At 47.0% G+C, this 115343-nt stretch carries 101 protein-coding genes, 1 tRNA gene and 14 pseudogenes (1 of these 116 running past the window's edge); 82 read left to right on the forward strand and 34 right to left on the reverse strand.

Annotation, left to right across the window (positions count from 1 at the left end; genetic code table 11):
- Positions 1-181 precede the first annotated feature (181 nt).
- Both JCM10914_RS09680 and gyrA read right to left on the reverse strand, forming a co-directional pair.
- The gene (locus JCM10914_RS09680) at positions 182-1294 is read right to left on the reverse strand and encodes an HD-GYP domain-containing protein (RefSeq protein WP_023960137.1); all 1113 of its coding nucleotides are present in this window, start codon (positions 1292-1294) and stop codon (positions 182-184) included.
- Positions 1295-1463: 169 nt separating this feature from the next.
- Complete coding sequence (gene gyrA, locus JCM10914_RS09685) at positions 1464-3983, reverse strand: DNA gyrase subunit A (RefSeq protein ID WP_023960139.1); 2520 nt, start codon at positions 3981-3983, stop codon at positions 1464-1466.
- Positions 3984-4378: 395 nt separating this feature from the next.
- Here gyrA and JCM10914_RS30025 point away from each other — a divergent pair, with 395 nt between their 5' ends.
- Both JCM10914_RS30025 and JCM10914_RS09690 read left to right on the forward strand, forming a co-directional pair.
- On the forward strand, positions 4379-4708 hold the full coding sequence (locus tag JCM10914_RS30025; protein ID WP_231638600.1) for a YheC/YheD family protein: 330 nt from the start codon (positions 4379-4381) through the stop codon (positions 4706-4708).
- Positions 4642-5175 carry a YheC/YheD family protein gene (locus tag JCM10914_RS09690; RefSeq protein ID WP_231638608.1) on the forward strand — a complete coding sequence of 178 codons (534 nt, stop codon included), beginning with the start codon at positions 4642-4644 and terminating at the stop codon, positions 5173-5175. The genes JCM10914_RS30025 and JCM10914_RS09690 overlap by 67 nt, the downstream gene beginning before the upstream one ends.
- Positions 5176-5253: 78 nt before the next feature.
- Here the strand turns inward: JCM10914_RS09690 and gyrB are convergent.
- The 9 genes and pseudogenes from gyrB to JCM10914_RS09730 form a co-directional block, all read right to left on the reverse strand.
- A pseudogene (gene gyrB, locus JCM10914_RS09695) lies at positions 5254-7162 on the reverse strand (DNA topoisomerase (ATP-hydrolyzing) subunit B).
- A gap of 14 nt (positions 7163-7176) precedes the next feature.
- Complete coding sequence (gene remB, locus JCM10914_RS09700) at positions 7177-7440, reverse strand: extracellular matrix regulator RemB (protein ID WP_023960149.1); 264 nt, start codon at positions 7438-7440, stop codon at positions 7177-7179.
- 14 nt (positions 7441-7454) lie between these two features.
- A pseudogene (gene recF, locus JCM10914_RS09705) lies at positions 7455-8566 on the reverse strand (DNA replication/repair protein RecF).
- 57 nt (positions 8567-8623) lie between these two features.
- Positions 8624-8839, reverse strand: a complete 216-nt coding sequence (gene yaaA / locus JCM10914_RS09710) for a S4 domain-containing protein YaaA (RefSeq protein WP_023960155.1) — start codon at positions 8837-8839, stop codon at positions 8624-8626.
- Positions 8840-8874: 35 nt separating this feature from the next.
- A complete protein-coding gene (gene dnaN / locus JCM10914_RS09715; RefSeq protein WP_023960157.1) occupies positions 8875-10017 on the reverse strand; it encodes a DNA polymerase III subunit beta in 1143 nt (380 codons plus the stop codon).
- Positions 10018-10218: 201 nt separating this feature from the next.
- Positions 10219-11565 (reverse strand): chromosomal replication initiator protein DnaA, encoded by a 1347-nt coding sequence (dnaA, locus tag JCM10914_RS09720; protein WP_023960159.1) that lies wholly within the window; start codon positions 11563-11565, stop codon positions 10219-10221.
- A gap of 539 nt (positions 11566-12104) precedes the next feature.
- Positions 12105-12302 (reverse strand): hypothetical protein, encoded by a 198-nt coding sequence (locus JCM10914_RS30030; RefSeq protein WP_370570233.1) that lies wholly within the window; start codon positions 12300-12302, stop codon positions 12105-12107.
- 241 nt (positions 12303-12543) lie between these two features.
- Positions 12544-13068: a hypothetical protein gene (locus tag JCM10914_RS09725; RefSeq protein ID WP_036717590.1), complete on the reverse strand. Its 525-nt coding sequence runs from the start codon at positions 13066-13068 to the stop codon at positions 12544-12546.
- 165 nt (positions 13069-13233) lie between these two features.
- Positions 13234-13554: a cation diffusion facilitator family transporter gene (locus JCM10914_RS09730; protein ID WP_023960161.1), complete on the reverse strand. Its 321-nt coding sequence runs from the start codon at positions 13552-13554 to the stop codon at positions 13234-13236.
- A 390-nt stretch (positions 13555-13944) separates the two neighbouring features.
- Between JCM10914_RS09730 and JCM10914_RS28830 the strand changes: the two genes are divergently transcribed.
- Positions 13945-14175, forward strand: a complete 231-nt coding sequence (locus JCM10914_RS28830; RefSeq protein ID WP_023960163.1) for a hypothetical protein — start codon at positions 13945-13947, stop codon at positions 14173-14175.
- Between the two features lie 235 nt (positions 14176-14410).
- Here JCM10914_RS28830 and gntK read toward each other — a convergent pair.
- Together gntK and JCM10914_RS09745 are read right to left on the reverse strand one after the other, a co-directional pair.
- A pseudogene (gntK, locus tag JCM10914_RS09740) lies at positions 14411-15957 on the reverse strand (gluconokinase).
- Between the two features lie 7 nt (positions 15958-15964).
- Positions 15965-16645: a GntR family transcriptional regulator gene (locus JCM10914_RS09745; RefSeq protein ID WP_023960167.1), complete on the reverse strand. Its 681-nt coding sequence runs from the start codon at positions 16643-16645 to the stop codon at positions 15965-15967.
- Between the two features lie 460 nt (positions 16646-17105).
- Between JCM10914_RS09745 and rpmH the strand changes: the two genes are divergently transcribed.
- The 12 genes and pseudogenes from rpmH to JCM10914_RS09805 all read left to right on the forward strand — a co-directional run bounded on the left by rpmH (position 17106) and on the right by JCM10914_RS09805 (position 28939).
- Positions 17106-17240, forward strand: a complete 135-nt coding sequence (gene rpmH / locus JCM10914_RS09750) for a 50S ribosomal protein L34 (RefSeq protein ID WP_006207379.1) — start codon at positions 17106-17108, stop codon at positions 17238-17240.
- Between the two features lie 230 nt (positions 17241-17470).
- Positions 17471-17821, forward strand: coding sequence for a ribonuclease P protein component (gene rnpA / locus JCM10914_RS09755; protein WP_036717643.1), 351 nt, complete (start codon positions 17471-17473; stop codon positions 17819-17821).
- A 77-nt stretch (positions 17822-17898) separates the two neighbouring features.
- Positions 17899-18785 (forward strand): annotated as a pseudogene (locus JCM10914_RS09760) (YidC/Oxa1 family membrane protein insertase).
- Positions 18782-19564, forward strand: coding sequence for an RNA-binding cell elongation regulator Jag/EloR (gene jag, locus JCM10914_RS09765; protein ID WP_023960173.1), 783 nt, complete (start codon positions 18782-18784; stop codon positions 19562-19564). The pseudogene JCM10914_RS09760 and the gene jag overlap by 4 nt, the downstream one beginning before the upstream one ends.
- Positions 19565-19681: 117 nt before the next feature.
- The gene (gene mnmE, locus JCM10914_RS09770; protein ID WP_023960175.1) at positions 19682-21058 is read left to right on the forward strand and encodes a tRNA uridine-5-carboxymethylaminomethyl(34) synthesis GTPase MnmE; all 1377 of its coding nucleotides are present in this window, start codon (positions 19682-19684) and stop codon (positions 21056-21058) included.
- 48 nt (positions 21059-21106) lie between these two features.
- The gene (gene mnmG / locus JCM10914_RS09775; protein WP_023960177.1) at positions 21107-22993 is read left to right on the forward strand and encodes a tRNA uridine-5-carboxymethylaminomethyl(34) synthesis enzyme MnmG; all 1887 of its coding nucleotides are present in this window, start codon (positions 21107-21109) and stop codon (positions 22991-22993) included.
- Between the two features lie 3 nt (positions 22994-22996).
- The gene (rsmG, locus tag JCM10914_RS09780; protein WP_023960179.1) at positions 22997-23719 is read left to right on the forward strand and encodes a 16S rRNA (guanine(527)-N(7))-methyltransferase RsmG; all 723 of its coding nucleotides are present in this window, start codon (positions 22997-22999) and stop codon (positions 23717-23719) included.
- A gap of 645 nt (positions 23720-24364) precedes the next feature.
- Positions 24365-25183: a nucleoid occlusion protein gene (noc, locus tag JCM10914_RS09785; RefSeq protein ID WP_023960181.1), complete on the forward strand. Its 819-nt coding sequence runs from the start codon at positions 24365-24367 to the stop codon at positions 25181-25183.
- 284 nt (positions 25184-25467) lie between these two features.
- A complete protein-coding gene (locus JCM10914_RS09790; RefSeq protein ID WP_023960183.1) occupies positions 25468-26229 on the forward strand; it encodes a ParA family protein in 762 nt (253 codons plus the stop codon).
- Positions 26222-27061 (forward strand): ParB/RepB/Spo0J family partition protein, encoded by an 840-nt coding sequence (locus JCM10914_RS09795; RefSeq protein ID WP_023960185.1) that lies wholly within the window; start codon positions 26222-26224, stop codon positions 27059-27061. Before JCM10914_RS09790 ends, JCM10914_RS09795 begins: the two co-directional genes overlap by 8 nt.
- 190 nt (positions 27062-27251) lie before the next feature.
- Positions 27252-28399, forward strand: a pseudogene (locus JCM10914_RS09800) (aminotransferase class V-fold PLP-dependent enzyme).
- Between the two features lie 39 nt (positions 28400-28438).
- The gene (locus tag JCM10914_RS09805) at positions 28439-28939 is read left to right on the forward strand and encodes a DUF4446 family protein (RefSeq protein ID WP_023960191.1); all 501 of its coding nucleotides are present in this window, start codon (positions 28439-28441) and stop codon (positions 28937-28939) included.
- Here the strand turns inward: JCM10914_RS09805 and yyaC are convergent.
- Positions 28914-29519 carry a spore protease YyaC gene (gene yyaC / locus JCM10914_RS09810; RefSeq protein WP_023960193.1) on the reverse strand — a complete coding sequence of 202 codons (606 nt, stop codon included), beginning with the start codon at positions 29517-29519 and terminating at the stop codon, positions 28914-28916. The genes JCM10914_RS09805 and yyaC overlap by 26 nt on opposite strands.
- A gap of 185 nt (positions 29520-29704) precedes the next feature.
- Between yyaC and JCM10914_RS09815 the strand changes: the two genes are divergently transcribed.
- The 4 genes from JCM10914_RS09815 to JCM10914_RS09830 all read left to right on the forward strand — a co-directional run bounded on the left by JCM10914_RS09815 (position 29705) and on the right by JCM10914_RS09830 (position 31330).
- Positions 29705-29947 (forward strand): DUF3343 domain-containing protein, encoded by a 243-nt coding sequence (locus tag JCM10914_RS09815; RefSeq protein ID WP_036717646.1) that lies wholly within the window; start codon positions 29705-29707, stop codon positions 29945-29947.
- A gap of 15 nt (positions 29948-29962) precedes the next feature.
- Positions 29963-30853, forward strand: a complete 891-nt coding sequence (locus JCM10914_RS09820; RefSeq protein ID WP_023960197.1) for a mechanosensitive ion channel family protein — start codon at positions 29963-29965, stop codon at positions 30851-30853.
- 73 nt (positions 30854-30926) lie between these two features.
- Positions 30927-31148, forward strand: coding sequence for a DUF951 domain-containing protein (locus JCM10914_RS09825; RefSeq protein WP_023960199.1), 222 nt, complete (start codon positions 30927-30929; stop codon positions 31146-31148).
- 91 nt (positions 31149-31239) lie between these two features.
- Positions 31240-31330, forward strand: a tRNA-Ser gene (locus JCM10914_RS09830).
- Positions 31331-31714: 384 nt separating this feature from the next.
- Here the strand turns inward: JCM10914_RS09830 and JCM10914_RS09835 are convergent.
- Complete coding sequence (locus JCM10914_RS09835) at positions 31715-31909, reverse strand: YjzC family protein (RefSeq protein WP_023960201.1); 195 nt, start codon at positions 31907-31909, stop codon at positions 31715-31717.
- Between the two features lie 239 nt (positions 31910-32148).
- Between JCM10914_RS09835 and rpsF the strand changes: the two genes are divergently transcribed.
- From rpsF to JCM10914_RS09925, 19 genes and pseudogenes are all read left to right on the forward strand, one after another.
- Positions 32149-32433, forward strand: a complete 285-nt coding sequence (rpsF, locus tag JCM10914_RS09840; RefSeq protein WP_023960203.1) for a 30S ribosomal protein S6 — start codon at positions 32149-32151, stop codon at positions 32431-32433.
- A gap of 46 nt (positions 32434-32479) precedes the next feature.
- Positions 32480-32974, forward strand: coding sequence for a single-stranded DNA-binding protein (gene ssb / locus JCM10914_RS09845; protein ID WP_023960205.1), 495 nt, complete (start codon positions 32480-32482; stop codon positions 32972-32974).
- Between the two features lie 21 nt (positions 32975-32995).
- On the forward strand, positions 32996-33268 hold the full coding sequence (gene rpsR, locus JCM10914_RS09850) for a 30S ribosomal protein S18 (RefSeq protein WP_023960207.1): 273 nt from the start codon (positions 32996-32998) through the stop codon (positions 33266-33268).
- Positions 33269-33975: 707 nt separating this feature from the next.
- Positions 33976-34650: an SOS response-associated peptidase gene (locus JCM10914_RS09855; RefSeq protein WP_023960209.1), complete on the forward strand. Its 675-nt coding sequence runs from the start codon at positions 33976-33978 to the stop codon at positions 34648-34650.
- A 661-nt stretch (positions 34651-35311) separates the two neighbouring features.
- On the forward strand, positions 35312-37084 hold the full coding sequence (locus JCM10914_RS09860) for an ABC transporter substrate-binding protein (RefSeq protein ID WP_023960211.1): 1773 nt from the start codon (positions 35312-35314) through the stop codon (positions 37082-37084).
- Positions 37085-37163: 79 nt separating this feature from the next.
- Positions 37164-38126 (forward strand): ABC transporter permease, encoded by a 963-nt coding sequence (locus JCM10914_RS09865; RefSeq protein WP_023960213.1) that lies wholly within the window; start codon positions 37164-37166, stop codon positions 38124-38126.
- Positions 38127-38138: 12 nt separating this feature from the next.
- Positions 38139-39061: pseudogene (opp4C, locus tag JCM10914_RS09870) on the forward strand (oligopeptide ABC transporter permease).
- An 11-nt stretch (positions 39062-39072) separates the two neighbouring features.
- Positions 39073-40047: an ABC transporter ATP-binding protein gene (locus JCM10914_RS09875; protein ID WP_023960218.1), complete on the forward strand. Its 975-nt coding sequence runs from the start codon at positions 39073-39075 to the stop codon at positions 40045-40047.
- Positions 40047-41013: pseudogene (locus JCM10914_RS09880) on the forward strand (ABC transporter ATP-binding protein). Before JCM10914_RS09875 ends, JCM10914_RS09880 begins: the two are co-directional and overlap by 1 nt.
- A 229-nt stretch (positions 41014-41242) precedes the next feature.
- Positions 41243-42223 (forward strand): annotated as a pseudogene (locus tag JCM10914_RS09885) (D-alanyl-D-alanine carboxypeptidase family protein).
- 239 nt (positions 42224-42462) lie between these two features.
- Positions 42463-43449 carry an LCP family protein gene (locus tag JCM10914_RS09890; protein ID WP_023960229.1) on the forward strand — a complete coding sequence of 329 codons (987 nt, stop codon included), beginning with the start codon at positions 42463-42465 and terminating at the stop codon, positions 43447-43449.
- Positions 43450-43606: 157 nt separating this feature from the next.
- Positions 43607-44041 carry a CBS domain-containing protein gene (locus tag JCM10914_RS09895; protein ID WP_023960231.1) on the forward strand — a complete coding sequence of 145 codons (435 nt, stop codon included), beginning with the start codon at positions 43607-43609 and terminating at the stop codon, positions 44039-44041.
- A 271-nt stretch (positions 44042-44312) separates the two neighbouring features.
- Positions 44313-44615: a MazG-like family protein gene (locus JCM10914_RS09900; protein WP_174819218.1), complete on the forward strand. Its 303-nt coding sequence runs from the start codon at positions 44313-44315 to the stop codon at positions 44613-44615.
- Entirely contained in the window at positions 44612-45538 is a 927-nt protein-coding gene (locus JCM10914_RS09905; RefSeq protein WP_231638601.1) for a DUF2232 domain-containing protein, read from the forward strand. Before JCM10914_RS09900 ends, JCM10914_RS09905 begins: the two co-directional genes overlap by 4 nt.
- An 11-nt stretch (positions 45539-45549) precedes the next feature.
- Positions 45550-47175 carry a DHH family phosphoesterase gene (locus JCM10914_RS09910; RefSeq protein ID WP_023960237.1) on the forward strand — a complete coding sequence of 542 codons (1626 nt, stop codon included), beginning with the start codon at positions 45550-45552 and terminating at the stop codon, positions 47173-47175.
- The gene (locus JCM10914_RS31755; RefSeq protein ID WP_023960239.1) at positions 47172-47567 is read left to right on the forward strand and encodes a DHHA1 domain-containing protein; all 396 of its coding nucleotides are present in this window, start codon (positions 47172-47174) and stop codon (positions 47565-47567) included. Before JCM10914_RS09910 ends, JCM10914_RS31755 begins: the two co-directional genes overlap by 4 nt.
- Complete coding sequence (gene rplI / locus JCM10914_RS09915) at positions 47564-48007, forward strand: 50S ribosomal protein L9 (protein WP_023960241.1); 444 nt, start codon at positions 47564-47566, stop codon at positions 48005-48007. Before JCM10914_RS31755 ends, rplI begins: the two co-directional genes overlap by 4 nt.
- A gap of 1 nt (position 48008) precedes the next feature.
- Positions 48009-49373, forward strand: a complete 1365-nt coding sequence (gene dnaB / locus JCM10914_RS09920; RefSeq protein ID WP_023960243.1) for a replicative DNA helicase — start codon at positions 48009-48011, stop codon at positions 49371-49373.
- Positions 49374-49670: 297 nt separating this feature from the next.
- Positions 49671-50960 (forward strand): adenylosuccinate synthase, encoded by a 1290-nt coding sequence (locus JCM10914_RS09925; RefSeq protein ID WP_023960245.1) that lies wholly within the window; start codon positions 49671-49673, stop codon positions 50958-50960.
- Positions 50961-51037: 77 nt separating this feature from the next.
- Here the strand turns inward: JCM10914_RS09925 and JCM10914_RS09930 are convergent, their stop codons facing one another.
- The 4 genes and pseudogenes from JCM10914_RS09930 to JCM10914_RS09945 form a co-directional block, all read right to left on the reverse strand.
- Positions 51038-51736: an ABC transporter ATP-binding protein gene (locus tag JCM10914_RS09930; RefSeq protein ID WP_036717595.1), complete on the reverse strand. Its 699-nt coding sequence runs from the start codon at positions 51734-51736 to the stop codon at positions 51038-51040.
- A pseudogene (locus JCM10914_RS09935) lies at positions 51736-52835 on the reverse strand (ABC transporter permease). The gene JCM10914_RS09930 and the pseudogene JCM10914_RS09935 overlap by 1 nt, the downstream one beginning before the upstream one ends.
- A gap of 107 nt (positions 52836-52942) precedes the next feature.
- Positions 52943-54325: a cell wall metabolism sensor histidine kinase WalK gene (locus JCM10914_RS09940; RefSeq protein ID WP_023960251.1), complete on the reverse strand. Its 1383-nt coding sequence runs from the start codon at positions 54323-54325 to the stop codon at positions 52943-52945.
- Complete coding sequence (locus JCM10914_RS09945; protein WP_023960253.1) at positions 54322-54999, reverse strand: response regulator transcription factor; 678 nt, start codon at positions 54997-54999, stop codon at positions 54322-54324. Before JCM10914_RS09945 ends, JCM10914_RS09940 begins: the two co-directional genes overlap by 4 nt.
- A 256-nt stretch (positions 55000-55255) precedes the next feature.
- Between JCM10914_RS09945 and JCM10914_RS09950 the strand changes: the two genes are divergently transcribed.
- The 7 genes and pseudogenes from JCM10914_RS09950 to JCM10914_RS09980 all read left to right on the forward strand — a co-directional run bounded on the left by JCM10914_RS09950 (position 55256) and on the right by JCM10914_RS09980 (position 63362).
- Positions 55256-55873 (forward strand): hypothetical protein, encoded by a 618-nt coding sequence (locus tag JCM10914_RS09950; RefSeq protein WP_023960255.1) that lies wholly within the window; start codon positions 55256-55258, stop codon positions 55871-55873.
- 272 nt (positions 55874-56145) lie between these two features.
- A pseudogene (locus JCM10914_RS09955) lies at positions 56146-57718 on the forward strand (peptidoglycan DD-metalloendopeptidase family protein).
- Positions 57719-57916: 198 nt separating this feature from the next.
- A pseudogene (yycF, locus tag JCM10914_RS09960) lies at positions 57917-58647 on the forward strand (response regulator YycF).
- The gene (gene walK, locus JCM10914_RS09965; protein ID WP_023960263.1) at positions 58647-60476 is read left to right on the forward strand and encodes a cell wall metabolism sensor histidine kinase WalK; all 1830 of its coding nucleotides are present in this window, start codon (positions 58647-58649) and stop codon (positions 60474-60476) included. The pseudogene yycF and the gene walK overlap by 1 nt, the downstream one beginning before the upstream one ends.
- Complete coding sequence (locus JCM10914_RS09970) at positions 60473-61750, forward strand: YycH family regulatory protein (protein WP_023960265.1); 1278 nt, start codon at positions 60473-60475, stop codon at positions 61748-61750. Before walK ends, JCM10914_RS09970 begins: the two co-directional genes overlap by 4 nt.
- Positions 61751-61798: 48 nt before the next feature.
- Entirely contained in the window at positions 61799-62548 is a 750-nt protein-coding gene (gene yycI / locus JCM10914_RS09975; RefSeq protein ID WP_023960267.1) for a two-component system regulatory protein YycI, read from the forward strand.
- Between the two features lie 5 nt (positions 62549-62553).
- Positions 62554-63362: pseudogene (locus JCM10914_RS09980) on the forward strand (MBL fold metallo-hydrolase).
- Positions 63363-63441: 79 nt separating this feature from the next.
- Here JCM10914_RS09980 and JCM10914_RS09985 read toward each other — a convergent pair.
- Positions 63442-63669, reverse strand: coding sequence for a small, acid-soluble spore protein, alpha/beta type (locus tag JCM10914_RS09985; protein WP_023960271.1), 228 nt, complete (start codon positions 63667-63669; stop codon positions 63442-63444).
- 989 nt (positions 63670-64658) lie between these two features.
- On the opposite strand from JCM10914_RS09985, the gene JCM10914_RS09990 reads away from it, so the two are divergent.
- From JCM10914_RS09990 to JCM10914_RS09995, 3 genes are all read left to right on the forward strand, one after another.
- Positions 64659-66026: a S1C family serine protease gene (locus tag JCM10914_RS09990; protein WP_036717599.1), complete on the forward strand. Its 1368-nt coding sequence runs from the start codon at positions 64659-64661 to the stop codon at positions 66024-66026.
- Between the two features lie 347 nt (positions 66027-66373).
- On the forward strand, positions 66374-66541 hold the full coding sequence (locus tag JCM10914_RS28320; RefSeq protein WP_023960274.1) for a CxxH/CxxC protein: 168 nt from the start codon (positions 66374-66376) through the stop codon (positions 66539-66541).
- Between the two features lie 149 nt (positions 66542-66690).
- Positions 66691-67731, forward strand: coding sequence for a GTPase (locus JCM10914_RS09995; RefSeq protein ID WP_023960275.1), 1041 nt, complete (start codon positions 66691-66693; stop codon positions 67729-67731).
- A gap of 108 nt (positions 67732-67839) precedes the next feature.
- Here JCM10914_RS09995 and JCM10914_RS10000 read toward each other — a convergent pair whose 3' ends face one another.
- The 3 genes from JCM10914_RS10000 to JCM10914_RS28325 form a co-directional block, all read right to left on the reverse strand.
- The gene (locus JCM10914_RS10000; RefSeq protein ID WP_023960276.1) at positions 67840-68130 is read right to left on the reverse strand and encodes a hypothetical protein; all 291 of its coding nucleotides are present in this window, start codon (positions 68128-68130) and stop codon (positions 67840-67842) included.
- A 109-nt stretch (positions 68131-68239) separates the two neighbouring features.
- Positions 68240-68683 carry a HEAT repeat domain-containing protein gene (locus tag JCM10914_RS10005; RefSeq protein WP_023960277.1) on the reverse strand — a complete coding sequence of 148 codons (444 nt, stop codon included), beginning with the start codon at positions 68681-68683 and terminating at the stop codon, positions 68240-68242.
- A 60-nt stretch (positions 68684-68743) separates the two neighbouring features.
- Positions 68744-68911 carry a DUF3934 family protein gene (locus JCM10914_RS28325; RefSeq protein ID WP_023960278.1) on the reverse strand — a complete coding sequence of 56 codons (168 nt, stop codon included), beginning with the start codon at positions 68909-68911 and terminating at the stop codon, positions 68744-68746.
- Between the two features lie 323 nt (positions 68912-69234).
- On the opposite strand from JCM10914_RS28325, the gene JCM10914_RS10010 reads away from it, so the two are divergent.
- Both JCM10914_RS10010 and JCM10914_RS10015 read left to right on the forward strand, forming a co-directional pair.
- Entirely contained in the window at positions 69235-69744 is a 510-nt protein-coding gene (locus JCM10914_RS10010; protein ID WP_023960279.1) for a TetR/AcrR family transcriptional regulator, read from the forward strand.
- A gap of 73 nt (positions 69745-69817) precedes the next feature.
- Complete coding sequence (locus JCM10914_RS10015; protein ID WP_023960280.1) at positions 69818-70939, forward strand: cytochrome P450; 1122 nt, start codon at positions 69818-69820, stop codon at positions 70937-70939.
- Positions 70940-71037: 98 nt separating this feature from the next.
- Here the strand turns inward: JCM10914_RS10015 and JCM10914_RS10020 are convergent, their stop codons facing one another.
- Positions 71038-71316, reverse strand: coding sequence for a DivIVA domain-containing protein (locus tag JCM10914_RS10020; RefSeq protein WP_023960281.1), 279 nt, complete (start codon positions 71314-71316; stop codon positions 71038-71040).
- 144 nt (positions 71317-71460) lie between these two features.
- Here JCM10914_RS10020 and rlmH point away from each other — a divergent pair, with 144 nt between their 5' ends.
- The 10 genes from rlmH (at position 71461) to JCM10914_RS10080 (ending at position 81652) form a co-directional block, all read left to right on the forward strand.
- Positions 71461-71940, forward strand: a complete 480-nt coding sequence (gene rlmH, locus JCM10914_RS10025) for a 23S rRNA (pseudouridine(1915)-N(3))-methyltransferase RlmH (protein WP_023960282.1) — start codon at positions 71461-71463, stop codon at positions 71938-71940.
- Positions 71941-72151: 211 nt separating this feature from the next.
- Positions 72152-72970: a helix-turn-helix domain-containing protein gene (locus JCM10914_RS10030; RefSeq protein ID WP_023960283.1), complete on the forward strand. Its 819-nt coding sequence runs from the start codon at positions 72152-72154 to the stop codon at positions 72968-72970.
- 307 nt (positions 72971-73277) lie between these two features.
- A complete protein-coding gene (locus JCM10914_RS10035; RefSeq protein WP_023960284.1) occupies positions 73278-73676 on the forward strand; it encodes a VOC family protein in 399 nt (132 codons plus the stop codon).
- Positions 73677-73906: 230 nt separating this feature from the next.
- The gene (locus JCM10914_RS10040) at positions 73907-74722 is read left to right on the forward strand and encodes a formylglycine-generating enzyme family protein (RefSeq protein WP_023960285.1); all 816 of its coding nucleotides are present in this window, start codon (positions 73907-73909) and stop codon (positions 74720-74722) included.
- Between the two features lie 782 nt (positions 74723-75504).
- Positions 75505-75726 (forward strand): hypothetical protein, encoded by a 222-nt coding sequence (locus JCM10914_RS10045; protein ID WP_023960286.1) that lies wholly within the window; start codon positions 75505-75507, stop codon positions 75724-75726.
- Positions 75727-75737: 11 nt separating this feature from the next.
- Positions 75738-77468, forward strand: coding sequence for a stalk domain-containing protein (locus JCM10914_RS10050; RefSeq protein WP_023960288.1), 1731 nt, complete (start codon positions 75738-75740; stop codon positions 77466-77468).
- A gap of 180 nt (positions 77469-77648) precedes the next feature.
- Positions 77649-78227: a hypothetical protein gene (locus JCM10914_RS10060; protein WP_036717604.1), complete on the forward strand. Its 579-nt coding sequence runs from the start codon at positions 77649-77651 to the stop codon at positions 78225-78227.
- A complete protein-coding gene (locus tag JCM10914_RS10065; protein WP_036717606.1) occupies positions 78224-78883 on the forward strand; it encodes a fibronectin type III domain-containing protein in 660 nt (219 codons plus the stop codon). The genes JCM10914_RS10060 and JCM10914_RS10065 overlap by 4 nt, the downstream gene beginning before the upstream one ends.
- Positions 78884-79153: 270 nt before the next feature.
- Positions 79154-79741 (forward strand): sensor domain-containing protein, encoded by a 588-nt coding sequence (locus JCM10914_RS10075; protein ID WP_023960300.1) that lies wholly within the window; start codon positions 79154-79156, stop codon positions 79739-79741.
- 111 nt (positions 79742-79852) lie between these two features.
- A complete protein-coding gene (locus tag JCM10914_RS10080) occupies positions 79853-81652 on the forward strand; it encodes a hybrid sensor histidine kinase/response regulator transcription factor (RefSeq protein WP_023960302.1) in 1800 nt (599 codons plus the stop codon).
- 108 nt (positions 81653-81760) lie between these two features.
- Here JCM10914_RS10080 and JCM10914_RS10085 read toward each other — a convergent pair.
- Positions 81761-83780: pseudogene (locus JCM10914_RS10085) on the reverse strand (serine hydrolase).
- 229 nt (positions 83781-84009) lie between these two features.
- Between JCM10914_RS10085 and JCM10914_RS10090 the strand changes: the two are divergent.
- Positions 84010-84540 carry a DedA family protein gene (locus JCM10914_RS10090; protein ID WP_052019718.1) on the forward strand — a complete coding sequence of 177 codons (531 nt, stop codon included), beginning with the start codon at positions 84010-84012 and terminating at the stop codon, positions 84538-84540.
- 97 nt (positions 84541-84637) lie between these two features.
- Here JCM10914_RS10090 and JCM10914_RS10095 read toward each other — a convergent pair whose 3' ends face one another.
- From JCM10914_RS10095 to JCM10914_RS10110, 4 genes are all read right to left on the reverse strand, one after another.
- Positions 84638-85120, reverse strand: a complete 483-nt coding sequence (locus JCM10914_RS10095) for a GNAT family N-acetyltransferase (RefSeq protein WP_036717610.1) — start codon at positions 85118-85120, stop codon at positions 84638-84640.
- 70 nt (positions 85121-85190) lie between these two features.
- Positions 85191-86528, reverse strand: a complete 1338-nt coding sequence (locus tag JCM10914_RS10100; protein ID WP_023960310.1) for an aromatic amino acid ammonia-lyase — start codon at positions 86526-86528, stop codon at positions 85191-85193.
- A gap of 11 nt (positions 86529-86539) precedes the next feature.
- Entirely contained in the window at positions 86540-88000 is a 1461-nt protein-coding gene (locus tag JCM10914_RS10105) for an aromatic amino acid lyase (protein ID WP_023960312.1), read from the reverse strand.
- A gap of 119 nt (positions 88001-88119) precedes the next feature.
- Positions 88120-89022, reverse strand: a complete 903-nt coding sequence (locus tag JCM10914_RS10110) for a glycine betaine ABC transporter substrate-binding protein (RefSeq protein ID WP_023960314.1) — start codon at positions 89020-89022, stop codon at positions 88120-88122.
- A gap of 480 nt (positions 89023-89502) precedes the next feature.
- On the opposite strand from JCM10914_RS10110, the gene JCM10914_RS10115 reads away from it, so the two are divergent.
- From JCM10914_RS10115 to JCM10914_RS10125, 3 genes are read left to right on the forward strand one after another with little or no spacing between them, the layout of a single operon-like run.
- Positions 89503-89919, forward strand: a complete 417-nt coding sequence (locus tag JCM10914_RS10115) for a MarR family winged helix-turn-helix transcriptional regulator (RefSeq protein WP_023960316.1) — start codon at positions 89503-89505, stop codon at positions 89917-89919.
- Positions 89920-89979: 60 nt separating this feature from the next.
- Entirely contained in the window at positions 89980-90999 is a 1020-nt protein-coding gene (locus JCM10914_RS10120) for an LLM class flavin-dependent oxidoreductase (RefSeq protein ID WP_036717657.1), read from the forward strand.
- A 31-nt stretch (positions 91000-91030) separates the two neighbouring features.
- Entirely contained in the window at positions 91031-92341 is a 1311-nt protein-coding gene (locus tag JCM10914_RS10125) for an NtaA/DmoA family FMN-dependent monooxygenase (protein WP_023960320.1), read from the forward strand.
- Positions 92342-92557: 216 nt separating this feature from the next.
- Here the strand turns inward: JCM10914_RS10125 and JCM10914_RS10130 are convergent, their stop codons facing one another.
- Entirely contained in the window at positions 92558-93520 is a 963-nt protein-coding gene (locus JCM10914_RS10130; RefSeq protein WP_023960323.1) for an Ldh family oxidoreductase, read from the reverse strand.
- Positions 93521-93789: 269 nt separating this feature from the next.
- Between JCM10914_RS10130 and JCM10914_RS10135 the strand changes: the two genes are divergently transcribed.
- The 4 genes from JCM10914_RS10135 to secA2 all read left to right on the forward strand — a co-directional run bounded on the left by JCM10914_RS10135 (position 93790) and on the right by secA2 (position 98832).
- Positions 93790-94725 carry a LytTR family transcriptional regulator DNA-binding domain-containing protein gene (locus JCM10914_RS10135; RefSeq protein ID WP_023960325.1) on the forward strand — a complete coding sequence of 312 codons (936 nt, stop codon included), beginning with the start codon at positions 93790-93792 and terminating at the stop codon, positions 94723-94725.
- Positions 94726-94903: 178 nt separating this feature from the next.
- Positions 94904-95749 (forward strand): ABC transporter ATP-binding protein, encoded by an 846-nt coding sequence (locus tag JCM10914_RS10140; RefSeq protein WP_023960327.1) that lies wholly within the window; start codon positions 94904-94906, stop codon positions 95747-95749.
- Positions 95746-96480 carry an ABC transporter permease gene (locus tag JCM10914_RS10145; RefSeq protein ID WP_023960329.1) on the forward strand — a complete coding sequence of 245 codons (735 nt, stop codon included), beginning with the start codon at positions 95746-95748 and terminating at the stop codon, positions 96478-96480. Before JCM10914_RS10140 ends, JCM10914_RS10145 begins: the two co-directional genes overlap by 4 nt.
- 39 nt (positions 96481-96519) lie before the next feature.
- The gene (secA2, locus tag JCM10914_RS10150) at positions 96520-98832 is read left to right on the forward strand and encodes an accessory Sec system translocase SecA2 (protein ID WP_023960331.1); all 2313 of its coding nucleotides are present in this window, start codon (positions 96520-96522) and stop codon (positions 98830-98832) included.
- A gap of 333 nt (positions 98833-99165) precedes the next feature.
- Here secA2 and JCM10914_RS10155 read toward each other — a convergent pair whose 3' ends face one another.
- Positions 99166-99897: a TetR/AcrR family transcriptional regulator gene (locus tag JCM10914_RS10155; RefSeq protein WP_052019703.1), complete on the reverse strand. Its 732-nt coding sequence runs from the start codon at positions 99895-99897 to the stop codon at positions 99166-99168.
- Between the two features lie 92 nt (positions 99898-99989).
- Here JCM10914_RS10155 and JCM10914_RS10160 point away from each other — a divergent pair, with 92 nt between their 5' ends.
- On the forward strand, positions 99990-100724 hold the full coding sequence (locus tag JCM10914_RS10160) for a glucose 1-dehydrogenase (protein ID WP_023960335.1): 735 nt from the start codon (positions 99990-99992) through the stop codon (positions 100722-100724).
- Here the strand turns inward: JCM10914_RS10160 and JCM10914_RS28835 are convergent.
- The gene (locus JCM10914_RS28835) at positions 100721-100882 is read right to left on the reverse strand and encodes a hypothetical protein (RefSeq protein WP_023960337.1); all 162 of its coding nucleotides are present in this window, start codon (positions 100880-100882) and stop codon (positions 100721-100723) included. The two genes, JCM10914_RS10160 and JCM10914_RS28835, sit on opposite strands and share 4 nt — an antisense overlap.
- A 114-nt stretch (positions 100883-100996) precedes the next feature.
- Complete coding sequence (locus JCM10914_RS10165; protein WP_023960339.1) at positions 100997-101776, reverse strand: isocitrate lyase/phosphoenolpyruvate mutase family protein; 780 nt, start codon at positions 101774-101776, stop codon at positions 100997-100999.
- Positions 101777-102224: 448 nt separating this feature from the next.
- Here JCM10914_RS10165 and JCM10914_RS10170 point away from each other — a divergent pair, with 448 nt between their 5' ends.
- The 6 genes from JCM10914_RS10170 (at position 102225) to JCM10914_RS30050 (ending at position 104707) form a co-directional block, all read left to right on the forward strand.
- Positions 102225-102791 (forward strand): hypothetical protein, encoded by a 567-nt coding sequence (locus JCM10914_RS10170; RefSeq protein WP_023960341.1) that lies wholly within the window; start codon positions 102225-102227, stop codon positions 102789-102791.
- A 25-nt stretch (positions 102792-102816) separates the two neighbouring features.
- Positions 102817-103053 (forward strand): hypothetical protein, encoded by a 237-nt coding sequence (locus JCM10914_RS30035; RefSeq protein ID WP_023960343.1) that lies wholly within the window; start codon positions 102817-102819, stop codon positions 103051-103053.
- Positions 103028-103384: a hypothetical protein gene (locus JCM10914_RS30040; protein ID WP_231638602.1), complete on the forward strand. Its 357-nt coding sequence runs from the start codon at positions 103028-103030 to the stop codon at positions 103382-103384. Before JCM10914_RS30035 ends, JCM10914_RS30040 begins: the two co-directional genes overlap by 26 nt.
- Positions 103385-103533: 149 nt before the next feature.
- Positions 103534-103665 (forward strand): DUF4303 domain-containing protein, encoded by a 132-nt coding sequence (locus JCM10914_RS28330; protein ID WP_231638603.1) that lies wholly within the window; start codon positions 103534-103536, stop codon positions 103663-103665.
- A 21-nt stretch (positions 103666-103686) separates the two neighbouring features.
- The gene (locus JCM10914_RS30045; RefSeq protein WP_023960346.1) at positions 103687-104235 is read left to right on the forward strand and encodes a hypothetical protein; all 549 of its coding nucleotides are present in this window, start codon (positions 103687-103689) and stop codon (positions 104233-104235) included.
- Complete coding sequence (locus tag JCM10914_RS30050; RefSeq protein WP_231638604.1) at positions 104156-104707, forward strand: hypothetical protein; 552 nt, start codon at positions 104156-104158, stop codon at positions 104705-104707. The genes JCM10914_RS30045 and JCM10914_RS30050 overlap by 80 nt, the downstream gene beginning before the upstream one ends.
- A gap of 89 nt (positions 104708-104796) precedes the next feature.
- On the opposite strand, the gene JCM10914_RS29240 is transcribed toward JCM10914_RS30050, so the two are convergent.
- A complete protein-coding gene (locus JCM10914_RS29240) occupies positions 104797-106887 on the reverse strand; it encodes a glycosyl hydrolase family 28-related protein (protein ID WP_023960348.1) in 2091 nt (696 codons plus the stop codon).
- Between the two features lie 434 nt (positions 106888-107321).
- Between JCM10914_RS29240 and JCM10914_RS10190 the strand changes: the two are divergent.
- From JCM10914_RS10190 to JCM10914_RS10220, 7 genes and pseudogenes are all read left to right on the forward strand, one after another.
- Positions 107322-107779: pseudogene (locus JCM10914_RS10190) on the forward strand (SMI1/KNR4 family protein).
- The gene (locus JCM10914_RS10195; protein WP_036717613.1) at positions 107772-108386 is read left to right on the forward strand and encodes a hypothetical protein; all 615 of its coding nucleotides are present in this window, start codon (positions 107772-107774) and stop codon (positions 108384-108386) included. Before JCM10914_RS10190 ends, JCM10914_RS10195 begins: the two are co-directional and overlap by 8 nt.
- 229 nt (positions 108387-108615) lie before the next feature.
- Positions 108616-109710, forward strand: coding sequence for a bifunctional glycosyltransferase family 2/GtrA family protein (locus JCM10914_RS10200; protein ID WP_023960356.1), 1095 nt, complete (start codon positions 108616-108618; stop codon positions 109708-109710).
- On the forward strand, positions 109710-112010 hold the full coding sequence (locus JCM10914_RS10205; protein WP_023960358.1) for a glycosyltransferase family 2 protein: 2301 nt from the start codon (positions 109710-109712) through the stop codon (positions 112008-112010). The genes JCM10914_RS10200 and JCM10914_RS10205 overlap by 1 nt, the downstream gene beginning before the upstream one ends.
- A gap of 2 nt (positions 112011-112012) precedes the next feature.
- Positions 112013-113866: a hypothetical protein gene (locus JCM10914_RS10210; protein WP_023960360.1), complete on the forward strand. Its 1854-nt coding sequence runs from the start codon at positions 112013-112015 to the stop codon at positions 113864-113866.
- 26 nt (positions 113867-113892) lie between these two features.
- On the forward strand, positions 113893-114678 hold the full coding sequence (locus tag JCM10914_RS10215) for a MerR family transcriptional regulator (protein WP_023960361.1): 786 nt from the start codon (positions 113893-113895) through the stop codon (positions 114676-114678).
- A gap of 105 nt (positions 114679-114783) precedes the next feature.
- Positions 114784-115343: the 5' portion of a type II CAAX endopeptidase family protein gene (locus JCM10914_RS10220; RefSeq protein WP_023960363.1), read on the forward strand. Its footprint extends 235 nt past the window's final position; the window shows 560 of its 795 coding nt (coding positions 1-560); it begins with the start codon at positions 114784-114786; its stop codon lies beyond the right edge, outside the window.

The raw sequence follows: 115343 nt of genomic DNA on the forward strand, positions 1-115343 counted from the left end.
CTTCGTTGTCTTCTGCGAATCTCGTTCGCATCAGCAACTTTTATAATATATCACACTATCATTTACTTAGCAAGTTTTTTTTTGAAAGATGTTAATGTAATTGAAAGCTGTGATATGTCGCCGTCAAAAGCGGCAAGGAATAATATATCACAGCATTTCAATGCCGGTCAAGTCTTTTATTTCAACTAATTACTTCTTCTATATACAGATGCCGTTGCTGCATTAAATTTCGGATTTCACCCTGTATAGAAACCATGGGTCTGGTTGGATGCTGGTTATCCGTAAATACGATCTCACCTGTGCTTCCATCGCTAAGCCTCACCCGGGTTCCAGAGTGTAAAGCCGTTACCTTATGAATAAAAGTCTGAACAATCTTCGGATCAAGCTTACCGAAAGCTTCAAGCTGAATTTGCTCTAGCACCACATAAGGCGATTGAGCACTACGATAAAATTTATCCAGCGTCATCGCGTGGAAGATATCGGTTACCGCAACAATCTTGGCATAGACGTGAATCTTATTGCCTTCAAGCCGAAGCGGATAACCCGATCCGTCTACCTTCTCATGATGTTGTAGCGCGGCCAGCCTTACACCTTCGTTCACTGCCGCGACGTTCTTAAGAATCTGATAGCCATACGTCGTATGCTGCCGAACCTCTTCATTCTCTTCCTCCGTCAGTTTGGATGGCTTGTTTAAAATAATGGGATCGATCTTGGCATTGCCGATATCGTGCAATAAACCGGCAAAGGCAACCTGCATCCAATCTTTCTGCGGAAGTCCCATCCACTGAGCCAGTTTATATGAGGATAGGGCACACAAAACCGCACTGTGATATCGGTAGTCATGTCGATTGGTCATTCTCGGTATAAATTTGAGGACATGGTAATCATGCTGATGGCTAAGCAAGCTCTCCAACTGATTGCGAACCTCATACATCCTCAGCTCGCCCGTAATAGCCGATTGATAGCAATTCTTAACCAGCATCATCGTCTTGTCATACTCCTCATGCAGGGGCAAGTCCTTTCTTGTGAAGGTCTCTTCTGCACCGCTACCCTGGTTATTGTCTGTAAAAATCAGCGATGGCTTTTGTCCGGCGGACTTGACGGTTGGTATTCTCGTACTCTCGGCCTCTACGGATTCCACAGCCACCTGCTCCACCATAAAAGCTCTGAGCACTTCTAAATCTCGCGGAAGCAAGACCTTCCCTTTGTGAAGCAATAGGCCTCCAAGAGGCGTATACACATCTTTAGCCAGTTTGACACCAGCGGTTACTTCATTCACGGCTTTGATCGTCATGACCAACCCTCTCCATCTGTTAAGCTGCCGATGGCAGCAAACTTGACCTTATCATTATACATATTATAGTTCGACTTCCTCAGCCTGTACAATACCAATTCCCTGAATTTGTCATGCCTCCAAAATAAAAAAAGCACGGCTGCAAAACTCGCATCCGTGCTTATGTTTATTACTCTTCAGTCGGGTCGATAGGATCTTCGGAATCCACTGGCCCCGCTGTTTCAGAGCCTTCTACCCATTCTTCGTCTTCGATCTCCTCGGGCTCATCACTCTTATCTGCTCGGCAGACGGTACCCACTGAATCATCCTCACGAATGTTAATCAGCTTCACGCCTTGAGCATAACGGCCCATGGTTGAGATTCCTTCCATGCTTGTGCGAATAATGGTACCGCTGGACGTAATAATCATGAGATCTTCTTCCGACTTCACGACTTTCAATGCCACAACCGGACCATTCTTCTCCGTGATATTGATCGTCTTGATCCCTTTACCGCCACGTGTCTGGCTGCGATAGTCACTTGCAGGTGTCCGCTTACCATAGCCTTTGGTCGTTACGATGAGGATATCGAGCTCCTGGTCAACCACGTCCATGCCGATGACTTCATCATGGTCATCCAGCGTAATCCCTTTAACCCCCGTCGCACTTCTTCCCATTGAGCGCACATCGCTCTCCTTGAAGCGGATGGACATTCCTTGTGCGGTTCCCATAATGATCTCTTGCTGACCGTCAGTCAGCTTAACCTCAATCAAGGAATCGTCTTCACGCAGGTTAATGGCGATCAGACCGCCTTTGCGGATATTTACATAATCCTCAAGCGGGGTTTTCTTAACGACGCCTTGATGCGTAGCAAAGAACAGGAAATTATCACTATCAAAGTTCTCTACCGGGATCACGGCATTAATCGATTCACCCTGTTCGATCTGGATCAGGTTAATGATCGGCGTACCACGGGCCGTTCGACTAAGCTCAGGAATCTCGTAAGCCTTCAGTCGATACGCCTTGCCTTTATCCGTAAAGAACATGAGGTAGTGGTGAGAATTCGTTACGAAGAGATGCTCGACAAAGTCCTCACTTTTCGTATCCATGCCCACAACGCCCCGTCCACCCCGCTTCTGGCTGCGATACGTATTCGCAGGCAGACGCTTGATATAACCGGTATGCGTAATGGTTATGATTACTTCCTCACGCGGAATCAGATCCTCATCGAGGATGCTATCTTCACCAACCGTAATCTCCGTACGGCGTTCATCCGAGAAGCGCTCCTTGATCTCTTGCAGTTCGTCATTGATGATCTGCAGCACGAGATGCTCATTAGCCAAAATTTCACGCAATTCTGCGATCTTGGCCAGCAGCTCCTGGTACTCGTTCTCGATCTTCTCGCGCTCTAGTCCTGTCAGTCGCTGCAAACGCATGTCCAGAATCGCCTGTGCCTGCTCTTGGCTAAGCCCAAAGCGTCCCATCAAGCCTTCACGCGCAGCCTCCGTCGTCTGGGATGCACGAATGAGGGCAATGACCTCATCCAGATGATCAAGGGCGATCCGCAAACCTTCGAGGATATGGGCGCGCGCCTCTGCCTTCCGGAGTTCAAATTCCGTACGGCGACGAATGACAATTACTTGATGTTCCAGGTAGTGGAACAGAACATCGCGCAGGTTTAAGATTTTCGGCTCATTATTCACGATGGCAAGCATGTTAATACCGAAATTGGATTGCATCGCAGTATGCTTATACAGATTGTTCAGGACCACATTTGGATTCACATCCCGGCGCAATTCAATCACGATGCGCATACCATTACGGTCTGACTCATCCCGTAGGTCCGTAATGCCATCAATCCGCTTCTCGCGCACTAACTCAGCAATCTTCTCGACCAAACGAGCTTTGTTCACTTGATATGGAATCTCATGCACGACGATGCGTGCCTTATTGTTGTTCTCTTCGATGGTCGCCTTCGCCCGCATCGTTACCGAACCGCGTCCCGTACGATAGGCTTGACGTATCCCTTCACGGCCAAGAATATAACCTGCTGTCGGGAAATCCGGTCCTTGGATATATTCCATAAGCTCCATCGGCGTAATGTCCGGGTTACGAATCATCGCCTGAACGCCATCGATAACTTCTCCGAGATTGTGCGGTGGAATGTTGGTCGCCATTCCGACTGCGATTCCGGAAACACCGTTAACCAGCAAGTTAGGATAGCGTGCAGGAAGGACAACCGGCTCCTGTTCCTCGCCATCGTAGTTCGGTGCGAAGTCTATAGTCTCTTTATTGATATCTCTAAGCATTTCCATGGCGATCTTGGATAGACGAGCTTCGGTATACCGCATAGCCGCTGCCATATCCCCGTCGATGGAACCGAAATTACCATGCCCGTCAACAAGCATGTAACGCATGGAGAAGTCCTGAGCCATCCGGACCATGGATTCATACACTGCGGAATCACCGTGAGGATGGTACTTACCAATAACCTCGCCAACGATTCTTGCTGATTTCTTATGCGGTTTATCCGGCGCCATTCCGAGTTCAGACATCGCATATAAAATACGACGGTGTACCGGCTTCATTCCGTCCCGCACATCCGGCAAAGCCCGGCTGACAATGATGCTCATCGCGTAATCCATAAAGGATTCGCGCATCTCGGTACCAATGTCCCGATCTTTGATTTGGGAGAAATTTTCTTCGGCCATGCTGGACCTCCTTCATTTTCCTATCAACCATGCCTTGCTCTATGTGAAAAAAGCAGAATAGTGATCAGAAACCTATAAACACACTAACCTTTATTATATTACTTTCACAAACCGGACACAATTAAACCCGGTAGTATTTCAGTGAAGGCATGATTTTTGCCCCCAAACCGGGATATACGCCCTGTCCTCCGTGCCCTTATTCACATACAATGCAATGCGAAGAAGTTTTCGAATCATCACATCTTTATATTATACCACTGATTGTCATACTTGTCCTATGTTTTCCGGGTATAGCCGCAGCTTGCTACCATGATCGAAAACTTTAAATTTACATTAGCGTTCGTTGTATGACAATTCGTATCCCCACATCAAACGGCCGGAAAGGATGAAGATGGTTGACTATCCAACGCGTTGCTAGTAAATGGGCAAAAACAAAGATTATTCTGAACAATAAAGGACTCGCCTCTTATGTTCCCTCAACCCGCCAGTACACTTTGGAAGCTCTTGAAGAAATGCTGAATATCCACACACTTGTCTTTATCAAACCGGATCGAGGAACCTATGGCATCGGCGTCATGTCCGTCGAGGAATTAGCTATAGCTAACCAGCTGGTGAAACTGAAACGACCTATAAACTGCGCCATGATCAAAAAACGGAGATATTCAGTTCCGTCGAAAGTCTTCATAACACCCTCCAGCCCCTCTTCAAGGGTCAGGCTTATTTGATCCAGAAGGGCATACATCTGCTCCGCCATCAAGGACGCCCGTTCGATCTTCGGGTGCTTACGCAGAAGAGCCCTGCCGGGCAATGGGTCAGCACCGGCATCATTGGCCGGGTCGCCGCTAAGAACAAGATTATTACCAATCACCATAGCGGCGGTGTCGTCCATCATTACAAACCATTAATGCTTGAGCATATGACCGACACGGAAGCGGAAAATATTCGCCGGGAATTATATGTACTCGGCGTCAACGTTGCGGCGCAGCTGCAGAAATCTTATCCCCATCTCAAAGAGATTGGGCTCGATGTGGCTATCGACAACCGCTGGAACATCTGGATCCTCGAGGTAAACACGAAGCCGGCGCTGTTCCCGTTCAAGAAATTCTTTAAGGATCCAAGCGTCTATCAGAAGGTCAAGAAATATGCCAATGCCTATGGTCGCAAGTTATCCAGCAAGAAAAAAGCCAACTAACGAACACTAATCTTCGAAACATAAGAGGGGTGCCTCCCAAGGTCATTAACCCCGGGGCACCCCTCTCTTCACGATTCGTTATACGTCCAAGTTACGGACCGTCTTCGCATGCTCTTGAATGAAATCCCGACGCGGCTCTACGTTGTCACCCATGAGGGTATCAAACAACGTATCTGCCAAAATCGCATCCTCGATCGTTACCTGCAACATCGTACGACTCTCTGGATCCATCGTGGTTTCCCATAGCTGACCAGCGTTCATCTCGCCGAGACCCTTATAACGCTGTACGTTAATCTTGACGTTCTCGCCGAATTCTTTAATGATCTCATCGCGTTCCCTCTCACTACCAGCATAACGAATGACCTTATTGCGCTCAACCTTAAAGAGCGGTGGTTGGGCGATATAAATATATCCCGCTTCAACCAGTTTACGCATGTAACGGTAGAAAAACGTCAGCAGCAGTGTTCGAATATGCGCGCCGTCGACGTCGGCATCGGTCATGATGATGATTTTGTGATAACGGGCTTTGGACAGATCGAAATCTTCAGCGATGCCCGTGCCCAGTGCGGTAATGATCGCCCGGATCTCTGCATTGGAGAGAATACGATCCAGACGCGCCTTCTCCACGTTAAGGATCTTACCCCGAAGCGGCAAAATCGCTTGGAAATGCCGGTCACGCCCTTGCTTGGCAGATCCGCCGGCAGAGTCGCCTTCGACGATGTACAGTTCACTAATGGAGGCATCCTTGGACGAGCAGTCTGCCAGCTTACCTGGCAAAGCACTCACTTCAAGTGCACTCTTACGGCGTGTCATCTCGCGCGCTTTACGAGCGGCTTCTCGCGCACGTGACGCCTGGAGCGCTTTCTCCAAGATTCGGCGGGAAACCGACGGGTTCTCCTGCAGAAATTCTTGCAGCTTCTCTGCAAACAGCGACTCTACAATACCTCGAACCTCACTGTTACCAAGCTTGGTCTTAGTCTGTCCTTCAAACTGCGGCTCCGGCACTTTAACCGAAATAATTGCGGTCAATCCTTCACGTACGTCTCTCCGGACAAGTTGTTATTATTATCCTTGATCATCCCCGTCTTCCGGGCATAATCATTAATGATACGGGTGAGCGCACTCTTGAAGCCTGATTCATGCGTACCGCCTTCATGGGTATTGATATTATTAGCAAAAGAATAGATATTCTCGGTATAACTGTCGTTGTACTGAAGCGAAACTTCAACCTGGATATTATCACGGGAGCCTTCTACATAGATCGGGTCCTCGTGAAGTGCTTCCTTCTTCTCATTCAAGAACTTGACGTATTCAATGATCCCGCCTTCGTACTTGAAATAATCAGAAGCTCCAGTACGCTCGTCCGTTAATGTAAGGGCAATTCCCTTGTTCAAGAAAGCTAACTCGCGAATACGTGTCAGCAGCGTATTATAGTCATAAACGGTAGTCTCCGTAAAAATCTCGGGATCCGGCAGGAAGGTTACGGTCGTACCGTGATCATCCGTGTCGCCCACTACCCTAATCTCGTATTGCGGCACACCACGATGATATTCCTGTTGATAGACATGGCCGTCACGCTTAACCTGAACCACAACTTTTGAAGACAGCGCATTAACGACCGACACCCCTACGCCATGGAGCCGCCGGATACTTTGTAGCCGCCACCGCCAAATTTACCGCCGGCATGCAGCACCGTCATTACGACTTCCAGTGTTGACTTCTTCAATTTTGCGTTCTCGCCAACTGGAATACCGCGTCCGTTATCGATAACCGTTACGCTGTTATCTTCATGAACAATAATCTCGATATGGTCGCATATCCCCGCCATCGCCTCGTCAATACTATTGTCCACAACTTCCCACACCAAATGATGCAGACCTTTGGCACTGGTGGATCCGATGTACATACCTGGACGTTTACGAACTGCTTCCAGACCTTCCAGTACCTGAATCTGATTCTCATCATATGTCGGTTGATTCATAGACATGCCTTCACCTACTTCTACAGATTCTGTTTATACCTGGCTGCAAAATGATTCGCCCGTTTCTTAAGTGTTGCTGAGGAGATTGGAGAGTAGTAGACGATCGTTTTCGTCACCACGATGGATTTCGGATCTTCTTCGCCAATCAGCTCGACAACCTTATGCTGCTGGGCATGCGTGACGAACTGCTTGGAGATTTTCGAGGATTTCTCGATCGAAATATCGAATATCCCAACCAGCTCGGACGTACGGATGATCTTCTCTCCGCCCAAATGAATATACATATGGATTTCACTCCTTAAGAGCCCACCTGTCCATCATGGACATGAAAAATGCTGGCACCCTTCAATTTGTCGGTATTCAAACTTTCGATACCCGTTGCCGTGATGAATGTCTGCACTTTGCTCTGGAAGGTCTCAATCAATTGTGTCTGCCGGTACGGATCCAATTCAGAGAGCACATCGTCCAGCAGCAACACCGGGTATTCTCCGATCTCTTCCTGTATCAGCTCGATTTCAGCTAGTTTTAAAGATAGCGCTGTCGTCCGTTGTTGGCCTTGTGAGCCGTACGTTTGAACTTCTTTGCCATTAATATAAAAAGCCAGATCATCTCGATGAGGACCTGCCAATGTCATACCACGCCGTATTTCTTGCTCTTTCATTTGTGATAATTTTATCATAAATGTCTCAAATAAGACAGCTTCATCTTCTTCCACCGCGTCCGCAAAGGACGGGAGGTAGTGTAAAGATAGCTCTTCCAGGCCATTGGTGATGCTTGATGAATGCTTTCAGCCCATTTTTGCAGCTTTTTTATGAATTGTTTCCTTTTCTTGACGATTTTAACACCATGTTCTGCCAATTGGCTATTCCAGATGTCTAGCATGGCGGTTTCTACACCGCTCTTCCCCCACAATTGCTTCAGCAGATTGTTGCGCTGTACCAGCACCTTCTGGTACTGCTGCAAATGAAAGAGGTAGCTCGGCGCTACCTGACCGATTTCCATGTCAAGAAACCGGCGGCGAACCCCCGGCGTGCCTTTGACAATCTCTAAATCTTCAGGTGCAAACATAACCACGTTCAGCGACCCTATAAAATCGCTCAGCTTCCGCTGCTCAAGTCCATTTATCTTTGCTTTTTTCCCCTGTTGAGACAAACTCAGCTCCAGCTTTAAGGCTCCATATTTCCGGTCTACCTCAGCTGCGACATGGGCATGGGTCTGTTCAAATGCAATCAACTCTTTGTCCTTGGAGGTTCGGTGGCTCTTTGTCAAAGCGAGTACAAAGAGCGCCTCCATCAAATTTGTTTTCCCCTGAGCGTTTCGTCCGATAATCAGATTCACATCCCCGAACGGCTCGAGCTGCAGCTGCTCATAGTTGCGATAATGCTGCAGACTGACATTTTTGACAAACAAGTTTATCCTCTCCCTCGTCTGTTCGCGCATAGCGCCAAAGCGGCTGCGGGAGGCTGTCTATTGTGCCACCACCTGAAACGTGCCGCAGTCCTCTACCTGGATGATGTCGCCGGGAACCAGCTTGCGCCCACGTCTCTCTTCCTTCTCATCGTTTACGAGCACGGCCCCTTCCTGCAGCAATGCCTTTGCCATCCCTCCTGTGGATACGCAATCGGACAGCTTCAGGAATTGATCGAGCTTTATATACGCACTGTGGATAAATATTTGTTTCATGACTCTTCCTTTCATCCTGTCAACATGGGGATAACTTAATTAGCGGTACGGTAAGGCAAAATAATATATTGGCTCTTGCTGTCATCCAGTGGCTTCAGAATAATCGGGCTCATGACGCCCATGAAAGCAATCATCAGCTGTTCGCTTTCAACCACTTTCAGTACGTCTAGCATGTATTTCGAGTTGAACGAGATCCGCAGCGGCTCGCCGTTGAAATCGATCAGATCCAATTCTTCGCGTACTTTACCGAGATCTGACGAGCTCGAAGAAATTTCAATCCCGCCCTGCTCCAACGTTTGCAGCAGCACAATGTTAGTTTTCTCCTCTTTCGAGAGCAAATAAGCACGGTCAATCGATTCACTTAATTTTTTTGTGTCCAGGACGAGTTCTGTTTTGTGCGAAGTTGGAATAATCCTAGAAGTATCGGGATAAATGCCGTCCAATATACGAGAGTAGAACAACACACGGTCAATTTTAAATAATACCTGATTATCAGCTACAACGATATCGACCAACGTATTCTGATCCGGAATGATTTTACTGAGCTCGTTCAAAGTCTTGCCTGCAATGACAACATTGTTAAACGTTATATCATCTACGCCTTCTAGCTGTGCAGAACGAGTCGCTAGTCTATGGCGATCTGTGGCGGTAAATTTCAGTTCATTGTTGTTCAAGCTCCATAGTACACCCGTCAATATCGGCGTTGTCTCGTGTGTGGAAATCGAGAATACGGTCTGCTTGATCATATTTTTTAACAAATCTCCTGGCAACGATACCGTTTGGCTATCTTCGATGTTAGGTAATACTGGGAATTCTTCTGGGTCCAAACCTACCAATTGAATTTCGGTTGCACCGGCAGAGATAAACGTATGGAAGTTCTCTTTAACCTCCATCTGAATTTGCTGGGAAGGCAGTTTCTTAATAATCTCGACGAAAAATTTGGCTGGGAGCACGACGCTGCCTGGCGTTTCGACGTTTACGATCGTCTGTTTCTCATCTTCCGCTGGAATAAAGGATTGAATTGAAATATCGGTATCGCTGGCGGTTAAGGTTACACCTGAATACGTAACATCTAGCTTGATCCCGCCAAGAATTGGGATGGTTGTCCGGCTGGAGATTGCCTTGGACACATGCTGAATGGATTCGTTAAGTACATTTTTTAATATGCTGATTTTCATTAATTTCACTCCTTGCGGAAAAATGAGAGGGGGTTGTTCTCTCTTGGCGAAGGCCAAGAATGCTCCCTCTTTATGGTTAAATTATTATTAATTATTAATAGTAATAGTAGTAGGGACACTGAATATGTGGATAAGCCTAAGAAACGGCATAAAATTAAGCTATCCACATGTGTATAGATTGTGCATAGGCTTTGAACTTGTTCAGGTAGGATTTTTGATTTTCTCTGTTAAATTGTTGACCACTTTAAACAGATCCTGGTCGTTCTTCAGAGATTGGGTAATCTTCTCGTGGGCATGTATGACAGTGGTATGATCCCGGCCCCCGAACGCTTCTCCGATCTTTGGAAGAGAATAATCGGTTAATTCACGGGACAAGTACATCGCAATTTGCCGCGGAAAGGCTACGGCCTTCGTCCGTTTACGCGCTTTGAAGTCTTCAAGCCGAAGGTTGTAATATTCGCCTACCTTCTGCTGAATATCCTGAATGGTAATCATTCTTGGCCGGCTTGACGGAATAATATCTTTCAGGGCTTCGGCTGCCAGATGCGTCGTTACATCCTGATTGGTTAATGAAGAATAGGCTACGACACGTATAAGCGCACCTTCCAACTCTCGAATGTTCGTATCGATCTGGTTGGCAATATACATCATGGCTTCGTTCGGAATGTCCAGATTCTCGGCCTTCGCTTTCTTGCGAAGGATCGCGATTCGCGTCTCCAGATCCGGCGGCTGAATGTCCGTAATCAGTCCCCATTCAAACCGTGAGCGGAGCCGCTCTTCCAGCGTAGGTATTTCCTTTGGCGGACGGTCACTGGAGATGATGATCTGCTTACGTTCCTCATGCAGGGCATTAAACGTATGGAAAAATTCCTCTTGCGTCGATTCCTTTCCTGCCAGGAATTGAATATCGTCAATGAGCAGGATATCGACACTGCGGTACTTATTGCGAAAACTCTCTGCACGGTTATCACGGATGGAGTTAATGAACTCGTTGGTGAACTTCTCAGAGGAGATGTACACGACCTTGCTGCTGGGATTATGCTCTAGGATGTAGTGGCCAATGGCATGCATTAAGTGTGTCTTTCCTAGCCCAACACCACCATATAAAAACAAGGGGTTGTAGGCTTTAGCCGGAGCTTCTGCTACAGCGAGAGAGGCAGCATGCGCGAACCGATTACCCGAACCAATGACGAAGGTGTCGAAGGTATACTTCGGATTCAGCATGTGGGATTGAATTTCATCCCCGGATACCTCCAGGACGGGTGCAGGCTGATGTGGAACAGGCTCATGTGACTTAGCCTCTTCAATAACGAAGCGAACATCGACCTGCTTGCCAATCACCTCAAAGAGCGTGGAGCTGACCAGCTTCGTATATCGACTTTCCAGCCATTCCACCGCAAAAGTCGTCGGTGCGGAGATGACAACGGAATGATCGTTAATAGTCAATGCTTTTGTCGCTTTGAACCAAGTATCAAAACTCGGTTTACTCAGCTTCGTTTGTATAATCGCTAATATTTCTTGCCATAATTCGGAAGTATGGCTTTCCAAAACTGTCACTCCTTTAAATCTTCCAAATGTGGCTAGAGCCATGAGTGGAAATGTCGAAAGAAACTGAATGATGTCTAATTATCCCCAGTGCTAGAATCTCTGAAAACAAAAAAACATGGATAAATTGAAATTGTTCACAACTTTATCCACAGGCTGTTGATAATTCAAACTCTTCATTCACATATTCACAACCAAAAGTAATATAATCATAGCAAAAGAAGCCCTTGTTTTCAATGTATGCCGCTAATTTATCCACAAATTCAATACGTTGTGCATAAAATTTATTCACACCACTATATATTGTTTATAATCTGTTTGAGATTCGACAACGTGACCCAGATTGCGAGAAATATTATGCACAGGTTGTCCAATCGACAAGCGGAATTTTCCTCTCTCACCATCTGTTCATAACTTCTGCTTGAATATACTAACGAGCCATAGAATCAACCAAAGGTGAAAAATGGCTGTGGATAAGCCGTGTTTGATCTTCCTGGATCGAACACGGCTTGTTTTTTGATGCAGTAATCGCTTAGTCACGACTACACTGCGACCAATCTGAAGATCGATACGTAATCAAATTTAAGGGTTAATGGATATTCTGTCCCATCCTCCGTTGTAAAGGAAGAGAACCGCATAACTGAAGTCCTGCTTCGTTCGTAGATCATATAGGGGGCTTCGAGCACCTCTCCAAAGGCGGCTAGTACTTCCTCTGTATCTGGAGAAAGTATATGTGGTATTTGTTCTAAAAGGTCAGTAAGCGTTTTACGACCCCTAAGCCCTGCTCTTCCTCAATATAAAGCCGGATTTGTTCACTTCCTAGGGCCAAAATTTCAGATTGAATAAAAGAGGAGTGATTTCACCAATTTCATCGATAACTAGGTTAATCGCTAAAGGGCCATAGTAAGGGATCTAGAAAATTCAAAAGTTAGATGAGAATAATCAAGAGGTAAGGTGATATAGATGCTCCTTACCTCCTTTTTATTTACTTTGGTTATTGTGAATAAAGCTAAAAAGAGCAAAAAGAAAGGGATCAATGGAAAGCTTTTCTATGTATATACTTATCTCTAAAGTTGGCTGAACAAAGCTTAAGTTCCTCCTGCTCTTTGCTAACTCTTCGTGACCCGTATGAAAATTAACCTCTCGTAAATGGCTTAGCTTTGAAATCGCCTGTATGGATTCTCCTTCAACATCTATTACTAATGCCCGACCTATCGCTTTTTCTTTAATCGTACCAATTGCTTCATCATTTTTATAAATCGTCCACGAAGCCGTAGTGACAAATGCTTTAAATTGGTTTTGAAGCTTCACCTCATAGACATCCCTCGAAATTTGACTATGCCCCAGCACATTTAAAACAAAGTTCGGTGAAATATGTCTACAAGACTCCAGTAGCTTATTTGGATTATATCTTTGCATGACGCCCCATAGCTTATTTTCGTGATCCATAACCGAAATTTTTTTGACACTTGCCGAATACTTAGGTATTTCATAGCACAGTTTCATTACATCCACCCTATTCTTTCAATTAAGGAATACCTATTTATTTCCTATCTTTCACAACCTTAATACTTAGACTTTGAAAAAGTAAAAAACAAAAAAGAGAAGCTGCTTTATCGATTGGCTTCCCTTTGCTCCACTCTCTACTTAAACTCTTTACTTTTGCTTCAATCATTCTGGTTCAATTATGAATATGACTATTGGCGATACGATCTTTTCCTCAACGATTTCAGTAATCCTATGGCTTTCCACAACGTTAAGGGCTGGATCTACACCAATAACGACATCTATAAATACCTTGTTGCCATGGACCCTTCCTTTAATATCCTTAATACACTTTACTCCCGTAATTTGAGAAATGGTTGCTTTGATTTCTTCAAGCTTTTTTTCATCAAAGCCATCTGTCAAAGCGTGGGAGGAATCTCTAAAGATGTTCCAAGCCGTTTTACAGATAATCAATCCCATTAAAAAGGCTGTCAATGGATCAACCATGGCAATCCGAACTGAGAGCCTACTATCCCGATAAACGCCCCGATACTAACCAAAGCATCCGAACGATTATCTACGGCTACGGCCTTCATTGCATTACTAAGGACTGTCCATTTTCCCACTTGCTTACGCTTGATAACTAACACCTAATCGGGTTGCTAGCTGCTCTTGGGTTATCCGGGAAGTGTACATGGGGGTGAAGAATCGCAAAATGAACTGGAAAAACGGGGTTGTGCTCATTAGGGGAGGGTTCGTGATGGTGTTCATTGCACCATGGGCAACGAGATTTTATACGGGCCAACATTTCTATCTTAACCATTATAAATACACGGAATACGGCAGAGCTGAGAATGGACGATTGAATATTGGAGCACGAATAGCTCCAATGAGGTTATGTTTGTTCATACCAATGGCGGGGAGAAGATCGTTCAGATTGGAGCAGAGAATTATCAGGTTCGACAAAACGATGAGAGAATTACTTCATATGAAGTAATTTATCCTGACGGCAAGAAGTATCAATGGCAAAAAGATGACGTGACGGCATATGATGAGAAAGGGGAGCTGGTATTTTCTAGCTTCTCTATATTCGCTCGCTTCATTCCTTTTTGCCTGGTGCGGATTTAAGTACGAGCTTTTCCAGCGTTTTTTGTTTCATATCTCTCCATCCAAATGGATGGTCGAGAATCCCGAGCCTAACGATTTCTATTTCTTTATGTGCAAAGTGGGTGGAGTGGCCAGTATGGGGCTGTCACTGTGGTTATTTTTAGCGCACGCCATTTAACGCTCTAAGAGCAAAATCCCGTATCGATGGACCCACCATCAATACGGGATTCTTTTTATTATCAATCATATTATTCATCTATTGCTGTTCGAATCGTTGTTGGAACTCGGCAATCGCCTCGTAATCTTCCTCCATCTTCCGCGAAACGCGAATATAGATCGGGAGCAGCGCTTTGTAAATATCCGCGTTCTCCTTGACGGGATGATGGACATGGGTTCCTCCCACCATGTTGGATACGACCTCCAGCGATTCGGCTCTTCCTGTAGCATATAGACCCAGTACGGCGGCGCGAGGCATGAGCTTTCATGGCTCTCCGGTACGATTACTTCCTGATCAAAAATATCCGCCATCATCTGCCGCCAGATGGGAGAACGGGCAAATCCACCGGTTGCATGAATCTTGGTTGGGCGACCCATCTGTTCTTCCATCGCAAGCAGTACGGTATACATATTAAAGATAACACCCTCTAGTACCGAACGGATCATATGCTCTTTACGGTGATTCAGAGTCAACCCGAAGAACGAGCCGCGAGCATTTGGATCCCATAATGGTGCGCGTTCTCCAGTCAGATACGGATGGAAAATCAAGCCGTTCGCACCTGGAGAAACACGCTCCGCAATCTTCGTTAATACTTCATATGGATTGATGCCAAGTCGCTTGGCGGTTTCGATCTCGGAGGCGGCAAATTCGTCCCGTACCCAGCGGAAAATCATGCCGCCATTGTTGACGGCACCACCGATAACCCAGTGTTTCTCCGTTAGTGCATAACAGAAAATACGTCCTTTCGGATCGGTCATCGGCTTGTCCACAACCGTTCGGATCGCGCCGCTGGTTCCGATCGTTGCGGCAACGACGCCCGGTGAAATGGCATTCACGCCAAGGTTCGACAGAACGCCGTCAGCTGCGCCAAGTACGAACGGCGTTGTTTTGGAGAGACCCATCGCTGCGGCATATTCGCTTTTCAGCCCCTTCATCAAATGTGTGGTTGGTGCAATTGCAGATAGAGACTCATCTGTAATTCCAGCGAATTCGAGCGCCTGCGGATCCCATGTCAAGGTCTCCAGGTTCATCATGCCAGTACTGGATGCGATCGAGTGATCTACGACATATTCACCGAACAGCTTGAAATAAACATATTCCTTAATAGAAATAAATTTAGCGGTTCGATTAAATATGGCCGGCTGCTCATGGCGGAGCCACATCAATTTGGTAACAGGGGACATGGGATGAATCGGTGTTCCGGTTCTGTGATACAGCTCCATGCCGCCGAGTTCATTCTTTAATTTGGCCGACCATGTCTTGCTGCGGTTATCTGCCCATGTCATGCAGCGAGTTAAGGGAAGTCCTTGTGCATCAACGGCGATGACGCTATGCATCGCTGCACTGAAGGATACGAACATCACGTGATCCGGATCTACGCGACTATCGGTCATGATAGCCTGTACAGAGGCAATGACGGTCTGAAAGATTTGCTCTGGATCTTGTTCGGCCGTCAGCGGAGTAGGGGTAAGGAGCGGGTATTCGCCACCGGCCTTAGCCACAATCTCTCCTTGTTCCGTAAAAAGAACGGCCTTGGTACTCGTCGTTCCAATGTCGACACCAATCATATAATTCAATGGATTCATTAAAAAGTCACACCTTCTTTCCAAAGCTTAAATAAAGTGTTTGACGGGAGTCATTAAAATAATGCTCTGTTGCACTCAGGATCCGCGACGCATCATACGACTCCATCTCCTGTATGAACTGTAGATGTTTCTCCATCACATGTTGGACTGCAGTTACTCCTCCAAGAAATATCTGTTTCGTAGTAATGAGCATGACGGTACTGACGATTGGCCGAATGCTTCTCCATAAATGAAGAATACGGCGATGATTCGCCTCCGTTATGATCGATTCGTGGAATATCAGGTCCTGATGTGCGAATTCAACCGGATCATGATGTTTATAAGCCAGCTCCATGCGCTCCACGGTTTGTCTCAAGTTCGTAATGAGCTCGCTTTGATCTTGAGCAAATACATGTTGTTGAACAAAGCTTTCTATTAGGTAGCGGACATCATACAATTCTTCCACTTCCTTTAAGGAGAGACCGATAACTCTTGCCCCCATGCGCTCCAGCTCGATCAATCCTTCGCTTGCAAGAGTCCTCAGCGCTTCTCGCACGGGAGAGCGGCTGATGCCGAATTCACTTGCAATGCGATTCTCCGAGAGCGTGTCACCAATGGGGATGACGCCGCTAATGATTTGCAGCCTTAGTTCATGGGCGATCCCTTCGCCAAGAGAGGTGCCACGCAGCCAGGTTTCGGGATTCTTCATGATTCATCTCCAGTCCAAATGCGATTGCTGTATACTTGTATACAACTTAGGTATGATCATATACTACGCTTTAATAGAGGTGCTGTAAATATGACGAAAGACATGAATGAATATCTTTGGGTGTGGGTAGAAAAAGATAGGTTACTTTTATCAGGTTATCCCCATGTGGATAAATCAAACCCAACATGTTGCGGTTCACTCAGCTGTGGAAAACTTTATGGTGCGATCAGCTTTAAGTTTACGTTTGACTTTTGAGCGTGTACGTGATTAAATATATAAAGGCATTTTCTGTGAAGATGAGGAACATTATCCGCTTAACACAAGCGGTCTGTTTGCATGAGATACGTCGATAGGCGTCGGTTCAACAAATCGCGGTCTATTCTTCCGTGAAAGTGCGTCGATAGAGTTATGATCATAAAATAAGTTTTGCGAGAATCCTGTTAAGGGGGTGCATTAAATCATGAGACCAACTTTCAAACCGAATGTGAGCAAGCGCAAAAAGGTTCATGGCTTCCGTAAAAGAATGAGCACGAAGAACGGACGCAAAGTCTTGGCTAACCGCCGTCAAAAAGGAAGAAAAGTGCTGAGCGCTTAATATTGTGCCACGAAGACCACCGAGGTGGTCTTTTTTTCGTAATATCATGGTGCCTTGCTGGGGGAATTCCTTTGGATATGGGAACGGTAAGGTGTCTATAAACCTGATACTTAAGTAAAGTTTATTGAGGTTTATCTGTGTTTTGGCATGACTATACTATTATAATAGGAAGAGTTGCCGGGGCGCATGAGGTAGTATGAAACATGATAACGGCAGGCAGGGAGAGACTTGTGCATAGAAAACTTCGTTTACGGAACCGCACTGATTTCAGTCGCGTATATCGACACGGGAAGTCCTTCGCCAATCATCAATTTGTCGTGTATTGGTCGCGTAAGAGAGAGGTGGAGCAGTTCCGCGTTGGTGTGTCTTGCAGCAAGAAGATCGGAAATGCAGTGGTCCGCAACCGGATGAGACGTCTGGTGAAGGAAATTGTCAGGCAGCATCAGCATGACATAATTCCGCATATGGATTTGATCTTTATCGTACGTAAAGGAGCCCTGGGAAAATCCTATCAGGAGCTGGAAAAAAGCGTGCTGCATGTACTGCGTAAATCTGCACTCTTGAAAGCGAAGAGAGGCTAAATGCTTGTGTTTATTTGTCCATATAAATATGTTATGATTTACCGTGGAATGGCAATGGCGAAGAGAGGGGTTATGAAGTGTCGCAAATGAAGACAAGACGAGGAAAATGGTTCCTCCTCACCGCTGTGATGATACTTGCAGTGGCCGTTTTATCAGGTTGTGCTCCTGGCGAAGACAGATGAAAACGATTGACGACCTGAAAAATGGAGGCTTTTGGCAGAGCAATGTAGTTTATTATTTTACGCTCGCGCTTGATACGTTTGCTAATTGGTTTAACGGCGAATATGGATTATCTGTACTGGTGATGGTGATTATCGTCCGTACCTTGATCTTGCCGCTGACATTGAAGCAGGTCAGAAGTTCGAAGGCAATGCAGGCGATCCAGCCTGAAATCCAAAAAATCCGCGACAAATATAAAGATCAACCTGAAAAAGTTCAAATGGAGACGATGAAGCTCTTCCAAGAGAATAAGGTTAATCCGATGGCGGGATGTTTGCCGCTCATCGTACAGATGCCGATATTTATCGCACTCTATCACTCTATTTATTATAACGGGCTCCTGCGTGAGCACGAATTCTTGTGGCTGCAGTTAGGTCAACCGGACAAGCTGTTCATACTACCGGTGCTAGCTGCCATAACTACTTATTTGCAAACCAAGATGATGATGAAGATGAACCCGTCTCCGCAGATGGGGATGATGCAGTTCATGTTGTTTGTTTATCCGATTCTGATTTTTGTGATGTCCTTCCAGTTCCCATCCGCACTTCCTTTGTACTGGTTCTACAGTAACTTGTACACGATCGTGCAGAACTACTTCTTGTACCGCAACAATGACAAGGCAGCTGTCGTGGCGAGTGTAGCCAGCGCAAATCAAAATAGTCAGAAGAGCAATAAGAGCGGAAACAAGGGTGGCAAGAGTGGTAAAGGGAAAAAAGGTTCGAAGGGAGCCAAAAAGTCGAGATGAGTAAAATCGTCGCAACAGGAAAAACCATTGAAGACGCTGTCGCACAAGGTCTAGCCCAATGGGGCGTAAGCAAGGACCGAGTATCGATTCAAGTATTGAGTCAGCCATCAAGAGGATTCCTGGGCCTGTTTGGGGTCAAGGAAGCGAAAGTTGAACTAACGCTCCTGCCTGACCGCGCCAGCGGCGAATCATCCGGAGCAGAGGTTCCAATCCACCGGCAAGCATCCACGCGTACTCCCGAGGTTAAGATATCACAAAGCTCCGTCGCTGTAGCCGAGCCTGTTGTTCGAACAGAACACCAGGCAGGCTCGGCTAACGATGACAGCAAGGATCCTTACCATGAGGCGATTTTGTTCCTCAAAGATACCGGTCAGGCAATGGGACTTGATATCTCGATCGATGTTGAGAAGGGCAAGGACTATACGACCCTGCAGATATCTGGGGCAGGGCTTGGACTCATGATTGGTCGGAGAGGACAGACGCTGGATGCATTGCAGTATTTAGCGAATATTGTCGCCAATCGATATTCGGATCACTACTTGCGGATCGTGCTGGATGCAGAGAATTTCCGTGCACGGCGCAAGAAGACGCTGGAAGATCTCGCTGATCGACTAGCAGGACGTGTGCTGAAATCCCGTAAAGAAATCGTGTTAGAGCCGATGCCGGCGGCCGAGCGGAAGGTTATCCATGCACGTCTGCAATCCCATGGAGGCGTGAAGACGTATAGCAAAGGCGATGAGCCGAACCGTCGGGTCGTGATTACAACGAAATCATCCTAACCTTGAGTTGAAGATTATATATGAACAATGACTCCTTAAGTTCCAAGAGGGAGTCATTGTTTTTTAAAGAGAGCTATAGATGTAGTGGTGCCTAACTGAAAGAGGTGAATGGAAACGATGTTTAGTGATACAATTGCTGCTATCTCGACGGCTGTAGGCGAGGGTGGCATAGCGATTATTCGTGTTAGCGGACCAGATTCGGTGTCAGAGGTGGAGCGAATCTTTAAGAGCAAAAATAGATTAACGGAAGTAGCATCGCATACCGTCCATTATGGACATATTATCGATCTCAAGTCAGGTGAGCACGTGGAAGAGGTGCTGGTAACGGTCATGCGAGCTCCTAGGTCGTTCACGACAGAGGATGTTGTAGAAATCAGCGCACACGGTGGGGTTATCTCGGTTAAGCGAGTGATGGATCTGCTGCTCCAACTGGACATTCGTCTGGCGGAGCCTGGCGAGTTCACGAAGCGGGCATTTTTGAATGGACGCATCGATTTATCTCAGGCCGAGGCTGTGATTGACCTGATTCGTTCGAAGTCTGACCGGGCCTTCTCCGTCGCTCTGAAGCAAGTAGAGGGCAATCTGTCTCGTAAAATCAATGAATTGCGTCATACCTTGGTCGAGACGTTGGCTCACATCGAAGTGAATATCGATTATCCTGAGCATGATGTAGAATCTCTCACCTCGGAGTTCATTAAAGAGAAGAGTCTGCTTGTCATGAATGAAATCGATAAGCTGCTCAAGACGGCCCAGGAAGGGAAAATTTTGCGTGAGGGGATTACAACGGCTATTATCGGTCGTCCCAACGTAGGCAAATCCTCGCTGCTTAATACATTGGCTCAAGATAATCGGGCGATTGTGACCGATATTCCTGGGACGACACGCGACGTGATCGAAGAGTTCGTGACGATCAATAACATTCCGCTGAAGCTGCTGGATACCGCTGGTATTCGGGAGACGATGGATGTGGTGGAACAGATCGGGGTAGAGCGATCCAAGACAGCCGTAAGTGAAGCCGATCTGATTCTGCTCGTGCTGAATGCGAGCGAGCCACTGCATCAGGACGAACTGGAATTGATGGAACAAATACGCGGTAGACAATGTATCGTGATTATGAATAAAATGGACTTACCGTCTGCTCTCGATATGGATATTCTTCGTCGGTATTATCCGGATGATCTGATTGTACCGATGTCGGTCAAAGCTGAAGAAGGCATCGACCGATTGGAGGAAGCGATCTCGAATCTGTTTTTCAGCGGGAAGATTGAAGGCGGGGATCTGACCTACGTCAGTAATGTTCGCCATATTGCGCTGCTTAAGAAATCGAAACAGTCACTCCAGGATGCTTATGAAGCGGCGGAACAGTTCATCCCGATCGATATGATTCAGATCGATGTTCGAATGGCCTGGGAGCAGCTGGGGGAGATCCTAGGCGAAGCGGTGGGCGACTCATTGATCGATCAGATATTCTCGCAATTTTGTTTGGGCAAGTAAGTCGGAAGATTGGTTATATATATCATGAATGAAACAGGAGGGATAGATATGGCTTATATGGGAGGCGCTTATGACGTCATTGTTGTCGGTGCGGGTCATGCTGGATGTGAAGCTGCACTTGCATCGGCACGCATGGGTGCCGAAACGTTGATGGTTACCATCAACTTGGATATGGTTGCGTTTATGCCGTGTAACCCATCAATCGGCGGCCCGGCTAAAGGGCATGTCGTGCGTGAAATTGACGCGCTTGGCGGTGAGATGGGGCGCAACATTGACCGAACCTTCATTCAAATGCGGATGCTGAATACAGGTAAGGGGCCCGCTGTGCACGCATTACGAGCTCAGGCGGACAAATTCTCCTATCAGCATACGATGAAAGAAACGATGGAGAAGGAAGAGAAGCTGACGCTTCGTCAGGGCATGGTGGATCAATTAATCGTTGAGGACGGGGCGTGCGTGGGGATTGTCACTCAGACAGGCACCGAATATCGTGCCAAGGCCGTGGTCTTGACGACAGGAACCTATCTGCGCGGCAAAGTCATTATGGGCGAACTGATGTACGAGAGTGGCCCGAACAATCAACAGCCTTCGGTTAAACTGGCACATAATCTGCGCGAGCTTGGCTTTGACCTAGTGCGCTTTAAGACGGGGACACCGCCGCGTGTGCATAAAGATACGATTGATTTCTCTAAAACGGAGATACAGCCTGGTGACGAGAAGCCGAAATTTTTTTCATATGAAACGACATCGTCGGATAACGAGCAGCTACCGTGCTGGCTCACATATACTTCTGTGGATACGCATCAGATCATTAGCGACAATCTTCACCGCGCTCCGATGTTTTCAGGGGTGATCGAAGGGACAGGTCCACGTTATTGCCCATCGATTGAAGATAAAATCGTCCGCTTTGCAGATAAACCGAAGCATCAGATTTTCCTCGAGCCGGAAGGCAAGAACACAAAGGAATATTATGTACAGGGTTTGTCTACCAGTCTGCCTGAGGACGTGCAGCTAGCTGTACTTCGTTCCATTCCGGGAATGGAGAAGGTAGAGATGATGCGTAACGGCTATGCGATTGAATATGATGCGATGGTTCCGACACAGCTCTGGCCATCACTTGAGACGAAGAAGCTGCCTGGGTTGTTTACCGCAGGACAGATTAATGGAACATCCGGTTATGAGGAGGCGGCAGGTCAAGGGATTATGGCAGGCATCAATGCTGCACGTAAAGTGCAGGACAAGGAGCCGGTCATTCTGGATCGTTCGCAAGGCTACATCGGAGTTCTTATCGATGATTTGGTAACCAAAGGTACAAACGAACCGTATCGCTTGCTTACCTCGCGTGCGGAATACCGCCTGTTGCTTCGCCATGATAATGCGGATCTGCGTCTGACGGAGATCGGGCATGACATTGGATTAATATCTGAAGAGCGGTATGCTAAGTTCCTTCATAAGAAAGAAACGGTGGAGCAGGAGATTGAGCGTCTTCGTCAAGCGAAGGTGAAGCCGGTCGACGTGAACCCAGCTCTTGAGGCAGCTAGTTCTGCTCCTATTCAGGATGGAAGCAATCTACTAACGATTCTGCGTCGTCCAGAGATTACATTTGCGATAATTGAATCGTTATCTCCGTCTCCTTATGAGTTGGATGAGGAAATGAAGGAACAGGTCGAGATTCAGATTAAATACGCAGGCTATATCGAGAAGCAACTCGGACATGTAGAGCGACTACAGAAGATGGAAAAGAAACGCATTCCAGATAATATCGAATATGGTTCCATTAACGGATTAGCGATGGAAGCACGACAGAAGTTGGATAAGATTCGCCCAATTTCCATTGGTCAGGCGTCACGAATTGCGGGGGTAACACCGGCAGATATTTCGATACTTCTTGTTTACCTGGAGCATTATAACCGGGTAACGGCAGCGAAAGGATAGGGCATGGACGATATTCAGAAGGCTTTTGTTGAACGGCTCCAAGCACACCATATAAGCATCAATGAGCAGCAGCTTCATCAATTTGAGAATTACTACAAGGCCCTCGTCGAATGGAACGAGAAAATGAACTTGACCGGAATCACGGAGCGGGAGCAAGTTTATACGAAGCATTTCTATGATTCGATCTCGCTTGCGTTCTTCGTTGATATGATGAGCGTCGGAAAATTGGCCGACATCGGATCAGGTGCTGGATTCCCGGGAATTCCGCTCAAAATATGTTTTCCGCATATTAAGCTGACGATTATAGATTCACTGAATAAACGAATTACGTTCCTGAAGCATGTTGTGGATACGCTTGGTTTGGATTCCGTTGAATTGATGCACGGCCGAGCAGAGGAAGTTGCACGTAAGCACGGATATCGAGATGGCTTTGATCTCGTGACGGCAAGAGCGGTCGCGAGAATGGCAGTTCTCAACGAATTCTGTCTGCCTTTCACGAAAGTGGGAGGACAATTTGCCGCGATGAAGGGAAGCGACCCAGCAGAAGAGGTGAAAGAAGCTTCTCGAAGCTTGAAAGAGTTTAGAGGAAAGTTGAATAAGATCCATTCATTCTCCCTTCCCGTAGAGGAGTCAGATCGACACATTGTCGTGATCGATAAAACCGGTCCAACTCCTTCCAAATATCCTCGCAAAGCAGGTACGGCTGCTAAGACGCCTATCATGTAAACTAGAGCAGAGAAACTCCATGAGTTTCTCTTTTTTTTATTGAAGATGAATTTCATTGTTTCACGTGAAACAATAGATCACTCGACATATTCCTCAGATCATGGTTCGATAAACCATACGAGAGTTGCAGGAAAAAAGGTGAAATTGGAGAATAGAGTTATAGGACAAAAAGTGGTAGAATAGAATCGTAGATTATTATGATTGAGGGAATGAACTAAACCGTGTCTATTTTACGAGATAATACGGTGGGTGCTATTTCATCATTGGCAACAAATCAGTCATTTCTTCTACAACTTAATAGGTTAATGACTGCTTGGAGAATGTCGAAGCAGAAACGGAGCGTACTTGTAACGTACGGCAGAATGTTGGATCAATAACCAATAATATGCGGTATATAGAAGGTACAAACGGCTTGATGCAGAGGATATAAGCATGAAACCAGCTTATGCAGGAGTGTGTCTGGTCTACAAATGGGTTCTTTGGTTCCTTCAACGAATATGATAGAACGCCATACCCATCGTACGGCGTCCATAAATTAGTTGCTGGATACTTGGCGCCCTTGTTATCAGTCTACCGAATATACCGGTTTAACCAGGGTATCGGGATTCACCCCTGCTATCATGAAATTAGGTGGTAATATACGGAATGAAAGAACAATTTTCGAAGTTGTTTGGCTTAGCGGCAGAGCGGAACCAAGGGGATGAAGTAAAACATATCCCGGTAAACGAGGTTGTCAGCAGCCCATACCAGCCACGGACGATTTTTGATGATGACAAAATTGACGAATTGCTCCAAACGATTAAGACGCATGGAGTTATTCAACCTATTGTTGTCCGGATTCGCAATGGCACGTATGAGATCATTGCAGGTGAACGTCGCTGGCGCGCAGTTAAGAAACTGGGTCTGGACACGATTCCGGCCATTGTTCGGGAGTTCAATGATTCACAGGCAGCATCGATTGCTCTCATTGAGAATTTGCAGCGAGAGGGACTTACTTCGATCGAAGAGGCTGTGGCCTATCAGAAGTTAATTGATTTACATCAACTGACCCAAGAAAGTCTAGCCCAGAGACTCGGCAAAAGCCAATCTACCATTGCGAATAAGATTCGATTGCTGCAATTACCGGGGACAGTGAAAACAGCTCTAATGGAACGGAAAGTCACGGAGCGTCATGCTAGAGCGTTATTGTCTTTAGACAATGAAGAAACGCAGCTTAAGGTTCTTGATGAGATTATTACGAAGGAATTAAACGTCAAGCAGACAGAAGCGAGAATCGCCTTTTATAAAGAAGTAACAACGATGAAGAAAGCCAAGCGTGTGTCCTATACGAAGGATGTTCGGCTGGCCTTGAATACGATTCGACAATCCATTGATATGGTTACCGGGTCCGGGATGGCGATCAAGACAACGGAAAATGATCATGAAGATCATTATGAGATTGTCATCAAAATACCTAAACGCTAAGTACGATTTGAAGCGGTACGTGAACTGCCGCTTTTTCTGTTGATTCAGGAATGAGAAAAGAGACACAACACACAGCATGTATGGAACGGCTTCGAGTGTCCTGTTGTGAGCGCTCTTTTTATAAGATGAGGAACTTGAATTTATTACTAACTCATTTCAATCGGCGAATAATCTGGCGCTATTAACATACTGCTGGAATATTCACAAAATACATATGCAGTTCAATATTGCATATCATCTATTGCGACTACTTAGAAGAGTCTTCCTACATTGAGGTGAAATGAGTGTCAAAGATAATAGCCATAGCTAATCAAAAGGGCGGTGTCGGTAAAACAACGACTTCCGTCAACCTGGGAGCAGGATTGGCTTCAATAGGCAAACGGGTGCTTTTGGTAGATATAGACCCTCAAGGCAACACGACCAGCGGGGTTGGCATTAACAAAGCAGATGTTGCCAATTGTATATACGATATTATTATTAATGAAGTACATCCTAAGGATGCGATCTGCGGGACCAACATTGAAGGGTTGGATATTATTCCTGCAACCATTCAGTTGGCTGGTGCAGAGATAGAACTCGTGCCGACGATTTCCCGCGAAGTCCGATTGAAGAAGTCGCTTCAACTGGTGAAACCTCAGTATGATTACATTCTAATTGATTGCCCGCCATCGCTCGGCATATTAACGATCAATTCATTGACCGCTGCCGATTCGGTCATTATTCCGATTCAGTGTGAATACTATGCGCTGGAAGGTTTGAGTCAGCTCCTGAATACCGTACGCCTTGTGCAAAAACATCTCAATACCTCCTTGAAAATTGAGGGAGTGCTGTTAACGATGTTGGATGCACGGACAAATCTGGGAATCCAAGTGATTGAAGAAGTGAAGAAGTATTTTCAAGAGAAAGTATATAAGACGATCATTCCAAGGAATATTCGTTTGAGTGAGGCACCTTCTCATGGACAATCCATCATCACGTATGATCCACGTTCAAAGGGTGCCGAAGTATATCTGGAACTGGCAAAGGAAGTGATCTCATATGAGTAAACGTTTAGGAAAAGGGCTGGATGCGCTTATTCCTTCTTTGTCTATTAATGATGATGATAAAGTTGTTGAAATTCCGCTGAGTCAACTGCGAGCGAATCCTTACCAGCCGCGTAAAACCTTTAATGATGAGGCGATTCAGGAATTAGCGGAGTCGATTCGTCAACATGGCGTTATTCAACCGATCATCGTACGCAGCGTGCTAAAAGGATATGAGATCATTGCTGGGGAACGCAGATTTAGAGCGTCTCAGTATTGTGGTAAAGCTACGGTCCCAGCTGTAGTTCGATCTTTCAGTGATCAGCAGGTCATGGAAATTGCACTTATTGAAAACCTGCAGCGTGAGAATTTGAATGCAATGGAAATTGCAGTGGCCTACCAGGGACTAATGGAACAATTTTCCTTAACACAAGAAGAATTGTCGCTTAAGGTTGGCAAGTCCAGATCTCATATCGCGAATTTTTTGCGGTTGTTGTCATTGCCTGAAGAAGTGAAGGATAATGTTTCACGTGGAACATTATCAATGGGGCACGCTAGAGCGATCGTGGGAATTAAAGATCCGTTACTTGTGAAACAGCTTGCCAAACAGTGCATTGAACAAGAGTGGAGTGTGCGAGAGCTGGAGGAAGCGGTTAAGAACCTGGATCGCAAGCCTGCCGATAAAGCGAAGGCGAAATTAAAGAAAAGAGATCCTTATATTGATCACTTGGAAGAGGATCTAAGAGAACGTTTCAAAACGACCGTTAAAATAAAGCATAACAAAGACAAAGGGAAAATTGAACTTAACTATTACAGCAAACAGGATTTGGAGCGTTTGTTAGAGTTGTTGCAATAAGTCAGTAGTTGGTTGCATGAATAGTAACAGTGAATTTCCGTGATTCCTAACAACCAAAGACATGTCGATGTTCCATTGTTGGAACAAGATATGTCTTTCTTTACCTAAATGATGCATAAATGCAACAATGAGCGATGTTAATGTGGGGTTTAGTTGGAAATGGTGAAGGGGAAAGGGAAAGGGAAACTTGATGAAACCAATCATTTATTTGGACCATGCAGCCACCTCGTGGCCCAAACCACCTGAAGTGTTAGCGGCGATGGAGCAAGCTTTGCTGCATGCGTCTGCTAATCCAGGTCGAGGCAGTCATCATATGGCGGTTAAAGCGGCACGGATTCTGTATGGAACGCGTAGAGTGCTCGCTGAATTGTTCGGGGTGAAAAATCCGAATGATATTGTGTTGACTTCCAATACAACGGAAGCGCTAAACATGGCGCTGAAAGGATACTTGAGTGAAGGGGATCACGTCATTGCGACGATGATCGAACATAATTCTGTTCGAAGGCCGCTAGAGTATTTAAGGCGTACTCGAGGTATACACGTTGATTATGTACAGGTTGATGAAGAGGGACAACCGGATCTACAACAAATTAACAAGATGTTTCGTTCAAATACAAGGATGCTCGTGTGCAGTCATAGTTCGAATCTCTTGGGTTCTATTCTTCCTTTGCGTGAAATAGGAGAAATGGTAAGAGGCAAAGGGGCTGTTATGCTAGTAGATGCAGCACAGAGTGCAGGGACGCTTGATATAAACGTGGAGGACCTCTCTATCGATATGCTGGCATTTCCAGGTCATAAGGGGCTGTTAGGACCACAGGGAACGGGTGGGCTCTATATTTCACCTACGATTGAGCTGGAGCCAATTCTACATGGCGGTACAGGAAGTCAATCGGAAGCGATTGAAATGCCGACAGTACGACCGGATCGATATGAAGCAGGGACGCCAAATACTGTGGGCCATGCCGGGTTGTTGCTGGTATCCTGAAGGTTCAGGAATGGACGCCGAAGATGATCTATCAGCACGAATGGGAACTTACACAGCTGCTGATGGAAGGACTGATGCAAAACGATGATCTGCGATTATTGGGTCCAGGTCTAGGCAAGCCAAGAACGGGTATTGTATCTTTCGTGTCTGGCCAGTATAGCTCGTCGGAGCTGGCTTTTCGCTTGGATCGTGAATATGGCATTGCAGTAAGAGCAGGATATCATTGTACTCCTTTAGCGCATATGGCATCTGATACAGAGCAGACAGGTGCGGTTAGAGTAAGTGTAGGGGTGACGACCACACAAGAGGATATAAGTGTTATGCTCACAGCGATGAAGGAGATCTATAGCTAATGGATACAGATCAAGATAGAGAAGAGGAAGGAATAGCGCATGGCTGAATTAAATGAATTGATCATGGAGCAGCTTCATTGGTTTGTCATCTTGATGGTCATCATGATCTTGATCTTATGGATAACGGCAGCTGTTCAAGGAGCTAAATTACGTAAGATGAGACGCCGTTACGATGCCATGATGGCAGGTAGTGGAGTGGAGGATCTAGAAACATTACTCGTACAACTGAAAGTCCAGATGGATGAAATCGAAGAGGGCCAAGGTAACCATGCCAAAATGCTGGATTCCATATCTCGTAATATGAAGGGAATGAAATCCAAAGTAGGCATCATTCGTTATAATGCATTCGGGGAACGGGGGAATGATATGAGTTTCTCCCTGGCTATTCTGAGTGAACAAGAGGAAGGGCTTGTCCTGACCGGTTTGCATAACCGGGAGAGCTCATATGTTTACGCTAAACCACTGAAAGACGGGCAGTCCATCTATCCTTTATCTCCGGAGGAGAAAGAAGCCGTTACTCTTGCGCTGCAAAAAGGGTAGAGCGATTCCATTCCTTAATTCCGGAAAAGATACAGGTTGCAATGATATCAGACAGTCGCATTACGAGACTTAAACGGGTGTTCTGTAATACGAAGTATTCCATAAAGCCGCCGACATTGACGATGCCCGTAACATGGATATCGCCGACCGGCGGTAATTCTTTATGTACGCCGGCTCCTGGTTTAAGGGGACCGTCAGCCACCTGAATAGATCCAACACTAGTGGATTGGCCAAGACAAGCATCAATGCCGATGACAAAAGGATTCTCGAATTTCTCGTTGATGATATTCAAGGTGTCTTTCAGATTCATGGCATGAACCGGCTCGTCCAACGTTCCATACAGATGGAAGAGGGAGCTGTTGTACCTTGCCAGCGAAGTTCCAACGAGCGGACCTAAGCAATCTCCTGTTGAACGATCTGTGCCGATGCAGACGATCACCAGTGGACGATGCTGTGTCGTGGCGTCAGACAGGTGAAATAGCAAACGATGTATAATAGCAGAATGGATATTCGGATCGGTATGTGGTATTTTTAAGCTGGAAGGCTCGGGACGGGAAGTGAAATTAGATAGACGGTTCATAGAATCTTCCTTTCGTCTGCATTTGGTAGTATCAGTATATGGATGAATACGGGTTTTTATACTTGATGAATACGATTTGTATACACGGTAGTTGATCGGGTCGATGCAAGAGAGTTAGAGGGAATGAGAGAAGTAGATTTACAAAAGGAAGATACATATGGAGGGAATGCTTCGTGGAAGGGGCTATGCTGATAGCATTTGATTCTACCCAGCAGGCGCTGCGGGCGGAGATGCTGCTGGAATACGGGGAGATTGAGATCGATCTGTTTCCAACGCCGAAAGAGATTACAGCAGGGTGTGCATTATCGATTCAATTCCCGGCTGATGTGTTAAAAGAAGTTCAAGAGATTATAGAACAAGAGCGTGTGGAGATCCGGGGGATCTTTGTGCTTGATGTCAACAACACGTATATAAACATCGAGGAGTAACAGGAGGAGCATAGCATGAGGGGGACGGGCTTCTTAGCGGAAGGTGACCAAGATCTGGATAATGTTGTCAAGGAGGTCGGTAGTATGAAAGACGCAGTATGGAAGTGGCTAACCAATGAGGAGATGTGGATGAATGTACTAAGCTCAGGACTCCGCATTATCGTTATATTTCTTCTGACTCGAATTGTTATTCGCGTAGTTTATAGGATGATAGACCAGTTCCTGTTAAGACAAGAGAAAAGTCGTATTCAAGTCAATTCCCGCCGTTTCGTGACGGTAGGTGAATTGTTGAAAAACGTAACTTCATTTGTATGTAACTTCGTGATGATTCTCATCATCCTTTCGGAATTCGATTTCAAACTTGGCCCACTACTTGCGGGTGCAGGTGTGCTTGGTCTCGCGATCGGTTTCGGAGCACAGAGCTTGGTCAAAGATGTTATTACGGGCTTCTTCATTATTTTTGAGGATCAGTTTGCGGTAGGTGACGTCATTAAGAGCGGAGAATATCGTGGGACGGTAGAGGTTATCGGACTTCGTACAACGAGAGTGCGGGGGCTGAACGGGGAAATCTACATCATACCCAATGGTATTATCGCGAGCGTGACCAACTACTCTCTCTCGAATTCACTGGCCATCGTAGATTTGCCGGTGAAGAATGACCAGCAGTTGAAGGACACGGTAGCATTAATTCAAACGGCTATGAATGGGATTATGGAGCGTCGACCTGAGATCAGGAGCACGCCGGATGTTCTTGGTATTCAGTCCTTAAGTACTTCGGAATATGTAGTACGTATCGTGGCAGAGTGTAATCCGAACGCAAGAGAGGATGTAGAGCGCCAAATTTTTACAGATATTAAACAAGCAACTGAGGAACAAGAGGTTGAACAAGAGCGCGCTCAAGGTTGAAGTGGATTGTAATTCATGGACCGTGCTATATAATGAATTAATGATAGTTTAGAGGAGCGGGGGAGCGGTAACCATGGAACGGAAGGTATTTCAATTAGGTGATATCGTTCAGATGAAGAAACCTCATCCCTGTGGGAATAATGAGATGGAGATCATTCGCATGGGGATGGATATTCGGATTAAATGCACCAAATGTCAGCACAGTGTGTTAATCCCAAGGATCAAATTCGAGAAAAACATGAAGAAAGTGCTTCGTTCAACGCAAGAAGGTGAAGGGGCTGGGGAGAATCTTTAAAAGGATCTACTCCTCCCTCAACCTGTCTAAATGAATCAATGGCCAAGCTATTGACTGGTTGCTATTCCCATGATATAATCAATCTTGCTGTGGAAAGGTACCCAAGAGGCCCAAGGGGGCTGACTCGAAATCAGCTAGGCGTCGCAAGGCGTGCGTGGGTTCGAATCCCACCCTTTCCGCCATTAGTATCCATAAGATTAAATGCAAAGATCCCACTTGCCTACAAGTTGGGATCTTTTTGATTATGTATTCCGTTCATAATGAAAAAGGGCCCTTACGGACCCTTTTTCTTGTAGGCGGCGCTTGTGAAATGGAATCGTAAATCTTCAACACATTCGCGAACCTGGTTCAACAGGCTGTTCACTTGTCCAGTCGGTCAAGCTTGTGGCTTATCTCCTCAGCTTGCATAACGTGAGAATCTTAGGAAACCTATGCGTTGTTCTGATGAAACGTTCAACGGAACCACACCTCTCTCATGCACCGCCTGATTATAATGTGTGTTAGAATACCAATCCCTATTCATTCTAGGGATTGGTATATAAATCCAATAATGAATGATGAACAGATTATTTCGGCTGTACCCGTCGTTTGTTTAACCAGACGCGATCATCATTTTGGGTATTAGGAAAGGTGTCGCCTTTATTCATTTGGATTTGCTTCGGATTTTCAATGCCCATAATATGGTCTCTCACACCAACTTCCATATAAATTCCATTGTTTGGAGCTTTGTCTCCTCCACGAAATTCGGTCTGTTCTCCCATCTTGAATTCCTCCTCGTGATGAAGTATGGACTGCATGTATTATCATGCACGAACAGCGTGTAAATCATTGCAGGGAAGATGAGAAAGAGACGGTAATAAAGGGAAAGAGAAGCTTGTGTGCTGTAGCGAAACAACTTGCATCCGATCATCCGTTCTGGTATATTATTATGGTGCGAGTTAGGCTCGCTCCTTGCTCTCAACCGTGATTGAGGGCCGAAGTCCATAAGGAGGTGAAAGAAATGCGCAAATATGAAGTGATGTACATTATTCGTCCTGACATTGAACAAGAAGCTGTTCAAGCTACAGTCGATAAATTCCAAGGCATCATCTCCAACGGCGGAGAAATTACGAAGCATGACGTAATGGGTAAACGCCGTCTTGCGTATGAGATCAAGAAATTCCGTGATGGCGTATACGTTCTGGTTAACTTCAACGCAACACCTGAAGTTGTAGCTGAACTTGAGCGTCTCATGAAGATTTCTGACGAAGTAATTCGTTATCTCATTACAAACGACGTTGCTTAATACGAGTAAACTTAGTAATTGATTTCGTTCTAAGGAGGGGATTGGATTGTTGAACCGTGTCATTTTGATTGGCCGACTGACTAAGGATCCCGAGCTGCGCTATACTCCTTCAGGTGTTGCTGTTACGCAATTTACACTTGCTGTTGATCGTCCATTTACTGGACAAGGCGGGGAGCGCGAAGCGGATTTTATTCCGGTCGTGACCTGGAGACAGCTTGCGGAGACTTGTGCCAACTATTTGCGTAAAGGTCGTCTGACTGCTGTGGAAGGGCGCATTCAAGTGCGGAACTATGAGAATAACGAAGGTAAACGCGTCTACGTTACCGAAGTTATTGCTGATAATGTTCGCTTCTTGGAGTCAAACCGTGAAAGCGGTGGCGGCGGAAATCGTGAGGAATCATCTTATAGTGGCGGAAACAATAGCAGTAACAATAGCGGAAGCCGCAGTAACAATAATTACTCGCGTAACAACAACAATCAGGATCCTTTTTCCGATGAAGGAAAACCGATCGATATCTCGGATGATGATTTGCCATTTTAATACGGAAAGGACTGACAACGCATGGCTTTTAAACAAAGAGAAGGCGGAGATAACGACAAAAGACCGGCACGCCGTGGCGGCCGCAACAAGCGTCGTAAAGTATGTTTCTTCACTGTGAACAAGATTACTCACATTGATTATAAAGATACAGATCTTCTGAAGAAATTCATCAGTGAGCGCGGCAAGATTTTGCCACGTCGTGTAACTGGTACAAGTGCTAAATATCAGCGTGCGCTGACGATTGCGGTTAAACGCTCCCGTCAAATCGCATTGCTTCCATACACAACAGAGTAGTCTGTTGCGAACAAGCGATCCAGTCCATTAGGGCTGGATCGCTTTTTTTTGTAACGGGATATAGGATTAAACGTATTGAACAAAAGGCTGTTAACAATATGATGAAAATACGACTGTCTCTATACAAAAACACTGTCTCCCCAGGGCGAACATTTACTAGCAGTGATGAAACGCGGTTCTACGAGTATGTTGTAAAGCTTTTAAGTTTTAAAGCCCTGAAACCATGTCTGCTTCAAAGAGACATTGTCTATTCCATATATACAAAACATAGAAGGTGGATTATATAAAAAGCGGAAACACTATGTCGTATTTAACATGTAGATCGTTCGAAATAGGTGTTCTGCAAAAAAAGTTTCTTCTATTATATATAGTTATGCATAGCGAGTCTAAATGAACCGTGTAAAGGTGATCCATAACAGTAGTCTTTAATCGTGTTGGAAAAATAGATAGATTATCTAGATTGGCAGCTTTCGGTAAGTGGAGAAATGTCTATTAACTGTATACATCAACGATACTCATGGCTGCCTTAGAGAGCTAAAGAAAATCGTGTTCTATGATTACATATTGTTTGCGAAAGTTTTCAAAATTATGATGTCCACTCCAGACAAACAAGCATACACACCATGGAAGGTCATGGATGTTGTTCGACTTATTATGCATAATCCTCCTCGATTATCCAAACGATAAAGGAAAAGGAGGGCACTCACATGTGTAGAAGATTTTCTTTGTCTGCAGGACTGGATGAAGTGAGTAATCGGTTTGGAATCCAACAAGTGATGTATTACTATAAGAGCCGTTATAATATCAGCCCAACACAAACGATGCCAGTTATTGTACAGGAGCAGGGGGAGCGCAAGCTTGATGAATATCGTTGGGGGCTGGTTCCCTATTGGGGGAAGGATGCGGTCAATGCGGATTTGATCACTGTGGATCAAAATCCAACTTATCGCAAAGCGATTGAAACAAGACGATGTATTGTTCCGTGCAACGGGCTTTATTATTGGCGAAGAGTTGGTAAACGAAGCTATGCGGTGAGAACCGTTATAGGTGATCATGAAATGTTCGGAATGGCGGGTCTGTATGAGACGTGGCGCGATGCAAGAGGGACTGAAATGAGAACGTGCACGGTGTTAATGACTGAAGCCAATGAGGTTATTCGTGAATTCGATCAACGCATGCCTGCTATTTTATCAGAAGAGGATATGGGGAGGTGGCTTGATCCAGAGATTAAGGGCAGAGATGCGTTACAACCACTTCTGCGTACGTATAGCGGAACGATGCGAATCTATCCGGTTACTCCAATGGTGGCAGACGATACCCATGATCATCAACAATGCATCGAGGAAATGGATTTAAAACTCGCTTGGGTTAAAAATTTATAGTTCGCAAGTATGAAAATGAAAATAACAGAAGCTATTCGACAAAAAAGCAATCCAATTCTTTCGATTTGGATTGCTTTTTACTGTTGCAAGCATTTGGTGAAATATAGCTAACCTATGAATGATATATAACATAGAATCTGGAACCAGGCAGATGGATAGTCCAAAAGCTGTGTTGATGTCAATAAATATGACTCATATTCCTGGATTTAATTGGAGACAACCAATTCAAAACAAAAAACCTTAATGTTATGTCATTTAAGATAACATGATACTTACTGAGTAAACATTAATTATAGTTATAAAATGTAAAAAATACTTGAAAATGCATCCGAATCTAGTAAACTAAGGTATATCAACCTGATCAAACTTATCATTTACCCTCGAAAACGACATGAAAAACATGATTTTTGAGGAAAATGAAAAAAAGTGATTGACGTTACCTAATTTTACACGTATCATAACATTAATTTTATAGGCAAGAAGATATTGCTAGTGACTTTGGCACTAATTGACCAATGGTATATTTTCTGTAAATCTTTCAATTCATTTCACATCATGAGCGATCATCCAGAGAGTTGTCAAGACCCGAAATTATGCAAGGATGATTTCAATATTCGTCCTGATAATTTATAGCAACAACTATTTTAAGAGGAGGATTCGCATGAAGAAGAGATTGTCACTCCTGCTTGCAATCATGATGTTGTCTTTCACCGTATTGGCAGCATGCTCAAGCGGCGGAGGTACAGCAGAGCCACAAGATCCGGGGGAAAATGTAGAAACACCTGCAAACGATAACGAAGCTGGCGAAGATACAGAAACGCCACCAGCTGAGGGAGAAGACGCTAGCCAAGGGTATTTCCCGGCTGAAGACATGTCTGGCAACCCGACAGCAGCTAAGAACCGTACCGATACTTTGGTAGTTGGTATGACTGCACCAAAAGGGGTATTCAACCCGTTCTATGCTCAAACGGCATATGATAACTATGTGGTTGAAGTTTTATTTGACTCATTCCTGTCAGTTAACGAAGACGGTACTTACAGCAACCGTATGGCTGAAAGTGCAGAAGTATCCGAGGATGGCTTGACGTACACTTACAAGCTGAAATCAGGTATCACTTACACTGATGGTAGCCCAGTGAAAGCTAGCGACTATGCTTTCGCAATGAAGGTATATCATGATCCAGCATATGAAGGTCAATCGGATTACCTGAAATACAACATTAAAGGCGGTCGTGAGTACTACGAAGGTGATGCTACTGAGATTGAAGGTATTACTGTAGTTGACGATCTAACGGTTCAAATCGAAGTTACTGAAGCTACTGCACAAACCTTTGACGCTTTAGGTGGCGTATGGTTTGCACCAGAAGCTGTTTACGGCAAGGATTACAAGAAAGGTTCCCTGGACTACATGAATGATCTTCATGGTTCCCCGGTTGGTAGCGGACAGTATGTATTGAAAAGCTTCAAGCCAGGTGCTGACGTTGTGTTCGAAGGCAACGAAAACTACTTCCTGGGCGCTCCAAAGATCAAAAACGTAATCTTCAAAACAACAACAGAAGAAACCAAAATGGCTATGCTTGAGTCCGGCGAAACGGATATGGACCAAGTTACTGTAGATGAAGATAACATCGAAAACCTTAAGTCTCTTGGATTCATTGATCTGAATATCCAACCTACCAATGGTTATGGATATGTTGGTATGAACCACAACAGCCCTAAATTCTCTGATGTTAAGGTACGTCAAGCGTTGCTGTATGGTTTGAACCGTGCAGAAATCGTAGAAATTATCTATGGTGATTTTGCAAACGTCTTGAACATTCCACAATCCAGCGTTTCTTGGGCTTACACAACTGACGGCATCGAAACCTATGATTTCGATCTCGAAAAAGCAAAACAACTTCTGGATGAAGCTGGTTGGGTACCAGGTGCAGACGGCATTCGTGAGAAAGACGACGTGAAATTCAACATCGACTTCTCCGCTACAGCTGACAACCCAGTAATCGATGCAATGATTCCGGTTATGATTCAGAACTACAAAGAACTTGGCATTAACGTTGTAGCCGATACACTGGATTTCAACGCTATCATCGACAAGCGTGAGAGAGGCGACTTCGAAATGTTCTTCATGGCATGGGGATTGACACCTGATCCTGATTCCACGGTTTACTTGACTGACGGACAACAAAACGGACTTGGTTTCTCCAGCCCGGCGTACGATGAAGCGATGAAGAAAGGCCTTTATGCTATGGATCTTGAAGAGCGTAAAGCTGCTTATGCTGAAGCTTACAAAATATTGAACCAAGAAATTCCGGATCTGTTGATCTATCAAAGACGTGATGGATGGGTATACAACGGTCGCGTAGAGAACGTTAACATCTCTCCATACAAACGCTTTACATTCGATCTTTATCTGACAGAACTTTCTAACGAGTAGTCAAACAATATAACAGCAGGAATTATATGCTCAGCTCGCAAGAGCTGAGCATATCCACTTATATGCCGGGAGGAATATTATGAAGCAGTACATTATCCGGAGGCTGCTGCAGATTATCCCGACGATGATCGGGATATCGATTCTCATTTTTGCGATATCTGCCATGGTACCAGGTGATTACATCACAGCGGTGGACAACCCGACGATGTCTGCAGAGAAAGCAGCTCAGCTTCGGGAAATTTATGGTTTGGACAAGCCTGTCGTAGAGCGTTATTTTACATGGCTTGGTAATATGGTTACAGGTAATCTTGGTGATTCCCTGGTTCATAAACAACCGGTTACGACGGTTATCGGGAATTATGTATGGAATTCATTTATGGTTGCATTCTTTGCCCTGATATTCAGTTGGATTATCGCTGTATTCACGGGTGTTTTTTCAGCTAAGTTTCAGTATTCCTTGTTTGACAAGCTAATGACGTTATTCGTATTTTTATGTATGTCATTGCCATCATTCTTTATCGGACTTCTTCTTATCAAATTCTTAGCGTTGGATCTTGGTTGGTTCCCGGTCGGCGGGATGGTCACATCCGGTCTTAACGGAAGCACATGGGATCAACTAGTTGATATTGCTTGGCATATGTTCTTGCCAGTGCTTGTGTTGACTATGTTAAGCACAGGAAGCCTAACACGTTATTTCCGTACCAGTATGCTGGAAGTAATCCGTCAGGATTATATTCGTACGGCACGGGCTAAAGGTTTGAAGGAACGCACAGTCATATTTAAGCATGCGCTTCGGAATGCGCTTTTGCCTGCGATTACACTGATGGGATTTGAACTGCCTGCTTTGTTTAGTGGTGCGATCATCCTGGAGAAGATTTTTATCTGGCCAGGTGTAGGTCAAATCTATCTGGAATCGATTAGTATGCGCGATTATCCGTACATGCTCGGTTTCACAGTGTTTCTGGCTATCTTAACGTTATTAGGTAATGTGCTGTCTGATGTTCTATATGGAACAGCAGACCCAAGAATTCGCTTGAAGTAGGAGGAGATTGATTTGTCCGCTGAGGCTGCACCATTAAAATCGAATGTACCAGCTCCAGTTAAGCAGCCGGATTCTCCGTGGAGAATAGCGATTCGTCGCTTCTCTCGAAACCGACTTGCCGTCATTGGACTGTTTATTATTGTATTCATGTTTCTGTTGTGTTTTATTGGTCCTTTATTTTCTCCATACAGCATGTATGACTATAGTGCAAAGGATAAGAACCTTGCGCCGAGCGCTAAGTATTGGCTAGGAACGGATAAGGTAGGACGTGATGTCTTGCTGCGAGTCATGCTGGCAGGACGGATATCTCTTACGGTAGGACTCGTAGCCACTGGGATAACTGTCATCGTCGGGGCAACTTTGGGAGCGCTAGCTGGATTTTACCGTAGATGGGTAGATACACTCATCATGCGTGTTGCTGACATTTTCATGGCATTGCCAACACTTCCTATCCTGATTATTCTCGGGGCTGTCTTATCGGATCTAAAAGTGACGCCACAAGATCGAATATACTTCCTCATGTTAATTATCGGTCTATTGGGCTGGAGCGGTTTGTCCCGTCTTGTACGCTCGCAGATCCTGACCCTACGCGAACAGGAGTTTATCCAGCTACGGAAGCCCTCGGATTAAAGGATCGTCGTAAGATCTTCCGTCATTTGCTCCCCAATACAATTCCTATTATTATCGTATCGGCTACGCTCGGGGTTGCTGGGACTATTATATTGGAATCTTCATTAAGCTTCCTTGGTCTAGGTGTTGTGCCACCAACACCATCCTGGGGCAATATGATCGGAGCGGCTAATAGCTTGATTGATTTCCGCAAACGACCGTGGGTGTGGATACCACCAGGCATGTGTATTCTTATAACCGTTATTGCAATCAATCTGATCGGTGATGGACTTCGCGATGCACTTGACCCGAAAATGAAGAAGTAGGAGAGGCGATTATGGCTAAAGAACTAGTTGAATTCCGCAATTTAAAAACGCATTTTCAAACCTCCGCAGGCACCGTAAAAGCCGTCGACGATGTCAGCTTCAAGATTCGTGAAGGCGAGACGCTGTGCGTGGTTGGCGAATCGGGTTGCGGTAAAAGTGTGACGGCAATGTCACTGATGCGTTTGATCGACGTACCTCCAGTCGGAGGGGAGATTTTGTTCGAAGGCAAAGATCTATTGAAGTTAAATAAACGGGATATGAGCTTGATTCGCGGTAATGATATCGCGATGATCTTTCAGGAGCCAATGTCTTCTCTTAACCCGGTACTGACCATTGGGGAGCAGATCGTGGAACCGATTATGCTGCATCAGTTGGTTAACCGTAAAGAAGCGAAGCAGCGTGCAATCGAGCTGATTACGCTGGTAGGTATCCCACGTGCAGAGAAGATTTATGATTCATATCCGCATGAGCTTAGTGGCGGTATGCGTCAACGGATCATGATCGCGATTGCACTCAGCTGTAATCCGAGATTGTTGATTGCCGATGAACCGACTACGGCCCTTGATGTAACGATTCAAGCACAGATTCTCGATCTGATGCGCGATATTAAGGAGAAATTCAATACGTCCATCATGTTGATTACGCATGATCTGGGTGTAGTGGCTGAAATGGCTGATTATGTTGTAGTTATGTATGCGGGTAAGGTCATTGAAGAAGCGCCTGTTATTGAACTCTTTAAACAACCAAAACATCCATATACGAAGGGATTGCTCAAGGCGAAACCTGTCATTAACCAAAAACAAGAGCGTCTCTATTCGATTCCAGGTCAGGTTCCGAATCCAGTAGATCTTGGTGATAACTGTCATTTCCATGATCGCTGTGAATTCTGCATGCAGATCTGTAGAGAAAAAACACCTCCACTCAGCACAGATCCGAATGGTCATAAGATCGCTTGCTGGTTGTATGAAGAGGAGGGGAAAGCATAATGACAGAAGCACTCTTGGAGATTGATAATCTCAAAAAATATTTCCCGATTACCGGCGGCGTCTTCCAGCGGACGGTCGGTAATGTTAGAGCAGTAGATGGTGTCAGCTTCACTATTAACAAAGGTGAATCCTTTGGATTGGTAGGCGAATCCGGCTGCGGTAAGAGTACGATTGGTCGTACCATTCTCCGTCTCCTGGAGAAGACGGAAGGTAAAGTTATCTTTAATGGGCAAGACATTCATGCTTTGCCTAAAGAGAAAATGCGTGCCTTGCGTCCTAAAATGCAAATCGTATTTCAGGATCCATACAGCTCGCTCAACCCAAGAATCAAGGTGGGCGAGGCGATTGGCGAGGCGCTTATTGACCACGGGTTGGTTAATCGCAGAGAGTTAAAAGAGAGAGTCATCGAAACGCTGAAGATTTGCGGCCTTGCTGCTTATCACTATGATCGTTATCCGCATGAATTCGTCCGGGGGGCAACGCCAACGGATTGGCATCGCGCGCGCCCTCATCTTGAATCCCGATTTCATCGTTGCCGATGAGCCGGTATCAGCGCTTGATGTATCGATCCAGGCGCAGATCATTAACTTGCTCAGCGATCTTCAACGTGAGAAACAGTTGACGTACTTGTTCATCTCCCATGATCTCAGTGTTGTCGAACATTTGTGCAACCGAATTGGGGTTATGTATCTGGGATCGATGGTGGAGTTGGCAAGTAAGGAAGAGTTATTCCGTAACCCGCTGCATCCATACACGAAGGCTTTGCTGTCAGCCGTTCCTGTACCAGATCCGACGCTTAAGCGCGATCGTATCGTGCTTAAAGGCGATATTCCAAGCCCGGCGAACCCACCGTCTGGATGTAAATTCCATACTCGCTGCCCGATTGCCTCCGATCTGTGCAAGCAGCAAGTGCCGGAATATCGTGATGCAGGTAATAACCACTTCGTGGCTTGTCATTACGCTTAATAGTATGACTCTGCAAGAACAGGTCTTCTGACAATTATTTATTACTATATATAGAAGAATAGCAAAATTCAAAAAGGGCTTCCTCCGTCTATAGACGGAATGGGAAGTCCTTTTTAGGTCTGAAATGTATTACGAGTTTGGTTTACATCATTTTCCTGTGATGAAATTTAGAAAAATTGCAGACCAAAGCCCTCTTTCATCCGTCTATATATATGTGGAGGGTAAATCTATGAAAAAACGGTGGCTTTGGATCGTAATCATTATAATCGTTCTTATCCCGATAGCAGCCATGATCAGCGGCTATGGGGAACGTGCCGGGTTTAAACCCAGAGTTGAGGCAAAAGCAGTCGTCCTGATGGATATGTCCACCGGACGTATTTTGTACAGCCAAAATGGTGACGTACCGCTTCCCCCGGCAGGTATGGCCAAGCTGATGACGGAACTGGTCATCCTGGACGATATTAAATCCGGACTTCGAACATGGGACGATGAAGTCCAAATTACTGGCCTAGCTAGCAAGACAACAGGTGCTAAGTTGGCTCTGAAGCATGGGGAAGTCTTTACTGTCCGCGAATTATTTCAGAGTATGGCGGTGTATAACACGAATGATGCAAGCGTAGCATTAGCTGAGCATTTTGCTGGTTCAGAGGAAGCGTTTGTCCGCAAGATGAACGATAAAGCGCGGAAGATTGGCTTATCGGATCAATCGCGATTCGTGAATACTACAGGAGTAGATAACAAGTCATCTAGTCTGTGGCCGCTTGGCGTACCAACCGATATGGAAACCGTTATGACGGCTGAGGATATAGCTAAACTGACGGCCCATCTGATTACAAACCACCCTGATATATTAAGTATGTCCAGTAAGACACAAATGAAATTAAGTGGAAGAAATTTATATTTAAGCAATACGAATTGGATGCTTTCTACCCTTGGCGGGCCATACTCTTATGAGGGTACAGATGGCTTGAAGACCGGATATAGCGCGAATGCTGGTTATTGTTTTACCGGTACGGCAGAGCAGCAAGGAACAAGATTGATTGCAGTCATAATGGGTACGGAGTCGTGAGAAGCTAGGTTTGAAGAGGCACGTAAATTGTTCGACTACGGATTTGCCAAGACATTAACATGGAAGGAGCGGCTGGACAACTGGTTTATTCAATCAGGTACAGCCGCTGTGCTCTCATTTCATCGAAATCATAAGTATTGATGGTAACTGCCTAAATTGGTAGATTTATAGATCCGGTCCCGCAGTTCACATAACACAAGAATTTAGTTTACAATAGATCATGTGCTGTATTTCGTCTCTAAGTTAAAAGTGAGTCAACGGGCAAGCATCCCGTTTAATAAGGAAAGGAGGGTGAGCCTAATCGATCAGGGTCTCTAAGAGCCCTTTCTCAATCTGACTTATCCCATCATTTATTATATAATAAAGAAGGAATTGAACTCATGAAGAGGAAATCAATATATATTACACTTGCTATTGTTTTATTGCTGGGATCATCTGCGTACTTGTTCAGAACGCAACTGGCTATTGTGGCATTTGATCTGTTTATGGCTAAGGACGTGGAAGAATCTTTGCAGCACTCGTATAAGCCGCTGCAAAGTGACAAGACACCTGAGCCTGTCGTAATGCAGAGCGAGCCTTTCTCCGTCATGCTGCTCGGAAGCGACCAGCGGGACCAGGAGGCTGCTCGTTCCGATACATTGATTTATGCCGTAGTTCGTCCCATGGAGTCTAAGGTTCTGTTGATCTCCGTACCGAGGGATACGTATGTGGACATTATCGGGCGTGACAGAAAAGATAAGATTAATCATGCGTTTGCCTTTGGTGGTCACCAGATGGCCAAGGATACGATGGAGGCGTTCTTTGACGAGGAGATCGACTACTATGCTTCCATTAACTTTGAAGGCTTGAAGAATGTTGTAGATGCAATGGGCGGCGTAGAACTTCCGATTGGTAAAGACATTGTCAACAAAGGAAGAGACCATGAAAAGTTTACAGTTGAAGCTAACAAACCGATTTATAGCGGTGAGGAAGCCTTGAATTACGTGCGTTACCGCGAGGATAGCGATTTTAACCGGGCGAAGCGGCAACAGGTATTTCTTGATGCAGCGGCGAAGCGTCTGAAATCTTTGGATCAAATCGGCAAGGTGCCTGAATTGATCCAAATCATGGGTGACAATTTCCAAACCGACATGCAGCCCAAATTCATCATTGATCTAGCGAAGCAGATGTTGACCGGAGGCAAGGTTGACATGACGAGTTTCACGATCATGGGTGAAGGAATGCGTATTGGTGGGGTCTACTATAATGACCCCGATATGGAAGACGTAGAGGAAGCTCGAAATCTGATTGACAGTTGGATGGATCCCAACACAAAAGCTGCTGAACTGTTACAGCCTGTAGATGCAGAGAAACAGAAGTTGAAATAAGGTCCTCCACTGTCATCAGCACGTATGATCCAAGTTCGGTTAACGTATGTATGAGTAAAGGATAGGGGAATAGGGGTAACCTGCATACCTGAATTAGACGAGAAAAGGTTACTTTACATGACTTGCTGCTAGGAAGTCATAAGGAGGATAAGGCAATATGAATATCGCTTTTTTTCTGTTACCGAAACAGGAAGTGATTTGTTTGACACTGGAATCAACCTTGAGGCAGACACTGGAGCGTATGGAATATCATCGGTTTACGGCTGTGCCTGTACTGGATAAGAACGGAGAATATGCCGGGACAGTCACAGAAGGGGATCTTTTGTGGCATATGAAGAACTCCGAAGGTAAGATTACGTTTGAGAATGCTTCGAAATTTCTGCTGAAGGATGTTCCTTTCCGGATGGATATCAAGCCGGTATCGATTGATGCTCGAATGGAGGATCTCATTAATTTAGCGAAGGTCCAGAACTTTGTGCCCGTCGTTGATGATATGAATCGTTTTATCGGAATTGTGCGCAGGAGTCTCATTATTGAATATTGTGAACGGTTTGTCTCCAAGGAAACGATGGAGTCCCAAGGAGCTTCCTAGAATTCAAGCGTACGATAAGAATAATGGTATGAAAGACGAAAGTAACGAGGGTGTGGACGGCGCTGAGGCGTAGGTACCACGCCCTATTTTTTATAAAAGGATTCAGGGGAGTTGGAATAAGCATTCTCGATTTGGAGTACAAAGAGAAGGTATGATTGTTTTCTACCTGATCCGGCCAAGGGACGGCGCATGGGGCCTTTGTGTGAGTGGCTTTTTTTTATGCTATAATGGAGAATAAAGCTGTTTTCAGGGAGAGATGGATATGCCAAATATGCCGAAGGACTTGGATGTAGCTAAACGAGCTAAAGTGATCGAATGGCTAAAAACCGAAGTAATCGATAATGTATCCCGGTTATTTAAAGCTCTATGGGAAGGCAGCACTACGAAGGTTGGAGACAGCTTGGTCAGCCTGATGATGAGCTCCTACATATTGGGTCGTAGGCTCGGTTTGACCTATCGGGATTTGGATGATCTCTTGCTCGAGAAATTGAAAAAGCATAAGCAGGAAGGACATCAGCTGGAGGATTGGTACCAGGATATTTCCGCGCTTGAAGAACATTTGCGTAAGAGGTGAACCTATTGAAACTGCGTTGGACAACAGCAGCATGGAGTATCGTATATCTGCTTCTGCTGCTATCATTACAGACCGTTTTCTCGATCGTAACGGCATTTTTACTGGTTCTGCCGGTGGCGATACTATTTACGGCTTTGAATACCAAATCATTCATTGCACATGTGGCTCCTGTATGGTTGATTGCATTGCTGATTAGCCCCATCTACTTGATATTCGCCATTTATTTCGCGATACCGGGTATTGTTATGGGATATTTGTACCGGAAGAGAAGGGCGGCGATGCAGGTACTGAAGTATGGTATCGCTACCATGCTGGCGGAGATGCTCTTGCTCCTGCTGATCAGTACGGCCTTCTTCCAGTTGAACCTCTCGGATTACGTTGATGAGATCGTTCAGATTACGACAGCGCCATTGATCGAAATGGGGATCGAAAATGGTGTGGGCGGCCAGCTGCTGGGAACCGAAATTGATACACAACTCATTAAGGATCAGACGATGCGGATGGTTCCGTTCGCGATGATCATGAGTGCGCTGTTAATGACGGTAGTCACACATGCACTGGCACGCCCGACACTGAATAGCTTGGGGTTGTCAGTGCCTAAGCTTAAACCCGCCAGGGAGTGGAGAATGCCCCGTTCACTGATCTGGTATTACTTGCTGATCTTCTTCCTCAGTATCGCTACAATGGATTCAGACAATTATTTTATGAACATGGTTGTGGCCAACGGCATGCCGTTGCTGCAGATTTGCTTCATGATTCAAGCACTTGGATTCTTCTATTTCCTGGCATATGAGCGGAAGTGGCATCCGATTATACCGCTCTTGACGGCTATTCCGATCGTGCTGTTCCCACCCGCTTTGATTATCGGTATCTTGGATCTGGCGTTTCCGCTTCGTCAGGCGTTTAGCAAAAACAAGAGATAAGGTGATGAGTCATGCCTAAATTTTTGCAGAAACGCTGGCACGGCTATCATACCGTCTGGGCGTTTGCATTGGTGCTGCTACTCGTTATTTTCCTATCGTTCTATAATACGTGGCTGGGTTTAGTTGGCTTGCTGCTTGCTATCATCGGCGGTTACGTGATGCTGAAGGCCGAAATGAAGTTTCGGCGTGAGCTGGTCGATTATATCGGCGATTTAACTTTTCGTATCCAGCGCGTAGAAGGCGAGGCGGTTAGTGTCTTGCCCTTCGGCATTGTTTTGTATAGCGAAGATAAGACGGTGGAGTGGCACAATCAATTCATGATTCATATGTTTCCTGATCAGACGCTGGTCGGCGTCTCGCTGCAGGAACTGTTCCCGCAGATTGCGGCCGTGATGCGGGAGCAACTGGACAAGAAGGATAACAAAGAACAGAAAGATCCAGATGAGAGTGCTCTAGGTGAAATACGGCTCGAGATTTCGCATGAGGATAAGTTCTATGGTGCGACCATCATCCCCGAAGAACGATTGATTTATCTGGATGAAATCACTGAGCTGGTTATCCTGCGCCAACGCTATGAGGACGAACGACTTGCCTTAGGCATTATTATGATGGATAACATGGATGAAGCGTCGCAAGGAATGGACGATCAACAGCGTACCGCCTTAATTGCCAAAGTAACGAGCGAGATTACGGATTGGGCACGGGAATATAACGTCTATCTGCGCAGACTCTCCTCAGATCGATACCTAATGATGTTAAATCAACGATCGCTCGATATGTTGGAGAACAGCCGGTTTCTTATTCTGGATGAAGTACGCGAGATGACCGCCGATTTGAAGGTGCCATTGACGCTTAGTGTAGGTCTAGCCTCAGGCTCTGATGATATTACGGAGCTTGGACAACTGGCGCAGTCCAGTCTGGATATGGCGCTTGGACGAGGTGGGGATCAGGCAGCGGTGAAGGCAGGCCAGCGCTTGTCCTTTTACGGGGGCAAGTCGAATGCCGTAGAGAAGCGCACGCGAGTAAGAGCTCGTGTAATCTCTCACGCCCTTCGTGATCTGATGCAAGAAAGTGATCATGTGATCGTGATGGGGCACAAGCAACCCGACATGGACGTTATCGGAGCATCCATTGGTATCTTGAAGGCAGCGCAGATGTATAAGGTCGATGCTTATATCGTGACGGAGGGGCTTAACCCATCAATCTCGCGCATAATGGAGGAAGTCCGTAAGGATGAAGCCATCATGAGTCGGTTCATCTCGACCGAGCAAGCGATGCAGATGATGACAGAACACACGTTGCTTGTGGTCGTGGATACGCACAAGGCTTCAATGACGATGGAGCCAAGACTAGTGCAGCGGGCCAGCCGCGTGGTTGTAATGGATCATCATCGGCGGGGCGAAGAGTTCATCAATGATGCGGTGCTTATCTATCTGGAGCCGTATGCATCCTCCACCTGCGAATTAGTGACCGAGGTGTTGCAGTACATTCATGAGCGCGTAACCCTAACACCGGTCGAGGCAACGGCATTGCTTGCCGGAATCACGGTGGATACGAAGCATTTTGCACTTCATACTGGGTCGAGAACCTTTGAAGCAGCAGGCTCCTACGACGCCACGGTGCGGATACCACGATGATTCAACGGGTACTCAAGGAGGATCTGACAGAATTTATAGCGAAGGCAGAAATCGTGAAACATGCTAGAATGGTATATGACCATATCGCGCTGGCGGTATCGAAGAGTGCAGGGCCCATACCGCAGCTGTTAATTGCCCAGGTGGCGGATATGCTGCTCAATATGACGGATGTGCAGGCCTCCTTTGTCATCAGTGAACGTACGGATGGCAAGATTGGAATCAGCGCTCGTTCGATGGGCAAGATGAATGTTCAGGTGATTATGGAACGTCTCGGGGGAGGCGGACATTTGACGAATGCCGCGGTACAGCTGGACACTTCGCTTGAAGAAGCGGAGAAACAGCTGATGGATGTACTGGCGGACATCAAAGCGAAAGAGGGGTTGTTCGAATGAAAGTGATTTTCATTAAAGATATGAAGGGCCAAGGCAAGAAGGGTGATGTGAAGGAAGTATCCGAAGGGTATGCTACGAATTTTCTGATTCCGCGCGGCGTGGCTCGTCCGGCAACAGATGGAAATATGAAGAACCTGGAGCAGCAGCAGGCCTCAGAGCAGAAACGCAAGGAGCAAGAGAAGGAAGAGGCACAGGCGCTAGGTAAGAAGCTGGAAGAGATGACGATTGTGTTAAAAGCCAAGTCCGGAGAGGGTGGCCGCTTGTTCGGCGCGATTACGAGCAAACAGATCGCCGAGGCGCTGGCTGGACAGAAGATCAAGATTGATAAACGTAAAATCGAACTCAGCGATCCAATCCGGAGCCTGGGCGTGACGCAAGTTCCCGTGAAGCTGCACCCTGACGTCAAGGCGACGCTCAAGGTTCAAATTACGGAGGAGTAATATGGGAGGAGAACTCTATTTCGATCGGGTCCCCCCTCAGAATCTGGAGGCAGAGCAGGCAGTGCTTGGTGCCATTCTGCTGCATAGTGAAGCGCTGATCACGGCGATGGAGCGGGTACAGTCCGAGGACTTCTATGACAAGACGCATCAGATCATTTATGAAGTGATGGTGCAGCTTGGAGAAGGCAATCAACCGATCGATCTGGTGACCCTCACTTCTCTGCTTCAGGATAAAGGACAGCTGGAGGAGATAGGCGGTGTCAGTTATTTAGCGAAGTTGGCACACGCGGTTCCGACGGCAGCCAATGTTGATTATTACGCCCAGATCATTGAAGAGAAGTCGATGCTCCGGCGCTTGATACGCACGGCCACTCAGATCGTTAGCGAAGGATATACCGGCGGCGAGGACGTATCCGGCATGCTAAGCGAAGCGGAGCGTCGAATCCTTGAAATATCAAACCGCCGCACAGGCAGCGGATTTATCGCCATTCGGGATGTCCTGATGGAGGTGTTCGAGAAGGTTGAGGTGCTCCATCAGAACCGGGGCAACACGACAGGTATACCGTCTGGCTTCGCGGATCTGGATAAAATGACAAGCGGATTCCAACGTAACGACCTCATCATCGTGGCTGCTCGTCCTTCGGTTGGTAAGACGGCGTTCGCTCTGAATATCGCTCAGAATGTGGCGATAAGAGCTAAAGAGACGGTGGCCATCTTCAGTCTGGAGATGTCAGCACCGCAGCTTGTTCAGCGGATGATCTGTGCAGAGGCTAACTTGGACGCAGGCGTGATGCGTAACGGTGATTTCAAGGGCGATGAGGATTGGTCCAAGCTGACGATGGGCATCGCCGCTTTGTCCGAAGCGGAAATCTACATTGACGATACACCGGGTGTGACCGTTGCCGATATTCGCGCGAAGTGCCGCCGACTCAAGAAAGAGAAGGGGCTGGGGATGATTCTGATCGATTACCTGCAGCTCATTCACGGACGTGGCAAGGCTGGCGAGAACCGGCAGCAGGAAGTATCCGAAATATCCAGAACGCTGAAGCAGATTGCCAGGGAGCTGGAGGTTCCGGTTATCGCACTATCTCAGTTGAGCCGGGGCGTCGAGCAGCGGCAGGACAAGCGTCCGATGATGAGTGACCTGCGGGAATCGGGGTCCATCGAGCAGGATGCGGATATCGTAGCCTTCTTGTACCGTGACGATTATTATAATCAGGAGACGGAGAAGAAGAATATTATCGAGATCATTATCGCGAAACAGCGTAACGGGCCGGTAGGCACAGTGGAACTCGTCTTTCTCAAGAATTTCAATAAATTCGTGAACTATGAGCGGACGCATGCGGATGCGTTTGCCGCCGGATAGCGCTGTGTATAGGGAATGATCGATAGTATACCTGCCCTCTACTGTCAGTTATCGTGATTGTTCATTCAATCCTCGACATAAAGGGCAACAACCTCATATTCTTGTCCTAATTCCGAACAATCATACATTGCTGTGTATGATTGTTCGTTTTTATATTTGACTTTGAAAAAGCGGGCTGTTACACTGATATTGCTGCTTTAATGCAGTGAGGTCATCATACATGTTAGATATGAAAGTTGATTTTATCGGTGTTTCTTGAAATATTAGGGGTATCACAGCCCGAGCGGAGGAATGAATATGTCAACGGTAGTCGTTGTGGGGACACAATGGGGAGACGAAGGGAAAGGGAAGATCACGGATTATTTGGCGGAGAGCGCTGACGTGGTAGCCCGTTACCAAGGCGGCAACAATGCTGGCCACACCATTCTGATTGACGGTAAAAAATTCAAGCTGAGCTTGATTCCATCCGGAGTCTTTTATAAAGATAAAACATGTGTCATCGGGAACGGTATGGTCGTAAACCCGGCTGCACTTATAGAAGAGATAAATTACATTCACGATAACGGATTCAGCACAGATAATCTGGTCATTAGCGATCGCGCACATGTCATCATGCCATACCATATGGTCCTTGACGCTCTGGAAGAAGATCGCAAAGGTCCGAACAAAATCGGCACGACACGCAAAGGGATCGGCCCTTGTTATATGGACAAAGCGGCACGTAACGGTATCCGGATCTCAGACCTGATGGATGCTGAGGAGTTTGAACTGAGACTGCGTCAAATGGTGCAAGAAAAGAATGTCGTGATCACGCAGGTATATGGCGGGGAGGAACTGGATGTTGAAGAGATTCTGACACAGTATCTGGAATACGCTGAGTTCATCCGCCCTTACGTTCGGGATACGTCCGTCGTGCTAAACGATGCGATTGATGAGAACCAGAAAGTGTTGTTCGAAGGCGCGCAAGGCGTCATGCTGGATATTGACCAAGGTACGTATCCGTTCGTAACGTCCTCGAACCCGTCAGCTGGTGGTGTTTGCATCGGGTCCGGTGTCGGTCCGTCCAAAATTCAGCAGGTGATTGGCGTGGCCAAATCGTACACGACTCGCGTGGGCGATGGTCCATTCCCAACCGAGCTGAACAATGAGATCGGAGATTATATCCGCGAAAAAGGACATGAGTATGGTACGGTTACCGGCCGTGCCCGCCGTGTAGGCTGGTTCGATAGCGTCGTGGTACGACATGCGCGCCGGGTGAGCGGAATTACCGGTTTGTCGCTGAACTCGCTTGACGTACTGAGTGGCCTTGAGACCGTGAAGATCTGTACCGCATATAAATTCCGCGGCGAAGAGATCACGCACTATCCTGCGAGTCTGAAGATGCTGGCAGAATGCGAAGCGATTTATGAAGAGATGCCAGGCTGGAGCGAAGATATCACAGGCGCGAAGACGCTCGAGGAACTGCCGGAGAATACGCGTCGTTACGTTGAGCGTGTGTCCGAGTTGACGGGGATTCCGATCGCCATCTTCTCCGTAGGCCGCAACCGGGAACAGACAAATCAAGTGCTTCCGATCTATGAGAAATAACATGACTTAAAGAAGAGCGGCAATCCCTCTGTTGATACAGATTGGATTGCCGCTCTTTGTGTGTCCAGCGTTGCCATTTACAATAGGATCGGCTTCGGCTGTTCGGATATCTTCCCGTCTTCGATATAAATAATGCGATCGCACAGATCCAGCATGCGCTTGTCATGCGTGACCATGATCGCGGCTTTTTGACGGAGCTTCACCTCATCCGCCAGCATCTGAACAACGGTTCGGCCACGCTCGGAGTCCAGGCTGGCCGTAGGCTCGTCCGTGAGAATGAGCTCCGGATCGTTCATCCATGCCCTGGCGATAGCTACGCGCTGGCGCTCACCGCCGGAGAGACTCTCAGGATAGTAGTGTCTTCGGTGAGTGAGGCCGAGCCGTTGCAGCAGGTTGTTCGCACGTAGCTTTGGCTCATTCCCATGCTGTCCTGCAAGCTTGGCGATGAGCAGCAGTTGATCCCTGACGGTTAGATAAGGGATGAGATTCGCAGACTGAAATACAAATCCGATATGGTTGAGGCGCAGGGCGTTCATTTTTTTGGCGGACAATTTCGTCACCTCCTGTTCCCCCATCCAGATGCGTCCGCTCGTTGGTGTGAGCAGGGCACCTGCAATCGAGAGAAACGTGCTTTTGCCCGATCCGGAAGGGCCTACGACCGCTACGAATTCGCCGCTTTTAATTTCCAGGGAAATGTTGCTGAGCACCTGGACGGACATATCACCATCCCCGAACTTCTTGCTGACTTGATCGATTAATAATTTGGATGTCTTCATCATGCAGCCCTCCCAATTGCTTCGATGGCATCGATCTTCATGACCCGATAGAGCGACAACAACGACCCGAGCAGAGATACCGCCAAGAATAACAATGAACAAAGCAGCACGACCGATGGCGTGAGCGTAAAAGGAACGACTCCTGCTAACAGGAACGATACGCCGTAAGTCAGCCCAATGCTGATCGCAAGGTGGTCAGGGTTAACAGTAGCACTTGGACTATCATGCTACGAACCAGATAGCCTGTACCTGCGCCAATGGCCTTGAGCACGCCGAACTGATTGACTTTTTGAATGGTAATGACGTAAAAGAATACCGCAAGCACAAATGCCGCAATGATGAACAGAAACACGATCATCATGGTTAAAGAGCCCTGTTCTTCCTTAAAGCCAGGAATCCCTTGTAAGGCTTCGTTTGTCGTCATGATCTCAATTCCGTCAATTTCTTGTGCCAAGGTCATGATGGTATCAGATTTACCGGTAAGAGCAATAGCATTCCACACGTTGCCTTGTTGTGCTCCGCCTGGCTGTAGCGCCTTCCATCCCTCAAAATTAATATGGATCACCGGTGCGTGACTGAAGGATTGCCCGCCCGTAAAAGCTTGTATGGTGAATGCAGCCCCGGTCGCTTGATCCACAACCCGGTCACCTAGGCGCAAACCCGCATCCTTCAGGGAACGATCGACCATCGCTTGCTCACGATGATCGTTATCGATCATCGTTCCTTCCACGACCGGAGGGGCGAGCATACTATTCATATCGATTGCAAAAAAAGCAGCATCAAACTTGGCAGTCGAACCTTCCTGAGTCAAGGTATTCATATGGACACCAAGCGGAGTGGCTTGTTCTACGCCGGGATGTCCCGATACGTCGTGCCATACTTCCTCTGTCAGGATCGACCGATTAATCCGGTGCTCCGATTCTGCTTGCAGTACGAGATAATCGGCCTTCATATTCTGAATGGAAGAAGCGTTGTCTGACGAGAGACCTTGAGCCAGTCCGGTTACAAACAGCACCAGCCAGGCAATCAGCATCATGATGAAGCCGATCAGCAGGTAGCGCAGCTTTGCATGTTGAAGTTCGCGTAATGCAAGAAACATGTTCCTCATCTCCATTCCTGTATCGCGTTGTATCCCACATGTGATTCGTGTACACAGGATCAGTATAGGAATGGAATATGAACAGAGCATGAACGTAACGTGAGGGGCTACAGAATAGGCAGGAACACGCGGAAGGTTGTCCCTTGTCCGGTTTGGCTGCGCACCTCAATCCGGCCCCCGTGCAGCTTCACGATTTTCTCCGTAATGGAAAGTCCAAGTCCACTGCTGCCCTCTGAGCGGTCTCTGGCTGGATCTACCCGGTAGAACCGATTAAAGATAAGCGGCAAATGCGCTTGGGATATCCCAATCCCGGTATCGGAAACTTCGATGCAGCATTGCTGCATATCCGTTGTGGTGATTCTCAGCGAGATCACGCCCTCCGCCTCGGTATACTTAATGCTGTTGGTGATCAGATTGGTCCATACCTGATGGAGCAGATGCTGGTCGCCATAGATGTAGGTCGACGGCAGAGACATATCGATCGTCAGGTCCTTGCTGCGCCAGCTCCATTCCGTATGCAAGAGCACTTGCTTGATCTGATCAGCCACATCGAATGTCGTCTTCTCCAGAATGTTCTCTTCTTTATCCAGCGAGGCGAGCATCAGCAGCTGTTTGCTAAGTCCTGACATGCGGCGGCTCTCCGCCTCGATAATGGACAGATAGTGCTGTTGTTGTTCCTCACTCAGTTGCTGGGACTGCAAGGTCTGGGAGAAGCCCTGGATGGAAGCGAGCGGGGACTGAATCTCATGCGATACATTCGATACAAACTCTTGTCGCATCTGCTCCAATTGTTCTAATCCCTTCGTCATTTGGGAAAAATGGTCGGCCAGCTGCCCAATCTCATCACGTCTTGTAATATCGAGATCTACCTGATAACGCCCACGCGCGACACTTTGGGTGGCTTCCGTTAATTTCACGATCGGTTTCACGATATAGCGCGTAATAATCCCCACCAGCAGAATGCTGAGCAGGATGGAGATGGCCATAATAATGGTGAAGAATATTCGCATTTCGCCGAACTGGACGGTGATATCAGGCCGCATGAACAGGGCGTGATTTGTCCCTTCTACCTGAAGCGGGATTCCGATGGAGTTACTCAACACATTGTCGAAGAAACCCGTGATGAACAGCTTCGGTGGAACCGAAGCAATTCCGTGATAGATCGTGCCGTCCAGCACTTCCCGCACTATGTCTGAGGACAGGTCGCGCTCGCGAAAAATACCGCCATACATCCATTCTTTGCCGGCGTCGTTGATGAGATAGAATTGATATCCCAGTTGTCCAACATGATCGAGATATTCATGAAGATCCATACCGGGATGCGTGGTGTAAAAGTTGCCGATATCTGTGGCCATCGTCGTGACCTTCTCGTCATTGAAGGGCTTCAGGCTAAAGTGATAATACATATTGGAGATCACAAAGGCGATCACGCTGCTAATGACCATAATGGCGATCGTCGTAATGACGATGCGGGAGTAAAGGGTTCTCACAGCGAAGCCGCCTCCAATTTGTACCCGACACCCCGAATGGTACGGATCTGAAAATCCCCACTGCGATCGGCGAATCGTTCCCGAAGTCGCTTAATATGCACGTCCACGGTTCGATCATCTCCGTCGAAATCGGAGCCCCAGATCAGCTGTATCAATTCCTCCCTGGAGAAGGTGCGATCCGGATAGCTGGCTAGCTGTGAGAGCAACTCAAATTCCTTCATCGGCAGCATGAGCACCTTGCCGTGACCAAGTACTTCATAACTTTTGCGATCGATGGTCGTTTCGTTCAGATGAATTTTATCGGCACTGACCATCTGATAACGGCGCAGCAGCGCTTTGATTCGGAACAACAGCTCTTTGGGCTCAAAAGGCTTGGTGAGATAGTCGTCTGTGCCTACGGCAAACCCTCTTTCCTTGTCAACGAGTTGATCCTTGGCAGTCAGCATAATCACAGGAACATCGTAATATCGTCGTATTTCTTCACATAACTGATAACCGTCTTTATTAGGCATCATCACATCTACCACGGCTAAATGTATCTGTTCACGCGCCAGACAGGTAGAAGCCTGCATGCCGTCTGAAGCGGTGTACACCGTAAAGCCTTCGGTCTGGAGATGATATTGCAGCAGTTCCCGGATATGGGCGTCATCATCGGCGATTAAGATATGAATCATATGCTAGAATAGGCCTCCTTTGGACAGAGCGTTATAGATGATTATATATGTATCATACATAGACCCTAGCGGTCGACAGTCTTTATTCGGTTCGAGCCTAGTGTGGCCGATTCGCAACATATTCATGAAAATATTAAAAATCGGTAGAAAAATGGATCAAGCGAGGTTGAAGCGATCACGAGGCGTCAATACTGGAAGGAGAAAGCATCATGATCATGTCATTTCAAAGCATGCATGAGGAAGGAGGAGCGGCACGATGAAGCTGATGAAATCGCTGCTCAAGATCAGTCTGACAGCGGTACTCGTGAGTACGTTGACAATCGTAACCACAGGCGTTGTGGTGAATGCGTATATCCAGTCCATTCTAGCCAGTTTTAATATTCAGTTGGAGACGCAAATGGGCGTAGGTGGGATTATGAAATCGATGTTTGGCATGGGAAATGCGCCGGATACAGAAGCCAATCCACCAGAGGGACTTGACTCGAAGCCGCTGAGGGATGTAACTACGGAAGATGAAGCGAATTCGCCTCAAGGGGCTGAGGAGAAGTCTAGTCCATCGGAACCGCCGGATGACTCGTTGCCGGTAATGGGAAGTGTGAACACGGATGATTCGGAGGGTGCTTCGCTAGAGGATCAAGCGATCGTGATGACACCAAGCGATATCGTAGATCGAAAAGGAAGCTTGTCTCTGGAGGACAAGGAGGAAATCTTCACGATATTGATGAACAAGCTCCCCCAGACCGAGATGCAGAAGATATCGGAGGCGATGGAAGACGGTCTTACCGCAGCGGAGCTGGCAGAGATTGAGCAAGGGATATCCAATTACTTGAATCCGGATGAATTTGATAAGCTGATTACAATGTTGAAGGAATAAAGCCAGCGCGGACAAGGTCGGCAAATGTCACTGTTTTGTCACTTAAGTTGATTTGAAAATAATTGGGAAAAATGATCAAACCCGTGCGTGGCGCGGGTTTTTCGCTGTTCTCGTATACTTGAAATGATTGTAATGGCTATGTTAAAGTAGACGAAGATCGAAAAGGTTAAAATTTTGATACCTTTTGACAAGTGATGTCATATTCAAGGCTATGTCAGGATGTCAGATAGAGATATATCTTACATACGCACAACGGCTTAAAGGAGAGAGACATGAAAGGTTTCAAGGGAATACGTTGGATCGAGCGTGTCTTGCGGAAACAAGAGACGAACCGTTCCGACCACAACAACACAGACACAGAGTCAGCCATGTCGACTGTACCGGAGAAGCGAGGGTGGAAGTCACCGCGTAGATGGATATGGATTTCGGCAGGGGCAGTACTCCTAGCGGGTTCGGTATATACGGGCAGTAAAGCTTATGTGAATGCTAATACGCTTCCGTTCTATCATGTATATGTTAATGGCGAAGTGATCGGCGCGATTCAGGATGATGCCGAGCTGGACCAATTGTTTGCAGATAAGCAAAGGTCGTATCAAGAGAAGTACCCGGATGTTTATATGGTATTGCATACGGATGGAATCACGACAAAAGCAGATCGCACCTATAAGCCGGATGTAGACAGTGAAGAGACACTGCAGAAGCTGGATGGCATGCTGAAAGCTTATGCCCGAGGCGTCGAACTGAAGGTGAATGACGAGACCGTGGCGATCGTGAAGGACAAGCAGACCGCCAAAGAAGCGGTAGCGGCTGCGAAGTTAAAATATGCACCAGCTGGCATTGAAATACAACAAGAGAAAATGCAGAAGGTCGCTTTCACCCAAGTCTCTGCTTCGGCCTCGGACCAAGGGAAGGAACAGGAAGACTCGTCTGCTTCTGTTCAGATTAAGGAAAACATTTCGCTGGCGAATACGAAGGCTGACCCGAACCGCGTGCTTGGCGTGGAGGAAGCCGTTGCGCTGCTTACGGGCACGAAGGATAAGCCCGTTGTGTATACGGTCCAGTCCGGAGACACGATCTCTTCCATTGCTCAGCGATTCGGCATGACCTCTGCGGATGTTACGGCACTTAACCCCGAGCTGGAGGAAAAATATGTCCAGATCGGGTCGGAGCTCCAGGTTACGAAGCCAGAAGCTCCCCTGACGGTCCGAACCGTCGAGACGGTGGAGGAGAAGCAGCCGAGCAAAGCGGAGACGATCGTTCGTAAGAGCGATGAGCTGCCTTTGGGTAAGCGCAAGGTCGTCAGGCCGGGCCGCGATGGCGTCAAGACCGTAAGTTATGTTGTAACGAAAGAGAATGGTCAAGTTATTTCGAAACAGTGGACTGGACAAGAAGTTATTCAAGAGTCTCTGCCTGAGGTTGTGTATAAAGGAACGAAGGTAGCGCGTAAAGCTGCACCGAAAGTGACGGCTTCAACCTCTTCCAGCAGTAGCCAATTTGCTTGGCCTGTCAGTGGGGCGCGTGTAACCAGCACCTTCGGGCATCGTTGGGGGCGCAGCCACGAAGGGATCGATCTGGTAGGGGGCAGCACGATTAAAGCATCGGCCGCTGGCCGCGTTGTATTTGCCGGTCAACAGAATGGATACGGCAAGGTAGTCATTATCGACCATGGCAACGGATATCGCACCTTATACGGGCATATGAGCAAGATTTCCGTGAGCAACGGACAATCGGTAAGCCAAGGATCCAAAGTCGGCGTCATGGGCAGCACGGGTCGTTCGACCGGAGTCCATCTGCACTTCGAAGTGCAAAAATGGAGTTGCGCAAAATCCGATGAAATATCTGTAGTTGTGTGTTATACTAGGTAAACCAATGCGACATAAGCCATTATTGGTTCATATATCATAATAGTGAAGATGGCCGCTCCTTAACGGGAGCGGCCATCTTTGCGTCATCAAGCGGTGTGGCGGTGGGTATGTACTTGGCATCAGGTGTGGTAAAATGGGAGAAAGACCGTTCAAGTGAAGGTATGAGGTGAGAAGGAAGATGCAGGGAACCATTCTGGTGGTGGATGACGAACAGCCCATCGCCGATATTTTAAAGTTTAATTTGGAGAAAGAGGGCTATGAGGTCATCTGTGCTTTTGACGGTATCAGTGCGGTAGAGATTGCTCTGGCGAAGCGTCCGGATCTGATGCTGCTCGATTTGATGCTGCCCGGCAAGGACGGAATGGACGTATGCGTGATGTGCGCGCAGCCAAACTGCAAATCCCGATCATCATGCTGACGGCGAAGGACGGAGAGATCGATAAGGTACTCGGGCTTGAACTCGGCGCGGACGATTATGTGACGAAGCCTTTCAGTACCAGGGAATTGTTGGCACGCGTGAAGGCACAAATGCGTAGACAGCAGAAGCCCGACAGCTCGGTAAATAACACAGACGGCACAAATACAGACGGACAAGGCCTGAGGCTGTTCGATCTGTTTATCGATACGGACATGTATATGGTGTATAAAGGCGGAGAAGCACTGGACCTCACGCATCGTGAATACGAGCTGGTCTATTATTTGGCGCGCAATGCCGGCAAAGTAATGACCCGCGAGCATTTATTGCAGGCTGTATGGGGATTCGAATACTTTGGCGATGTGCGCACGGTGGATGTGACGATCCGTCGATTGCGTGAGAAGATTGAAGAGAATCCGAGTAAGCCGGAATATATTCTGACTCGGCGTGGCCTGGGCTACCTGATGCGCAGCGCGAAAAACGGGGGCCTGTAATGCAGTGGCTGTCCTTCTTCCGTACTATTCAGGCGAAGGTCATCATTATTTATGTGCTGCTGATCTTGATCGCGATGCAGCTGATCGGGGTGTATTTTGTCAGTGCGATGAAGAACTCGCTCACGAGCAACTTTACGAAGGATCTGCAAGAGCGGGCCGAGCTGATGTCCGTGTTGGCTGCCAAGACGCTCGGTGGAGAGAATGACACGGAGGAAGATCCGGACGAAAGTCTGCGAATTATGGTGAACAACCTGTTCAGTCTGAACGGTGCCGAGATTCAAGTGCTGGATTCCACAGGACGAGTGCGGACGACTTCACTTCCGTCCCATGCCGATTATGTTGGCACGAAGAATACTCAGACGGTCGTTAGCCGCGCTTTGCAGGGCATACAGGACAATGAGGAATATATCATCGATGATGACAATGTTCGTAAGAAGGTCGTGGCCAAGCCGGTGATGTACAACGAGAAGATCGTCGGTGCGATTTATATCGTAGCCAGCATGAGTGAGCTGTATAGCACGATGCAGCGGATTAACAATATTTTCATATCCGGGATACTCTTGGCGCTGGGATTGACCGCGGTGCTGGGCGTTATTCTGTCCCATACGATCACGCATCCGATCAAGGAACTGACCAAGCATGCGCGCGCAGTGGCCGATGGCCGCTTCACGGAGAAGACACCGGTCTTTGGCAGTGACGAGATTGGGCAATTAAGCCAGGCTTTTAATTATATGACCAGTCGGCTCCGAGAAGCACTCGCTCAGAATGAGGAGGAGAAGGAGAAGCTCGCTTCCATCCTAACGAATATGAGTGATGGTGTGATTGCTACGGATGAAGCGGGACGCGTCATTCTGATGAACCGGCGTGCCGGGGAGATGCTTGGCGTAGAAGGAGAAGAGCTGGCAGGACGCGATATCGGGTCCTTGCTCGGCATGGAACATGCGGAGTCCGAAGCGTTAGCTCGTGGGGAGGGAACCGACGCCAAACTGCTCGAGATTGTGCCACGTGAGGGTGGCGATCCATTCATGGTAAGGGTAACCTTCACGCCGATTCATCGAAGAGAGATTGGGATCACGGGTACAATTGCGGTACTGCAGGATGTCACGGAGCAAGAGAAGCTGGACGCCTCGCGACGGGAGTTCGTGGCGAACGTGTCGCACGAGCTTCGCACACCTCTCACAACAATCAAGAGCTATACGGAGGCGTTGGAAGACGGGGCGCTGGAGGACAAACAGATGGGTCCACGGTTCGTGGGCGTCATTCAGAATGAGACGGGGCGGATGATCCGGCTCGTTACCGATCTGCTGCATCTTTCTAGACTGGACTCCCGTGAAGCCGCTCTGCATAAGGAACCGACAGACATCGTGGAGATGCTGGAGGATGTCGAGGACCGCTTCTCCTTCCAAATGAAGCAGAAGCATATCCGTACCATTATTGAGGTCAAGTCAGGTGTATCCACGGCGATGCTGGATCGCGACGGCATTGATCAGGTACTGGATAATCTGATCTCCAACGCGCTGAAGTATACGCAAGATGGAGGCACGATTGCGATGGAAGCGGCTATGACGGAGGACGGTATGCTATCCCTGGTTGTCAAAGATAGTGGTATCGGAATTCCGAAGAAGGATTTGGACCGCATATTTGAGCGTTTCTACCGGGTAGATAAAGCAAGGACAAGGAATTTGGGCGGAACGGGACTGGGGCTTTCCATTGCCCGGGAAATCGTACGTGCGCACGGAGGTTCCATCACCCTGCAGTCTGAGCTGGAAAAAGGTACGGTCGTCACCTTCACCTTACCCTTGGACGATGAAGGGAGGACAACCGCATGAAGGAGCGTCTCAAAACGTTCACATTGCTCGTGCTTGTCGTGAGCAGCTTGCTGCAAAGTTATGTCCTTCTCTTCCGTTTTCCAGGCAGCGATTCGGTGGTCCAATCCAAGGACTCCTACATACGAACCGAGGAGATGGGGCCGGAGGAGAGAGCAGATAACTTGTTCTTTCCGGATAAGATGGTCATCCATCTTGGAGAGGATCAGCACACCGTTTTCTATCCGAATGATACGTTCTACAATCTGGTCTTCAATCGTCTCAAAGGACGTACCTTTGACAATTTTCAACGCCGAATGGTAGCTAACATTGATTGGAATAAGATTCGGGCGGAGAATCGGGGCATTGAGCTTAGCTTCCAATCGGGGATTCCGGTTACGCTGCTGCAGCGGATCATGCAGATTGTGCCTGACAGTCTGTTCGAAGGGGAACGAATCGATAAGATATGGTTTTATAGTATAGAGGGCGAATCGAAAGTTCATGTCATGTTCTTCAGTACGGAAGGTGATGTCGTCTACGAAGCCGCCCAGGCTGACTTAACGGTACAGGACGTAGACCAATTGGTTGATTTCGGGCTTAATTGGATGCCATATAAGATGGTGGAAGGCCGTTATTATGTTCCTGAGAATGAACTCAATATGATTAGCGTTGAGCTGCCTATTGGAATCTATACAACGGAGCAGATGCAGCGCAGCTTGTTCTTTGATCCGAGCATTACACGCAATATTCGGGAAAAAGACGGTTCCGAGATATATACGGACAGCAAGCGCAGCCTGCAGGTGGACCAGGGGCAGAATTGGATCAGCTACACCGATCCGGCGGCCCCGCCATCGGGTGAGAGCAACCCTGGCAAGGACGTATTGTCCGCCATCGACTTCGTAAATCAGCACGGCGGTTGGAATGGTACCTATGGTTTAAGCCGGGCGGATGAATCAGAGGATCGAACGTTAGTGAGATTCCAGCAGTATTACGGGGGATTTCCGATCTTGAATACGCCAGGCTTCCAATATGGCGTAATGGAGCTGGATCTGCAAAAAGGTACGGTCACCTCATATGAGCGTTCGCTGTTGTACCTGGAGTCGGCAGCGATGGAGAAGCAGATGATGAAACTGACGGGCGGCGAAGAGCTGGAAGCGAAGCTGGCGCTTTATGCTGAAGACGGTGCTATCCGCGGGCTGGACCCGGTTTATTTACCCGTCATTACGGAGCAAGGGCTGTTATTGAAGCCCGTCTGGGCGGTTGAGCTTCATAACGGGGCCATCGTCACAGTGGAATAATAGAATGGTGTTTATCAACATCAACCATAAGCGAAGGAGGAAAGAGTCATGGATTGGAGCCGTGCAAAAAATGTACTGATTTACGCATTTTTGCTCTTGAATCTGGTACTGGGATACCAGCTCTGGATGGATTATCGGGAGCAGGCCGGCTCCAATCTTGATTTCACCTCGTTAGCGGAGAGCACACAGCAGATTATGGAGGAGAACGGCATTCAGGTGCTGAGTCCGATTCCGACCGAAACGCCGCAGCTGCCCAAAATCAACTATATCTACAGTGCCGAGGCACAGAAAGAGCCGGTGGAACTGGAGGAAGCGGTAGATTCGAAGCTGGTTTATTCGGATGAGAAGGAGTTGCGTTCGGCCTTCGAGGGCAGGATTGCGAATCTCAGCGAATATCGGCACGATCAGCAGTCGGATAAAGAGAACGCATTCGTATTTCGTCCACTCATAAATAATGAATGGCCGCTATTCAATGTGGAGCTGGAATTTATATATGAATCCCAGAAAATCAACGCCTATCGCGAGCCCGTATTTGAAATTATGCCGACCGAGGATACGGAGGAGCAGAAAGTCTTATCAGCCTCCAAGGCACTGGAGACTTTGATTGAGCGGAATTTCATCCCACCGGACTCGGCCGTAAGGGATATTCAGCTTGGCTATTATGGACAGTTGTTTAACACGGAAGACCAACTTGCGGCGCCTACCTGGCGATTTACGCTGGATGGCGGCGAGATGATCTATGTGCAAGGCATTAGTGGGGATGTTCTTACACCAAAAAGCGATACGATAAAGGAGTAATCCATATGGGGATATCATTTTCCGTGCTGTCGAGCGGCTCGACGGGCAATGCTACGATTGTCCGAAATGAGAACACGACCCTGTTGATCGATGCGGGACTCAGCGCACGGCGGATTGAAGAGCTGCTACGGGAACGCGAAATGACCGGTGATGAGATTGACGGTATTCTAGTTACCCACGAGCACTCGGATCATATTCGGGGGCTTGGAGCGGTTGCCCGCAAATATAATTTGCCGGTATATGCCAACGAACAGACCTGGGAAGCGATGAACCGCTCCATTGGCAAGATCGCAGAGGAGAATCAAATTGTGCTTGAGAGTCATGAGGTCAAGGATTTCGGCTCTCTGCGGGTAGAACCGTTTGAGATTTCCCATGATGCTGCGGCACCTGTTGGTATTGCTTCTATGATGGAGACGAGAAGCTAGGCGTGGCCACGGATCTTGGTTATGTGAGCGACAAAGTGAAGCGGGCGCTGGATCGGTCCGATGTGCTGGTGCTGGAAGCTAACCATGATATCGAACTGTTGCGTATGGGACGATATCCTTGGAATACGAAACGGCGGATTCTTGGTGATATGGGTCATCTGTCCAACAACTCGGCTGGTGATGCGCTGAGTGAATTGTTGACGGGTGATACGAAGCGAACGTACCTCGCGCATCTTAGCCTGGATCATAACATGATGGATCTAGCCAAGATGACCGTACGCGATACGATGGAAGACCGTGGCTGCTTCTTCAAGGACAGCGAATTCAAATTGTGTGATACGTATTATGATCGCTCCACACCGTGGGACGAGCTCAGAAGTAAGAAGTAGAAATCAGCCATTATTGATCATAATAAAGCTGTCACCAAGTGCGAGAATACGACTTGGTGACAGCTTTTTTTATCGTTTACTATTGCTTGCTTAAACTTTCTTGCGCCAGACGGACCATCTCCCGAACCATGGATCCACCGATCGCACCGCCAATCTTGCCTGCTTGACCCGTTGTGAGATCACTGTTATCACCAGGTGTAAGGGGGACACCGAGAGATTTGGCAACTTCATATTTAAGGTCCTGCTGCCGGTTTGGGTCTACGGCATAGCCTTCATTTTGCATTACTTGAACCATAAATTGCTCCATTGCCGGGCTCCGGCGACGTCTTGATCTTCTTGCCACGGGGCTAACCTCCTTGAATTCGATTCAGATGCCTGTATGAGTATTTCCCACGGGTGGAATGGGCATGCGTGGATAAGCTATCCATACGGGTGCTATAACCGGAAATGCAAGGATCGGACATGCGTAACAGAAGTATTTTGGATGAGGGTAGTCCTTCAAGAATAAGTTGCCTTTGCTCCAAATAGGATTGAGTTGTGGGGCCAGCGAGTGCTGCATTTTCCCTCTGGCTAGAATTGAGGATTTTGCCATTAGATTAACACATTTGTAATGTATTCTTCATGAGGGAGGATGATCGAAATCGCTGGTAAAAATGGAACCTAAATCCCCTTAGCGCGTATTAAGGAATACCTATGATTACCTAAAGGTGACACTTATCGTGAAAGAGTATACTCCTTGTACACGCTGCCGATAATGCCATTAATTTGGCAATCTTTATATGCAAGAAAGCTGACGTCATCCCCGGAGGTTATGGTACAATAGGAACACCAGATAGACGCAGTGATTGAGAGATAGGCAGAAGAGCAGGCGTGTGCTTTGCTTCTCGAATCGGTCGGTTAGTCTGGCGCACATTTCCAGTAAAAATGGTATTTTTGCGCTTAAGATCCCCTGTTTGTGGTAATAGATGGATGCGGGGTTTTTTTTGAATCATCATGTGGGAATACATACCTTTTATGGAACGTATATTAGGCGATTAAGCCTTCAATTTTTACGAGAACTCGTAATAATTTGAAAGAGTACGGCTAATTTGCAACTTTTTATGCTGTTTAAGAGTTATATCAATAGAGAGAGTTATCAGGTATGGAGTTGTTGTTAAACGATGATGACTCTATATGCTCGGTGTAGTGCCTTTTGCTGTAACGTCAGAGCGAATTTTAGTAGATCTGGGCGACGGGGAGTCTAACAGCTGATAAAGTAGCTTGACGGTCTGCAATCAAGGAGGGAGAGGGATCGCAATGGGATTGTTTGATGATGATTTCTATTCAACTAAAGTATCCAGACAGGGAAAAACGACCAGCGAGGACCCATCCGAACGCAGTAAATGGCGGTCGACCCGTCGTCGAAGAGGATTATCGACTTTCCAGATTTCCGCGCTGAGCTCCGTCTGCAGCGCATTAATTGCCGTCATGCTGTTTAGCTTTATTACAGGACATACCTCATCTTCTCCGAGGATGTCGTTAGTCAATGGCAGCCACCAGGTATCGTCGACGGATGGTGATCCGTTCGAACGCATCATTAACGCCGCACAGAAGGTGCGTCCCTCGGTCGTAAGTGTATTGACGCACAAGCAGCCTAAGGCATTAGAGGACGAAGGATGGTTTGAAGAGGACACCGAATCTCTGCCGGAGGATGAAGAAAGTCTTGAACTGCCGGAAGGTTTTGATTTTGGCGAGGATTTTGATTTCGGGGATGATTTCGGCGGTGATTTTGGAGGATCGCAGGAGGATGCTCTGGGTTCGGGTGTAATCTTCAAGAAGCTGGAGGGCAAGGCTTTTATTATCACGAACAACCATGTGGTGGAGGATGCCGATACGCTTGAAGTGGTCCTAGTGAACGGCGAGAAGAGAACAGCGACATTGGTCGGAACGGATCGTGTGAGTGATATTGCCGTGCTGTCGATTGATAGTAAGGGGATCGGCGAAGTAGCTGAGTTTGGCGATTCAACTAAGCTGCGCCTAGGAGAGACGGTCATTGCGATCGGTAACCCGCTAGGACTCGGTGACACGCTAACCTCCGGTATCGTTAGCTATACGAACCGAATTATTCCGGTCTCACTCAACCAGGATGGTATTTATGACTGGGAGCAGGAAGTGATTCAGACGGATGCTGCGATAAATGAAGGTAACAGTGGTGGCGCTTTGGTGGATCTGAACGGCCGCGTGATCGGGATCAATACGATGAAAATCGCCGATACCGGCGTGGAGGGACTCGGATTTGCCATTCCCGTGAATGAAATTACGGAGGTTGTCACGGAACTCATGTTGAAGGGTCACATTGCCCGCCCGTATCTAGGCGTGTACACGGTGGATTTGAGCAATCCTTATGCTCCGCTGAGCAAGAAGGAGAAAGAGAATCTCAACCTGCCGAAGACAATCACGGAAGGCGTGGTGGTGCTGGATGCGCTAGGACCGGCGCTCGATGCTGGACTGCAGCTTAATGACGTCATCGTGAAGCTGGATGGCAAGCCGGTTAATACGACGCTGGAGCTTCGTAAGCACTTGTACCGCAATACCAAGGTGGGCGGCGAATTGAACGTAACGTTCTACCGGGAGGGCAAACTTAAATCCCTCAAGATAAAGCTTCAGGAGAAGCCGGAAGAATAAACGAAGCTGCCGCAGCGGTTAAGCTGTTTGAACTGAACTAAATTAGGTATATATAATCGTAGGATATGAATAGACTGATCTATATAGAGAATGAAAAAGGTTAGGTAAGAGCCGGTGAAGTGGCTGCAGAGGAGAGCGTGGACACACGCTCTTTTTTGTTGCATACACGCGATTCGGATGAGAATCCTTGGATCACAAGGAAGCTTTTGCGGAATGCTATGTGACGCATGTGAGGAAATCGGTCAAAGGCATTTCTTTTTCCCACAGAGTATGGTAGAACTGAATAGTAGCTATTACTTGATTGATGAATGTACAACCAGAGGCGAATGAGAGAAAGGATGCATAGAATGTACGTCGTATGCAAGGAACATGTGGAACTGGCCATTGAGGATTTCGTGGACGAATATGAGGATGCTCCGGATATTGTGGATCTGAAAGAGACCGAGTTCTCGGATTGGGATCCGCCCGTAAAGTGCGCAGAATGCGATAAGCCAGCCCAGTTTCTCGTGGTGTGACACGTTTGCTAGTACAATAGATGATTATGAATGAGACGAAGCGTGATGAATTCACGCTTTTTTGGTATAAGAAGATATGAAAGATGTATAGATGAAGGAATGGCGCGATAAGCTAACGTAAGCGGAGTCTGGAGAATGGAGACGATCATATGGACGATTACGGGAAGTCATGGGAAGAGGAGATTAGACGGGCTGCAGACGCGGCCTATGAGAAAGAAATGGATGAGATTAATCGTCAACTGAACGAGCAGATCCTCATCGCCCTCATCGGTGACGTGAACACGGGCAAATCATCGACGATGAACCGTATCGTTGGCGAAGAGGTTGCCGGGGTAGGGGCAGAGCCGGGTGAGACCACGGAAATTAAGCCACATCCTTATAAAGAGCATATCTCTTTTATCGACACACCTGGACTGAATGACGTCAATACGGTAAATTCCGATGTGACCTTACAGTATTATAAACAAGCGGATATCGTGCTGTTCTTCTTGAATGCGGCGGGAACGGTCTTCTCTGAGGTGGAGAAGAAGTCGTTCGAGAAGATCGAAGGTGTGAACAAGAACATCGTCATCGTCTTGAATAAGATTGATGCTGCGGATGAGATTGAACGTCTCTTGGCGCGTATTCAGAAGGAGACGGGCGGCCATTATGATGTCGTACCAGTATCTTCTCGTACGGGGCAGAATATCGACCAGTTACGGAATCATATTCTGGAGATGCTTAAAAAAAAGTCTAAAGACATTCTCTTTGCCAAGAGCATCAAAGAGAAGTCGGCAACCGCCAACAGCTGGATTATCGGAGCATCGATCTCCGCCGGAGCGGTAGGGGCATCCCCGATTCCGGGCTCGGACATCATTCCGATAACGGGCATTCAGGTTAGTCTGTTGACGCGGCTGGCGGTGCTCTACAATAAGCCGATCAGCAAGGAGACCGCGAAGGAACTCGTCATCGCGACCATATTCGGGAACATTGGCAAGAGTATTTTTCGACAGATTGTGAAGCTGTTCCCTGGGGCTGGTTCCGTCGCTGGAGCGACAGTGGCAGGCGCTACAACGTTAGCGCTCGGGTATGCGGTGAAGTATGCGTATGAGCATGGGATTGAGATCAACACGGCGAATATTACGAAGCTATATAAGAAGTTTAGGGAGAAGGGGGAACAGGCGTCGAAACCGGACGACATTTCATCCTGATCCGACATGAGCTGCGCGCGCTTGGCTTGTATCACAGTAAAACAACAAAAAGGGCCTCGATTGGCCCTTTCGTTGTGCGCTGTCTTTCTTCACAGAAAGAACGCCTGGTTATTTGTCGGCAGCGTAATCTGCTTCCGCTTGCGCAAGCATGGATTTCCAATTCTTGAAGCCGGTCTCTCGCGAAACATGGCGGTCAAACAATTCATCTGGTATCTTATCGATATCCTCATGAGTATCTGCTTGGAAATTCCCCTTCTGCAGAAATTCACCAAAGCTCGTGAATGAGGAATGCCGGCTCATAAAGCTTTCGTTAAAAAGTTTATCCAGTGAAACATGGCTCGGATCTTCCTGGGCTGCTTTCTGCCCTTGCAATTCCATCAACAGGTCATCAAACGACATCGGTTTATGCTTTCTCAGAGTACCACTCCTAAATAGGTTATTTGTATTCAGTATAACATAACCAAAATTCTCATATGCATGGCTTCAAATGCAGAGTTGATCGAGACGTCTATCTTTTGGAGAAAGAAGTCCAGATCTGCTCAAGCCAGGAATCGAATTCGGCGCCTTTATCACCTTCGTACGTATCATAGATGTCAATTCTCATCTTCTTCAGTTTTTCTTTGAAGTCTTCGTACGTATGGTCGCGGGGCAGGCTTTTCTTCACTCTAAGCAACACCTTCGAGGTATCCTTGATCAGTTCGCCTTTGTGCCGCTCTGGCAAGGATACATCTTCTCCAAGGGAGCGGAGCTGATGGTATGCCGCTTCCTGGACTCCATATACCGTATCTGCATGCAGTCTATGCTTCAAAATGTCAATGGATCGCGGGTGATTCCATTTCCCCAAAGCTTCAACCGCTTGCAAACGTTCCCTCCAGTTCGCGTTTCGGTTGGCAGCGCTCTTCAGCTCCGCATAGTTCTCGGGCAGGTCTGTAATAACTTCTTGATTATCCAAATCCGTTCAACTCCTTATTTATATTCCAACCGGCAACATCTGAATCTATTTCATGAGAGATTATTTATCGGGCTTGCTGGTGTCCTCTACATGGTCTGCTTGCTTGGTTCCTTTGCTGGTATAGGGTTTCGGTTTGCCCTTGGCTCGCCTAGCCTTGGCATCCCAGCGGCTCCAGCCTTTTTTGCCTGTCCCTCTGCCTGTTCCACCCTTGCCCTTGGATTTACTCAACAAATCACTCCGTTATGGTTAGTCTTGACCGGCTTTGGCTGATGAATAACCAGCACTGTAGAAATATACACTGTATCGGCCTTTATGTATAGGATACCACGGAAATAAATATAAGAATCGTTCGAATTTTAACTTGATGGTCGTTAACAGGCGGCGAGTTGACTCTTAATAGCGAGCATGTTATGTTATTTTTGTACTGACCAGTCAGATTAAGGTGATAGCTTAGAATTTAGCCGTGAAAGGGCAGATTTAACCGTGAGCAAAGATAAAATTATTGGCGCAGCATTGAGGTATTCTCCGAGAAGGGATATCACCGTGCCAGCATGGATGAGATTGCGGCGCGTGCACAGGTTGCCAAAGGCACGTTATATTATAATTTTCCGGGCAAATCCCAGCTGTTTAAGACCGTGGTGAAGCAGGGTTTCGAGGATATTATGCAGCGGACGGAGGCTGATCTGAACTCCTCTTTGCCGATGAAGGAGAAGATCGAGCACTTGATTCGCCATCATCTGGATTTATTCCTGGAATCGCGTCATTTCTCCCATATCGTATTTAATGAGATCTCCAACGGCATCGAACAGGATGTACTCGATGATCTGAAGGAACTCAAGCGAACGTATCTAGGCTTTCTGGCCCGAATTATCGAAGAAGGAAAGTGTGAGGAGAATTTGGTCCGCGATGTGGATCCCCATCTGGCCGCGGCGAGTATCATCGGCACGCTGGAGAGTATGTGTAATTACTATCTGAATCATCAAGAAACGTACTCTCGGGGTGACCTTGAGCAATTTGCGTTTACGATGATTGCACAGGGCCTGTTTATATCGTTAGAATAAGCAGGTTCCTTTTTTTAAAGTCGCAATACTGACCAGTCAGTTCAAAAATACGGATGAAAGCGACGGTGTTGAAATGGAATGGAACAAGAACGGTTTACTTCCCTTGGAATGGTTCAAAGAGATGCGTACGAACTCCCCGATAAGCCGAGCCGGAGATGAAGGCTGGAATGTCTTCAAGTATGAGGACGTCAAAGCGGTGTTCACGAATTACGAAGTATTCTCTTCCCAAGGTGTCGCATCTTCTGAGGATCCCATCGATTCCAGCATTTTACGGCAAGATCCACCTAAACACCGCCAGCTGCGTAAATTGGTTTCCAACGCTTTTACACCGCGCATGATTGAGTCGTTAGGACCTAAGATCCAGGAGATTGCCACCTCCTTACTGGATGAAGCAGAGAAGAAGGGGAGGCTGGATGTTGTTGAAGACTTCGCCAGCCCGCTGCCAATTGTCGTGATTGCCGAGATGCTTGGCGTATCGCTGGAGTATCGTGAACGCTTCAAGTCGTGGTCGGAAGCACTCGTCGGTAACAATCCCGATGCTTATTATCAGTGCCAGCGCGAGATGAGTGAATACTTCTCCGAGATCGCCGAGGATCGGCGCCGGCATCCTCAGGACGATCTAATCACGAAGCTGGTGGAAGCGCGTATTGATAACGAACATCTAACGGACCTTGAGATCATTGGATTTTGCATTTTATTACTGGTAGCGGGTAACGAGACCACAACGAACCTGATCTCCTCGGCCGTTCTCGCTTTTGACAGTTTGCCGGAGGTTCGGGCTGAACTGCTGGCTGATCGTGCACGGCTACCAGGCGCGATCGAAGAGGTATTCCGCTACTTCTCGCCCGTCCAACTGATGTTCCGCCACGTCAAGCAAGATACGGTACTGCGTGGTCAAGAACTGAAGGCAGGTCAATTCGTCTATATCTGGATGGCCTCCGCCAACCATGACGAAGATATGTTCAAACAGCCAGATGCGTTTAACATCCACCGTAATCCGAATCCGCATCTTGGGCTTGGCAGCGGGATACATTACTGTCTGGGCTCGCAGCTCGCCCGAATGGAATCCCGGATCGCGATGGAGACGCTGCTGGACCGCTTCCCGCAATACCGCCGCGATCGTTCGGTAGAGCTTGCCAGAATGGATAGCACGATGATGTTCGCGCTGAAGGAGCTGCCGGTGATCCTTCGATGAGAATAGCGAGAAGAGCCACTCCGCCTTGGAGTGGCTCTTCTCATTTTTATAATTAAGAACAGGTATGTAGGGAAGCAGTGATGTCAATGATCCGTCTATCATCTGGATTTGAGTTGGGACATTTCCCGTTCTAACTGGGTAACACGGTAATTCAGCTGCTCTACGGACGTGGTATTGCCGTTGCCGATTAAAGCCTGGTTCAGTTCATCCAGCTGCTCCTGTAAGGATTTGATGGTTGCAATAAACACCTTGTAATCCTCAACGATCACATCCAGGAATGCATTGACCTCATCCATCTCGTAGCCTTTCACGAAGGTACCAACAACCCGGAATTCTTGTTCATGGATGGCCATCGGACTCAGCGAAATATTTTTCATACAGCTTAACTCCCCTCAGCATAATACATTATATCTTTAGTTCATCATCGATGTCAGGATTTGTCAACGGCCGATCTTTCTCTGAGGCTGCCACCGTGATAGAATGAACGTCATAACAGCAGAGTGCAAGGAGCGATCAACGCGATGAATATACAGATCATATGTGTAGGTAAATTAAAGGAAAAATACCTGGTGCAAGGGATTGCGGAGTATAGCAAACGGCTAGCGCCTTATGTGAGGCTAACTGTCCATGAGGTACCGGATGAAAAGGCGCCGGAGAATATGAGCGAAGCTGAGATGCGGCAGGTGCAGGAGAAAGAAGGGGCTGGTATTCTGGGCCACATCAAACCGGACGCCCATGTGGTGGCGCTCGCCATCGGCGGGCAGCTGTGGTCCAGCGAGGACCTGGCGGCACATATCGACAAGCTAGGCACGTACGGGACCAGCACAGTCGCTTTTGTCATCGGCGGCTCTAACGGCCTTTCTGACGAGGTGTTGAAGCGCGCTCAAACCAAGCTTAGCTTTGGGCGGATGACGCTGCCACATCAGCTGATGCGGCTCGTGCTGGTGGAGCAAATTTATCGGGCAGTGAAGATTAATCGGGGGGAACCTTACCACAAGTAGCGGCAAGTTTTTCGAAAAATCCCACAGCAGGCTTGGAAAGGCGCTTTACCAGACACGGGTTCAGGATGAGCCATACTTGGGGGAAAGTAGGGGCTAACGGGCTTTTGCGAGCTTTTTGGGGTCACAGAACGATGCTGACAATTTCGTGCAGGAAATGCACGGTAAGTCATTTTTATTTGCGATAGTATTTAACTCGAAGGGAGGGAGAACGATGGATTGGTTGGAGAGGATGAAAAACGCCATGGATTATATCGAAACGAACTTGGCGGACAATATCTCATATGATGACATAGCGCAGATCGCCTGTTGCTCCACGTATCATTTTCAACGAATGTTTCCGTTCATTACCGGAATCACGTTATCCGAGTACATCCGACGTCGACGATTGACATTGGCGGCTTTTGAACTGCAGACAACCGATGCAAGGGTAATCGATGTTGCTATGAAATATGGATACCAATCGCCGGAGGCGTTCGCACGGGCGTTCAAGAATCTCCATGGGATCATGCCGATATCTGCGCGCGATAAAGGCGTTTCCTTAAAAGCCTATCCTCGAATGTCCTTTCATATCTCAATAAAAGGAGATGTCGAGATGAATTACCGGATTGAACAAAGAGGGGCTTTTGACATGTTCGGCGTGTATGGTCTTGTAAGTCAGGATTTGCAAACGGCGTTTATTGATGTCCCTGAGTTCCGTAAACAATGTGATGAAGACGGCAGTGTGGATCTAATGAACGAGCTGCTAGGGCGGTTTGGTAATACCGTGTTGCACGCTGCCTTATATGACCATACAGGGGAATCATTCAAGTACATGGTATGCTATCATTTACCGAAGGGACTTGAAGTATCGGAGAGGTTCACAAAGCTTTCTGTCCGAGCTTTAACATGGGCTATTTTCCCGGAACCGCAATGTGATTTACAAAAACTATGGGAACGAATATATACCGAGTGGTTCCCGATATCTGGATACGAACAGGTTGAGTCCTCAATTCGAAATGTATTATGGAATGCCAGGGCATACACAGGGTGAGATCTGGATACCCGTAAAGAAAAAGTAACGATTGTCCTAAGGATACGATAGTTGAGCAAAGCGAAAGGGCCATCCCACAAAGGATGGCCCTAAACTTGCCGTTACAGACAGCGCGGTGAACCGTATCATAAGTAGCGGCAAGTTTTCTGATTTATCGATCGGAATATATTGCATGTATGGCATCGAATTCTGGCGTATGAGCTCGATTCCTCTGAACCTTTGGTTTTTTTGTAGGAAAATTATAGTAAAAAGGAGAATGTGTATATACATTGAATTTTACTATTTATTCGAATGGGAGGGATTTAATATGGGTCAACAGTTATTTGAAGCATTAGATCACATCCAAATTCCTGTTTTAGATGTGGAAGAGTCTATACAGTGGTACATCAAACATCTTGGATTCTATCTTCATGGGAGACCTAATCATGAAGACATGGCGTTTCTCTGCATAGAAAGAGAAAAAGACCCTGATGTCAGACCTTTATTTCTACTTTGGAAAACGAATGATGATACGAACATGAACTTTACCAAAAACGGTGAGCACATGCCAGTATTATGTTTTAAGACTAAACATATTAATGCTTTACGGGACAAATTAATTGAAGGCAATGTAGAAATCGCTAATTTTTCGGATGAAGGTTGGGCTTACTGTATGGATTTCTACGATTTGAACAGGAATTTGATTAACGTAACTGAATATAAGTAATACTTTGGTATTGATGTAACTACAAAACGCAATTATTGTTAAGATCTGTTCAGCAAGGAAAGGCCATTCCGCCCAGAATGGCCTTTTCAAATATCTTGCCGTTTCAGACAGCGCGGGGAACTATACCTAAATAAGGGCAAGTTTTTTTGCGGAATTCCTTGTGGGGCATGGATTTGTATATATGTGTGTACGTTTCGGGCTATCATAACGCTAACGGCAAGTAGTCATACATGTTGGATATAACCTTGAAGCAGCTCCTCAAAAAACAGGGGGTAAAGATTATCGAAAAGTACGGCAATGACAAAGAGCGTTTTCTAAAAGACATAATGAATTTGATGGTACCAATAGAGGGCGGATCCATTGAACTACGCGATTATATTAATATTAATAAATGGCTTAGCTCGGATTACACGTTATCAGACCCTGGTAGTGGAAGTAATAGAAAGGTTATTACATGGACGGAAACGATCAAACCTTTCTATGTAATGAAGTATCCGGTAACACAGCATTTGTATCATTTTGTATTGACCAAAGAGGAAGTTGAACCGACTGTGCGTGACCTGCCAATTACGGAAGTTTCATGGTTAGATTCACTTGTTTTTTGTAACGAATTGTCCAGAATACTTGGCAGGACTGAATGCTACACAATCACCACTGAAAGTGAGAACACGATATATAACGAAAAAGCGAATGGCTTTCGATTACTAACAGACGCTGAATGGCAGTATGCATGCAAGGCGGGAACCACAGGATATCGGTATGCAAGAATTGATCAAATTGCATGGTATCAACAAAACTCCAATCGATCAGCTCAACAATTCGGAAAGTTGCTTCCAAATCCATGGGGACTTTATGATATGGTCGGGAATGTATGGGAATGGTGTTGGGATCTATATGATACTAAACGATATGGGAACTATAGGGTCTTCCGTGGAGGCAGTTGGGCTGAAGTTGAGAACAATTGTGGTTCAACGGTTAGAAGGAAAAGCATGCCTGATTTCAAAATCGATGACCTTGGGTTTAGAATAGCACTTACAAAATCATGAGAAAACGATATCGAACATACCGAAAATGCCTTAAAACTCGCCGTGAGGGCCATCCTGCAAAGGACGGCCCTCAACTTGCCGTTATAGATAGCGCGGTGAACCGTATCACAAGTAGGGCGAAATAATCGTCCTTAACCTCGTGGAGTGCGGAAATGTCATTTTTGATGAATTGAAACTATGCGATCGATCGCTTATCTTCAATGAGCTTTTACAGGCGGTAGTTATGGTCGATTACCCGTTTCTCGACACATCCACTCTCTCCTGTAATCCTTCTACAACTTCAGGGTTTCCAGTCTATTATATTTAAATACCAACTTTAGTTGTCTTGATTGCGCAGTTGCTAGAATGGTAGATTGAGGAATAGTGATGAATTGAGGTAGAAATAAAGGGTTTAACCCTAAAACGAATGAAGGATGTGCGACTATTCAATGAACGGAGATTCGGGAAGCGAAGGCTGGCGGGTCCTTTGAAATTCCTTCTTCGATTGGATTATTAAAGGTAATCAGTATAGGAGGTAATGCCTTTAGGTATAACAATTTAAAAGCGTGACCCTCCCGGATAGTGTAACCAGTATAGGGGATAGGGCGTTTATTGTGCGCGTTGCTTGTCGTTTATCCCCCCTTTTTTACTGAGTACAACTTTAGTAGGATTTAAATCTCCTATTATTCGACTATGTTGCTTAGATAGAGTTGAATAATAGGAGATTTTTGGTGTGGAGACAATATACAGATAGTAAGAACAACAATTCATAGTTTGAGCTTATGAGGTGAAAGGGGATCAATATGAAGGTAGTATTTAGTCGTTTGCTAGTCGCTGTTATGATATTCACATTAATTGGAGGCACAGCCGCAGAGGCTGCTGGAATTCAAAGCGAGCCGTCCTTGGCTGACAGCATGAAGCTCTGTCAAGAGTATCTGTATTTGCAGGAAACGGTGATTTTAACGATTGGGATGGAGCGGCATCAGAGGCCTCTTTTCGTATGCCTCAGGGAATCGCTGTTTTAAAGGATGGTTCTGTGCTTGTAGCGGATACCCGTAATCATCTCATCCGCCAAGTTAAGAATGGAGAGGTTTCTACTTATGCGGGCTTCATGCTTGATGCGGGGGATGATGGAGTTCCTGTTGGAGCTTCGCACGACGGTACGAAGGAAACGGCAGTGTTCAATGAACCTTCAGGTATGGACACGGATTTATACGGAAATATTTACATAACAGACACTAAGAATCATCAGATACGGAAAATTTCTAAAGACGGAATGGTAACAACGGTTGCCGGGGATGGTATTATCGGCGATGAAGATGGCACAGGCACAGGAGCGAGATTCTATCATCCTCAGGATGTGGCTGTTGCTGCGGATGGAACCCTGTATGTTGCGGATACGTTGAATCACTCGATCCGTCAAATATCGCCAGATGGTCAAGTAACAACGCTTAACGCTCCGTCAGATCGTGTGGTTGAGGTTGAAGCTGGCTACGTGGTTCCTGCAGGAGACTATGCGGACGGTGAATTGTCGGCATCCAAGTTTAATGAGCCTACTAGCATTGCAATTGACAATAAAGGCAATCTATTTATAAGCGATACGGGCAACCATGTTATTCGATATATTGATCTGGCAAAAGGTACGGTTGCAACTGCGGCGGGCTTGTCTCCGGGGGAGAAGCCTGTGTATACGAATGGCGATCTATATGCCGAAGGCGGTTATGCGGATGGAGCAAATTCGGAGGCACGCTTCCTGTTTCCTAGAGGGATCGCCGTAACGGAGGAGAATGGACTGGTTATTGCCGACAGCTTGAACCACACGATTCGTTATCTTGTTGACGGACATGTGAGTACAATTGCCGGTGTACCTGCGCAGTTTGGTCATGTAGATGGCATTAACGGTCACAACCTGCTCCATAATCCGACCGATGTAGCGGTTCTGCCAAATGGCGACTTGCTCATTGCGGACAGTTATAACAATAAAATCCGCGAGCTTGAATATTACCGGCTTCCAACCAATCTGCCCCGCAATGATCAGGTGAAGGTTGTGGTTGATCATTCGGTTATCAGCTTTGACGCGCAGCCCGAAACTGTGAAGGGACGCACGATGGTGCCTGTGAGAGCCTTAAGTGAAATGATGGGCTATAAGGTTCGATTTTTGGATAACCAGCGTACCATTGAATTGACGAAGGGTGAGGTAAGAGTCAGGCTGCAAATGGGGAGTCAAGTGATTTCGATCAAGAATGCCGCGGCTGGTGTGGAAGAACAGCGAGTGCTTGAGGTGGTGCCTTATGCGAAAAATGGCCGTTCCTATGTTCCGGTCGGTCTTTTAGGGGAGGCATTTGGAGCAGATGTACAGTGGGATTCGAGCACGAGGACAGTTATTTTGCGGGAAATTACGGAAGCCGTTGATAAAAAGCCTGTAGTAAATGGCAAGTCGCGCGTGATGGTACTCGAACAGATTAAAGGAACGGTCTGGGTCAATCAGGCGGGCGGTTCATTGACTTACCAGGCCTATAATGGCATGAATCTTCATCAAGGTGATCATATTCTCACTGAAAAGAATACGAGCGCGATATTAAGGACGGCCGATCGTGGGGATGAAATTACGATTAGCGAAAACTCGGAGCTGTACATTCCAAATTTAAGTGGAACATCCCGTATAAAGCACACGAGCTTTATGTTATGGAGCGGGCTGGCTTCGGCCAGTGTGTCCTCGCTGGTAAATGCCAGGGATTCCTTCAACATCCTGACGCCGACGGCGTGACCAATGTTCGCGGCACGAATTTTATAGTGAGCATTGATCCGGTTACGGGGCTGCCGACGCTGTTTGTGAACAGTGGCCTGGTTCAGGCAAGCGGCAACGGATCCAGTCAGAATCCAGCCTTCGTATATCCTGCTCAGCAACTGAACCTTTTACCAACTTCGCAAGAGCAATGTGCCTTATGTGGTTGATCCGTCCGATCTTGTTAATCAAGTCTCACCTGCTATCATCGAGGACCTACTAAGGGCTAAGCAGAAAATAGATCAGGAAAATGCGGAGATGCTGGAGAGAATGAGGAATGAAGCTTCCAGCTCTATCCCTAATGGAAATTCGGGGGGCTTGTCTCCAGACGATCTGGATCGATACCAGAATAATTTTGATAATATGCTTGCTAATATTTTGAAGCAGGCTCGTGATCAGAATCTAATAGGACCGGACCAATTGCAGGCACTTATCGATGAGGCCAATAAGCAAACCGATCAAAAGATCGATTTGAATAATGTCCCGCCGCTTCAATTATCGGAGGAGCAGAAGCAGCAGCAGGACAAACAGAAACAATTGGCGGAAGAACTAAAAAAGCGGCTAGAGGAGCAAAATAAGCAGCGTGAACTAGACGCACAAAAGCAATCCCTAACAGATAGGCTTAATGCTGAAAAAGAGCGGCGAGAGCAGGAGAACAACAAGAAACTAGAAGAAGCCCGTAAACAAGCGGAGGAAAAGTTTAAGCAACAACTTTCGGATGCCGATAAGGCAAAAATTTGAGGAGCAACAAAAAGCTTTGGAACAAAAAGGCAGCAGCAGGAACAAGCACAGCTGCCGCAGCTCCGACACCGCCGACGCCGACACTACCAACACCAACACCAACACCGACGCCGACACCACCGACCAATGCTGCTCCTGAAGTGGCTAAACCAATATCTGATCGAATGGTAAATTCAGATGAGCCTATTGAAATCGATATGAGCGAGGTATTCCATGATGCGGATGGTGATGCGTTAACATTCACAGCCCGTTCGAGTGATTCAGCTGTTGCAGGTGTAGCCGTGAATGGAGCACATCTACGCATTACGCCAACGGGTAGCGGTTCTTCAGAAATTCGTATTACGGCCAATGATGGAAAAGGCGGTCTAACGGAAACCTCTTTTCGTTTCGCGTTTTATCGTCAGATACAAAACATGAGGGCCGAAGTCATGTACGATTTCATTGAGCTCTATTGGGATGAGTATGGGGAAGAGGGAATTATATATCACGTTTATCTGAATGATGAGTTAATCGAATCCACCTCAACCCATCATGTTTCACTTACAGATCTTAAGCCGGATACGGTTTATAATTTGCGTGTAATTGCGGTTAATCATGATGAAGAGATTGAGGCGTTCGCCAACTATTCGGTAACGACACGTCCTATTGACTTTTAGTCTATGGAAGTGACCCTCTGAATGATGAAGAGGTTGCACCAAGCATGAAATTATCCAAGTGGATTCCAATGATTATGAAGAGGACATGCTGGCATCATGCCTAGCGGTTATTAAAGAGCACCCATCGGGTGCTCTTTTTTCGGGAGGAAATGGAGAGTATGTTGGCGGGAGCTCCGATCATTTGGTGTCACATGACATTATGACACTGGCGGATTTGACATCAAGAGCCGTAGAATACGTCTACTACTTGCAAAGGATGTGGGCTCTTTGATGGCCAGAACCGTCGTCAGCTATGTTCAAAACGGCTATTTCCTGCTGCTTACTTTCGTCACCGGATTGTTTTACTTCAGCTTTTATCTGGTCGCCCTTACAGTGGGCTTGAGCCTTTCGTTTACCGTCGCGGGCGTTCCTCTCCTGACTCATGTTTTGCGGACGACGACTGCCTTCCTGCAATTCGAACGAATACAGACCAAGATCTATACGGACATTACGACCGAGCCTTGCGTTAAATCCGTCAACCCCGATATGTGGAGCTGGCTTCAAGCGAAAAAGGAGCTGCTGAACCGACGCAACTGGATCGCTATGGGCTGGCTGCTGTTGAAATTTCCGGTAGGGATTTTAAGTCTGATCAGTGTGACCTTGCTCTACGCGGCGCCGCTTGTATTGATGGCGGTCCCGTTTCTCTACCCGTTTATTAACCTTTCCTTTATGGGTGTCACGGTAGATACGGTTGCCAAAGCCGTGATGGTGTCGGCCACAGGGGTCGTACTGATGATGGTGAGCTACAGACTTGCGGACCGCTTGGCGCGCTTGATAGGCGGCTACACGCGTCTGATGATCAAGCATGTGAACCGGTAGACGCCATGCCCGGCTTCGCCTCGAAGTCGTCGGAGGGTAGTTTACTCTATAGCCGTTTACTCTATACTAGTTACGTAATGTCATACTGAAGGTCTTTAGGAGTGATGGTTTTTGTTCGATATGGTCAAGCAATGGTACTGGTACGACTGGCTCATGTTCATAATCCGCCTGATATGCAGCATTTCTCTCGCGTTTACGACCATAGGGCTGCAACAATATTTCACGCTGCCGATTGTGGTCCTTGTGCTGTGGCAACTGATTGCTTTTTCCGTTCCATGGCTTTGCTTGCAGCTCGATTATAAATACTACCTGTTTACCGAAATCGTGATCTCGGGCGGGCTGTGCTTGTATCTGGCTTCATTTTTTCCGCAAGCCTACTTCGCATTCCTGCTGTATGCCTTTTTAATTGCTGCCCACAGCGCGCAAAGGGCCTATCTCTGGTCAGGGCCTGTATCCATATTGCTCGTGCCCGCCATAATCAAGCTACTTGCAGAGCAGAGTGAATACTGGGTCATGGCCGTTCACATCGGGATGGCGTATATCTTCGGATTCTCCTTCCATTTACTCGTGCTCAATCATCGTCAAGGCGAAACGATCCGCGAGCAAAATGCGGTGCTGGAGCAATACCTGTCCCAAATCGAGCGTATCACGCTTGCCGAAGAGCGGAACCGACTGTCCAAAGAGCTTCATGATACCGTCGGTCATGCCTACACTTCGCTTATTATGGGATTGGAAACGTTGCGTCCTGAACTGTCAACGGATACAGGAACGGAAAGGCTTGATTCCCTATTGAACCTGGCCCGCCAAAATATGGAGGAGGTCAGAGGTTACGTGCATCAAATCGAATCGCCGCATGAGGCGCTCCCGCTGCTTCCGTCTTTGAGGAAGCTGGCGGAGGAGTTCCAGGAGCATGCCAAGGTGACGGTTACTTTCCATGCCTACGGGGAGGAATACCCTGTAATGAAGCAAGCGAAGACAGCACTCTACCGCTGCCTGCAAGAGTCGTTGACGAATGCCGTGCGCCATGGACACTCGACAGAGATTAAGGTTTCCGTGCAATTCGAGCCCCAGCAGACGAGACTGGAAATTCAAGATAACGGCCGCGGGATGGAGCATGGAAGGGAGGGCTTTGGCCTCAGTGCCATGAAGGAGCGGGCGATGAATTTGCAAGGCCATGTGGCCGTCTATTCGGAGCCGGGAGAGGGCACTCTCGTTACTTGTACGCTGCCCAGACAAACGGAGCTTAAGGATGAAGTCATCCGCCTGTTGGTCGTCGATGACCAGCCCGTTATCCGTGAAAGCCTGCGGACTCTGCTAGAGGAGCAGCAGGATTTGCAGGTGGTCGGGACGGCAGAGGATGGCGAGCAAGCGATCGAGCTGTGCAGGCAGGTTCAGCCGCAGCTGGTGCTGATGGATGTGGAAATGCCGAATGTGGATGGAATCTCTGCATCCCGTACGATAAAAGAAATGTGGCCCCACATTCGTATTCTGATTCTCACCACGTTTGAGGATACCAAACAGGCTCTGGAGGCGATGCGAAGCGGGGTGGATGGATACTTGTTGAAGTCCATGCAGCCGTTAGAGCTGGCCGAAACGATACGTACCGTCTACCGCGGGGGCACGCTGATCGATCAAGGCATGTCGCAGAAATTGTTTGCCCAACTGGAAGCGGACAATAGCGGGGATGACCCTTCGCCAATCAAAGCGTCCTCGGCCTATGAGTTAACACCGCGGGAGCTTGAAATTTTACAGTACGTGTCCAAAGGGCTGCGATATAAAAGCATTGCTTCCAAACTGTATTTATCCGATGGTACGGTTCGAAACTATGCGTCATCGGCTTATATGAAGCTGGGGGTCCGCAACCGGGAGGAAGCGGTGCAAAAAGCCAGGGAGGCTGGGCTTCTGGAATAACCCCCAAGTTATGTATGGTGGCGGATGCCGACGTACGGAGTGATTCTACTTCGTATGATCGACACCCGCCATTTCAATTTTTAAAGGCAGGTTTTTACTTATTCAGAATTAGGGTTTCTGTTCATGATGGATGGGCAATGTGTAGTAATCAAATGCCAGATCCAATAAGGCACTTGCTTCCTGCCGCTTCAGCAGCTGTTTGGAACGGAAGTTGATAGAGCCGTCCGAATCGATCCCGGTATCCGGTCCATGATGCCTTGGGATACCAGGGTTGTGATGGCTTCAACTGCCCAGGCATCCGTTTCGCCACGCAATGTAACCTTGGCGCCAGGCTCAGCTTGTCTCAGATTTTGGATCATAACTGCCGCCATCTGTCTGGTGACAGGAGAATCAGGCTGATAATCAGGCAATCCGGACATCATCTGCTGCTTGTTTGGTTCAACCGTATACGGCATGGTATGCCAGCCATGGGCGCGGAGCAGCAACTCCGAGAACTCACCCTGAGTGATCGTTCCATCCGGATCGAAGCGGGTGGCCGACTTTCCGTCCATGACCTTCAAAGCATGAAGATGATGAATATAAGACGCATACTTGCTGTCCGATGGTACATCAGTGAATGGCGCAGCATATCTACTTTTTGTGCATAACCCACGTAGTGCGGAAGTTGCATGTAATAGAAATAGGTGATTTGGCCTGCCTCATTTTTTTGAAAGGCTACTTTGTTGCCGGATTCATCCTCAAAGAGTAAAGGGTGGATCATTTTCAGCGTACTCTTGCCCAGATCTCCTGTCTCCATAACCAATTTTTCGTCTGAATAGGAAACTTGAGTTCTTATGGATCCAAGACGCGTGTTTTGGTACAATCCTACGTAGTCCTTAGCCTGCTGCTCACTGATTGGCGAGTAGGATGGCTGTGGATCCTCTGCTTTTTTCGGATAATAATGATTCATAAATGCCTCATACACATCGAGACTCATCATGGAGTCGTTATTGTAGGACATGTAGAACGCTGTGTTTTCCTCCGGCAGAATAACAATCAAGGAAGAATGCCCGGTCACATTTCCCCCTTTGAGAACCACATGATGACCATTCATCTTCTCTTTGAAGTAGCCTTCGAATCCGATGGTTGTGACAGGGAACTCTTTGTCAGGGAACACCTGGTAGGTGTGCATTTGCTCGATGCTATTGGAACTTAAGATTTCTTTGCCTGCATACGTTCCTTTGTTCAGATGCATCATAAGGTACTTCACCATGTCATCTGCGGTTGATACCATGCCGCCGCTAGGCCGATCGGTTGGTTTGAATCCCTCTAAGGATATCAGCTCGCCTTCTGGCCCATAATGGGCAGCCATTCTGTCCAGCAATTCGGGGGTAAACCGCACATTCGTCGAGTTCATGCCTAACGGCTTGAAAATATGTTCCTCCATATACTGGGCGAATGACATGCCCGTTACTTCCCCTACCGCGTACCCCGCCAGTGTGAACCCATAATTATCGTAGGTGTACGCTTCCCCCGGAGGCCTGACAACCGTCGGCATATTCGATTCGAGAGACTCCTTCATCGGGAAGTATTGATCCACATATTCTGGTTTCGATTCCGAGAGGATATCCGGTTTGTCGAAGCCGCTGGTATACGTAAGCAGATCGTACATCGTCAGTTCTTTCCCTGTTGTATTCGGTATCTTCATCCCTCCCAGGTAGTCCTGGATATCGTGATGCAAATCAATCTTTCCTCTATCGACCAGCTGCATAGCTGCCAATGCCGTGAACTGCTTCGTCACAGAACCAATTTGGAAAACGGTGCTGCTGTCTACCGGAATTTTGTTTTCCTTGTCGGCATAACCGTAACCCTTGTTTAACAGCACTTTCCCATTGGATACGACTGCAAAATTAGAACCAACCGTATTAAACTTTTCCATCGCGTCCGCAAAAATGCCATCTGCAAAGTCCTCCAGTTCCTTGGCATCCCGCGGCCCCTCCAGGCTGGCCTCCTCAGATGCAACTGGCGTGGGAGCCTGCGGGGTATTAGGTGCTTTCCCTAGTCCGATATAAGCGGTAATGACCGTAACAGTTAATAGTAGAACAGTTAATAGCAGAACTACGCGATTCGTGCGAATCCATTTCTTCATAAATGATGTCTCCTTGCCTATTAGATTTGCCTCTTAACGATTGGCTGAGCCCAGTATGGCAAAGAAGTTGTCACACCAACAAGTTGCATTTTGTCATCCATGACATCCAGCCACTTTGAAAGCGTCATGTGACAATTCGGCACTAGGTTTATTGACAAGGGAGGCATTAAGATACCTGAAAAGGCGATGAATCCTTGCCCTAAGCCATTAGAACTGGAGTGTGAACATTATCGCTTTCTTACAAGATATCGTTATCCATTACGGTTATATTGCCATCTTCCTATGCCTCGCGCTTGGCATTATTGGTTTGCCTGTGCCTGATGAGGTTCTCATGACGATGGTTGGTTATCTTTCGTCAATGGGGCTGCTTTATTTCCCGGTATCCCTGGTGATCAGCGTCCTCGGGGCTATGAGTGGCATGCTGTGTAGTTACGCCCTTGGGCGGAAGTTCGGCAAGCCGTTGTTGTGGAAGTATGGAAGATGGGTCAGGCTCACGACCAAACGGATAGAGAAAACAGAGAGCTGGTTCGAGCGTTACGGCCCCTGGGCGATATGCATCGGCTACTATATACCAGGGTTCCGTCATCTGACTTGTTATCTGGCAGGAATGAGCGCCATGAACCCACGGAAATATATGCTCTACTCGGGTCTCGGAGCCCTGTGCTGGTGTGCGATTTTTATTTCAATTGGTTATTTTCTAGGGGGGACAATTGATTTTTCGGATGATGATGGTTCTATTTTTGGGTTGTTTTTCTCTTGAGACGGCTGGTACTTTTGAGAAGCATGGACTTCCTGCAAATGGCGAAAAGGCACCCCTAGCGGGTGCCTTTCGTTTTCAAATATTTACTGCACGAACCCTACAACGATAAATCTTTTATAAACCAGGCGTCTGTAGCATTATGCTCTGAACCACCTAGTGGTCTTTCAAGTTGTTGGAAACCTAATTTGATGTAAAGGAGATTTGCTGCTTGAAGTTTCTTCAATGTCTCTAAGTAACAGTGTGTATAGTGTTCCGTGGCGAAGTCGAGTGCTACTTTGATAAGATGTTTCGAAAGCCCCATACCTTGTGCTTCGGGTGCAATGTATAGCTTTTGCAACTCGCAAATGCCGGGTTCCTGACCAAATGGCGCAATCCCCACACCACCTACTACTTCATTTTGTTCATTCACTACAACCCAATACTTTGAATTTGATTGTTCCTTGTAATATTGTGCCAGACTGCTCAGTTGAGGGTCAAAATATGCTGTTCCCGGAATGTTTAGGTTAAAGGATTCCAATGAGCGTTTAATAATTTGCTCTATTCTTTGATTGTCCTTTTCTTCAATTTCGCGTATTTGCATCGTTCCATTCTCCAATATCTAAATATTTATTAATTAACTCTAATATCATTCGCCAGATCATTCAACCTATTCAAGAAGGAAGCAATGGAATGAGATCAAACTTCTCAGCCAAATACCGATGAAGACTGGCGGCTAATCGAGCAGAGGAGCCCGTCACACTCACCTTTAAGTCGGGGAATATCTCTTTCGTCTTGTCGCTGTTGCTGCGGGTCATATCTATTTGTATCGCCACAGCCAAAAGATAGGACAGCAGCGATTGATACGCTTCCAATGCTCTCATCGCTTTTCTTGCCGCCCCAAAGCTGAACTCTACATGGTCCTCCTGATTGGCCTTGGTAGGAATCGAATCGGCGCTGGCCGGTATTGATAACGAGTGGATGAGCCGGACTTTTGCAGAAGCCACTTCCCGGATTGCCTCGAGCTTTATATTTTCTGCGTGTTCTGCCCCTTCAAGCCGGTTCAAAAGCTCCATCGCATAGCTCGCCTTGTCCACAAGCAATATAGTAAGCAAGTCCATGACATATCCTATTTGCGTATTACTGCAGTTGCAGCCCATGACCGCTTCGTAGCCATCCTCTATCTCGAAGAGTAGCGGGTTGTCGCAAGTTACATTATTCTCAAAATTGACCGTATTCCAAATAAGAGTGAAAGCTTTGTCAACAGCGTAATCGACCTGCTCTTTCGAATCGATCGCAATATATCGACCGCTATCCCAAATGGTCGCGATCTTTTGTTCAATGTCCAGCAACTGCTGCATATTATGACAAGCGAATATTGCGATAGCTTGTGTCATCGTCGAGCCATTCATTTGCGCGAGTACCTCTTTACATTCCAAAGGGAATACCGTCTCCATTCCCAACGCTTCAAAGCAGGATTGAGCTTGCATCCGCTTACCCTCGTAGAATACCTCCGCTTCTTCCAGTCCTCCAACGACCATAGCGTTATGGGCCAGCGGCCCAAGGTCGCTTAACCCCGTAGAACCTAACTCTCGTATCGCCGGCGCGATCCCGCGGTTGAAAATATCAAGCATTCTTTCGATCAGCTTCGGTCTTACACCGGAATACCCTCGACTCAGTACATTGGCTCTAATGAGCAACGATGCTCTAGTAATGACGGGATTCAGATACTGCCCCACGCCTACAGCATGAGGATAAGGTATCGTTTTGTTCCATGCGAGATGCTCTTCAGGCGACAGTACCGTATCCTTCAGATTGCCGAGCCCGGTATTCACACCGTATACCACCGGAGCATCCGTCTCAAGCCAGCGGGCGATTTGCGCCCTGCTACCCTGGCATCTCGACTTCGCTTCATGCCCCAATTCTGCCGTTCCCATCTGCCCAAGCACCGCTTTAACAATCTGTTCAATCGTTAAATTATAGCCATCGATATAAAAGTCTGCTACCTTCATTGTCCGCCACCTCACCTTAAATTTCCAATTGTGATTTCCACAGCGTCCAGCACAACGCCATCTGCGACGGCATTCTCGGCAGCAACCATATCCGGCGATGCAAAGCGGTTTGTATGTACGGTGCGGACATAATCTCTGAAAACACGGAGCGCTTCTTTCGAACCTGCTCCAAACTCGAAATCAGGCAGCTTGGCCTTAACCAAATCCATTCCCTGTGCAGCCATGTATATTTCGATTCCCAAAATCTTGTTAAGCAACGAAATCGCTTGAATAGCTTTCAATACAGAATGGAAAGTGGCGCACACATATTTTTTCGTGATGGGATCAAACTTGGCAAAAGCGTTGCCTGGAACGGCGAGTAATTTCATTTCTCCCAGTATCCCGGCGGCAGAGGCTTGGATGACGGGGAACCCGTGATTAAAACCGGGGTTTACGCCAACCAGATTCATCGGGAGTCCATACGACATTTTACTGTCCAAAAGCCTGAAGCTTCTTCTTTCGCTGATATTGCCTAAATCAATCAGGCCGACGGTAAGCATATCCAATAAGTACCCTAGCAAGGGGTTTACTGGCCCGGAAATCGTATTGATCTCATGACTCAGCTGCTCTTTTAGCCACTTTACGGTATCTCTTACGCCCCCATGCGTCTGTGGCACTGCCCGGATACTGATGGCGTCTTGACAACGTGGCCCATTGTCGCCGCCGTATGCCTCCCGACCCCTTTCGGTCGTGAATTCACTATCCCCGATTATTCTTCTTATATTCTCCGCCACTTCGATTTGGCTCGCATACGGCCTGCCAAGCTCATGCAGCCGCCGGTCGAAAGCACCCGTTTCCCCGCGTATCGCTTCAAGCTGCATGGCCACGCAAATATCGGCTGTCTTCGTAAGCCTTGATGCTTCGGTGGCCACGTATATAGCCATAGCCGTAGAAACACAGCAATGACTCGTCATAAATGCCATATCTTCCTTAGACAATCGGAGCTTGTTCAGGCCGATCTCTTGAAACAAGGTTCCAATGGTTTTGAATTGCTCCTGATGACGACAGATCAGTTCTTCTTCCCCATATAGTATTAGCATAAGTTCGCTCATGGCCGACATCTCGGTCATGTTGGCTTGATTCAGGCAAGGCTCGATTCGATTGTTCACAAAAAAGAAAACTCTTTCCACGAATCCGTCGCTCAACCGGTCATCATGTTTGAGAGCATGATTCAAAAGGAGATAGAGGCTGAGCAGACCGATCTCGCTTGGCCATCGCTCACCCTCATATTGAACATAGTCTCTATAAGAATCTAATAAGCTCTCTTCCTGCTGTCCAAGCGGGTCTTGCTCTGATTCCAACTGTTCAACCGAACAATTTGCTGTTGGACAACTCGGCTTGACAATGCGCACCGGCATCCATACCCCTGCCGATATTGCTTCCATATGTTCCAAATCTAAACTGGATCCATCTAAAACGAACGGGTCATTCATAGGTATACTCCTAGTCATATTAGTCATTTAAATACTTTTACAACACGGCCCCTTTTATGGATGGAGTCGTACAGATGCTACAGAACACCATCCTGATTTTGGATGGTGTTCGGATGTATTTATTTGATTAGTCCTTCATCTTTCAGATATTGCTTGGCTACGTCTTGATATTCCTTTTTATTAATATCCACTTCGGCATTCAGCTCTTGCAGCGTTTTATCATCCAGTTTCGCTGTGATTGCATTAAGGATTGTGCCGATCTCCTTATTATCATCCAATACCGATTGACGAATGACCGGTGCTACATTGTATGGAGGCCATAATTGCTTGTCGTCTTTCAGCACGATCAAATCAGGGTTAAGTAATTCTCCGTCTGTTCCAAAAGCCACCGTAACTTGCGCTTCGTCATTCAGAACTACGCGATACTTAACACCATAGTCGAAAAGTTTCAAGCTTTTGAATTTGAAATCACCGTAAACCCGGTTAAGTCCAAGTAGTCCATCCTCGCGCTCCTCAAACTCAGGGACAGCAGCAAAGTCAATTTCGCCCGCTTTCTCCTGCAATTCAGAAATCGTAGTAATGCCGTATTTCTCCGAAGCTGAACGCGATATCGCCAGTGCTTGCGTGTTATTAGCTTGGGAAGGGTCCAGCCAAACCAAGTCGAACTCTTTCTTGTAGTAGTCGGATACGAGATCAAACACTTGCTTAGGGTCTGGGAGTGGCTCTTCATTCAAAATGTTAAGCAGCCCCGTGCCTGTATACTCCGGGTAAACGTCGATTTCGCCTTTTTTCAGTGCCTCATGGGCGATCAGCGTACCGCCTAGGTTAAGCTTGCGGTCAACTTTATGACCGGCATCTTCAAGTGCCAACGCAAACATTTCACCCAGCAGGAGTGATTCGGTAAAGTTCTTGGAACCGACCGCAATCTTTTGCTTGGATGAGCCGTCTCCGCAGCCTGCGAGAACACTCGTTAAGGCAATCATCAATGTGAGCAATAGTACACCCGTTATTTTCTTTTTCATCTTCCATCCTCCCCAAAGTTACATTTCCATTTCTAAAAGTGCGGTTATCAAACGTTTCTCTAGTAAGTTTCATTCTGCCTTTCATAAAGTTACAGCAGATTCACTCCTTTATTATCATTTAATGATAAACAGTTATTAAATTTAATAAAGGAATAATATCACCTTGCTTAATTCATGTCAATCCAATTTGTATACTTGGTTTTAAAGTTTAACATATTAAGAAATAGTCTCCAGCTGTACGGTGGTTCTTCTGGTGATATGGTGAACCTTATCATAAGTAGGGCGAAGAGCCGACCACATTGAACTGCACCCCCATTGTTAGACACACTCTAAAAATAACTCATTGAGCTGCCTGGAGGGCATCAAGTTCGTCACTTTCGTCCTGTACCGTAACACATGTTGGCGGCTTGTTTCACGGCATGTTAATATGTTACAATCCCATTACTTAGCAGGCTAATTAATTGCGAGGTGGCGATTTAAATGATTGAGGATGAGATTAGAGAATCACTGGATAAAATTGCGGCGCGAATGCGCAGAGATTACTCCAATGCGCTTAGAGAATTTAATCTGCACGTAGGTCAGGATAATCTACTGTGCCGTCTATGGAAGGGAGAAGGTGTCACACAATTGCAGCTTTGCGAACACTTGAAATGTGAGCCTTCAACGGTTACCAACATGCTGAACACTTTAGAGAGAAACAACTATGTGTACAGGCAGCGCGATCCAGCGGATGCCAGAGTAAGCAGGGTTTATTTAACCGCGCAGGGTAAAGAAATTCAAGAGCCTATACGGAGAATCTGGAGAAGCGAGCAAGACAAATTATTGCGTGGCTTTTCACTGGAGGACCGTTTGTTGCTCAGCAGGCTGTTGAGTCAGATCGAGGAGAATCTTTCGTGATTCCCCTTTTTTAACTTAATATTTAGCAGGCTAAATATATGGAGGAGGGAAATTATGCTAATGAAAAGTTCCAATACTATTAAATTGTCCATTTTGGATATCGGCACCATCATGAACGGGAAGACCGCCTCTGAAACCATGCAGGATTCTATATCACTTGCCAAGCTGGCGGATGACTTGGGATATACCCGATACTGGTTTGCCGAGCATCACAACACGCCCTTTCAAGTGAGTACGTCTCCAGAATTAATGAGCGTCCACGCAGCGGCGAATACGAAAAATATACGCGTAGGTTCAGGCGGCATTATGCTGCCGAATCATAGTCCTTTACGGGTCGCAGAGAACTTTTTGACGCTGGAAGCCATGTATCCGGGCCGGCTGGACCTTGGCATAGGAAGAGCTCCGGGAACCGACGGACTCACCGCTTATGCGCTAAGGCGTTCGCGGGAGGCTGTTACTTCGTATGACTTTCCTGAACAATTGAATGAAATGCTTGGCTTTTTCTCGAAGGACTTTCCTGCCGATCATCCTTACAGCCGCATCATACCGTTCCCAGGCATCACGAGTATACCGGATATCTATATGCTCGGGTCTAGTAACGGAGGTGTGCAATTCGCAATGGAGAAGGGGCTCGGTTTTGTGTTCGCTTCCCATTTGGCGCCGCATCTGGCTGTTCCTATGCTTCGAGCCTATAAAGAAAATTTCAAGCCTTCGCGGCATTCTTCTGAGCCCAAAAGCATTTTTTCCACGATATTGATAACGGCCGAGACAGATGAAGAGGCGCAATACTTGGCAGGTCCCGTTGAGTTATTCTGGGCAAGGTTGAATACCGGCAACCTGGGCTCGACCTTCCCCACGCTGGAAGAAGCGAGCCAGCATCATTACACGCCTGCCGAAGCGGCGGCTAGAGCCCAAAATAAAGACAAGTTTATCATCGGAGGCATAAACAGCGTGAAGCAGCGGTTGGAAACATTGGCAGAACAAGCAATGGTAGATGAATTCATGCTGCTGGAATACTATACGGATCAGGCGGCCCGTCATAAGGCCTATCAATTGTTGGCTTCTGAATTTCTGCATTAATGAAGAGATAAATTAGGAAAAAGGAGAGCTTATGAATAATAGACAAATGCAACTGGTTATGCAAATGGGCGCTGGATATGGTCTGGATCAAGGAGCGTGGAGAATGCCGGGAGCTGACCCGGCAGCGCTGACTGATATGGATCTGTATGTTGAATTTGCTAGAATAGCCGAACGAGGAAAAATCCAGATGGTCTTTATTGCAGATGCCCCCGTTCTCAACGCGGATATAAGCTTTCAGCCGCCGACTTATCCGTTGGAACCTCTGTTGGCACTGACTGCCATAGCACGTGCTACGGAACGGATTGGGCTTGTGGCTACCGTATCCACAACATTTAACCATCCTTATAATGTCGCACGTCAATTAAAAGCGCTGGATATATTGAGCCATGGCCGGGCAGGCTGGAATGCCGTAACAACCTCCACTGCCCTGGCGGCATTGAACTTTGGAGAAGAGGTGCCGGACCGCCGGGAAAGGTATGAGCGCGCTCACGAGTTTATTCAGCTTGTGGAAGCACTATGGGGAAGCTGGGGAGAAGATGCGCTCGTTTTAGATCAGACAACCGGCATCTTTGCCAATATGGATAAGATCAAGCCAATCCACCTTAGCGGGAAGTATTTGTCATCGCGGGGCCCACTGCCGATCCCTCCGTCTGAACAAGGGCAGCCCGTTATTTTTCAGGCCGGCGGCGGCAACGAGGGCCTGGATCTTGCAGGAAAATATGCATCAGGCGTATACGCTAATCCTTACGATATTCCTGGCGCTAAAGCCTATAGGCAAATGGTGCGAAGCAGAGCGCAGCGGTTTGGGCGCAATCCTGACGATATTAAGATCCTTCCCGGCTTGATTCCGTCGATCGCATCAACGGAGCGGGAAGCATTGAACCGCCGTAAGCAGCTGGATCAATATCTCGCCGATTTGGAAGGAAGAGTATCTTATTTAGGCGCTATGATCGGCATTCCACTATCCTACAGAGACATCGACCAGCCCATACCCGGAGAACTGCTGCGCCATGCTCATATGACACAGGACCCCCGTTCGGAAAGGGTGCTGCAACTTGCATTAAAAGGTCTGACTGTCCGCGATATATTGGCGCATGGCGTAATCAATTATCATCCCGTTATTACCGGCACGCCGGAACAGGTTGCGGATTTTATGGAGGAATGGTTTTTGGCTGAAGCTTGCGATGGCTTTGCCATTCAACCGGACATTAGCTTTGACGGTGTAGCCGTATTCGTGGATGAAGTGGTGCCCATTCTGCAGAAGCGGGGGTTGTTCCATCAAGAATACGAAGGAGCGACATTACGCGAGCACATGGGTGTCCCGTACAAATATGGACGTTGAATATGCGTGAACTCGAGATGCTGTACGCACGTTTATCACTAACGGGAAATGTAAGTTTAATCAAAGATGGGCCATCCTTTGCAGGATGGCCCTAAAACTTGCCGTTACAGACATTGGTGATTATATTAGGCCATGAATTCATGGTCTAATGTATTTCCTTCATCGATTTTTCTATTCATCGGCTTCATGTTCAGACAGCTTTAATAATCGTTAGTGCTAACAATATTTCTCAAGAGTTGCAACAAGAGAAGATGGAAGATCTATTTCTTCCTTAACAAAGCTACCTCCGGGGACGTGAATACCTTTGGAGGACAACCGTTCGATCTGATCCGCTATACGAGCCGAAAAATCTGGAGCAAGCAGTTCGGGGTTTATGGCAACAATGAACAAGCCTACACCAGGCGAGTGGCTCCCTTCCTCAAAGGATGGAGCATCAAGTGACCAGTTCGCGCCTGTCGTACCTGCGGCGAGTATTTCAACCATGAGTGCGATATTGGCACCACGCGCACCCCCAAAAGCAAGTAAAGCCCCCTTGATCGCTTCACGCGAATCCATAGTACTTTGTCCATTCTCATCGATGGCCCAGCCTTCAGGGATCATCTCACCGCGCTCTGCCGCTTGTCGTATGTTGACAAACGCTGTGGCACTGGACGCCTGATCGATAACCAAGGGAGCCCTATTGTCGACAGGCGCAGCGAATGAGAGAGGATTGGTACCATAAACAGCCTCGCTGCTATGTCCCGCAGCCATTAAGGCAGATCCATTGGTTGCAGCCAACGCTACCAATCCTTTATGGGCGAGCCGCCTTACATAGTAGCCCAACTCTCCAGCCGTATAACTGTTCTTTAACGCAAATACGGTTACACCATAAGTGCTTGCCCGTGTTTGCAATTCCTCGAATGCACGATCAAAACCAAGTTGGGCGATCCCACCCTTGGCATCGACCTGAATGAGAGCTGGGGCTGGAAAGAAGAGCACAGGCTCTTCTGTGCTAGCAATGCGACCATCCAAAAATCCGTCCAGATAGTCAGGAAGATGAGCAAATCCAACCGAATTCCGACCGGAACATTCCGCAGCGACAGTTGCCTCAGCGAGAGAGATTGCTACTGCTTTGCTCGCACCAGAAGCAACACACACGCGAATAGCGAACTCTCTTGCGCTCTTAAGATCGTATCGCATGGGTCACTCTACTATCATGTTGTTCAGTGGTGGGGAATAAAGCAGCTACCGAGTTATTAAGTGCTTTCTTGTTTCCTCTCAGCAATTCATCACACTCCCGACTGAAATTTCTTTTTTCCATATGAATACAAGTTTTTCATAATTATATCATGGAAATATGTTAGCCCAGACAAGCATGTGGTCAAAGTTACAGTAGAAACTGACAAAAAAGTATCCTAACTTTATAATTGTTATATATATCCTATAGCGGCATTGACCAGGAGGACGGCATGCAATTTCAACCAATGTATGAGGATGGGGAATTATTTCTACCGAAGATCGAATTCAATATGACATCGAACCAACCGATTGGCATTATAACGGACTTGAAGCGAAAGCAGCTTTTAATGAACCAATTAGTTGATCATTCTCGATATTATTTATTTCGAGCTGGGCAAAACGAGTATATACATTTAACGGTGGAAGAGCTGATCACTTTTCTAATCCAAGTAACGGAGAGGAATGAGCGTACCGCTTTGTTACTGGATTATTTTTCTTTAAAAGAAGAACGGAAGGTAAAAATCAAGAATCTAAGCCCATCGAAAAGGATGTATGTGACATTGCTGCGTGTCTTTTTTGCGCATCAGCCTACACTTGTACTCGAGGAACCCTATTTTTACTTAGAAGAGCAAGATCGGCGTCAATTTAAACGGATTCTAGATGACCTTTCGAAAGAAAAGCAGATTTTAATTTTAACGTCGAATTTAGAGGATGCCATGATTTCCTGTGATGCCATTTATCGATTGAACGAGCTCGGATTTCATCCATTGGATATTCAGGACTCAGAAGAGGATAAGCAGGAAGTGCAGGAACAAGATGAGGCCAATATAACCTTACAGAAGATATCTACCAAAAGAAAGGACAAAGTGATTTTATTTAATCCGCCTGAAATCGACTTTATAGAAAGTATAGATGGTTCGATTCTTGTTCATGTGGATGGAGAAAATTATAACTGTGCTTTGACGCTAACCGAGCTCGAGCAGAGATTGTTAAATTTCGGTTTTTTTAGGTGCCATCGATCTTATATCGTTAATCTGCAAAAAGTAAGAGAGATTATTACATGGACGAAGAATAGCTACAGCTTGCGCTTACATACAGGTAAAGATGCCGTGGTTCCGTTATCCCGTTCAAAATTGCATGAATTAAAAGCACTTCTTAACATTTAAAATGTTTGCGAAGCAAACATAACTTCGTAAGCATATGCCATTTCAGGGGTAATGTCGAACCAATCAAGCATTTAATGGTACCATTCAGGCGATAATCGCTACATTTCGGCGGGTTTTGATGGCTGGAAGCATGCAATCTTTATATATTTAAGCCATCAACGCTAAGGAAGTGGTATTAATGGATGTTATCCAAGTCGAACATATTCGCAAGAGATTTGGAAATAAAGATGCATTAGCAGATGTGTCATTTTCAATTCCGAAAGGAGAAATTTTTGGTTTCTTAGGTCCGAGCGGTTCAGGAAAAACGACATTAATAAAGCTTTTAACTGCCCAATTAAATCCGACAAGCGGACAGGCAAGTGTATTTAACCAGCCGGCAGAGATGATGCATCAGTCTGCACAGAAGATGCGCTTTGGCATTTTGACGGATAACAGCGGCCTATATGAGAGATTAACGATAGAGGAAAATTTGAAGCTGTATCGTAAGTTATATGATCTTCCCAGATCTTCGATCGATAAGGTGCTGCAGTTTGTAAACTTAAGCGGAGAGCGCAAGAAGAAAGTCAATCGCTTATCGAAAGGGATGCGTCAGCGTGTTCTGCTCGCATGCGCGATGATCCATGAGCCGGAATTATTATTTTTGGATGAGCCTACCTCGGCTTTAGATCCAGTAAACTCAGCACATATTTATAAAGGGTTACGCTACTTAAATGAGAAAGGGACGACGATTTTTTTAACTACGCATGATATGGCTGAAGCAGAATTGATGTGTAACCGTATAGCGATTTTGTACCAAGGGCAAGTTCAAACCATCGGCTCACCAAAGGAGCTTAAAAGACAGCATCGTGAAAACGTAGTTTGTGTGGACTTAATTAATGGGGAAGCCCACGAGCTTCCGATCGATGAGGTAACGGCTGATCAAATCGCCGATTGGATGAAACGAGGGTTGATTGATCGATTAGAGACGAAAGAGCCAAGTCTAGGTGATATTTTCATTAAAATGACAGGAAGTGAGTTACTATGAGTATCTCATTAAAACGTGCCGGGGCGATATTTGTGAAGGATTACAAAGAGTTTTCACGCAATTACGCAATCTCCATTAGTTTGATTTTCCCAATTATATTAGCACTTCTTTTTCGGGGTGCAGGCCCGTCTTTGGGTATAGGCCCATCTGCGAATGGCGCTTTCGCTTTCGGGCTTGTTCTTAATACTTCATTTGTGTTACTAACGTGTTTAGTACAAGTAAGCTTGTTTGCGGAAGAAAAGGAGCGTAACACTTTACGGACATTAATGATGACTCCGGCCACGACTATGGATGTTTTAGTCGGTAAAAGCACTTTAGTCTTTGTAATGTCTGCGGTTGTTCTGGCTATTGCGACGTATATAATGGGCTACGAGCCAGCTAGTACATGGGCGTTTGCGGCAGCAATCATTCTTTCGATTATTATATACATAGCAGCCGGGACGATATGCGGTTTGTTCTCCAAGACGTTGCTTGAAGCATCGTTATCTATACTTCCTGTGGCGTTCGTATTCACTGCGGCACCATGGGGAGCGTTTCTAGTGAAGGATTATCCCATTTTAAAAGTTATGGAGTATGCGCCAAGCAGTCAACTTGTACATTTGCTAGGTGTACCCACTATAGGCTTTACGATGGGGGATTTATTAAAACCTCTCCTCATTATTTTGGTATGGACGATTGTATTTACGATTGTATCTGTTGCTTTGTATCAACGACGGTTAAAAGATGAGTAATAAAATCGCGTATTTCTACCGAGGAGGGATCAAATTCCGATGAATCTAGCTGTTAAGTTGATGCGAGAATTCAAAGACCGCGACAACCAGCATAAGCTGAAAGGCTATCGGGACAAAGTGGAACTCATCCGGAAACGGAATTTGGAAGCATGGGACGACCAGCGGCTGCAAGCGGAATCTCTCCGGCTGAGGGAGGAAGCAAAAGCGGGTACGCCTTTGGATGAACTGCTTGTCGATGCTTATGCGTTAGTCTGCGAGGCAGCAAAGAGAAAGCTCGGATTACAGCCTTACGATGTCCAGATCATGGCTGCCATCGGTTTGCACGAGAGATCTTTGATTGAGCAGCATACCGGTGAAGGAAAAACACTCTCTGCTGTAATGCCTGCTTATCTCAATGGGCTGACCGGCGAAGGCGTTCATGTGCTGACTTTTAACGATTATTTGGCTAATCGAGATGCCGAGTGGATGGGCCCGATCTATCGTTTCCTCGGGCTAACGGTAAACTCGGTTCAAGCGGGGATGAGCCTGTTAGAGAAACGGGAAGCGTACGCCGCGGATATAACCTATGTTACGGTCAAAGAGGCAGGGTTTGATTATTTGCGCGACACGATCGCTCTAGATGAAGCCGATACGGTCCATCGTCCTTTCCACTTCGTCATCGTCGACGAAGCGGATTCGCTGCTTCTCGACGAAGCGCGGGTGCCGCTAGTCATCGCCGGCGAATCGGGCCCTTTCGGTAACGACGAAGACAACAATGGGAATAATGGCATTCGTTTCGCAGAAATGGTTCGACAGCTACAACAAGTAGAGCATTACGACTTCGACGAGTTCCAGCGGAACGTTTACTTAAATGAAGCAGGTGCTGCGAAAGTGGAATCGCTGCTGGGATGCGGTAATTTGTACGAAAGCCATAATGGTCATTTGCTAATGTCGTTAAATTGCGCGCTGCATGCGGAATTGTTATTGAAAAAAGACGTCGATTACATTGTCCGAGACGGTAATATCGAGTTGATCGACGAATATACCGGCCGTGTGGCGGAGAACAGGCATTTGCCTGACGGGCTGCAAGCTGCGCTTGCGGCTAAAGAAGGGCTACAGTCTTTAGCTGGCGGGAAAATCTTGGGGACGATTACCCTGCAACACTTCATTAGCCTGTATCCGAAGATTTGCGGAATGACGGCTACCGCTCAGGCTTCCGCAATGGATTTCGAACATATTTATGTGCTGCAGGTTGTGCAAATTCCACCGAACCGGCCAAACATACGGATTGACCATCCGCACCGGATTTACACCCATAAAGAAGCCAAGCTCAAGGCACTTGTAGAAGAAATCTCATCTGTCCATGCGACCGGACGTCCGATTCTCATTGGTACGTCAAGCGTCGGTGAGTCTAACATGCTGGCGGAGGCGCTAGCGGTTGCCGAAGTACCTTGCCATGTTCTAAATGCGAAAAACGATGCGGAAGAAGCCGACATCATCGCCAAAGCGGGAGAAATCGGCGCTGTGACGGTGTCTACGAATATGGCGGGACGCGGCGTCGACATTCGGCTCGGCAGCGGCAATCCTATGCAAGCAGAAGTTGTCGCCAAGCTGGGCGGATTGTACGTAATCGGTACGCATGTGAACGAAAGCGTGCGGATCGACGACCAACTACGCGGGCGTTCGGGTCGCCAAGGCGACCCGGGATCTTCTGTATTTTTTGTAAGCTTGGAGGACGAGTTGATGCTTCGGTTTGGCATCCATAAAGCGATTCGCAATTTACGGCAGGATGAGGCTCTCGAAGATTCGGTGTTCCGGGGCAAAATCGAGCAAATTCAGCGCATTATGATGGGCCAAAACTTCGATATCCGCCAGGAACTGAACGGTTATTCGGATATGGTGGAGGATCAGAGGCGAATTCTATACGAAGAGCGGCTGGGAATTTTGAAAGGCGAGAAGCTGTTGAGCCCTGCAGAGCAGCGGGTACGGCTTTATTATATCGACCAGTTCTGGGCTGACCATCTGGCATACGTCTCTTATCTTCGCGAAGGCATCCACTTGGAGAGCCTAGCTAGCCGCAATCCGATCGACGAATTCCATGTGCAAATCACCCAAGCTTACGAGCAGATTTCCGCTAAAATAAATAGGGAGTCGGCGAATATGCTGCTAAGGCTCGAAGGTTCAAATGATCCGGCGATGTGGGAAAAGTTCGGTCTGAAGAGCCCTACTTCCACTCGGACTTATATAATCAACGATCAATACATCCAGAATAAGCGCAGCTCATGGACCGTGTTGACCGTATTGGCTTATTACCTTCGCAAGTTTCTGAGTCCGGTATTCGGGTGGGAAAATTTTGATCGGGACGAATGTTAAAATGAAATTGATAGCGAGGCGTCAAGCAACTGATGAGTTTTTTGGATTCCTCGAGGACTGGTATTATTTATTGAAGGTATAGAGCGCATCCATATTTGGTGCGCTCTTATTTTATCAAGCTTGGCAGAATCGATGTTCCTAGTTCATAATGTGCAGGCTATGCCAACGTCGCTTCTATTGAGGATAGATGTATCCATGATTTTCAAAATGAAGTGGTCACGAATTTCTTCGGAGTAATGTATAGACGAAAGCCATTTTGCCGATTATACGAGAGCAGAAGTAGAATTCAATGATTAATGGTTCCTCGATTGACGGAAGCTTCAGTAAGTGGCTTCACGATAACTCACGATTAAGCGTTTGATTCATCATTTGGGCGCCTTCGGAGAAGATAATGGGAATGGCGCGGTCTGCTAATTCTACCGGGGACTCCCGCCGCCCTTGGCTATTCCACCGATAGGTGATACCGTAAAAGGCCCAACTAATCATCGTGATGACCAGATGGTTCGTCGGATCCTGAACAGGATGGTCTTGGCAGAGCAGTTTCGACAAGATTTGCTCAAGCATCAGCTTAATCTTCGCTTCAACGACAGGGGCCGCTGATTCGTAATGCCTTGCGATCTGACTGCTGGAGTTCGCGTGGTAATCGCATAGGGCAAGAACGACGCACTTGAGCGTTTTATCGGAGAAGACGTAGTCCCCTTGAATTCGATTATGGATATATTCCATAAAAGTGTCGGAAAGCAGCGTTTCCAGGAGTGCGTATTTGTCGGTAAAGTGTTTATAGAAGGTAGCCCGGTTCACGGTCGCCTTCTTTGCAATATCGCTGACGGTGATATCTTTGAAGTCGCGTTTGTTGAGCAGGAAGATGAACGCATCCAGTATGAGTTGTCTCGTGCGAACGACGCGAGGATCTGCGGAATTGAAAGCTCGGGTCAGGTCGATCACCTCCGTATTTTTATTATAAGGACTGTAGAGGACATACACAACAGGTGTCGTTAACCATGTACCATTTGAGAGAAGAGATACAGATATTTGATAGTGGTGCATAGGCAACATTATCGACATTTTGTTGTTTGCTCTTCTTACGACGGGATTGCTATAATAAATTCTGAATGGAAATAAAACGTTTTCATCCATACGCGAGGAGGGCATTCACAATGGGAAAATTGACAGGTAAGGTAGCTATCGTAACGGGAGCCTCGCGCGGACAAGGGGCAGCTCATGTGCGTGCTTTGGTTGAGGAAGGCGCCAAGGTCGCCTTAACGGATATTCAGGTCGAGCTTGGTGAGGCGTTGGCGAAGGAACTGGGTGAGCGGGCGCTCTTCATCCAGCATGACGTCTCCAATCCTGCGGACTGGGAACGCGTTGTCGCGCAGGCAGAGACCGCTTTCGGCCCGGTGAACGTACTGGTAAACAACGCGGGAATCGCTTTCTTGAAGGAAATTAAGGACACGACGTTCGAAGAATACCAACGAGTCATCAACATCAATCAGGCGAGTGTCTTCTTGGGCATGAAGTCGGTGTTGCCGTCCATGCGCCGTGCGGGTGTCGGTTCAATCATCAACGTTTCATCCGCAGCGGGAGATAAAGGCATCCCGGGCAACGTCGCATACGGAGCGACTAAATTCGCCATTCGGGGCATGAGCAAGGTTGCCGCGCTTGAATTCACTCCATACAACATTCGTGTGAACACGATCATGCCCGGGGTCATTCAGACGCCGATGGTAGACGATCCGGAAGCAGACAGAGTGTCCGAAATCGTGAAGGGCATCCCGATGCAGCGTCTCGGCAAGCCGGAAGAGGTGGCCAATTTGGTTGTCTACTTGGCTTCCGATGACTCGAGCTACTCCACGGGCGCGGACTTTGTCGTCGATGGCGGCTTTCTCGTTTAGTAATCGATATGCAAATGATGATCGGAGAGGCACCGTTTCGATGCCTCTCCGATCATCATTTGTATAAAGCCGCGCGTTTTCACCGCGTCAGTCGGTAGTGCAACACAATCCGCTATTTTCCAGATGTTCTGTTTCTCTCCGCGTTCTCTTTCAGCCATAGTTCCACCACCTCGTCGTACGTTTCAGCCTGCGTGAAGAACGTCATCAAGTAGTCGTTGTCATATAGCACCGTTCTAGTTCAACCATGAGACATTACGTTCATGATCTGGTGCTCACAGTTCTTGAAAGGCTAGCGCTTTGGCGCTGGCTTGTTTTAACGCATCCATCATTAGAAGGTAAAGATATGGACCATAGCTGATACGAGCTACGCCTAATGCGGCCAGTCTCTCAAGAGAAGGAGATTCCGGGGATTTCATCACGTTAACGGGAATAGGGGATCGCTGGCACAGGCTATCGATGAGCTTCTCGTTGCACAGACCTGGCACGAAGATCCCGTGAGCGCCAGCTTCCGCATAGACGGTTGCCCTTTGCAGGGCAGCTTCTACATGGTCTTCATTGTGTGCATCTACAGAGACTTGGAAGAATATATCGGTGCGGGCATTGATGAAAAGAGGTATCGACGTATACTGGGCTGCATCTCGTACAGCTGCGATACGCAAGGCTTGCTCCACTTCGGAGTATAGCCGGGTTCCATCGATCCACTGATCCTCGATATTGACGCCTATCGCTCCGCACTCGATGATCTTTAACACATTGTTCTTGACGATTTCTGGGGACCGACCGTAGCCTCCTTCTATATCTATCGTAATGGGTAGATCCACATTATTATGAATTCGCTTAAGATTGGATAGAACAAGGTCGAAAGGGAGCTTCTCGCCATCATCGTATCCATGCGCGGCAGCTACCGCCCAACTTCCGGTAGCGATAGCTCCGGCTCCGGCTTGTTGAACGGTCCGTGCGCTCCCGGAATCCCACGCATTGACGAGAATCAGCGGGCGACCGCTTCTGTGCAATTCGTGAAATATCCTTGCTTGCTCAAGTTGATTTTTCATTTGTTTGATGTCCCTCTCTTCTCATTAGATTCGTCGATAGATAAAGCTCGGAAATCTTGTCCCTTCCATCGCTTCTCTGGGTCCTGCTCAACCGCTTTGACGAGGAACCGGACGATAAAATGACACCTACACATTAAGAATAAGCATACTATACCCTACGCTTTAGACGTTCGTACCCGAAAATCAGGCATCTATTTTAGAGAATCCAGGTGCACTGAGATCACCTTGCTCATCTCACAAGAAACTGCGGGGTCCCACTCTACGATACAACAAGACTTCATGCGGAGTCTGCGGTTGACCTCGCTTTGGAGGACATATTTCCAGAATAGAGGTAAAAATCAGGTAGATTTAGGACGAAAGATCTTTATAATGGAAATAAGATACATATGATATAGGGCTAATCTATTGCTCATGAACATATAGAATCCTTAGTTTTAGGAGGTTATCCATGGGAAGATCATTCGCTAATTTGCATATTAAGTCGAACAACCTTGAGCAGACTTTAGAAGCATTAAGGGAACTAAGCGCAGAACATCCCAAAGTATTAGGCAAAAAAGAGGCGCAAGAGACCCAAGATGTGATGTATGTCAGCAAAAGCAACGAGAACTGGGTCAGTGTGCTCCACGATTATTTTGTTTGGGGTACGGTGAAGGAGATTGGCCGAACGTTGTCCCGGTTTATCGAGGAGCCAGTGATGACCGTCGGATATATGAATGAGGAAATATTCGAGTTGTCGTTTTTCGAGAATGGAGACATTCAGGCCGAAAGAATCTTTTGTGAACCGTGGACGAGGGATGAATATGAAGAACTTAAAGAAGAACGGATGAATGATGACTACCTGCGGAAAGTGTTGAATATTCGTAATGAGGATTTTGACGACTTCATTAGCATGACGAGCCCGGAACAAGCCGTAGATAAGCTGTCGGAACTTGTAAGAACGTCTTTATGGAGCGATTCGGAGTGGATCCCGTACGAAGCAACGCTACAAGAACAGTTTGAGAAATACGAATTATAATGAATTTTGTCTAAGGGAGGCATGAATGAAACTAGCTTTTACATTAGATACGCATGGAACATGTGTAGCCCAATTGAGAGAAGAGCTTTTGCCGCTGGAAGAATTAGCGAAAACATGGGAGTTTCCGTACGATATTCACTTTGCATTGCGCGTCTTGCCTGAAAGTTACGGCCGAAAAACCTTCAGACGCTTTGACAGCAGGGATCATGCCCTAGATCTGGACATCAGCATCATCTATGAGCAGTATCAACTGGATATCTAAAAATGAACAACGCGAAGCTTTAGGTATTTATCTCTATGATTATGTGTCGGAGTCTGTTTCCAAGTATAAAAAGCATGCGGATCCGGCAACACAACTTCAATTTTTAACCCGTTTCAAAAACTGGATGTTGGAGAACGATTGGTTGGATGGAAAAATCAGCAAGGCTAGGGAATGGCTTGCGCAAGATAAGGGCCTTTATGAGACCGCCCAACAATTGCAAATGCCGTTGGAGGAAATGGAGTATATCTTTCTCCGCATGCATGACTATGAGCCAACGAACGTTCACCCGGATAACCTGGCAGCGGCAAAAGCCCCGCCATACCCATTGTAGAGAGCCGGAGAGAAATCCGTCGGCACAGTGAACCATGTGGTTTCGCCTCCGTGCAATCGGCTTCGTTAACTCGAACTTATCAATGAACGGAAGGGGGCAAATCGCAAGAAATAGAGGCGCTGGCGGCAGAGATTGCAGGTGCGGCCAGCATGTCTTTTCGCACTCTTTTTGAAAATGGCGAACGTTACTATTACTGCACTTTATTTACTACTGGAGAGGGACATGCGCCAAGCATCTCCGCTTGGTCATGGGAGGCCTTAGAGAGGGAAGCGGCGGAGTAAAGGCAATTAGGAGGTTTGCGAATGCGCAAGAAATGGAAAAGAAAGATTCTGATCGATAATCCGGCTACGCTGGACCGGGTACAGATTCAGCAGGGTTTGCGCGACGGTAACCAAGTGATTGTTCAGTTCTCTCACCCGGATTATTATGGCTCCATTTTGGAGGAAGTGGATGAGCTTTGTTCGCGTTTGGATGAAAACTTCGGAGTACGCTTCTACGGGCATCGCTCCCTCTCGTTTGATGGTCATACGCTCCTCCGGATTCCCCATGTCAAAATGCTTCATCTCAACAGTCTCGTCCAGGCGCATAACACCGAAGCATTGGCCGCCCTGGAACACTTGCACAGTCTGAAACTGGGCATACATGAGCTGGAGGATTCGGATATTTTAGGAATAGACTCACTGCGCACTTTAAAAGATATAACCGTGATCTCGGATAAGAAGATGCTCGACCTGGAATATTTTAAAGCGTTCTCTGGTCTGGAACAATTACATGTTGGGGGGCAAGGTGAAGAACCTGGAAGCGATCGGACATCTGGAAGATTTGAATTACCTCGCGCTACATTCGATTAGCAAGTTGCCGTTACATTTTATAAACCGGTTAAAGAAGCTGAAGCAACTTCGTATTTTGCTTGGAGGCCGGGAGCATATTCAGGAAATCGAAGAGAATGAAATTGATCATTTAGAAATATGTAGAGTCCGCGGTTTGCATGACCTGAGCCAGATTACGAAATTCCGAGCGCTGACGAGCCTTGTCATCGAGGATCAAGTCAAGCTGCAGGAAATCGGCTTTGACCGGGAGCTTGAGGCGCTGGAGGAGATAACGATTTCAAATTGCAAAGGTTTGGCTCGTTTGTCGGGTATGGAGCAGTTGCCATCGCTGCGCAAGCTCCGCATTTTCAAAACAGCCATCGATTTCGACTCTTTCATCCAGCAGAAACTTCCGAATGCCTTGTCCGAATTGGAATTCGCGACCTCCAAAAGCAAAATCGATCAAGAAATACAAGCGTCCTTATACAATTTGGGTTTTCAAAAATGGACCTAAATGCCATACCCCCTCAACTCACCCTTATAATAGTGGGAAAATGAGGGGGTGTTTGGCCTGTTACGCCAATGTACAATTCGGCGTATCCCTTACTTCTTCACTAACTCAAAATTGTCAAACGCTGCCCAGTTGTTGGCATTGGCGTCGTTCCAGATGCCGATTTCGATTTGGCCGTTAGTGACGGCAATGTTATCGATGGTGTATTTGGTGTAACCCGTAACGGGGTTGCTTCCGATCTCGGCCGTCCGTTCTGCAGCGCCGTAGTTTCTAGCGAACATCCGCAGCGTATTCTGTCCTCCGCCGGAGCGGACCCAGACGCTAGCCGAGTAAGTGCCGTTCGGCACGTTTACCTGCTGGTATGTTAATTGCTGGTATGCGACGGAGGCCCAGTGGGTTAATTTGTAGGTTCCTTCCATAGGGTTGTCGGTGTCGACTTTTTGCGCAAGGGTTCCGCCGTTCCACTCCGTCCACCCGTTCAGATTCCCCTCTTCAAAGCCTGCGTTTCTCAAAAGATTGCCAGGGTTTGGATTAGGATTTCCCCCTCCGGCCAATCGCTTGGCTTTTTGGTCCAGATACAAGGATTGCGGCATTAAATCTGCTGCCGTACCGACTCCTTCGACAAAATCCTGTGGAGCCGAGGGATCATTGGCGGGAACCGAATATTCTACGGCACTAGCCGATCCGCGTGTGCCGATGACATAGCCTTGGCCCCACTGCCTCGATTTCACAATAGCGGATTGACCAGATTGGTATGCATTTCCGGTTGTATTCCAAAACACCGATTGGCTCGTGGTCCAGCCGTGCTGAACGGTTCCGTATGGCCGGTATACAGCCTCCAGATAATCGCCGTTCATCTTCATGCTGTCGAACAGGTTAGCTACAGATAGATGCATATGGAAGTCGGAAGCGAGACGAGGGTAATTGGACGTGTTGTTAAAAAAGACGTTGCCGTTTGTCCACATGCTGGACATGGTGAAGCTGTGTCTAGCGTTGGTGGCCGCAGAGTTTTGAATCAAGTTATCGCCGCCTTGAACATGATACAAGTATCCGTTACCGCCTTCACCCCGATATTGAGGTTTTTGGAGATGGGAGTTCTGGATGGTGATGGAACGGGATTGGTTGATTACCACGCCATGGGACAATAAATGAATATCCGATCCGTTGGAGCTTGGCCTGTAGGAATTCACGTTGTCCATCCAACTGTTCCTGGCATGAGAGAAGGTGACAGCTTTGGAGGCGTGGACATCATAAGCGCCTGTGCCTGATCTATTGAAGTCCGTGTCGCCCCAACCCGATCCCGTATGCTGCCTCATGCCAATGGAGAGATTTTCTATTCCTGCCTCGGTGATAGCTTGACCTATCTTATAGACGCGGGCGTTATCCCTTGTCTTAAGCGTATACCGGATTGGGATGTCTACGATCAGTGTGTTGGTGGACGCTTCAATACCGACGATCTGCCGGTTGAAGGTCTGCCCCCTTAAAGAAGAATTCCACAGACCGCTCATTCTGTGCTCGGCTATGAAGGCATCGGAGGCATCGGCGCGGACGATGATAAACTCGTTAACATTGTATCCGCTTACACTACTGACCGGAATTCTTGTGGACAGAGGCTGAATATCACTGCGGATGGAGGTAGGTGTATTCGTAGGGGAGAACCAGTCTGCTGAGTTAATGGGCGCTACACGTACCACGGCTTTGTCCCGCATGCTGGTAGAGTCGTTGAAAATAAAGGTAGACGATTTGCCCGCGCCCCGGAGCACCACATTGTTTCTGTTGATCCAGATCGCGCTGTTGCTGGACCCTTGCGGTCTGACCTTATAAGTGCCCGAAGGCAAATATACGATACCTCCGCCTGCGGTACCTGCAGCATTAATAGCATTTTGTATGGCATTGGTGGAATCAGCGGCGCCGCTTGGGTCTGCACCGTATTGGGTTACGGCATTATAAGTAGCTCCTGGCGGGTTGGTGGGAATGTTTTTCTCGCCCCGCCAGTAGCCTGCATAGCTAAAGTCTTGCAGAAACCGGCCTTGAGCGTCCTGGTACCCGGGAGTCCAATTCGCCGGATACAGTGAGCTTCTCCAAGGGGCTGCGCTGGCTGTGTCAGGGATAACAATAGAGGTGATCAAGGCACATATCGGTAAGATTGCGATAAGCTTGCTTAGCCATTTTTTCTTCATCATTTCGTCCTCCTTAATTGTTTTCAAAGGGTTCTTGTCCTTGTCTTGCCTGTCATTTCAGTTTCCATCACCCCTTTCATAGCATGGATTCGTTTTCATATTTTTGCGAATACACCATAAAGAAAACGATTACATTTTACGATATAGAAAAGGAAATTTTTCCCTGAAACATATTATAACCTTCTCATCTATCTAAATAAAGTATTTTATAGCAAAAAAAATCCTCTATTCCAGTAAATGATTCTAAATTCCGCGAAAAATGCAGGTTGAAGGGCTAGTTTCGAGATTTATTATGGCATGACAAGGCAAATGACAGAGGAGATTTGGATACCCGTCAAGAAAATAACATACATGCGGTTCTCTTCTTGTAATCGGTTACAAAAAAACTTTCAATACGGATACTCTGAAAACAGTATGGGCAGGGAGGAGATTAATCTTTGAAAAATGCGTTAATGGAGAGATTAAAGAACTTTCTTCAGCGGGAAGGTAATAGCACACTCGTAGGCATTCCGGCGAGCCTAGAGGAAATTGCGAAGGCACAACAACGGCTGAATGTAAACTTTCATGAGGCTACGTACACTTTATCAAGACGTTTGGGGGAGCATATGCAGGTCTGGCCATACATGCTTTCTCGAATGGCTCAAGTCTCGGAAATGAAACGGTTGTCGATTTGACGCTGGGGTTCCGAGAGCAATTCAAGGAACTTGCCTTTGCAGAGGTTTTGCAGACCAGTTATGTCGTTTCTATGGATGGATCCGGTGATCCGATTTTCATCGATCAAGCAGGGGAGGTTTTCATCTGCCATCACGATACCGGGGAGATCAAGTTATTAGCGGATTCATTTGAGGCGCTGATCGAGGACCATTTTTATGAATGGTGGTGCGGAAATGGATAGATTGAAACACAGCGGATTCTATAAACTGAAATTCTTCATAACGCCAGCAGAGTTGAATAGGGTGTTGAAGCTCTTTGGGCAAAAACATGCGCAATTTCATCGAACCAATCATGACCGAACGAAACATGACCTAAATCAGGTATATGAGGCTTATAAAACTTTCTATCAGTATTATACAATGCAAGAAAAGCCGGGTTACCACCCTTTCTTTGTATATTCCATTTCTCTTACTATGGAGCATGAAAGCTCTGGATTCTTTGTAAGAAATGAAGGGATCAGCTTTCCCTATAACCAGCAATGGGCAGAAGACGAATTACCGTCTGTCATGCTTTCATTTCCCAAGGGCTTTCGAATGGATTTGGAGAATGAGAAAGGAAACCATTATATGTATGAGGATATTCGGGAACATTGGCCGTTAACCTATGCATTTTTTAATGAAGTAGCGAATGACATTAAGAAAATGACCAAGCTGCTCCGCTTTTCAATACCTGCGGCCGATGCTTTGCAAGAGCAAAAACCGCCCGTCCGCTTAAGCAAAGATGCGATGAATGACATAATGAACTCCTGGATTGTTAAGAAATATAAGCTAGTTATGCATAACAAATAGGATATCCCGCCGCGACTCAACGCGATGCCTCCCTTAGGGTGGCATTCACTTTTAGACACCTTGACAAATCCAACTCCTGGGTCTTGCCTACGGCAAGGCCTTCTTTTATGTGTAGTCCTTTTTCCCCACAATAGACGAAGATTCTCGTTTACGCTCTACCTTTTCGGTGATATACTACCAATGTTCAATCGAAATTTTGCTAAAATATGTCGAATTGGGGCTTATTAGGATGATGATAGGGAAAGAAAAAGGCGAAGCGATAGTCCTGATTCCGTCGCTTGAGCCAGATGAAAGACTATTGTCCTATGTACAACGACTACGAGAATACGACCTGATGAATATTGTAATTGTGGACGACGGCTCTGGCGAAGAGTACCAGCCGATCTTCGAGGAACTTCGTGAGCGCGGCTGCGTCCTGTTGCGGCATGCGGAGAATCAGGGGAAGGGCAATGCGCTCAAGACCGGATTCCGGTATATTCAGCAGCAGTACGATCAGGTTGCTTGCGTAGTAACCGCAGACTCCGACGGACAGCATGCGGCAGAAGACGTATATCGGCTCGCCCTAGAAGCCGGACGCCATCCTGATGCGCTGGTTCTCGGAGTAAGGAACTTCAGCGAGTCCGGCATACCGCCCAAGTCGTTGCTGGGCAATCGGGTAACGTCCTCCATGTTTGCCATGCTGTACGGCAAGCGGTTGGCGGATACCCAGACCGGGCTGCGTGCCTTCGGCCCTCAATTACTGGCGTTTATGCAAGGGGTTCGCGGCTCCCGATTCGAATACGAGCTGCAGATGCTCATTTCCTGCATCCAATCCGGTATCCCGATTCATACCCTGCCGATTCAAGTCATTTATGAAAACGGCAATAAAGGCACTCATTTTAAAGCGATCCGGGACAGTGCCCGCGTAATGCGCGTCCTGTTCTCCAATTTCTTGAGATTTACGTCTTCTTCGATTGCCAGTGCCGTGGTCGATTTAGGCATTGCGTGGTTTCTAATCGACTTTCTGCGGCCCATCTTGGGCCAGCAAGATTATGTACGGATTCTACTGGCGACGGTGATTGCAAGAGTCATTTCCATTGTGGTCAACTATTTGCTGAATAAGCACTTTGTATTCCGCAGAGAGGAGAGCCGGGGAAGCTTATGGCGCTATTTGACGCTGTGCGCGATCGTGATCTTGCTGTCCAGCACCGGCGTCTATGGACTACATACGATATTCTTCATGAGTGAAAAGATAGCGAAATTCGCCTGCGATGCCCTGCTGTTCCTGTTCAGCTTTCACATGCAGCGGCGGTGGGTATTTGCAGCAAGGAGGCAGCGGCTTTAGTGCAAAACGAAAAGCGGCAACATGTTCTGTTTGTCGTCACGATGATCCTGATGTCGATTTATTTACTATGGCGCATGATTTTTACGCTGCCATGGGATCAAGGCTGGATGAACATGGTGTTCGGGATTCTGTTGATCGTCGCCGAAACGGTCACGGTGCTGACCACGTTTGAATTGTTTATTCAGAAGATGCAGAAGGAACGGACCCAGCTCGAATTCCCGAACATACCGCCGGAGCATTATCCGGATGTGGATGTATTTATCGCTACGCACAATGAGCCGGTCGATCTGTTGTATAAAACGGTGAATGCTTGTGCTTTCATGGATTACCCCGACAAACAGAAGGTTCATATTTATTTGTGTGACGATGGCGGGCGGCCTGAAGTACAAGAGCTGGCCAGTGAGTTTGGTATCGGATACCTGGGCTTTCCCGGCAACAAGGAGGCCAAATCCGGCAATCTCAACAACGCGCTGAGCAAAACTTCCTCCCCGCTGATTGCGACCTTCGATGCCGACATGATTCCGCAGCATACCTTTCTAATGAAGACCGTTCCCTATTTCCTGCTCTCCGAATTCATCGAGGAGAATGGGCAATGGCGGCCACGCCGAGAGGATGAGCGGGAGGAAGACTTCAAGCTCGGGCTGGTCCAGACCCCGCAGAGCTTCTATAATCCGGATCTATTCCAATTTAATCTATATGCAGAGCAGGAAATTCCGAATGAACAGGATTTCTTCTCACGCGAGGTGAACATTCTGCGCAATGCCTCCAATGCGGTGGCTTATACCGGAAGCAACACGGTCATTTCCCGGAGAGCGATGGAGGAGATCCAGGGGTTCCCGCTGAACACGATCACCGAAGATTTTGAGACGAGCATCCGCCTGCAGCAAGCAGGCTATATTACGTATGCCACCCAGGAGGTGCAGGCCGCCGGTCTGACCACAACCACGATCCCGAGCATGATTAAACAGCGCATCCGCTGGGCCAGGGGTATTATTCAAAGCTTGCAGAATACCGGCGCTATCTTTTCCAAGAAGCTTCCGATCTGGACGAGAGTGACGTACTTAAGCAGCTTCTTGTATTGGTGGTCCTTTTTCAATCGGCTGATATTCATCCTGGCCCCCATCTTGTTTGCGCTATTCGACTTTCAAATCGTCAATACGAGTTTTTGGGAAATCGTAATTTTCTGGCTACCATCCTATTTCTGTTACAGCATGTCGATGCGGTATCTATCGAGCAACATTCGCAATCAGCGCTGGAGCCAAGTCATCGATACGATCTTTATGCCATATCTGATCATGCCCGTCTTCCTTGAAACCATAGGCATCCGCGAGCGTAAATTCAAGGTGACGAGCAAGAAGAAGACCGCGGGCCGGAAAGTGATATCCTCCTTGTGGTACGCCCTCCCGCATATCTTCCTGCTTCTGCTTTCGATTGCGGCCGTGATTCGATTCGTTGACGGGAAGTACGGCTTGGCGCTGTTCTTCAGCAGCATTATCATTTTCTGGCTGATGCATAATATGATCGCCTTGTTCTATGCGCTGTTCTTCATGGTCGGCCGCCGCGCTTACCGGGAGACAGAGCGTATTCGGGCACAAGAGGACATCACGATTCACTACGAAGCCAGCAGCCTGCGCTATCAGGGCAAGACCGTGGATGTATCGGAGCAAGGCATTGCCTTTCATGTCCCGTATCCCATTTACTTGCCGGAACGGGTAAGGATCTCTTTGACCGTAACAACGAAGCGCTACGAAGCGAATCTCGATGCTGTCGTCGTCTATGTGAAGGAGGACGGAGAAGGCTGGCGTTATTCAGCCATGGTTCAGCCGATCAGCGAGGCGGATAAACGCCAGTACATGCAAATCATTTACGATCGAAAGCATTCTTTGCCAGAGCAAATGAATATGTGGGATACGGCTTATGATGATATGCTTCGCAACGTGCGTAAACGTATCGTACAGCCCAAGTCGGACCAGCGAAAAATGCCCCGGGTTCAACTTCGGCAGCCGGTCGTATTCACGAACGGGGCCCGCTGTACGCTGCGTAGCTTCAATTACCTGTTCTTCTCCGCCTCTGGCTTCCAGGGAGACATTTCGGCAGGAACTCAGGTTACTTTTTATACGAAAAGTAATATTGAAATTATTTTGCAACATACCGGAAAAACGACGGCCCGTCATCGCGAGGTGCTTCTCTCGGTTGAGAATATCGACGAACTATTGGAGCGAGGCCTCATCAATCAATTGCTGGATGATTTGATCCATCCGCATTCAGAGCATTTGGCCAGAGAGGTTAAGGAGGGATAGAGATGCTGACGGTACTTCAACTTTTGATGGGAATCGCGTTGGTATTCTCCTTCCTTGGTTATATGCTGTTGGTTCGGAAGTTCCTTTCACTACGCTGGGAGTTTATCCCTGTATTCGTGTTCTCCACGATTGCCTGCCTCGTTTTTTTCAGCGGTTTGGCAGGCAGGCTCCATGCGGGCAGTGTGGCGATTATGATTCTGGGTCTGGTTGCGTTTGTGGTCATCTTGGTTTTCTGGCTGCACCAGAGGCCTTCATTTCGCATTACCTTTTCCATATCGAAGCTTTCTTTTTTGCTGGGAAGCTTCATTTTTCTGTTGGTGCTTTTCCAGAACCAATTGACGCATTACGATAATTTTTCCCACTGGGCGATCGTGTTGAAACAGATGTTAAGTACGGATGCTTTTCCGACACCAGACGCCGATCTCATTGATTTTAAAAATTATCCGCTGGGCATCTCGTCTTTTATCTATTATGTCTGTCGTTTTGCCGGACAAGCTCAGTCGATTATGCTATTGGCACAAGGGCTGCTCATTTTCTCCTGTTTTTATGCCATGTTTGGCATCGTTTCCGAGAAGAGACGCTATCTTCTGTATGCTGTTCTCGGGATGGGCCTTTCTACGCTTTCGTTCTTTAATATTACGATCCGCATCAACAATCTATTGGTGGATTTCCTGCTCCCGATTTATGTGCTGGCCATCTTTGCGGTTGTCCATCAGTACCGGAATGATATTCTGCGGGCATGCGCGATTGTTCTGCCGCTGGCAGGGCTGTTGACGGTCACGAAGAGCACGGGCGTTATTTTTGCGGCCGTCGGCCTGATTTACCTGGTATATACATGGCTGACGCATTGGAAAAAGCCGGGCTGGAAACAAGCGCTGGCTGTAGCAGGGACGCTCGTTGGCGCATTTCTTCCTTCCTATGGTTGGAGCATGCGGATGGCGACGGTGTTTCAGGGGGTTGAGAACAAATTCGAGGTCTCTTCTTCAGGTCTTGATACCAATAGAACCTTGGAGCAGATGGTTGAAATTTTCTCGCTGTTTCTGAAGTCTAGCACCGATTTGACGACGCGCCCGGTGATGGGGATTGTCATATTTCAGATTCTCGCAATTGCGGCTTCGGTATTTGCAGCTGTCGTGCTCAAGAAGAAATGGAAGTTGTGGAAAGCGCTGATCGCCCTGGATGTCGTCCTGCTGCTGTATTATGCAGGAATTCTAGGACTGTATCTCTTCTCGATGCCGCTGGACGAGGCGATGTGGCTTGCAGGATTCGAGCGTTATGCTTCGAGTATTGTGGTGCTGTTTGTCGGTGGGTTGGTGCTATGCGCCACGGTGGACATCGAGCGTTCCTTTCACCATAAAATCGGCGAAGTGCCCGACTTTCGTGCGTTTAAGAATGTCCGCACGAAAGGTTTCTACCAGAAAGGTGTTATGGCCTGTACGGCGGTTGCTGTCACCTTGCTGTTATCGGAATACAATGGCATGGTCTCGATCGCCCGGGACTACGATAACTCGCTGCCGTACAAAGTCCATGCTGTCACCGGCGACCGCTGGTACGATGGCGGCCAGGAGGATGAGAGCAAGTACCTGTTCTATGCCTCGGACAAGGACTTGCAGGTAACGAACTTTTATATGCAATACATCGGCCGGTATTTCTTGTTTGCCCCGAATGTCGACGGGATCGTGTTGTTCTATGAAGACAATATGGACAATCTATTGAGCGGTTATGATTATTTGGTGGTTGTAGAGACGGATAAAGACGCAAAACGGTTGTTGAAAAAGCATTATGGCGTTGACATGCAGGCGGGCATTTACCAGATTACCCGTTCCGGGGACGAGATCGTGCTTACGCTGCTATGAAGTCATCCAGAACTAGTGGAGGATACATGTATACAATCGGACAAGTCGCTAATTTTCTTGGGGTATCAAGGGACACGTTGAAATTTTATGAGGAAAAGGAATTAGTCAAGCCTAAACAAGATGATCATAACGGATATAGAAAATATAATCATTTTGACATCTATGATATTATGACAATCAATTTTTATAGAGAAATAGATGTTGAAATTAAGATGATCCAAGATATAAGAAAGAGCATGAGCGTGAAGGATATTGAAATACTGATAGAGGACAAAGAACAAAAAATATTGGAAGAAATAGAGCAAAAGAACCTACTATTAAAACGCATTAGATCAGTTAAGGCTGATTGCCAGAACATAAAGCAATATTTAGGTGGATATACCATAAGGGAAATGGAGCCATTAGAGGTGAAGGGGGAACTAACGAACTTTGCCTCACATGATGAATATACAATTCTGCAAAACGATACAGATCATTTAAAAAGAGCTGCTACATTAACAGGGTTAAGGAGAATAATAAGCTTCAATGAAGAGGGTGTTGTAAGAGACAGGTTTGTAGTTGTAAGTAAAGTTGAGGATGATACAGAAGGAGAAGTTCTCACTTATCCGAAGTGCATTTATATGATCATTGAAGATGGTAGATGGTTAACCGGTGGAGAGAATATTGATGGTCAAGTAGGAGATAGCCTAAGAAGCATAGCAGCAGAAAATGAATATGAGCTCTTAGGATTAGTCTATATAAATACAGTAATTACAGTCTATGAAGATGGCCTTGAACGTGCATTTTTGGAACTTTACGCCCCGATAGCATAGTAAAGAGTATTGACCTGTGTGTTACTCCTAGGTTTAAGCTGAAGGTATTAGTAAATAGGAAGAGCATTATATTGCTAAATACCTAGTTTGAAGCGAGGAGTATTTATGACAAGTAAACAGAAACTAAAAAGACCAATAGCAAGCTTTATTCTGCTAACCAACATTATTTTTTGGCCGCTGTTTCTACTTGTAGGAATAACAAGTATTTTAGGGTTACCCGCAGTAGTATTCGATATCATGTTATGCATATCATCTTGGTCATCAACCTTTGCTTTTATCATATTATTCAAAAGGATCTATCCTGAAGAAAATTTCATGCCATTTGTAAAAGATAAATTTAAAAATAAAATAAGATTATCCGTGATTCTTACAGTAATCATGATTCAGGCTTTGGTATTTTTGATAACCTTGTTTATCATATTGTCTAAAAATAATGAAGCAGGGTCTATTTTTACAATATCCACTTTGGGGATGCTGATCTATTTCTTTATAAAAAATTTATTTGCTGGGTCACTAGGAGAAGAAATAGGCTGGAGAAGCTTTGCTCTAATTGAGCTCCAAAAGGAGCATTCACCTCTGAAGGCTTCTATTATAATAGGGTTCTGGTGGGGAATGTGGCATCTACCCATATGGTTTACTACAGGGTTTGTGGGCCTCGATTTAAT

Source organism: Paenibacillus sp. JCM 10914 (assembly GCF_001315105.1).
Classification (GTDB): domain Bacteria; phylum Bacillota; class Bacilli; order Paenibacillales; family Paenibacillaceae; genus Paenibacillus_AQ.

Bases quoted from the DNA above. Each gene is read 5' to 3' on its own strand.
- rpsR (WP_023960207.1), top strand. From the start codon at position 32,996: ATGGCTTTTAAACAAAGAGAAGGCGGAGATAACGACAAAAGACCGGCA.
- JCM10914_RS10120 (WP_036717657.1), top strand. From the start codon at position 89,980: ATGAAAAGTTCCAATACTATTAAATTGTCCATTTTGGATATCGGCACC.
- jag (WP_023960173.1), top strand. From the start codon at position 18,782: ATGAGTAAAATCGTCGCAACAGGAAAAACCATTGAAGACGCTGTCGCA.
- JCM10914_RS09865 (WP_023960213.1), top strand. From the start codon at position 37,164: ATGAAGCAGTACATTATCCGGAGGCTGCTGCAGATTATCCCGACGATG.
- rpmH (WP_006207379.1), top strand. From the start codon at position 17,106: ATGAGACCAACTTTCAAACCGAATGTGAGCAAGCGCAAAAAGGTTCAT.
- JCM10914_RS10015 (WP_023960280.1), top strand. From the start codon at position 69,818: ATGGAATGGAACAAGAACGGTTTACTTCCCTTGGAATGGTTCAAAGAG.
- rplI (WP_023960241.1), top strand. From the start codon at position 47,564: ATGAAAGTGATTTTCATTAAAGATATGAAGGGCCAAGGCAAGAAGGGT.
- JCM10914_RS10045 (WP_023960286.1), top strand. From the start codon at position 75,505: ATGAAGGTAGTATTTAGTCGTTTGCTAGTCGCTGTTATGATATTCACA.
- JCM10914_RS09945 (WP_023960253.1), bottom strand. From the start codon at position 54,999: ATGATTCATATCTTAATCGCCGATGATGACGCCCATATCCGGGAACTG.
- rlmH (WP_023960282.1), top strand. From the start codon at position 71,461: ATGAATATACAGATCATATGTGTAGGTAAATTAAAGGAAAAATACCTG.
- JCM10914_RS09730 (WP_023960161.1), bottom strand. From the start codon at position 13,554: ATGGTTGATCCATTGACAGCCTTTTTAATGGGATTGATTATCTGTAAA.
- dnaB (WP_023960243.1), top strand. From the start codon at position 48,009: ATGGGAGGAGAACTCTATTTCGATCGGGTCCCCCCTCAGAATCTGGAG.
- mnmE (WP_023960175.1), top strand. From the start codon at position 19,682: ATGTTTAGTGATACAATTGCTGCTATCTCGACGGCTGTAGGCGAGGGT.
- JCM10914_RS09890 (WP_023960229.1), top strand. From the start codon at position 42,463: ATGAAGAGGAAATCAATATATATTACACTTGCTATTGTTTTATTGCTG.
- JCM10914_RS10020 (WP_023960281.1), bottom strand. From the start codon at position 71,316: ATGAAAAATATTTCGCTGAGTCCGATGGCCATCCATGAACAAGAATTC.
- mnmG (WP_023960177.1), top strand. From the start codon at position 21,107: ATGGCTTATATGGGAGGCGCTTATGACGTCATTGTTGTCGGTGCGGGT.
- JCM10914_RS10215 (WP_023960361.1), top strand. From the start codon at position 113,893: ATGTATACAATCGGACAAGTCGCTAATTTTCTTGGGGTATCAAGGGAC.
- JCM10914_RS09950 (WP_023960255.1), top strand. From the start codon at position 55,256: ATGAAGCTGATGAAATCGCTGCTCAAGATCAGTCTGACAGCGGTACTC.
- JCM10914_RS09900 (WP_174819218.1), top strand. From the start codon at position 44,313: ATGCCGAAGGACTTGGATGTAGCTAAACGAGCTAAAGTGATCGAATGG.
- JCM10914_RS10165 (WP_023960339.1), bottom strand. From the start codon at position 101,776: ATGAAAAATCAACTTGAGCAAGCAAGGATATTTCACGAATTGCACAGA.
- rpsF (WP_023960203.1), top strand. From the start codon at position 32,149: ATGCGCAAATATGAAGTGATGTACATTATTCGTCCTGACATTGAACAA.
- JCM10914_RS09995 (WP_023960275.1), top strand. From the start codon at position 66,691: ATGGACGATTACGGGAAGTCATGGGAAGAGGAGATTAGACGGGCTGCA.
- JCM10914_RS28320 (WP_023960274.1), top strand. From the start codon at position 66,374: ATGTACGTCGTATGCAAGGAACATGTGGAACTGGCCATTGAGGATTTC.
- JCM10914_RS31755 (WP_023960239.1), top strand. From the start codon at position 47,172: ATGATTCAACGGGTACTCAAGGAGGATCTGACAGAATTTATAGCGAAG.
- JCM10914_RS10130 (WP_023960323.1), bottom strand. From the start codon at position 93,520: ATGCGATACGATCTTAAGAGCGCAAGAGAGTTCGCTATTCGCGTGTGT.
- JCM10914_RS29240 (WP_023960348.1), bottom strand. From the start codon at position 106,887: ATGATGAAGAAAAAATGGCTAAGCAAGCTTATCGCAATCTTACCGATA.
- JCM10914_RS28835 (WP_023960337.1), bottom strand. From the start codon at position 100,882: ATGGCTGAAAGAGAACGCGGAGAGAAACAGAACATCTGGAAAATAGCG.
- JCM10914_RS09970 (WP_023960265.1), top strand. From the start codon at position 60,473: ATGAAGGAGCGTCTCAAAACGTTCACATTGCTCGTGCTTGTCGTGAGC.
- JCM10914_RS09990 (WP_036717599.1), top strand. From the start codon at position 64,659: ATGGGATTGTTTGATGATGATTTCTATTCAACTAAAGTATCCAGACAG.
- JCM10914_RS10000 (WP_023960276.1), bottom strand. From the start codon at position 68,130: ATGTCGTTTGATGACCTGTTGATGGAATTGCAAGGGCAGAAAGCAGCC.
- JCM10914_RS09860 (WP_023960211.1), top strand. From the start codon at position 35,312: ATGAAGAAGAGATTGTCACTCCTGCTTGCAATCATGATGTTGTCTTTC.
- JCM10914_RS10030 (WP_023960283.1), top strand. From the start codon at position 72,152: ATGGATTGGTTGGAGAGGATGAAAAACGCCATGGATTATATCGAAACG.
- JCM10914_RS09825 (WP_023960199.1), top strand. From the start codon at position 30,927: ATGGAACGGAAGGTATTTCAATTAGGTGATATCGTTCAGATGAAGAAA.
- JCM10914_RS09680 (WP_023960137.1), bottom strand. From the start codon at position 1,294: ATGACGATCAAAGCCGTGAATGAAGTAACCGCTGGTGTCAAACTGGCT.
- JCM10914_RS28330 (WP_231638603.1), top strand. From the start codon at position 103,534: ATGTCTTTTCGCACTCTTTTTGAAAATGGCGAACGTTACTATTACTGC.
- yyaC (WP_023960193.1), bottom strand. From the start codon at position 29,519: ATGAACCGTCTATCTAATTTCACTTCCCGTCCCGAGCCTTCCAGCTTA.
- JCM10914_RS09745 (WP_023960167.1), bottom strand. From the start codon at position 16,645: ATGAAGAATCCCGAAACCTGGCTGCGTGGCACCTCTCTTGGCGAAGGG.
- yycI (WP_023960267.1), top strand. From the start codon at position 61,799: ATGGATTGGAGCCGTGCAAAAAATGTACTGATTTACGCATTTTTGCTC.
- JCM10914_RS09925 (WP_023960245.1), top strand. From the start codon at position 49,671: ATGTCAACGGTAGTCGTTGTGGGGACACAATGGGGAGACGAAGGGAAA.
- JCM10914_RS09930 (WP_036717595.1), bottom strand. From the start codon at position 51,736: ATGAAGACATCCAAATTATTAATCGATCAAGTCAGCAAGAAGTTCGGG.
- secA2 (WP_023960331.1), top strand. From the start codon at position 96,520: ATGAATCTAGCTGTTAAGTTGATGCGAGAATTCAAAGACCGCGACAAC.
- JCM10914_RS09835 (WP_023960201.1), bottom strand. From the start codon at position 31,909: ATGGGAGAACAGACCGAATTTCGTGGAGGAGACAAAGCTCCAAACAAT.
- JCM10914_RS10075 (WP_023960300.1), top strand. From the start codon at position 79,154: ATGGCCAGAACCGTCGTCAGCTATGTTCAAAACGGCTATTTCCTGCTG.
- JCM10914_RS30045 (WP_023960346.1), top strand. From the start codon at position 103,687: ATGCGCAAGAAATGGAAAAGAAAGATTCTGATCGATAATCCGGCTACG.
- JCM10914_RS09795 (WP_023960185.1), top strand. From the start codon at position 26,222: ATGAGTAAACGTTTAGGAAAAGGGCTGGATGCGCTTATTCCTTCTTTG.
- JCM10914_RS10200 (WP_023960356.1), top strand. From the start codon at position 108,616: ATGATGATAGGGAAAGAAAAAGGCGAAGCGATAGTCCTGATTCCGTCG.
- JCM10914_RS10160 (WP_023960335.1), top strand. From the start codon at position 99,990: ATGGGAAAATTGACAGGTAAGGTAGCTATCGTAACGGGAGCCTCGCGC.
- JCM10914_RS10110 (WP_023960314.1), bottom strand. From the start codon at position 89,022: ATGAAAAAGAAAATAACGGGTGTACTATTGCTCACATTGATGATTGCC.
- JCM10914_RS10040 (WP_023960285.1), top strand. From the start codon at position 73,907: ATGTTGGATATAACCTTGAAGCAGCTCCTCAAAAAACAGGGGGTAAAG.
- JCM10914_RS10035 (WP_023960284.1), top strand. From the start codon at position 73,278: ATGGGTCAACAGTTATTTGAAGCATTAGATCACATCCAAATTCCTGTT.
- JCM10914_RS10195 (WP_036717613.1), top strand. From the start codon at position 107,772: ATGGATAGATTGAAACACAGCGGATTCTATAAACTGAAATTCTTCATA.
- JCM10914_RS10135 (WP_023960325.1), top strand. From the start codon at position 93,790: ATGCAATTTCAACCAATGTATGAGGATGGGGAATTATTTCTACCGAAG.
- JCM10914_RS10145 (WP_023960329.1), top strand. From the start codon at position 95,746: ATGAGTATCTCATTAAAACGTGCCGGGGCGATATTTGTGAAGGATTAC.
- JCM10914_RS09815 (WP_036717646.1), top strand. From the start codon at position 29,705: ATGCTGATAGCATTTGATTCTACCCAGCAGGCGCTGCGGGCGGAGATG.
- JCM10914_RS09855 (WP_023960209.1), top strand. From the start codon at position 33,976: ATGTGTAGAAGATTTTCTTTGTCTGCAGGACTGGATGAAGTGAGTAAT.
- dnaN (WP_023960157.1), bottom strand. From the start codon at position 10,017: ATGAAAATCAGCATATTAAAAAATGTACTTAACGAATCCATTCAGCAT.
- JCM10914_RS09805 (WP_023960191.1), top strand. From the start codon at position 28,439: ATGGCTGAATTAAATGAATTGATCATGGAGCAGCTTCATTGGTTTGTC.
- gyrA (WP_023960139.1), bottom strand. From the start codon at position 3,983: ATGGCCGAAGAAAATTTCTCCCAAATCAAAGATCGGGACATTGGTACC.
- JCM10914_RS10155 (WP_052019703.1), bottom strand. From the start codon at position 99,897: ATGTCGATAATGTTGCCTATGCACCACTATCAAATATCTGTATCTCTT.
- JCM10914_RS10095 (WP_036717610.1), bottom strand. From the start codon at position 85,120: ATGCAAATACGCGAAATTGAAGAAAAGGACAATCAAAGAATAGAGCAA.
- JCM10914_RS30035 (WP_023960343.1), top strand. From the start codon at position 102,817: ATGAAACTAGCTTTTACATTAGATACGCATGGAACATGTGTAGCCCAA.
- JCM10914_RS09985 (WP_023960271.1), bottom strand. From the start codon at position 63,669: ATGGAGCAATTTATGGTTCAAGTAATGCAAAATGAAGGCTATGCCGTA.
- JCM10914_RS10140 (WP_023960327.1), top strand. From the start codon at position 94,904: ATGGATGTTATCCAAGTCGAACATATTCGCAAGAGATTTGGAAATAAA.
- JCM10914_RS10210 (WP_023960360.1), top strand. From the start codon at position 112,013: ATGCTGACGGTACTTCAACTTTTGATGGGAATCGCGTTGGTATTCTCC.
- remB (WP_023960149.1), bottom strand. From the start codon at position 7,440: ATGTATATTCATTTGGGCGGAGAGAAGATCATCCGTACGTCCGAGCTG.
- JCM10914_RS10105 (WP_023960312.1), bottom strand. From the start codon at position 88,000: ATGAATGACCCGTTCGTTTTAGATGGATCCAGTTTAGATTTGGAACAT.
- JCM10914_RS10010 (WP_023960279.1), top strand. From the start codon at position 69,235: ATGGATGAGATTGCGGCGCGTGCACAGGTTGCCAAAGGCACGTTATAT.
- JCM10914_RS09910 (WP_023960237.1), top strand. From the start codon at position 45,550: ATGCCTAAATTTTTGCAGAAACGCTGGCACGGCTATCATACCGTCTGG.
- JCM10914_RS10115 (WP_023960316.1), top strand. From the start codon at position 89,503: ATGATTGAGGATGAGATTAGAGAATCACTGGATAAAATTGCGGCGCGA.
- JCM10914_RS30040 (WP_231638602.1), top strand. From the start codon at position 103,028: ATGAGCAGTATCAACTGGATATCTAAAAATGAACAACGCGAAGCTTTA.
- JCM10914_RS09725 (WP_036717590.1), bottom strand. From the start codon at position 13,068: ATGAAACTGTGCTATGAAATACCTAAGTATTCGGCAAGTGTCAAAAAA.
- JCM10914_RS10170 (WP_023960341.1), top strand. From the start codon at position 102,225: ATGGGAAGATCATTCGCTAATTTGCATATTAAGTCGAACAACCTTGAG.
- JCM10914_RS30050 (WP_231638604.1), top strand. From the start codon at position 104,156: ATGTTGGGGGGCAAGGTGAAGAACCTGGAAGCGATCGGACATCTGGAA.
- JCM10914_RS28830 (WP_023960163.1), top strand. From the start codon at position 13,945: ATGTTTGTTCATACCAATGGCGGGGAGAAGATCGTTCAGATTGGAGCA.
- JCM10914_RS09895 (WP_023960231.1), top strand. From the start codon at position 43,607: ATGAATATCGCTTTTTTTCTGTTACCGAAACAGGAAGTGATTTGTTTG.
- JCM10914_RS09875 (WP_023960218.1), top strand. From the start codon at position 39,073: ATGGCTAAAGAACTAGTTGAATTCCGCAATTTAAAAACGCATTTTCAA.
- walK (WP_023960263.1), top strand. From the start codon at position 58,647: ATGCAGTGGCTGTCCTTCTTCCGTACTATTCAGGCGAAGGTCATCATT.
- JCM10914_RS09820 (WP_023960197.1), top strand. From the start codon at position 29,963: ATGAGGGGGACGGGCTTCTTAGCGGAAGGTGACCAAGATCTGGATAAT.
- rsmG (WP_023960179.1), top strand. From the start codon at position 22,997: ATGGACGATATTCAGAAGGCTTTTGTTGAACGGCTCCAAGCACACCAT.
- yaaA (WP_023960155.1), bottom strand. From the start codon at position 8,839: ATGAAACAAATATTTATCCACAGTGCGTATATAAAGCTCGATCAATTC.
- noc (WP_023960181.1), top strand. From the start codon at position 24,365: ATGAAAGAACAATTTTCGAAGTTGTTTGGCTTAGCGGCAGAGCGGAAC.
- JCM10914_RS10125 (WP_023960320.1), top strand. From the start codon at position 91,031: ATGAATAATAGACAAATGCAACTGGTTATGCAAATGGGCGCTGGATAT.
- JCM10914_RS10100 (WP_023960310.1), bottom strand. From the start codon at position 86,528: ATGAAGGTAGCAGACTTTTATATCGATGGCTATAATTTAACGATTGAA.